The organism is Pseudomonas entomophila L48, from assembly GCF_000026105.1.
Taxonomy (GTDB): Bacteria; Pseudomonadota; Gammaproteobacteria; order Pseudomonadales; family Pseudomonadaceae; genus Aquipseudomonas; species Aquipseudomonas entomophila.
On sequence record NC_008027.1, the window covers coordinates 1771472 to 1885090 of the forward strand.

The window sequence follows — 113619 nt, forward strand, 5'->3', positions numbered from 1 at the left end:
CACGCGGCCTGTTCGCTGACCTGGCCGCGCTGCAGCGGCAACTGCGCCGCCGCAGGCTGGTGGCGGTTGCCACGCCACGGGGCTTGCCACTGTTGCTGGCCACTGAGGAAAACCGGGTTGGCGATCAGTTGCACCGACTGTTCGGCCAGTTGCTGGTGGTTGGCTGGGTACCAGCTGTCGCTGCCCACCAGCACGCCCAGGCGGCCGGCGGGGGTCGGCACGACGTGCAGCGGATGCTGGCGACCCTCATGGATATAGCGTCGGGTTTCGCTATCCGGGTACTGCTGGTGCTGTGGTTGCCCCAGCACGCCGCCATCGCTGCCGAAGACCACGCTGGTGTTGAACAATGGGCCATCACCCGTGAGCAACCGGCCGTTTTCGACGTAGGGGGCAGGGAGAATGATCGAGCCGGCCACCAGGGTGACACCGAATTCCCGCGCCAGGCCGCCGAACAGTTGTTGGTAGTCGTTGGCCATCTGCGCAGCCTTCATGCGCAGGTGCGCATCGCTGCGACGGTCGTTGCCGCTGGCTGAAAGCAGCGCCAGGCCGTAGCGCAGCGGGTTGCTCAGCTCGAGCCATTGCCAGGCTTCGCGACGGTGGGTGACCTGGTACAGCTCGTTCTTTTCACCTCGGGCCCAGAGCCAGGTGCCGATGTGCTCAGGCAGTACCACCACGGTTCGGGCGTTGACCAGCCCCTTGCTGCGGGCCTGGTCCAGGTAGGCGGAGAGTTTACGGTGCAGGCGTTCGAGGTTCTGGTAGTCGCCTGGGTACAGCAGAGGCTCGACACCCAGCAGGTTGCCCTGGCCCCCGGGAACGCCCTGGTCGAGCGCCAGTTCGATGCGCAGATCAGAAAGGTAATGGCCTTCCGGACGCTGCAAGGTCCAGAAGCCGTAGCCGAACAGCGTGGCGATGACAACCAGTGCCAGGGCGCTGGCAAGCAGTTTTCCCATGGGGCGGTTCTGCGCAATGAGGAATGAGGTGCCCTAGGGTAAGCCTGCTGTGCAGCAGGATCAATAAGTTGTCAGTTTCGATCATTGAGCGTGTTCAAACGCCTGTTTAATGTCGGCCTCAGACAAACGACGGGCCCCGCCGGACTGGAAGAGGCGCCCGCATCCCGTGATCACGCCAACTGTGGAGCCCCTCCATGGCAAACGCCCGTTACCCGCACCTGCTGGCCCCCCTCGACCTGGGTTTCACCACTTTGCGCAACCGCACCTTGATGGGTTCGATGCACACCGGCCTGGAAGAACGTCCAGGCGGCTTCGAGCGCATGGCGGCGTACTTCGCCGAGCGTGCCCGGGGCGGTGTCGGGTTGATGGTGACCGGGGGCATCGCGCCGAATGACGAAGGCGGCGTCTACTCCGGCGCGGCCAAGCTGAGCACTGAGGAAGAGTCCGACAAGCACCGTATCGTCACCGAGGCGGTACATGCTGCCGGTGGCAAGATCTGCCTGCAGATCCTCCACGCCGGGCGCTATGCCTACAGCCCGAAACAGGTGGCGCCAAGCGCGATCCAGGCACCGATCAACCCGTTCAAACCCAAGGAACTGGACGAGGAGGGCATCGAGAAGCAGATCCGTGACTTCGTCACCTGCGCCAGCCTCGCCCAACGTGCCGGCTACGACGGCGTCGAGATCATGGGGTCGGAAGGTTACTTCATCAATCAGTTCCTCGCCGCCCACACCAACCACCGCACCGACCGCTGGGGTGGCAGCTACGAGAACCGCATGCGCCTGGCGGTGGAGATCGTGCGCCGGGTACGTGAAGCGGTGGGGCCGAATTTCATCATCATCTTCCGCCTCTCGATGCTCGACCTGGTCGAGGGTGGCAGCACCTGGGACGAGATCGTGGTGCTGGCCAAGGCCATCGAGCAAGCCGGCGCCACGCTGATCAACACCGGTATCGGCTGGCACGAAGCGCGCATCCCGACTATTGCCACCAAGGTGCCGCGCGCGGCATTCAGCAAGGTCACCGCCAAGCTGCGCGGCGCGGTGAAGATCCCGCTGATCACCACCAACCGCATCAATACTCCAGAAGTGGCCGAAGCGGTGCTGGCCGAGGGCGATGCCGACATGGTGTCCATGGCCCGGCCATTCCTGGCCGACCCGGACTTCGTCAACAAGGCGGCTGAAGGGCGCGCCGACGAGATCAACACCTGCATCGGCTGCAACCAGGCCTGCCTGGATCACACCTTCGGTGGCAAGCTGACCAGTTGCCTGGTCAACCCGCGTGCCTGCCATGAGACCGAGCTCAACTATGTGCCGGTGCGCGCGGTGAAGCGCATCGCCGTGGTCGGCGCCGGCCCGGCGGGCCTGGCGGCTGCCACGGTGGCCGCCGAGCGCGGGCATGAGGTGACCCTGTTCGACGCCGGCAGCGAGATCGGCGGGCAGTTCAACGTGGCCAAGCGTGTGCCGGGCAAGGAAGAGTTCTTCGAGACCCTGCGCTACTTCCGCAACAAGGTGAAGAGCACCGGTGTCGACCTGCGCCTGAACACCCGGGTCGACGTGGCAGCGCTGGTGGCGGGTGAATACGACGAGATCATCCTGGCGACCGGCATCGCCCCGCGCACCCCGGCGATTCCGGGCATCGACAATGCCAAGGTGCTCAGCTACCTGGACGTGCTGCTGGAGCGCAAGCCGGTGGGTGAGCGGGTGGCGGTGATCGGTGCTGGCGGCATCGGCTTCGATGTGTCCGAGTACCTGGTACACAAGGGCGTGGCCACCAGCCAGGACCGCGAGGCGTTCTGGAAGGAGTGGGGTATCGATACACAGTTGGAGGCCCGTGGTGGTGTCGCCGGTATCAAGCCTGAACCCCACGCTCCGGCGCGCCAGGTGTACCTGCTGCAGCGCAAGAAGTCGAAGGTCGGCGACGGCCTGGGCAAGACCACCGGCTGGATCCACCGCACGGGCCTGAAGAACAAGCACGTGCAGATGCTCAACAGCGTCGAGTACCTGAGCGTGGACGATGCCGGGCTGCATGTACGCATCAATGAGGGCGAGCCGCAGCTGCTGGCGGTGGACAACATCGTCGTGTGCGCCGGCCAGGAGCCGCTGCGCGAGCTGCAGGAAGGGCTGGTGGCGGCCGGGCAGTCGGTGCACCTGATCGGCGGCGCCGACGTGGCGGCCGAGCTGGATGCCAAGCGGGCGATCAACCAGGGTTCGCGGTTGGCCGCGGAGTTGTGATAACCCAGTGAGCCTGTGTTGACAGTTCAGGCCCATTCGCCGGCAAGCCGGCTCCTACAGACCTCACGGTACCTGTAGGAGCCGGCTTGCCGGCGAACACGGGCGCAGCCCGTGCCATCTCGAACACCTGATAAACTCGCGCCATGCCCGAGTTCTCTCTTCCCCAAGCCCCTCTGCAGCGCCTCGACCTGCCCTGGCTCCAACAAGCCCGGATCGAGCTTGCCGTCCTGCGCCTGGACCTGATCGACCCGCTGATCAGCGGCAACAAATGGTTCAAGCTGCGCCACCACCTGGCTGAAGCCCTCGAAGCTGGCGCACCGGGCTTGATCAGCCTGGGCGGCAACCATTCCAATCACCTCCATGCCCTGGCAGCGGCCGGCAAGCGGTTCGGCTTCGCCACCGTCGGCCTGCTACGTGGGCATGCGCAGGAGACGCCGACAACAAGGGACCTGAGGGCACTGGGTATGGCGCTGCACTGGCTGGGTTTCGGTGGCTACCGCGCCCGCCATGAGCCCGGCTTCTGGCAGCCCTGGCAAGCCCGTTATCCGGGCTGGCATTGCATTCCCGAAGGCGGTGGCGGGCTGGCGGGCGCTCAGGGTTGCGGGCTGATCGTCGAGCAGTGCAAGGCGCAATTGGCCACGCTGGGCTGGACGGGCTACGACGCCTGGTGGCTGGCGGCCGGTACCGGCACCACGCTGGCGGGCTTGGTGCTGGCGGAAGCCGGAGATCATGAGGTCCACGGCGCCCTGGCGGTGCCACGGGATCATGGCGTGCCCGAAACGGTCGAGGCACTGGCCGGCTTGCAGGGGTACACGCTGCACGAGGCCTGCCGGGGTGGTTTTGCGCGTATCGATGACACGTTGCTGGCATTCATCGAGCAAACCGAGCACCTGACCGGCATGCCATTGGAAGCCCTCTACACCGGCAAGGCGCTATTGGCCCTGCGTGACCAGGTCGAGGCCGGGCGTTTTCGCCCGGGCACCCGCCTGGTCTTCCTGCACACCGGTGGCCTGCAGGGGCGCCGCGGTTACTTGTAGGGCAGCATGCGCAGCAGCGTGTTGTCGCGCCGCACATAGTGGTGATACAGCCCGGCCACGGCATGCAGCCCGATCAGCCAGTAGCCCCAGCTGCCGATGCGTTCGTGCCAGCCCTTGATGAACTTGGCCAGGTCCGGATCAGGAGCGACGATGGCCGGCAGATCCAGGCCATAGAACGGGATTGGCTTGTCGGCGGCGCTGAGGATCGCCCAGCCGGCCAGGGGCAGGCCGATCATCATCAGGTACAGCAGCAGGTGCACCAGGTGCGAAAGGCCTGTCTGCCAGGCGGGTGGCCTGGGCACGATCGGTGGCGTGGGGCGCGACAGGCGCACGGCCAGGCGCAGCCAGACCAGCACGAACACGGTCAGGCCAAGCATGAAGTGCAGGTCTTTCATCAGGTCGCGCTCGGCGCTGCCCTTGGGGAACAGGCCGCGCAGTTCGATGCAGGCGTACACGGCGGCCAGCAGCACCAGCATCAGCCAGTGCAGGGCGATCGACAGCCGCGCGTAGTGGGCCGCGGGGGTGGATGAAACCATGGTGGGTCCTCGTCATCAGGTCGGGAAGGGCGCTCTTGCTGGCGCCTGTTTCTCACTCTAATCGCTGGGATGGAAATTTGTTTGCTTCAGATCTATCCCGCGTGGCCGACACAGCGGGCTGGGTGGTGGCTTTGGGCCTGCACCCGATTTCCATCGCACAAGGATCCTGTGTCAATGAAACACCTCATCTGCACCCCTCGGGTCGCGCTGTTCGGCGCCCTGTCCCTGCTGCTCGCCGGCTGCGAGCAAGCCCCGGTGGTCAAGACGCCACCGATTGCCGCCCTGACCATTCCGTTGTGCGTGAACGACGAATGCGCGGTACTGGACCAGAACGGTGCCTTCCGTGTCGCGCCGGGCAGCGAGTTCACCCAGCTCTACACCCAGCCTTTCAGCAACGCTTTCATCTTCGGTCGTGGCGATTACTGGCACCTGGCCAGTGGCGACGGCAAGCAGGTGATCCGTGCCGACCTCACCGACTCGCTCTATACCCTGACCCCGGGCCTGTTCGGCTATGACCACAATGGCAAGGTCGGGGTGATGGACGAGCAGGGCAAGGACGTCCAGCCGGCCATCTTCGACACCGTCTATGTCGGCGGCGACAACGATTTCATCGTCTACGAGATTGGCGAGCTGCGCGGCATCCTCACGCCTCAGGGCGAGAAGGTCAGCGAGGCGGTGTTCGACTCGATGTACGTGCGCGAGGATTTCGCCAAGCGCGGCAACTGGGTGCTGGCCGAGCGCCAGGGCGAAAACTGGGGCTACAACCTGCAGACCAAGGTGCTGCGCAAGCTCGACTTCGACACCATCGTCAGCGCGGCCGACGGTCACCTTGTGGTTTCCCGCGAAGGGGCTGCCGGCAAGGGCCTGGCGGACGCCGCCGGCAACCTGGTGATCCCGCTCGAGAAGGGCTGGCTGGGTACGCCGGGCGGTGGCCTGGTGGCCTTCCGCGACAGCTACGACAAGCCGTGCGGTTACCTCGACTACCAGGGCAAGGTGGTGATCGAGGCGCAGTACCAGAGCTGCGAGACCTTCGGCAAGGTGGGCGGCATGGTGCAGTTGCAGCGCACCGAGGAAGACCGTGGCAAGGCCGGCATGATCGGCCATGACGGCAAGTGGCTGATCCAGCCCGAGTACGATTCGGTCGGCGACGCCGGCATGGGCCTGCTCGGCATGAGTGGCCATCGCCCGGGCTTCAACCATATCGGCAAATTGCAGAACATGTTCCTGGCCACCTACGGGACCATCGACCTGGACCAGGGCAAGGTGGTGTTCCAACCCACCTACCAGCAGATCGGTCTGGTCGCGCCCAATCGCTATGCGTTCTCCGAGCTGAAATCGCCGAAGAAGACCGTGATGTTCATGGGGATGCCCAACGAGACCCCCACCATGGGCCTGATGGACGAGAAGGGCAAGGTGCTGGTCAAGCCGGAGCAGTTCGTGTCGTTCAAACTGTTGGCTGACGGTCACCACCTGCTGGCGGCCGAGGGCAGCAAGTCGGATGCCGTGCGCGCGCTGTACGATCTGGATGGCAAGCTGCTGGTGCCCGCCAAATGGCAGGACGTGGTGGTCGACGAAGCGCGTGGTGCGATCTTCGCCTATCGGGTCGAGGGCAATGGCGACGACGCGGTGCGCACGCTGCGCGCCCTGTATCGCCTGGATGGCAGCGTGGTGTTCGACACCAACCGCCTGCCTTGCGGTGCGGAGCAGGTGGTCGACGGCAAGGGCCAGGTGCTGTGGCCGAAAGATGCCCAGGCCCATTGCCCGGCGCCTGAACCGGTGGCCGAAGCGTCCTGACGCTTTAATGCCCCGCCGTCAGCGAGGCGGTGGGGCTGTGTCAGCGCTGGGGAAGGTCAGGCCAGCCATCGGCCACCAGAAACATCCGTTCGACCTCTTCCCAGTGCCCCTGCGCCTGCTGCTCCAGTCGGGTCAGCAGGTGTGCATGGGCATCGGGTTCGAGCCCTTCGCGCCAGGCAGCGAAGCGTTCGGTGCTCCAGCACGCCGCTGCTTCAAGTCGCGCCGGCGCCAGCCATGCCTGGCGCGACAGGGGTTGCCAGCGCCTGTTGTCGGTGCCGTTCCATTCGCTATGACGCATCCAGCTACCACGCAAGTGTTCGGGGTTGGCCCCGCCCGGCGAGTGTGTTCGTCCCGAGCATGGATAGAACAGATAACCACCAAGCCAGAGGTGCGCCTGCACCTGGCCCAGGCCCAGCCCGGCCAGCACGGTGTGACTCTGCGGTCCACTCGACATGGGTAGCTGATGTTGTGTCAGGTGTGCCAGCTTTCTTCCCAGTCGGTCATGGCAACCGGGGCCAAGCCATTGGTCCGGATCGCTCCCATTCCCACCGGGTGGCCCCAGGTAGAGTTTGATCGCCAGCTCCAGGTGATGAGTGCCTTCACGGTCGCGCAGCACGATGTCCAGCTCACCCAGGGTTCGCCCGCCATCGCGGATTGCCAGGTTGGCCGCCAGCAGTTCGATGCCCGGGGCCTGGCGTAGGGCAAACTGCCACAACGCTTCGTAGTAGAGCCCCAGGCGCCGGCTGGTCAGCCGTGCCAGGCAGTCCAGCAGCGCCGTGGGGTCATGATCGAGCGCGCGCAGCCAGGCGGCCAGTCGCCCCGGGTCATCGGCCCAGGCGCTGGCGCTCAGCGGGTGGCGTTGCGGGGCGCAGGCGTCATCCAGCAGCGGCGGTGATAGCACCGCCCACGCCAGGTCGCGCACGGCAGGCTGGCGCAGCTGGCGGAGCAGGGGCTGCAGATCGGTGAAGGGCATCATCCTGCGAGCATAGCCGGTTTGCCGCTGGCCAGTCCTTTCGCCCATAATCGCGGCATTGTCACCCCGCCGCAGAGCCTCGCAGGAGCACCATGGAGCAATTTCGCAATATCGGTATCATCGGACGCCTTGGCAGCTCCCAGGTGCTCGACACCATCCGCCGACTGAAAAAATTCCTCCTCGAGCGCCACCTGCACGTGATCCTCGAGGACACCATCGCCGAAGTGCTGCCCGGCCACGGCCTGCAGACCTCCACGCGCAAGCTGCTGGGCGAGGTCTGCGACCTGGTCATCGTGGTCGGTGGCGACGGCAGCCTGCTGGGCGCCGCCCGGGCCCTGGCCCGGCACAACATCCCGGTGCTGGGGATCAACCGCGGCAACCTGGGTTTTCTCACCGACATCCGCCCCGACGAGCTGGAAGAGAAGGTCGCCGAGGTGCTCGACGGCCACTACCTGGTCGAGAACCGCTTCCTGCTGCAGGCCGAAGTGCGCCGCCACAACGAGGCCATCGGCCAGGGCGATGCGCTCAACGATGTGGTGCTGCACCCCGGCAAGTCGACGCGGATGATCGAGTTCGAGATCTACATCGACGGCCAGTTCGTCTGCAGCCAGAAAGCCGACGGCCTTATCGTCGCCACCCCGACCGGCTCCACCGCCTACGCGCTGTCGGCCGGCGGCCCGATCATGCATCCCAAGCTCGACGCCATCGTCATCGTGCCCATGTACCCGCACACCCTGTCGGGCCGGCCGATCGTGGTGGACGGCAACAGCGAGCTGAAGATCGTCGTGTCGAAGGACCTGCAGATCTACCCGCAGGTCTCCTGTGATGGCCAGAACCACTTCACCTGCGCCCCCGGCGACACCATAACGGTGAGCAAGAAACCGCAGAAACTGCGCCTGATCCACCCGCTGGACCACAATTACTACGAGGTCTGCCGCACCAAGCTCGGCTGGGGCAGCCGCCTGGGAGGCAGGGACGACTGATGCTCGATTCGGCGCGCAGTTTCGACATCATCGGTGACGTGCACGGTTGTGCGCTCACCCTCGAACGCCTGCTCGACGCGCTCGGCTACAAGCGGGTGGGCGGGGTGTGGCGCCACCCGCGGCGCCAGGCGCTGTTCCTCGGCGACATCGTCGACCGTGGCCCGCGCATCCGCGAGGCGCTGCACATCGTCCACGACATGGTCGAGGCCGGCCAGGCCTTCTGCATCATGGGCAACCATGAATACAACGCCCTGGGCTGGGTCACCCCGGCGCTGCCCGGCAGTGGCAAGGCGTACGTGCGCGAGCACACGCCGCGCCATGCGCGCCTGATCGACGAAACCCTCACCCAGTTCGCCCAGCATCCCGGCGACTGGCACGACTTCATCCAGTGGTTCTACGAGCTGCCGCTGTTCGTCGACGCCGGGCGGTTCCGCCTGGTGCACGCCTGTTGGGACCACCAGTTGATCGAGCCGCTGCGCCAGCAGTATCACGATGGGCGCATCGACGAGCATTTTGTCCAGGCTTCGGCGGTGTCCGGCAGTTTCGCTGCCACGGTATGCAACCGCCTGCTGCGTGGCACCGACATGCGCCTGCCGGACGGCCTGACGCTCACCGGTGGCGATGGCCTGACCCGCGCCTTCTTCCGCACCAAGTTCTGGGAAGAAGACCCGCAAACCTATGGTGACATCGTATTCCAACCCGATGCACTGCCGGACGAGGTGGCCCGCACGCCACTGAGTCACAGCCAGAAGAATGCCTTGCTGCGCTACGCCGAAGACGAGCCGCTGCTGTTCGTCGGCCATTACTGGCGCAGCGGCCGGCCGGCGCCGATCCGCGCCAACCTGGCCTGCTTGGACTACAGCGCGGTGCTGTACGGCAAGCTGGCGGCCTACCGGCTGGATGACGAAACCCGCATCGACCCGCACAAGTTCGTCTGGGTCGATGTCGAACGCCCGCAGGCCAGCCAATGAACGTGATCGAAGTGTTGCGCCTGCCGCTGACGGTCGACCTCGGCGGCTTCGTCGCCCTGCTGCGTCGCCTGCAAGTGCCGCACCGGGTGGTGGAGGAGGGCGAGGAGCAGGTGCTCTGGGCGCCCCCCGCCATGGCCGATGACGTGCGCCAGCTGTACCAGCGCTTCCCCGACGGCAACGCCGATGTGGAACTCCCCGTGGCAACCGACTTGCCGGCGAACACCCCCACGGCGCCTTCCCTCAAGGAACAGGCCCGTGCCTGCAAGGTTACCGCCACCGTGCTGTTCCTGAGCCTGGTGGTGGCCGGCCTGACCAGCCTGGGCGACAACCTCACGACCATCGCCTGGTTCACCTTCCTGCCATTCCAGGTGCAGGGGGACTACCTCTACTTCACTTCATTGCCCCAGGCGCTTGCCGAAGGCCAGTGGTGGCGCCTGGTGTCGCCGATGCTGTTGCACTTCGGTGTGCTGCACCTGGCAATGAATGGCCTGTGGTACTGGGAACTGGGCAAGCGCATCGAACTGCGCCAAGGGCCGTGGATGCTGCTGATGCTGACCCTGCTGTTCAGCCTGGTGTCCAACCTGGCCCAGCATTTCAGCAGCGGCCCGAGCTTGTTCGGTGGCCTGTCCGGTGTGCTCTACGGCTTGCTCGGTCACGTATGGCTGTACCAGTGGCTGGCGCCCAACCCACAGTTCAGCCTGCCCAAGGGCGTGCTGGTGATGATGCTGGTCTGGTTGCTGATTTGCCTGAGCGGCGTGGTTGGCCAACTGGGTTTTGGCCAGATTGCCAACGCCGCCCATGTCGGCGGGTTGCTCATCGGATGCCTGACGGGCCTCTTGGGCGGAGGGCTTGCCAGGCGTAGACTGTCGGCCTGACTTAGGCTTTGGACGATAAGTACCTGCGCGACGACCATGCTGCGTTGAAAACAGGCTCGGAATGCTCATTTACAACACGTAAACTCCGCTTCCTCGCCTGTTTTCGCCTTGCCTGATCGCCGCGCAGGCACTTCTCGTCCAAACCCATTGGAGACCCCATGTCCACATTCGCGCAAATGATCGAAAACATCACCCCCGAGATCTACGAGAGCCTGAAGACGGCCGTGGAAATCGGCAAATGGTCCGACGGCCGCAAGCTGACCGCCGAACAGAAAGAGCTGTCGCTGCAGGCGGTGATCGCCTGGGAGATGAAGAACCTCCCCGAAGAGCAGCGCACCGGCTACATGGGCCCGCAGGAGTGCGCCTCGAAGTCCGCACCGATCGCCAACATCCTGTTCAAGTCGGACTCGGTACATTGATCGAACTCGCTCGTGGCTCTCTGAGCAAGATGGCGGTGCGCCTGGAAGCACCGGTCGTTCAATACAGCTTCCGCCTGGATGACGCAGAGGTTCCGGTCAACCCGCTGATCGGCCAGTCGATCCGCCTGGAATACCTCGGCGCGATCCACTGCACCCATTGCGGCAAACGTACCAAGACCAGCTTCAGCCAGGGTTACTGCTACCCGTGCATGACCAAGCTGGCCCAGTGCGACGTGTGCATCATGGCCCCGGAAAAATGCCATTACGACGCCGGCACCTGCCGTGAGCCGTCGTGGGGCGAGCAGTTCTGCATGACCGACCATGTGGTGTACCTGGCCAACTCGTCGGGCATCAAGGTCGGCATCACCCGCGCCACCCAGCTGCCCACCCGCTGGCTCGACCAGGGTGCCAGCCAGGCGCTGCCGATCATGCGCGTGGCCACCCGCCAGCAATCCGGGCTGGTCGAGGACGTGCTGCGCAGCCAGGTACCGGACCGCACCAACTGGCGCGCGCTGCTCAAGGGCGACGCCGAGGTGCTCGACCTGCCGGCCATCCGCGAACAGATCTTCGACGCCTGCGCCGACGGTATCCGTGGCCTGCAGGAGCGCTTCGGGTTGCAGGCGATCCAGCCGCTGCCCGAAGCCGAGGTGGTGCAGATGCGCTACCCGGTCGAGGCCTACCCGAAAAAGATCGTCAGCTTCAACCTCGACAAGGACCCGGTCGTGGAAGGCACGCTGCTGGGCATCAAGGGCCAGTACCTGATCTTCGATACCGGCGTGATCAACATTCGCAAGTACACGGCCTACCAACTGGCCGTGCTCCAGTAAAGGATCGTCACCATGCGCACTGAACAACCGCAAGTGATCTACCTCAAGGACTATCAGGCCCCCGAGTACCTGATCGACGAGACCCACCTGACCTTCGAACTGTTCGAGGACCACACCCTGGTGCACGCGCAGTTGGTCATGCGCCGCAACCCCGAGCGCGGCGCCGGCTTGCCGCCGCTGGTGCTCGACGGCCAGCAGCTGGAGCTGTTGCGGGCGTCGCTGGACGATGTCGAACTGAACCCCGGCGACTACCAGCTTGATGCCGACAGCCTGACCGTGCAGCCGAAAACCGGGCAATTCACCCTCGATACCAGCGTGAAGATCCATCCGGAGAGCAACACCGCGCTGGAAGGCCTGTACAAGTCCGGCAAGATGTTCTGCACCCAGTGCGAGGCCGAGGGCTTCCGCAAGATCACCTACTACCTCGACCGCCCGGACGTGATGAGCACCTTCACCACCACGGTGATCGCCGAGCAGCATCGCTACCCGGTGCTGTTGTCCAACGGCAACCCTGTGGGCGATGGGCCGGCAGAAGACGGCCGCCACTGGGCGACCTGGGAAGACCCGTTCAAGAAGCCGGCCTACCTGTTCGCCCTGGTGGCCGGTGACCTGTGGTGCGTCGAAAGCAGCTTCACTCGCCAGTCCGGTCGTGACGTCACCCTGCGCATCTATGTCGAGGAAGAGAACCTCGACAAGTGCGACCACGCCATGGTCAGCCTGAAGAAGTCGATGCGCTGGGACGAGGAAGTCTATGGCCGCGAGTACGACCTGGACATCTTCATGATCGTCGCGGTCAACGACTTCAACATGGGCGCCATGGAAAACAAGGGCCTGAACATCTTCAACTCCAGTTGCGTGCTGGCCCGCGCCGAGACCGCCACCGACGCTGCCCACCAGCGGGTCGAGGGCGTGGTCGCCCACGAGTACTTCCACAACTGGTCGGGCAACCGCGTGACCTGCCGCGACTGGTTCCAGCTGTCGCTCAAGGAAGGCTTCACGGTGTACCGCGACGCTGAATTCAGCGCCGACATGAACTCGCGCACGGTCAAGCGCATCGAGGACGTCGCCTACCTGCGCACCCACCAGTTCGCCGAGGATGCCGGCCCCATGGCCCATCCGGTGCGCCCGGACAGCTTCATCGAGATCTCCAACTTCTACACCCTGACCGTTTACGAAAAGGGTGCGGAAGTGGTGGGCATGGTCCACACACTGCTGGGCACCGAAGGCTTCCGCAAGGGCAGCGACCTGTACTTCGAACGCCACGACGGCCAGGCTGTTACCACCGACGACTTCATCAAGGCCATGGAAGACGCCAACGGCGTCGACCTGACTCAGTTCAAACGCTGGTACAGCCAGGCCGGCACGCCGCGCCTGGAAGTCAGCGAGCAGTTTGACGCCGCCGCGCAGACCTACAGCCTGACCTTCCGCCAGAGCTGCCCGCCGACCCCGGACAAGGTCGAGAAACTGCCGTTCGTGATCCCGGTGGCGCTGGGCCTGCTGGACGCCCAGGGCAATGACCTGCCACTGCGCCTGGTCGGCGAAGCGCAGGCCGTCGGCACCTCGCGCGTGCTGTCGGTGACCGAGGCCGAGCAGACCTTCACCTTCGAAGGCATCACTGCCAAGCCGCTGCCCTCGCTGCTGCGCGGCTTCAGCGCGCCGGTCAAACTGAGCTTCCCGTACGACCGCGACCAGTTGATGTTCCTGATGCAGCACGACAGCGACGGCTTCAACCGCTGGGAAGCGGGGCAGCAGTTGTCGGTGCAGGTACTGCAGGAACTGATCGGCCAGCACCAGCGGGGTGAAGCGCTCAAGCTCGACCAGCGCCTGATCACCGCCCTGGGCACCGTGCTGGGCAACGAAGCGCTGGACCCGGCCATGGTCGCCGAGATGCTCTCGCTGCCGGGCGAGGCGTACCTCACCGAGATCAGCCAGGTGGCCGATGTCGATGCGATCCACGCCGCCCGCGAGTTCGCCCGCCAGCAGATCGCCGAGCAACTGTTCGACGCCCTGTGGGCACGCTACCAGGCCAACCGCGAAGTCTCGCGCAAGACCCCGTACGTGGCCTCGGCCGAGCACTTCGCCCGCCGCAGCCTGCAGAACATCGCGCTGTCGTACCTGATGCTGGGTGGCAAGCCGCAGGTGCTGGAAGCGACCCTGGAGCAGTTCGAGCAGTGCGACAACATGACCGAGCGCCTGACCGCGCTGGCGGTGTTGGTCAATTCGTCGTTCGAAGCCGAGCGGGCCAAGGCGCTGGAAGCGTTCGCCGAGCACTTCAAGGACAACCCGCTGGTCATGGACCAGTGGTTCAGCGTGCAGGCGGCCAGCGCGTTGCCGGGTGGGCTGGCGCGGGTCAAGGCGCTGATGCAGCACCCGGCCTTCACCCTGAAGAACCCGAACAAGGTGCGGGCACTGGTCGGCGCCTTCGCCGGGCAGAACCTGGTCAACTTCCACGCTGTCGATGGTTCGGGGTACCGCTTCCTGGCGGACCTGGTGATCGAGCTCAATGCGCTGAATCCGCAGATTGCTTCGCGTCAACTGGCCCCGCTGACCCGCTGGCGCAAGTACGACGAAAAGCGCCAGGCGCTGATGAAGGGCGAGCTGGAGCGGATTCTCGCTTCCGGGGCGCTGTCCAGTGATGTGTATGAAGTCGTGAGCAAGAGCTTGGCGTAAGCCTGGTAGACATTGGGGCTGCTGCGCAGCCCTTTCGCGGCACAAGGCCGCTCCTACAGGGGACTGCGATCTTCTGTAGGAGCGGCCTTGTGCCGCGAAAGGGCCGCAAGGCGGCCCCGGCTTTTTGTGGTTAACAAAACATAACGTCCCGCTCGTTGTGTTCTGTCGGACAATCCCGATAGCATGGCCCGAAGCTATTCCAGGGCTCTGGAACAGGGTTTTCGCAGCACCTGGCAATAGATTGACCCACCACAAGAACACAACAGGGGGCAGTCATGAGAGAGCGGACAACGGTTCGCCACACGCTGGCAGCCAGTGCGATGCTGGCACTGGCGCTGGGTATCGGGGCAGGCAATGCCCTGGCGGCGGTGGCCGCCGAGCAATACTCGACCGAATCGCCCAAGGCCAGCCAGAGCCTGCTGATCGGCGCCACCCACGCAGGCCAGCGCCTGGTGGTGGTCGGTGACCGCGGCCACATCCTGTTCTCCGACGACCAGGGCAAGACCTGGACCCAAGCCCGGGTGCCCACCCGGCAACTGCTCACGGCGGTGTTCTTCCTCGACGACAAGCGCGGCTGGGCCGTCGGCCATGATGCGCAGATCCTCGCCAGCGCCGATGGCGGCGCAACCTGGAGCAAGCAGTTCGAAGACCTCTCCCGCGAAGCCCCGTTGCTCGACGTACGTTTCCTCGACCCGCAGCACGGTTTCGCCGTCGGCGCCTATGGCGCCTTGCTCGAAACCCTCGATGGCGGCCAGCACTGGCAGGACGTCGCCGAACGCCTGGACAACCCCGAGCAACTGCACCTCAACGCCATCACCACCGTGAAGGACGCCGGCCTGTTCATCGTCGGCGAGCAGGGCGGCATGTTCCGCTCCCGTGACAACGGCCAGAGCTGGTCGAAAGTCGAAGGCCCCTACGAGGGCTCGCTGTTCGGTGTGATCGGCACCGCGCAACCCAACACGCTGCTGGCTTACGGCCTGCGCGGCAATTTGTTCCGCTCCACCGATTTCGGCGATTCCTGGCAACCGATTGAGCTGCAGGCCGAACGCGGCCCGCTCGAATTCGGCCTGGCAAGCGCTACGCTTCTCGATGATGGCAGCCTGGTGCTGGTCGGCAATGGCGGCAGTGTGCTGCGCAGCCATGACGACGGGCAGACGTTCAGCGTGCGCAACCGCGCCGATCGCATCGCCCTGGCCGGGGTCAGCGGCCTGGCCGGCGGTGGCCTGCTGCTGGTCGGGCAGGGCGGCGTGCACCTGGCCTCGGCCGATGGCACCGGGGAGGTGCGTCCATGACTAGCCGGGAGAGCTTCGACATGCACCAGCAGCACCACAAGGACAAGGCCACGCTGCTCGAGCGCCTGATCTTCAACAACCGCCCCGTGGTCATCGCCCTTTGCGTACTGGTGAGCATCTTCCTGTTCTGGCAGGCCACGCAGATCCGCCCGTCCACCAGCTTCGAGAAGATGATCCCGCTGCAGCACCCGTTCATCGAACAGATGCTCGAGCACCGCAACGACCTGGCCAACCTCGGCAACACCGTGCGCGTCTCGGTGGAGGCGGTCAACGGCGACATCTTCGACAAGGACTACATGGAGACGCTGCGCCAGATCCACGACGAGGTGTTCTACATCCCCGGTGTCGACCGTGCCGCCCTCAAGTCGTTGTGGAGCCCCAGCGTGCGCTGGAGCGAGGTTACCGAAGAGGGCTTCTCCGGCGGCGAGGTCATCCCCAACACCTACAACGGCTCGCAGGACAGCCTCGACACGCTGCGCGACAACGTGCTCAAGTCGGGCCAGGTCGGTCGCCTGGTGGCCAACAACTTCAAGTCGAGCATCGTCGACATCCCGCTGCTGGAAAGCTTCCCCGACCCGCAGGACCCGGGCAGGCAGGTCAAGCTCGACTACCAGCAGTTCTCCCACCAGCTGGAAGAGAAGATCCGCGACAAGTTCCAGGCGCAGAACCCGAACGTGAAGATCCACATCGTCGGCTTCGCCAAGAAAGTCGGCGACCTGATCGATGGCCTGGTGATGGTGGCGATGTTCTTCGGCGTGGCCCTGGTGATCACCTGGGCGCTGCTGTACTGGTTCACCTGGTGCATCCGCAGCACCATCGCCGTGCTCATCACCACCCTGGTGGCGGTGGTCTGGCAGCTGGGGCTGATGCACGCGGTGGGCTTCGGGCTCGACCCGTATTCGATGCTGGTGCCGTTCCTGATCTTCGCCATCGGCATCTCCCACGGGGTGCAGAAGATCAACGGCATCGCCTTGCAATCGAGTGACGCCGACAACGCCCTGACCGCCGCGCGGCGCACCTTCCGCCAGCTGTTCCTGCCGGGGATGATCGCCATCCTCGCCGACGCCGTCGGCTTCATCACCCTGCTGATCATCGATATCGGGGTGATCCGCGAGCTGGCCATCGGCGCCTCGATCGGCGTGGCGGTGATCGTCTTCACCAACCTGATCTTGCTGCCGGTGGCGATCAGCTACGTCGGCATCAGCCAGAAGGCCATCGCCCGCAGCAAGAAGGACGCCACCCGCGAGCACCCGTTCTGGCGCCTGCTGGCCAATTTCGCCAGCCCCAAGGTGGCGCCGGTGTCGGTGGTGCTGGCACTGCTGGCCTTCGCCGGTGGCCTCTGGTACAGCCAGAACCTGAAGATCGGCGACCTCGACCAGGGCGCGCCGGAGTTGCGCCCGGACTCGCGCTACAACCAGGACAACAGCTTCATCATCAGCAACTACTCCACCAGTTCCGACGTGCTGGTGATCATGGTCAAGACCCCGGCCGAGCAGTGCTCGATCCACTCGACCATGGCACCGATCGACGAGCTGATGTGGACCATGGACAACACCCCCGGGGTGCAGTCGACCATCTCTCTGGTGACCGTGTCGAAGCAGGTCATCAAGGGCATGAACGAGGGCAGCCTGAAATGGGAGACGCTGTCGCGCAACCCGGACATCCTCAACAACTCCATCGCCCGCGCCGACGGCCTGTACAACGCCGACTGCTCGCTGGCGCCGGTGCTGGTGTTCCTCAACGACCACAAGGCCGAGACGCTGGAGCGGGTCACCGCGGCCGCCAAGACCTTTGCCGACAGCCACAACAAGGAAGGCTTGCAGTTCCTCCTGGCGGCGGGTAACGCCGGCATCGAGGCGGCCACCAATGAGGTGATCAAGTCGGCGGAGCTGACCATCCTCATCCTCGTCTACATCTGCGTGGCGGTGATGTGCATGATCACCTTCCGCTCCTTCGCCGCGACCTTGTGCATCGTCCTGCCGCTGGTGCTGACTTCGGTGCTGGGCAACGCGCTGATGGCGTTCATGGGCATCGGCGTCAAGGTCGCCACCTTGCCGGTGGTGGCGCTGGGCGTCGGCATCGGCGTGGACTACGGCATCTACATCTACAGCCGCCTGGAGAGCTTCCTGCGCGCTGGCCTGCCTTTGCAGGAGGCCTACTACGAGACCCTGCGCTCCACCGGCAAGGCGGTGTTGTTCACCGGCCTGTGCCTGGCCATCGGCGTATGCACCTGGATCTTCTCGGCCATCAAGTTCCAGGCCGACATGGGCCTGATGCTGACCTTCATGCTGCTGTGGAACATGTTCGGCGCCCTGTGGCTGCTGCCAGCGCTGGCGCGGTTCCTGATCAAGCCAAGCAAGCTGGCGGGCAAGGAGGGCGGGTCGATCTTCGCCCATTGATGTTGTGGCCTGTTCGCCGGCAAGCCAGCGCCTACGGATCATTGTAGGAGCCGGCTTGCCGGCGAACTCGGTTATAATGGCCACCTTTTGTTCCCCTGGTGCCCCCATGACCCTCGCCACCGCCCTCGAATCCTGCGACATGCTCCTGATCGACGGCCTGCACGCCTTCGACTTCAACTTTGACGAAACCGGCCTGACCATCGAATGCATGGACGGTCGCCAGCTGCGCCGCTGGACCTTCACCCCCGAGCAGGTCACCGCCGCCACCGGTGCGGGCGAGGACTGGACCCTCAGCAGTGCCGACGGTGAGCATCGTCTAGTCTGTATGAGTGCCTTTCGCGCCCCGGATGAAGAAGACGATGAACAGGAAATGGACGCACCTGCTGACCGCTAGCCTGATGACCTTGGCAATTGAAGCCCACGCAGCGGTTCTGCTGGTGGGCAGCTATACCGATGGCGGCAGCCAGGGGATCTATCGCTACGACTTTGATGAGCGCAGTGGCCAGATCGCCAGTCAGCCACGGCAAGTGGTCAAGAGCGTCAGCCCCTCATGGCTGGTGCTGTCTGCCGACCAGCGCCTGCTGTTCGCGGTCAACGAAACGCCGCAGGGCCATGTCAGCAGCTTCTCGTTGAGCAAGGCGGGCGAGATCAAACCGCTGAACCAGGTGCCCAGCCAGGGCGATGAACCGACCCACGCCAGCCTCAGCCACGACCAGCGCTACCTGTTTGTCGCCAACTACGCCGTTGCCCCCGACCCGGGTGGCAGCCTGGTGGTGATCCCGGTGGCCAAGGACGGCAAGCTCAAGCCGGCAGTGCAGCAGGAACGGCACAAGCCCAGTGGCGTGAACCCCGAACGCCAGGCCGGTGCCCATGTGCATTCTCTGGTGTCGTCACCCGATGGCCGTCACCTCTACGCCTGCGATCTGGGCGCGGACAAGGTGTTCATCTACCGCTACGATGGCGCCAGCCCCGAGCATCCGCTGAGCCCGGCGATCCCGGCCTCGGTCAGCTTGCCCCCAGGCAGTGGGCCTCGGCACCTGCTGTTCGATGCCAAGGGGCGGCATGCCTACCTGACCCTGGAGATGAGCGCCGAAGTGGTGGTGTTCGATGTACAGGAGGGTGCCTTGGTCGAGCGTCAGCGCCTGCCGCTGACCGAGCGCAAGGATGTTGCGGCCAAGGCCGCTGGCGGCTTGCACCTGTCGGCCGATGGCCGTTTTCTCTATGTGAGCAACCGCGGTACGGCCAACGAGATCGTGGTGTATGCCGTGGGCAAGGACGATGGCCTGCTCAGTGTTTTGCAGCATCGTTCGGTGGAGGGTGACCACCCCCGTGAGTTCGCTCTGGACCCCAGCGGCAACTATCTGCTGGTGGCCAATCAGAAGAGCGGCCGGATCGTCGTCATGCACCGAGACCCGCGTAGCGGCAAGCTCGGCGACACCGTGCAGACATTCACCCAGCCCGCGCCTTCGGATCTCAAGTTCCTGTAGGAGCGGCTTCAGCCGCGAAGAAATCAACGCGGTGTCAGGCACCGGCTTCGCCGGTGTTCGCGGCTAAAGCCGCTCCTACAGAGGCCGCCAGCGCTGCACGACCTGTAGGAGCCGGCTTTGCCGGCGAATAGGCCGGAACAGCCAAGCCCTGTGCAGTGTCGTCCCAATTATCAATGGCCGTGATAATCGCTACTGCCGCAATGAATTTCTGTGGGCGAGCCCATCGGCGTAAGTTTTGACCCAAGGCCCCGACGGGCCCCTGTCAAACCACCTGATGTCGAGGACCGCCCCCATGAACTTCAATCTCTTCCCGGTCATTGCCGCCTCCGCCATTTCCGCTTCTGTCGTATTGCCAGCCCACGCCCAGATGGAGTCGAGTGGCAAGGTGTCGAGCACCCACAGCTACACCCAGAAGTACCTGCAACAGAGCGCGCACTTCCATGCCGCCCTGAGCAAACACTCCAATTGAATGTGTAAAGGCATTGGTAATAGCACAAAGCCATGTGATTTAATTTGACGCTATATTTTTGACTCGCCAAAGGGGCAGATCATGATGTGGCGTATCACGGCGGTAGTGCTGTTGTTGATGTCCGCGCCAATCCTGGCGCTTTGAGCAACAAGCTGTCTCACTTGGCCATCACGGCCTTGAACAGCGCTGACGCCAGCCAGCCCTGCAACCAGCTCCGCAGCCGCGGATAAGCCGCCTCGACGAACCATTCGGGTTCGACCCCGGCAAACTGGCGCATCAAGGGCAACAGGGCGGCATCGGCCAGGCTCGGATGGTCGGCGAGCAGATAGGGGCGGCCATCGAGCATCCCTTCCAGCTCCGCCAGCCACGGTTCAGCCTGCTGTCGGTAATGTTCCCGCGTGTGTTCGGGGTAGCGCTCGGCATACTTGTACAGATTCACCTGCGCCTTGAACGTGCTGTCGTTGCGTGCGATCAGGGTGTCGGCCTGGCGCGCCGCCGCCGGATCGGCCTGCAGGCGCCAGTCCTCAGGGTCATGCCGATCAAGCGCCCAGCGCATGATGTCCAGGCTTTCCTCCAGTACGCCATCCCCGGTATCGAGCACCGGCACCGTGCCCTTGGGCGACAGCGCCAGCAGTTCGGGCGGCTTCTCTTTCATCTTCACTTCCTGCACCCGAACTTCGCATCCGGCATAGCGCAGGGCCAGGCGCGCGCGCATGGCCCAGGGGCAGCGGCGGAATGAGTAGAGAATCACCCGCATACCTCCACGTCGCTCAGGCCGTTGCCCTGGCGGCGCACCTGGATCTGCACCGGGATACGCTCGTGCATCTCCTGCACGTGGGAAATCACCGCCACCTTGCGCCCCTGGGCCTGCAGGCCGTCAAGGGCGTCCATGGCCAGTTGCAGCGACTCAGGGTCGAGGCTGCCGAAGCCTTCGTCGATGAACAGCGACTCGATGCGCAGGGTACTCGAGGCCATCGACGCCAGGCCCAGGGCCAGGGCCAGCGAGACCAGGAAGGTTTCGCCGCCGGACAGCGAGTGCACCGAACGCAGCTCGTCGCCCATCTCGGTGTCCAGCACCAGCAGGCCCAGGGCGCTTCCGCCGCGCTTGAGGCGATAACGTTTCGCCAACTGGCGCAGCTGGCTGTTGGCGTGGTGCAGCAGCAGGTCGAGGTTGTAGCCCTGGGCGATCTTGCGGAACACATCGCCCGAGGCCGAGCCGATCAATGCGTTCAGGCGTGCCCAGCGTTGCCACTGGCGATAGGCCTGGTCGATCTGTTCGGCCAGCGCCTGGTGGGCCTGTTGTCGGCGTTGGTCGTCAGCCTGCCGGGCACGCAACTCGGCGCAGTGTTGTTCCTGGGCCGCCAGCTGCTGTTGGAGCTCGGCGAGCGCCTGCTCCAGCGTTTCAACCGGCAAGTCGGCTTGCGCCTGGGTGGCGTGCTGCTGCAGACGTTGTTCGCGCTCCTGCAACAGCACGCGGCCTTGCTCGATGGCTTTTTCCGCGCCTTGCAGGCGTTGACGCAGTTCGCCCAGTTGAGCGTCGTCGATGGCCAGCAGGCGATCGAGGCCAGCGTCGTCCAGCTCGGGGTGCTCGCCGCGCCATTGGGCGATTTCACCCTGCAGGTGCTGGTGCTCCTGCTCCAGCGCTTGCTGGCGCTGGTGGTTGGCCTTCAATTCACCGGTTAGTTCCAGGTTCTGGGTGCGCAATGCCTGGAGGTGCTGTGCGGTGTCCGCTTCGGTGGCGCGGGCCTGCTCCAGCTGCGTGTCCATGTGCTTTTGCCAGGCTTCGGCAGTGGGTTGCTCGCCCAGCAGTTCGCCCAGCGTGGTACGTGCCAGCTGGTGTTGTTCATCCAGGGCGGTGAGCTTGTGTTGCAGCTGCTGCAGGTTGTGCTGGCGGTTCTGCTGTTGATCGCGCAGCTTGTCCAGCTGGCCCTGACGGGCCTGCTGTTCTTCCTGTTCGTCCTTGCGCTGGTCGAGCTGTTGTCGGCGCAGGGCGATCTGCTGGTCCAGGCCGAGGAAGGCATTGGCCGGGTCGTCGCGCAGGGCCTGGAGGATGTCCTGAGGCAGCACGCTGGCGAGGTCGATCAGGCTTTGCTCAAGCTGCTGCTCGTCAGTGGCCAGGGCCTGGTGTTGCTGCTCGAGGTGGCGCTGTGCTTGCTGCTGGGCGTCGTTGGCAGCCTGCAGTTGCTGGTTGAGGCGCGCCGCATCCTTCTGCAGGGCGAGCAGGGCACCCTGGCGTTTCTCGTCGCGGTTGATCTCTTCGTCCAGGCGGCGCAACTGGCCATCGAGCCAGGCACTGCGGGCCTTGTCGTCCTGCGGGGCGAGGGCGGGCCATAGCACGTGGTCCTGGACCTGCTCGACCACAGGTTGCAGCTGCTCGCCCAATTGCACCTGTTGCTGCTGATAGTCCTTGAGCTGAGCGTTGACCACGCCCAGCTGGGTGCGCAGTTCCACCAGCGTGGCGCCGAGTTGTTCTACACGCTTGTGCGCGGCGTCCTCTTCGGCCTGGTCATGGCGGCCAAGGCTGTGCAGCAGGGCTTCGGGTTGATGGAACGGGTGCTCGGCGCTGCCGCAGACCGGGCAGGGTTCGCCATCACGCAACTGGGCGCGCAGTTCCTCGACGCTGGTGTTGCGGGCCAGGCGCTGGCGTTCCAGCAACTGGCGGGTGAGGGTCAGGGCCTGTTCGCCCGCTTCCAGCTCGGCCTTGGCGGCGGTGCCTTCGGTGATCAGCTGCTGGCGTTGCTGCATGGCCTGTTGCTGACGTTCACGCAGCGCGGCGATACCCTGGCGCAGTTCCAGCTCGCGACCATGCAGGCGCGCGACTTCCTCGACGGTGCGTTGTTGCTTGCGATTTTCCTGGAGCATGTTGCCCAGCAAGTCGATCTGCTCGGCCAGCGCCTGGGGCTCGGCCCCGGCTTCACGGAACAGCAGCTCGAACGTGTCGCGTTGGGTTTGCAACTGGGCATTGGCCTGGCTGGCCAGCGCTTGCAGGCCGGGCAGTTCTTCACGGCCTTTGGCCAGGCGCCCGCCGACCAGCATCACTTGCTTGAGCTGTGGCAGATACGCCTGCCAGGCGTCGGCCAGGCTGCCCAGGTGCTCGCTCTCGACCAGAGCGGCGTCGATCTGCGCCAGTTGCTGCTGGCTGCGTTGCTGATTGTCTTCAAGCAGTTGCAGCTGTTGCTGGCTTTCACCGACGGCCTGCTCGGCGTGCTGGCAGGCCTCGCGTTGCTCGACCAGTTCCTTGTCGAGGCGGGCCAGGTCGCTCTGGGCGGTGAAGGCCTGGCGCAGGCGCGGGGCGTTTTCGCTGTGCTGTGCCTGGTGCTGGGCCAAGGCCTGGCGCGCAGCTTCCAGTGCCTGCTCCTGCTCGCCGGTGCGGGCTTGCAGTGCGTTTTGCTGGTGCTGCTGCTGATCGATCTCCGTCAGCAGGGGGTTCAATTGCGCGGCCAGGGTCTGCTGGCGGTGGAACTGGTGGCGTTGCGGGGCCAGGCGTTCCAGGCGTTGCAGGTCCAGGCGCTGCTCGGCCAGTTGCTGCCAATCATGCTCGGCGCCTTGCAGTGCTTTGCCAGCCTCAGTGTGCTGGGCCTGCAGACGGCGCTGCTCATCAAGCCAGGTGCGTTGCTGTTCCAGTTGACGCTGGCGCGCCTGGTCGGCCTTGAACTGCTGCAGGGCCTGTTCCAGTTGCTGGTCGAGGGCCGCGCGGGCTTCGCTTTCCATTGGCAGCAGGTGTTCGGCCTGCTTTTTCAGGTCGTTATGCACTTCGCCGGTTTCCCGGGTCTTGCTGAACGCGCGTTGGCCGAGGCGGGTGTAGATCGCGGTGTTGGTGAGCTTTTCCAGTAGCTCGCTGCGCTCCTTGTCATCTGCTTTGAGGAACGCGCCGAACTCGCTCTGGGCCAGCATCACCGCGCGGGTGAACTGCTCGAAGTTCAGCCCCAGGCGTGCCTCGACCAGCTGCTTGTACTCGTTCTTGCCGCTGCCCAGCAGTTGTTCGCTGTCCAGGTCATAAAGGCTCTGACGGCTGTTCTGCAGCTTGCCGTTGGCTTTCTCGCGGGCCCGGTTGGCTTCCCAGCGTGCGCGGTAGCGGCAGCCATCGATGCCAACGAAGTCCACCTCGGCGAAGCCGCTGCCGGCGCCGCGACGCAGCAGGTTGCGCGGGTCGGAAGTGGGAATTTCACCGTCGGCATCGGGTACCTTGGCTTCCCGGGCGATGTCATTGAGCCGTGGCACGGTACCGAACAGGGCCAGGCATAGGGCATCAAGCAGGGTGCTCTTGCCAGCGCCGGTGGGGCCGGTGATGGCGAACAGACCGGCACTGGCCAGGGGTTCGGCGGTGAAATCGATTTCGACCGGGCCAGCCAGCGAGGCCAGGTTCTTCAGGCGAATGGCGAGAATCTTCATGGCTGCTCCTCCTCATGCAGGACGTCTTGCAGCAGTTCGGCGAAGTCGGCCAGGGCCTGCTCGTCGGCGGCACTGCCGTAGGCTTGCTCCCAGGCGCGGCCGAACAGGTCCTGCGGGGTCATCTGGGCCAGTTCGACGAAGGCTTGCTCGTCATCTTCAGCACGGCCGCTGCCGGCATACTCGGCGCTGATGCGCACCAGGCGCACGGCCTTGCCTTGCAATGCGCCTTCGATCTGCTGGCGCAGGTCGGGCTGCGGCTCGTCCAGGCGCACGCGCACCTCCAGCCAGGGCTGGCGGTTGGGGTCTTCGAGCAGGTCGATCACCGGCAGGTCGGCCAGTTGTTCGAGCAGTTCACCCAACGGCGCCGGGCCGACCCGTCGCAGCGCCACGGCGCGTGGCACCGGGCGCGCCTCGACGCTGACCAGTTCACTGCCGTCCAGCTCCACTTCGAGCACCTGGTGCGGGTAGTTGATCTCGGCGAACGACAGTGGGATCGGCGCTCCGCTGTAGCGGATACGCTCCTCGCGGTTGACCTTCTGCGGCTTGTGCAGGTGGCCGAGGGCGACATAGCTGATGGCCTTGTCGAACAGACGCGCCGGCAGCGCTTCGGCGTTGCCGATGATCAGGCTGCGCTCGGAGTCCTCCGAAATGCTGCCGCCGGCCATGTGCGCGTGGCTGATGGCGACCAGCGCCTGATCCTTCTTGCGTTTCGCCTGCGCAGCGGCGATCAGTTGCTCGTGCACCTGGGTGATGCCTTGCAGGTAATCGTCGCCCAGCGCGGGGCCGGTCACTTCGGCGGGGCGCAGGAAGGGCAGGGCCAGGCACCAGGCGCCGACCTTGCCGCGGGCGTTGGTCAGCGGAATCAGCAGCCGTTCGGTGTCCAGCTGGCCCTCGTCGAGCCAGTGCACCCGGCCCAGGGCATGGGTACGCAGGCGCCGCATCAGGGGCGCCGGCAGTTCGATGCGTGAACCGGAGTCGTGGTTGCCGGCGATCATCACGATATCCAGCTTGGGCTGTTGCTCGTGGGCCTGGACGATGAAGTCGTACAGCCGTTCCTGGGCTTTGACCGGTGGGTTGACGGTGTCGAAGATGTCGCCGGCGATCAGCAGCGCGTCGGGCTGGCGCAGGCGCAGCTGGCCAAGCAGCCAGTCGAGGAAGCAGGCGTGTTCGAAGTCGCGTTCCTGGCCGTGCAGGCTCTGGCCCAGGTGCCAGTCGGAGGTGTGAAACAGACGCATGGGTGACCTGTAGGTTGTCGAGTCGGGCGGTCTCGGAAGGGCGGCTATGGTAACCCAACTCGCGCCTTTGGATCGGTCTCCCCACGCTTGGCTTGTCCAGTTTTTACCCTAGTGTTTTAATATTTTGAAACAAGGATGTTTTATGAAGCCCTCGCAGTCCCTTCCTTCCGCCATTTCGCCATTGCCTTCCCGGACCTTGTCGTCCGAGGCCTGCGCGTGGGCGACGGAAAAGTGCTTCACCTTCCACGTGAATGGCGGCACGGATGCAACCGCACGCGGCATTCGGCTGATAGCCCTACTGAAAGTCCTTAAGGAACGATTATGGAAAGTATTCCCCAGACCCAAGCCGACCTGACCCGCTACAAGCCGAAGTGGCAGGAGCGCTTCGCCTTCTTCGCCCAGCACGGTGGCCCGCTGAGCCCGACGTTCAAGGCGGCGTTCAAGGCCTTGCCGATGGGCAAGCGCCTGCTGATCAACATGAACTTCATCGCGTTCTTCTTCGGGCCGATCTACCTGTTCGTCCTCGGCTTGTGGAAGAAGAACCTGGCGCTGCTGGGGATCTCCCTGGCCGTGGGCCTGGTGCTGGGCTTCTATGAAGGGTTCACCGGGACAGAACTGCCCCGTGCCGTGGACACGGGCGTGAACTGTGGCCTGGCAGCGCTGTGGGCCACGGTGACCAACTATGCCTACTACCTCAAAGAGGTGAAAGGCCAGCAAGGTTGGAACCCGTTCGAGAAGTAATACCGTCGGGTCGCTCGCGTCCCGGCCGCGTCGTCGACAACAGATGACGGGGCCGGGACAGGCGCCACGCCTTATTTCGGATACAGCGGTGGCAGGTTTCCGCTTTCTGCCGACGGTGTCTGTACCTGCTCGGCGGGCGGGATAGTCCCGATTGCCCGCCACAGTTCATCCCCGTGCCAGTACTGGCCGCTCTCGCTGTACAAAGCCCCATTCAAACCATCCAGCGCATCCGACAACGGCACGAACCGCGCCGCCATCTCGGCCAGGGTCTCCGGCTGCTGGCGCGCCCAGGCATCCAGGGCCTGGCGCGTGGCCTGTGGATCGTTGGCCTGGCAGGCGCGCTTGAGGTCGTCGAGCAGGGTCCGTGGGCTGGGGCCGCTTTGCGCCGCGCGCAATACCGCCGGTTGCGAGCGGGCGCGCCACCACAGGGCAAAACCGAGCAGGGTGGTCAGGGCCAGGACCAGCGTGGCCAGCTGCCACGGCCACAGCACGGCCGTGCGACCACCGCTGTCGCCGACCGGCGTGTCGGCGCTCAGGGCTGGGTTGTCCTGCACCTCCAGGGTGCGCGCTGGCAGGCTGCTGTGCTCCAGGTGGTCTTCGCGGGTGTTCCACCAAGTTACCTCCAGCGCCGGCAGGGCCAGCTGGCCACTGTGGGTCGGCACCAGCGCCTCGCGCTCCTCGCGATTGGCGACCATGCCGCGTTCGTCGATTTCGTTGCGCAGCAGGGGCTGGTCCGGGTAACGGCGCAGGCCCACGGTCTCGGTGGCTGGCAGCGGCGGCAGCTGGGTGCTCGACAGCCCCTCAACGCGCAGGGTGATGTTGCGGGTCAGTGAGTCGCCGATCTGCGTGGGCTGGCTGGCCGGGTCCGGGTTCCAGTGCTCTTCCAGGGTCAGGCTGCGCGCCGGAAGCCACGGGCGGTCGCTGGGGTAGCTGGCCGGGATCGGCTTGACCGTCAGGCGCAGCGGCAACGAGTTGACCTGGACCTGGCGCCCCACCCGCGGCGTGCCGGCCGTCTGCTCGCCGTTGTCGGCCGCGGTGGCGGTGAAGCTCAGTGGCGGGATCTCGACGGTACCGCTTTGCTGCGGGTAGATCGCGTAGCGGGTTTCGATCACGCCGTGGCGCACGCCGTTGATCTCTTTCTCGTAGGTACGCGACTCGCCCAGGGGGTCGACCTTGGCGTTTTCCAGCTGCAACGGGCTGAGGCTGCTGTCGTCGTACAGCGCCACCGAATGGTAGATGCGCAGGGTGAGCACGGCCTGGGCCTGGACGTAGACAGTGTCGCTGTCCAGGGTCGCCTCGACGAACACCTGCGAAGCCACGTCCGGGCGCTGGCTGTCGGCCTGCTGCACCTGCAAATCGATAGGCTGGCTGTACGATTGGCCCAGCTGCAATTCAGGGATGCGCAGGCTGCCGCTGCGCCGGGGCAGCAGGGTAATGATCCAGCGCGTGCTGGCGCGGGTTTCGCCGTCGAGGCTGTGCAGGCTGTTGAGCTGGCGGGTGCCACGCACCTCGAAATCGGCATCGAGGGCGTGCAGGTCGGGCTTGCCGAACTGGGTGACGTCCTGGCTTTCGAGGGTCAGCTCGAAGGTTTCGCCGGCCTCCAGGCGTGTGCGGTCGACGCTGGCTTGCAGCATGGGGGCGGCCTGGGCCAGAAGGCTCCAGAGCAGGCTGAGGAAAAAGACGCCGAAGCGACTCATCGTGAGGGTTCCTGATGCAATTGCTGTTCGTACCAGAATTTGCGCCGCAGCAGCTCCGCCGGGTTGTCGGGAATCTCCCGCAGCCATTGTTCCAGGGCCTGGCGCTGTTCGGCGTCGAGGCTGCTGGACTGCGGCCGTTGGGGCGGCTGCGTGATGCTGTCGTCGTCGCCACCGGCCGTGGCGGGGGGCGCCTGGGTGTTGCCGTTGTTCTCGCCGGATTGCTGGGCCTGGGCCTGCTCGTCGCTGCCCGGTGTGCCCTGGGCCTGGCTGCTGGTCGAGCTGCTGTTGCCTTCACTGTCGGCATCCGGGGTGCCTTGTTCATCGGCGTTGGCCGGTTGTTCCTCGGCTTTGGCCTGCTGTTGCTGCAACAGTTGCTGGACCAGCGCCTGGTTGTCCAGGGCGGGTTTGAAGTCGGGCTGGCGCTCCAGCGCCTGTTCGTAGGCGTCCAGCGCCGCTTCCAGTTCGCCGGCCCGGGCCAGGGCATTGCCTCGATTGTAGTGGGCGGCCGCCGTGTTGCCTTTGGCAAAAGCGGCGGCGGCGCCTTCGAAGTCACCGGCTTGGTACAAAGCCATGCCGCGCCATTGCGAGTCTTCGAAATGGCGGGCGGCTTCGGCCGGTTGCTGGCGCTCCAGCAGGTGCTGCCCCTGCTGGTCGGGACGCAGCCACAGGTCGTTGAACTCGAAGGCCTGGCTCGGTTGCGGCAGGGCCAGCAACAGCGGCAGGCAGAATAGCCAGCCGCGGCGGCCGGCGCAGGCGGCGAGCAGCAACAGCGGCAGGAGCAACCAGTAGCCCTGGTCGGCCCAGCTGTCCAGTTGCACGGTCTGGCCGTCGTTGCGCAGCAGTCGTGGGTTGTCGAACAGGCCCAGGCCGCGCAGGTCGAGGTCGTCGATGCGCGCGTGGCGGTAGCGCCCGCCGGTGCCGTTGATGAAACCCTTGAGCGAGGCACTGTCCAGGCGCGGCAGGAGGATGCCGCCTTGATCGTCCTTGAGGTATTCGCCGTTGGCCTGGCGCACCGGCGCACCCTCGGCGCTGCCCACGCCCAGCATCAGCAGGCTCGGGCCCTGGCGCCCGAGGACTTGGCTGATGCCTTCGCGCTCTGGGTTGCTCAAGGAAGAACCGACCAGCAGCAGCCGGCCCTGGCCCAGGCCGCTCTGGGCCAGCAGCGCCAGGCCCTTCTGCACGGCTAGGTCGGCGCGTTGGCCGGGCTGCGGCATGATCGACGGGTCGATCGCCTCCAGCAGGTTGCGCGTGGTGCCCAGGTCGTCGGACAGCGGCACCAGGGTGTGGGCGGAGCCGGCGTAGACGATCAGCGCGGTCTGGCTGTCCTGGCGGTGCTCGAGCAGGTCGAGGATCTTGCGCCGGGCCTGCTCCAGGCGGTTGGGCGCGCTGTCCTCGGCAAGCATCTGCGGGGTCAGTTCGAGCAGGATCACCAGCGGGTCGGCCGGGCGCTGGCGGGTTTCCTCCAGGCGCTGCCAGCTCGGCCCGAGCAGGGCCAGCACGATCAGCAGCCAGGCCAGGCCCAGGGCGACCCACGGCAGTTTGCTGGTGCTGCCGCTGCCGCCCCCGAGCAATACGGCGTGGAACTGCGGCGGCAGGATCATCTGCCAGCGCCCGGCGCGCTTGCGCCGGTGCCAGAGCTTGAACAGCAGCCAGCCAAGCAGTGGGATCACCAGCAGCCAGAGCGGGCGCAGCCATTGCGGCCAGAGGTCGATCATCGCCGCCTCCTCAGGCGCAGGCGCTTGAGGCGCTGGCGCCATTCCGGGTGGGGCTGCAGGAAGCTGGGTTTGCGCAGCTGGCGCAGCAGCAGGTTGTCGGGCCATTGCACCGCCACCACCAGCAGCACGCTGAGCAGCAATGCCAGGCCCAGTGGCCAGGCATACAGCTCGGTGGCGGTGCGCGCCTGGGTGGGCTGCTGGGCCACCGGCTCGAGTTGGTCGAGGGTGTCGCCGATGGCGTTGAGCTCCGCACCGTCGTGGGCGCGGAAATAGGTGCCGTGGGTGATCCCGGCGATCTCCTTGAGCGAGGCTTCGTCCAGGTCCAGGCTCGGGTTCAGGCCGAGCAGGCCAGGGGTGCCGCTGGCCTCGGGGTTGGCGCCGATGCCGATGGTGTAGATGCGCACACCTTCCTGGGCGGCCAGGCGCGCGGCGGTCAGCGGGTGGATCTGCCCGCCGTTGTTGGCGCCGTCGGTGATCAGGATCAGCACCCGGCTCTGCGCCGGACGCTGGCGCAGGCGCTTGACCGCCAGGCCGATGGCGTCGCCGATGGCGGTGTTCTTGCCGGCGATGCCGATCTGCGCTTCGTCGAGGAAGGTGCGCACGGTGCGCCGGTCGAAGGTCAACGGCGCCTGCAGGTAGGCCTGGCTGCCGAACAGGATCAACCCGACCCGGTCGCCCTGGCGGTCTTGCAGGAAGTCGCCCATCAGCGCCTTGACCAGGTCCAGGCGGCTGATTTCGTCGCCCTGCCACTGCATGTCGGGGAAGTCCATGGAGCCGGACACGTCCACCGCCACCAGCAGGTCGCGGCCGCTGGCCGACACCGGCACCGGGTCGCCCAGCCATTGTGGGCGGGCGGCGGCCAGCAGCAGGAGCAGCCAGATCAGCACGAACGGCGCCTGCTGGCGCATCGTCGGCAGGTTCAGGCGCGCGCGGCGCCCGGCCAGGCCTTCGAGCTCGTCGAGAAAGCCCACCTTGAGCACCGGCTCGCCGCTGTCGGCGGCCGGCAGCAGCAGGCGCATCAGCCAGGGCAGCGGCAGCAGCGCGAAGATCCACGGCCAGGCCAGTTCAAACATGCTTGCGGATCCAGGTTTCGACCGCCTGGGCGAGCCCGGCGATGGCCTTGTCGTCGAGCTTGCACTCGGGCTTGTAGGCACCTTCGACCAGCACCATCCAGCGGGTCAGGCCGGCGGCCGGGCAGCGGTTGTCGAGGAATGCCAGCCACTGGCGCCCGTTCAGTGTGTGGCTGTTTGCACCGGGGTAGTGGATGCGGCACAGGCGCTTGAGCAGGGCGTTGATCTGCTGCAGCCAGGCGCCGGCCGGGGCCCCGTCGTAGGGGCGCGGCAGGCGTGCCAGTTCAGCCAGTGCCTCCACGCGCAGCGGGTCCAGCGGTTGTTCGGCGCGCACGATCTTGCGCTTGCCTGGGCGCCAGCGGCGCAGGCGCCATGCTCCCCAGCCCAGCAGTGGCAGCAGGGCGAGCAGCAGCCACCAACCCGGCGCCGGGGGCCAGAAGCCGACGGCGGGCGGGGCGATCAGCGGTTGCAGCTGATCCAGTGGGTTCATTTGGTGTTCCCCGGGCGCTGGGCGTTCAGGTACTCGCGCAGTTGCTCGATCATCTCGCTCTGGGTGCTCAGCGGCATCAGCACCACCCGCAGCTTCTGCGCCAGCAGCTCCCAGCGCTCGATGCGCGCCTCTGCCTGCTGACGGTAGGCCTGGCGCAGGTTGGCGTCCAGGGTGTCGAGCTCCAGCTGCGCGCTGCGCTGGGCGAAACGCAGCAGGCCGGCGGCGGGCAGGGCGTGGTCGAGCGGGTCGCTGACCGGCATCAGCAGCACGTCGCAGTGGCGCGACAGCATCGCCAGGTGCTGCTCGACGTTGGCGCTGAGGGCGCGCTCGTCGCAGATGACGATGGCCAGGCTGCCCGGGCGCAGCACCTCGCGCGCCCGGCGCAGGGCCAGGCCGAGGCTGTCGGGGTGCGGCAGCGCTTCGGTGTGCAGCGCCTGGTTGACCTTGGCCAGGCGGTTGAGCAACTGCAGCAGGCTCTGCTTGCTGCGACGCGGCTTGACCTCGTGGTGTTCGTTGTCGCCGAACACCAGCCCGCCGATACGGTCGTTGTGGCCCAGCGCGGCCCAGCCGAACAATGCGGCGGCCTGGGCGGCGAGCACCGACTTGAACAGCAGCCCTGAACCGAAGAACAGCCGCTGGCTCTGCTCGACCATGATGAAGATCGGCCGCTCGCGCTCTTCGTGGAACAGCTTGGTGTGGGGCTCCTGGGTGCGCGCGGTGACGCGCCAGTCGATGTTGCGCACATCGTCGCCGGCCTGGTAGACCCGCACCTGGTCGAAGTCCACCCCGCGCCCACGCAGCTTGGAGTGGTGCAGCCCCACCAGCGGGCTGCGCTGGCCGGGGCGGGAGAACAGCTGAATCTCGCGCACGCGGTGACGCATGTCGATCAGCTCGGACAGGCCGATGCGGATGCCGTGCTCGGCCAGGTGCGTGGTGGGCATGCCGGTCAGGCGACGGCCACGACGTCGAGGATGCGCTGGACCACCCGGTCCTGGTCGACCCCTGCGGCCTCGGCCTCGAACGAGAGGATGATGCGGTGGCGCAGCACGTCGAACAGCACCGCCTGGATGTCTTCAGGGCTGACGAAGTCGCGCCCGGCCAGCCAGGCGTGCGCCCGTGCGCAGCGGTCCAGGGCGATCGAGCCGCGCGGGCTGGCGCCGTAGGCGATCCAGTCGGCCAGTTCGCTGTCGAACTTGGCCGGGGTGCGGGTGGCCATCACCAGTTGCACCAGGTACTCCTCCACGGCGTCGGCCATGTACAGGCCGAGGATTTCCTTGCGCGCGGCGAAGATCGCCTGCTGGCTGACCCGGCGCTCGGGCTTCACCTCGCCACCCAGCGCCTCGCCCCGGGCTTGCAGGAGGATGCGCCGCTCTACCGCGGCGTCGGGGAAGCCGATTTTCACGTGCATGAGGAAGCGGTCGAGCTGGGCCTCGGGCAGCGGGTAGGTGCCTTCCTGCTCGATCGGGTTCTGCGTGGCCATCACCAGGAACAGCGGCGACAGCTCGTAGGTGCTGCGCCCGACGCTGACCTGGCGCTCGGCCATGGCCTCGAGCAGGGCGGACTGTACCTTGGCCGGCGCGCGGTTGATTTCGTCGGCCAGCACCAGGTTGTGGAAGATCGGCCCCTGCTGGAACACGAAGCTGCCGGTTTCCGGGCGGTAGATCTCGGTGCCGGTGATATCGGCGGGCAGCAGGTCGGGGGTGAACTGGATGCGATGGAACTGCGCCTCGATGCCTTCGGCGAGCTCTTTGATGGCCTTGGTCTTGGCCAGGCCCGGGGCGCCTTCGACCAGCATGTGGCCGTCGGCCAGGAGCACGATCAGCAGGCGCTCGACCAGTTTCTCCTGGCCGAGGATCTGGGAAGAGAGAAAGGTGCGCAGCGCGATCAGCGCCTCACGGTGTTCCATCGTCGACGGTTCCTGGGAATGAGCCGGCGCAAACGGGTGGAAGCGACTGCCGGGCAAGGGCTGATACTTTAATCCATCCGGGGGGGCGGGGACCAATGGAGGTTTGCAAAAATCGTGTAAAGCAGGGAGGCGGGGTGTGCTGAACGGGGGCGCAGTGGCTGACGGGTATTCGGCGATAGTCTTGCAGCGCCATGCAGATCAAGCACCGTCCGCACGGTGCATCGCGGATGAATCGGCTCCAATGTATGGGCTCGCCCCGCCGAGGCATCACCGTGCCGCAGTGGCGCTCCAGCTAAGCAAACGGTAGCGAGGGCGAGATCATGCTCATGGGGCGGCAGGTTTTGTCTCGATTCACTCCATAAGGGCTGAGCCCCGATCAAGATCCAATCCCAGCGCCTTACATTGCTCAGCCAAGGTTTTTCTGAGGTCACGCATGAACGCTATGTATACCGACTTGCTGATATCCATTAGCAATAGTTCCTTTTCTCCCCAAGGCCTCACCACCATGCGCTCGCGGTCATCGATTTTTATGAAACCTACGAAATCGCCATCGAAACTTTCTACGCCAATGGGTAGGTAGGAATTTCTTATGTCTGCCTCGATTTCCTGTGCGCGGACCTTTAGTTGGTCAGCTGCCCAGTGTATCGGCTCATTATGCTGAATTCGGTTGAATAGATCCTTGAGGGCACCTTCAAGAGCACCTGCCAGCATGAGTTGGTCATAGTCACCCACTGTCACATCTCCGAAGCTCAGGCTGCATTGTGTGAAGCATGCACTGCCGTCATCGGCTCTGAATGTGTCAAGCCTGGCTTTCAAGTTGAACATTTTTCTTGGGTTCGCATAGGTTGTGGTGCACGCATTTCGAAGGCGCCCTACGTCATTCATCTGGGTTTTTAGCGGTGTGAACCCAATTAACGGCAGCCTCCAGCAGCTCTTGCAGGTTTGGCGGGCCGCCATACGCGTTAAATGACGTGTCGTCTGCGTTGATGTTTATCCAGTCTGTTTCGTTTCTGTCAATGCGGGTATTTAGAATGCTTCTTTTGCTTGCGCCAGTGATTTTGATTTTCCAACCTGGATTGTCGATATTGGAAATTTCAACGCCAAATGAGTGCTCCCAGGTATCGTTGCATTGGCGGGCATACCAATCTTGCAGTGCTTCGATCAAGTCGTTCATTTGTGGGGTTGCTTGCCTATTGTGAGCACCAGGTGTTTATATGGTTTTTGATTTTTTCCAAGTCGTCTATGCCGTCTGTCAAGACGGTCTCCGTGCCATGCCCACATGACTCTGTGTAGGTGGAAAAATCGTGGGTACAGCCCTCGATTATTACACGTAGCGTTCGTTTTTTTATGATGTCTTTTGCTGAGGAGATTGGGTTGCCATCGAGGAAGGGTGTTCCATTGCTATACGTTGTTCTGTAGAGGGGGGTTGAAATTCGAGAGGTCCGCCCCTGCCTTGGTGATTGTCCTGAGGCATACGTCTGCAAGGCATTTATCCAAGTCTTCGTAGGTTTTTGGGTTGGTCAAAAATTCATTGTAGGTTTTTTCAATGTTCAGGGGCTTCTTGGCGATTTCTATGTCTGTGCATCCGCGTCTTGTACGCTTTATTCTGAGTTTTTAGGTTGGCATCATTGTGCCTGTCATCGGAGATGTTGATCCAAGCCAAGGAGTATAGCGCCATCCTCGCGCGGACAAGCCCGCTCCCGCAGGGATCGCGCACCGCAGCTGCAGGAGCCAGCTTTGCTGGCGAACCGGGTCCGACGCGGGACCGCGGTGTGGCCTTCGCCAGCAAGGCTGGCTCCTACGGGGAGCGGGGCTTCTGTAACGGGGCTCAGTTCTTCGACTTCGAATGCCGCCACCCTTGGTCAAAGCATGCGAACACCACTACCAGCACGCCGGCCACCGCCAGGATCAACGCCACTCCATCGGTGGAATGGGTCGCCGACCCTGCCACCAACGCCAGCCCACCCAGTGGCGCCAGGCCGCCGGCCACGGCGGTGCCGATCTCACGCCCGGTGCCGAACCCGGACGAGCGCGTCTGGGTCGGGAACTGCCGGCTGAGGAACGACCCCTGCGGGGCGAACATCATCGGCGCCAGGATCCCGGTGCCCACAGCGATGGCCAGGTAGATCATCATCGGCTCGCCGGTCGACAGCAGTTGCAGGAACGGGAACGCGAACAGCGCCGACAGCACCCCGCCCAGCATCAGCACGGTCTTGCTGCTCCACTTGTCGCACAGCCAGCCGAAGAACGGCACGGCGAAGATCGCCACCAGGCTGGCCAGGGTCACCGACAGCGAGGTGACATGGGCTTCGACGCCCTTGAACTGGGTCAGGTACGCCAGCGAGAAGGTCTTGAAGATGTAGCTCAGGGCGTTGTAGCCCACGGCCACGAAGAACACCACGGCCAGGCCCTTGAGGTCGTTCTTGAACAGCAGCTTCAGCGGCGACACCTGCGGCTTGTCGTCGGCCTTGTCCAGTTCCTTGAAGTCCGGGGTCTCGGGAATGCTCTTGCGCACCCACAACCCCACGGCCACCAGGACGATGCTGGCAATGAACGGGATGCGCCAGCCACCGGCGAGCAGGAACTCGTTGCCGTTCATGGTCAGCAGGTACACGGTCAGCGACGAGAGCAGCAGGCCCAGGTTCAGCCCCAGCGCCGGCCAGGCGCCCTGGCTGCCGCGCTTGCCTTCGCTGGCGTGCTCGTAGGAGGTCACCGCCGCGCCGGACAGCTCGGCGCCGGCGCCCAGGCCCTGGATGATGCGGATGATCACCAGCAGGATCGGCGCCCAGATACCGATGCTGGCGTAGCCCGGGATCAGCCCGATCAGTGCGGTGCACACCCCCATCATGCAGAAGGTGATCACCAGCACCTGCTTGCGCCCGAAACGGTCGCCCAGGTAGCCGAACAGCACGCCGCCGAAGGGGCGGGCGATGAAGCCGATGGCGAAGGTGGAGAACGCCAGTAGCGAGGCCACCGCCGGGTTGCTCGGGTCGAAGAAGATCTTCGAGAAGACGATCGCCGCCATGGTGGCGTAGAGGTAGAAGTCGTACCACTCCAGCATCGAGCCGAAGATGGTCGCCGCCGCCACCTTGCGCAGGCGCTTGCGTTGCTGTTCGGGCGTTTCGGTCGCGGCCAGGGCCGCCTCGTGTACCGACATCGAAGGTTTCCTTATTGTCTTTGTAGTTGTGGGTGCAGCGGATGTTCAGCGGGCCTTGAGGATCTTCTCGGCGATCATCTGGCCGATGGGGATGGCCGAGGTGGCGGCCGGCGACGGGGCGTTGCAGACGTGGACCATGCGCGGGGTCTCGGCGAACAGGAAGTCGTGCACCAGGGTGCCGTCGCGCATCACCGCCTGGGCGCGGATGCCGGCCTCGTAGGGCAGCAGGTCCTCGACCTCCAGCGATGGGCAGTACTTGCGGCATTGCTCCAGGTAGCCACGCTTGAACAGCGAGTTCTTCATCTCGGCGGTGCCGGAGCCGAGGTTGTTCCAGAGGGTTTTCCAGAAACCGGGGAAGCGCGCGTACTCGGCGACATCGCGCCAGTTCACCGAGAACTTGCGGTAGTTCTCCCGGCCGAAACCCAGCACCGCGTTGGGGCCGACGGTGACACTGCCGTCGATCATCCGCGTCAGGTGCACGCCGAGGAACGGCAGCTCCGGGTCGGGGATCGGGTAGATCAGGTGGTTGACGATCTGGTTCTTGCTCGCCGGCAGGCGGTAGTACTCACCACGGAAGGGGATGATCTGGTGATTGATCTTCACCCCGGCCAGGCGCGCCAGGCGGTCGGACTGCAAACCGGCGCAGGCCACCAGCTGGCGGGCGCGCCAGGTGTGGCTGTCGCTGGTGACGGTGACGTGGTCGGCGTGCTCCTGGATGGCGCGCACCGTGGTGGACAGGCGCAGCTCGCCACCGGCCTGCTGGATTACCTTGGCCATGGCGTCGCACACCTGCGTGTAGTCGACGATGCCGGTGGCATCGAGGAACAGCGCGCCCTTGCCGACGATGTTCGGTTCCCGCTCGCGCAGCGCGCCGGCATCCAGGCGCTCGACCTTCAAACCGTTCTGCTGCGAACGCTCATACAGCGCCTGCATGCGCTGCACCTCCAGGTCGTTGGAGGCCACCAGCAGCTTGCCGCACACCTCGAAGGCGATGCCATGCTCGCTGCAGAAGTCCTTGGTGGCCTGGGCGCCGCGCTTGCACAGGTCGGCCTTGAGGCTGCCGGGGGCGTAGTAGATGCCGGCGTGGATCACGCCGCTGTTGTGGCCGGTCTGGTGGCGACCGAGGCTGGCTTCCTTCTCGAGGACCAGCAGCGAAGCGCCGGGGCGCTGCTCGAGCAGGGCCATGGCGGTGGCGAGGCCGACGATGCCGCCGCCGATGATGCAGTAGTCGTAGGTCATGCAGGGGTACCTTGGTGTTCTTGTCGGTGGATCTGCTTATCAGGTTGTCAGACTAATTAGTGCGTGTGAAAACCTCGCCAGGTTGCGATGAGGTTCTCCGGGGTCAGTCGAGGGCGGGAAGGTCGAGCTTCAGGCGTTTGGCCGAGGCGCGTAGATGGGCTTCGGCACAAGCGGCCGCCGCCTGCCGGTCGCCGTCGGCGATGGCCAGGTACAGCGCCCGGTGCTCGCGCAGGGCGTCGGCCGAACCACTCACTGAGGGGGTGGCGGAGTTTTCCCAGGCGGTGCGGCGCGCGGCGGCCAGCTGGCCGCCGAGGAAATCGTGGAAGGCGACGAAGTAGTCGTTCTTGCTGGCTTCGGCGATGGCGCGGTGGAAGGCCACGTCGGCGGCCGAGGCGGTGGCGAAGTCGCTGCGTTGGCCTTCCATGGTCTCCAGGGCAGCGGCCATGCGCTGCAAATCATCGGCGTCGCGGCGGCGGGCGGCAATGGCGGCGGCCTGGGTTTCGATCCACAGGCGCATCTCGAACATCTGCACCAGGTCCGGCTTGCGCCCTTGGCTGCCGGGGAAGCGGAACACCGTGCCGCTGGGCGTCTGCGAGATGTACGAACCAAGCCCGCGGCGGGCGATCAGCACGCCGTCGGCCTTGAGCTGCGCCACGGCCTCGCGCACCACCGAGCGGCTGACGTTCAGCTGTTCGGCCAGTTGCTGTTCGGTGGGCAGGCGCGATTCGGCGGCCAGGCGGCCGGCATCGATTTCGCCGCGGATGGCGCTGACGACCCGCTCGACGAGGGTGTCGGGGCGCTGGAGCTCGAGCATGGAAAGTGGTTTCTTGTTAGTCAGGTTGTCAGACAATGCCTGTGTCGATAGTGGCCTGTCAATCTCCTGGACGCTTGCGCGGGCCCTGTGGGAGCAACTGTCTTGTGCTGGCTGCACTGGCCCCTTCGCCGGCAAGGCCGGCTCCTACAGGTGCGGCGCTAGTCTTGAGACTGGCTCGATCCCTGTGGGAGCGGCCTTGTGTCGCGAAAGGGCCGCACAGCGGCCCCGGCAATTTCTGCTTCGCTGCCGAGATACTGGGGCTGCTGCGCAGCCCTTTCGCGACACAAGGCCGCTCCTACACGGGCGATGTGCTGGGCTCAGACCTCGGACACGAACGTCCCGGTCCCGTCGAGGATATTGCGCAAGGTCAGCGCCACTTCCTCCAGGTCGCTGCCAGCAGACGTCAGGATGATTTCCAGCGATTCATCCCCCTTCAGCGCATCACGATCCCCGGCCGCCACCTCGATCAGCAGCCGCTCGGCGCTCAGGGTCACCTTCAGCCCATCCAGCGTCGAAGGCTCGTCGTCCAGGGTGAGGTCGACGGTGTCCTCGTCCGGGTAACGGGTCAGCAGGAACATCTGGCCCTTGTCGCTGTGGCAGCACAGGGTCGCCATGTTGTCTTCCTCGTCGTCGCAGGGGGTGGCGAAGAGCAGGGCGGTTTTCAGTTGCATGGGCGGCTCGGGTCAATGGAAATGAACGGGAATTCTGACAGCCTTGACCGCCGCGATAAACGTAAAGTTACCGCCCCTTGACCGAATATGTCGCAGCGCTGCAAGCCGCGGTGACCGTTCAGTCGTTAAGCTCCCCAGTCGGTGGACATGACGCTCATGTCCAACGCCTGGTTTTACCGTCCGGCTTGCCGCGGGTTGGCTATCGTTGATCCGTACGTGGCGGACGCATGCGACGCTTCACCTATAACAAAGCCCAAGCGGAGTACCACAGATGGCGTTTTTCACCGCAGCCAGCAAAGCCGACTTCCAGCATCAACTGCAGGCGGCCCTGGCGCAGCACATCAGCGAGCAGTCCCTGCCACAAGTGGCGCTGTTCGCCGAACAGTTCTTCGGCATCATCTCTCTGGACGAACTCACCCAGCGCAGGCTGTCGGACCTGGCCGGCTGCACGCTGTCCGCCTGGCGCATCATCGAGCGCTTCGACCCCCAGCACCCGCAGGTGCGGGTCTACAACCCTGATTACGAACGCCACGGCTGGCAGTCCACGCACACCGTGGTCGAGGTGCTGCACCACGACCTGCCGTTCCTGGTCGACTCGGTGCGCACCGAACTCAACCGCCGTGGCTACAGCATCCACACCCTGCAGACCACCGTGCTCAGCGTGCGCCGTGGCAGCAAGGGCGAACTGGTCGAACTGCTGCCCAAGGGCACCCAGGGCGAAGGCGTCAGCCACGAGTCGCTGATGTACCTGGAGATCGACCGCTGCGCCAACGCCGCCGAACTGACCACGCTGACCAAAGAGCTGGAGCAGGTGCTGGCCGAGGTGCGCGGCGTGGTCGCCGACTTCGAGCCGATGAAGGCCAAGATCCGCGAATTGCTGGAGCTGGTGGAGCAGAACGCCTTCGGCCCGGCGCAGAGCGACAAGGCCGAGGTGAAGAGCTTCCTGTCGTGGCTGCTGGACAACCATTTCACCTTCCTCGGCTATGAAGAATTCACCGTCGCCTCCGACGCCACCGGCGGCCACCTGGTCTATGACGAGGGCTCGTTCCTCGGCCTGACACGTCTGCTGCGGGCGGGCCTGGGCGCCGATGACCTGCGCATCGAGGACTACGCCGTCGCCTACCTGCGCGAGCCGCGCCTGCTGTCGTTCGCCAAGGCCTCGCAACCGAGCCGCGTGCACCGCCCGGCCTACCCGGACTACGTGTCGATCCGCCAGATCGACAAAGACGGCAACGTGACCAAGGAATGCCGCTTCATGGGCCTGTACACCTCGTCGGTGTACGGCGAGAGCGTGCACACCATCCCCTACATCCGTGGCAAGGTCGCCGAAGTCGAGCGTCGCTCGCACTTCGACCCGAAAGCCCACCTGGGCAAGGAACTGGCCCAGGTGCTCGAAGTGCTGCCGCGCGACGACCTGTTCCAGACCCCGGTCGACGAGCTGTTCAGCACCGCCATGTCGATCGTGCAGATCCAGGAGCGCAACAAGATCCGCGTGTTCCTGCGCAAGGACCCGTACGGCCGCTTCTGCTACTGCCTGGCCTATGTGCCGCGCGAGATCTACTCCACCGAAGTGCGGCAGAAGATCCAGCAGGTGCTGATGGAGCGCCTGAAGGCCACCGACTGCGAGTTCTGGACCTTCTTCTCCGAGTCGGTGCTGGCCCGCGTGCAACTGATCCTGCGTGTCGACCCGAAGAACCGCATCGACATCGATCTGCAGCAACTGGAAAACGAAGTGATCCAGGCCTGCCGCTCGTGGCAGGACGACTTCTCGGCGCTGGTGGTGGAAAACTTCGGCGAAGCCCACGGCACCAATATCCTGGCCGACTTCCCCAAAGGCTTCCCGGCCGGTTACCGCGAGCGCTTCGCCGCGCACTCGGCGGTGGTCGACATGCAGCACGTGCTCAACCTGTCGGAAACCAAGCCGCTGGCCATGAGCTTCTACCAGCCGCTTACGCAACTGGGTGAGCGCCAGCTGCACTGCAAGCTGTATCACGCCGATACGCCCCTGGCGCTGTCGGACGTGCTGCCAATCCTGGAAAACCTCGGCCTGCGCGTGCTCGGTGAGTTCCCGTACCGTCTGCGCCACGCCAGTGGTCGCGAGTTCTGGATCCACGACTTCGCCTTCACCTACAGCGAAGGCCTGAACCTCGACATCCAGCAGCTCAACGACACCTTCCAGGACGCCTTCGTCCATATCGTCAAGGGCGACGCCGAGAACGACGCCTTCAACCGCCTGGTGCTGACTGCCGGCCTGCCATGGCGCGACGTGGCGCTGCTGCGTGCCTACGCCCGCTACCTCAAGCAAATCCGCCTGGGCTTTGACCTGGGCTACATCGCCAGCACCCTGAACAACCACACCGACATCGCCCGCGAACTGACCCGGTTGTTCAAGACCCGCTTCTACCTGGCGCGCAAGCTGACCCAGGACGACCTGGACGACAAGCAGCAGCGCCTGGAGCAGGCGATCCTCACCGCCCTGGACGAGGTCCAGGTGCTCAACGAGGACCGCATCCTGCGCCGTTACCTGGACCTGATCAAGGCGACGTTGCGCACCAACTTCTACCAGCCGGACGCCAACGGTCAGAACAAGTCGTACTTCAGCTTCAAGTTCAACCCGAAACTGATCCCCGAGCTGCCGAAACCGGTGCCGAAATTCGAGATCTTCGTCTATTCGCCACGGGTCGAGGGCGTGCACCTGCGCTTTGGCAACGTCGCCCGCGGCGGCCTGCGCTGGTCGGACCGCGAAGAGGACTTCCGCACCGAAGTGCTTGGCCTGGTCAAGGCCCAGCAGGTGAAGAACTCGGTGATCGTGCCGGTGGGCGCCAAGGGCGGCTTCCTGCCGCGCCGCCTGCCGCTGGGTGGCAGCCGTGACGAGATCGCCGCCGAAGGCGTGGCGTGCTACCGCATCTTCATCAGCGGCCTGCTCGACATCACCGACAACCTCAAGGACGGTGGCGTGGTGCCGCCATTGAACGTTGTCCGTCACGATGACGACGACCCGTACCTGGTGGTGGCGGCGGACAAAGGCACCGCGACCTTCTCCGACATCGCCAACGGCATTGCCATCGACTACGGCTTCTGGTTGGGCGACGCCTTCGCCTCGGGCGGTTCGGCCGGCTACGACCACAAGAAGATGGGCATCACCGCCCGTGGCGCCTGGGTGGGCGTGCAGCGCCACTTCCGCGAGCGCGGCATCAACGTGCAGGAAGACCCGATCACCGTGGTCGGTGTCGGTGACATGGCCGGCGACGTATTCGGCAACGGCCTGCTGATGTCCGACAAGCTGCAACTGGTGGCAGCGTTCAACCACCTGCACATCTTCATCGACCCGAATCCGGACCCGGCCACCAGCTTCGTCGAGCGCAAGCGCCTGTTCGACTTGCCGCGCTCGGCCTGGAGCGACTACGACACCAGCATCATGTCCGAAGGCGGCGGGATCTTCCCGCGCAGCGCCAAGAGCATCGCCATCAGCCCGCAGATGAAGGAACGCTTCGCCATCGAAGCCGACCGCCTGACGCCAACCGAGCTGCTGCACGCGTTGCTGCAGGCACCGGTCGACCTGCTGTGGAACGGCGGTATCGGCACCTACGTCAAGGCCAGCACCGAGAGCCATGCCGATGTCGGCGACAAGGCCAACGACGCCCTGCGCGTCAACGGCAACGAGCTGCGCTGCAAGGTGGTGGGCGAGGGCGGCAACCTGGGTATGACCCAGCTGGGTCGTGTCGAGTTCGGCCTGAACGGCGGCGCCACCAACACCGACTTCATCGACAACGCTGGCGGCGTGGACTGCTCCGACCACGAGGTCAACATCAAGATCCTGCTCAACGAAGTTGTGCAGGGTGGCGACATGACCGAGAAGCAGCGCAACCAGCTGCTGGGCAGCATGACCGACGAAGTCGCCGGCCTGGTGCTGGGCAACAACTACAAGCAGACGCAAGCGCTGTCGCTGGCGGCCCGCCGCGCCCGCGAGCGGATCGCCGAGTACAAGCGCCTGATGGCTGATCTCGAGGCCCGTGGCAAGCTGGACCGCGCCATCGAGTTCCTGCCCACCGAGGAGCAACTGGCCGAGCGCCTGGCCGCCGGCCAGGGCCTGACCCGCGCCGAGCTGTCGGTGCTGATCTCGTACAGCAAGATCGACCTCAAGGAGCAGCTGCTCAAGTCGCTGGTGCCGGACGACGACTACCTCACCCGTGACATGGAGACCGCGTTCCCGCCGTCGCTGGTGAGCAAGTTCGCCGATTCGATGCGCCGTCACCGCCTGAAACGCGAGATCGTCAGCACCCAGATCGCCAACGACCTGGTCAACAACATGGGCATCACCTTCGTGCAGCGCCTGAAGGAGTCCACCGGCATGAGCCCGGCGAACGTTGCCGGCGCCTATGTGATCGTGCGCGACATCTTCCACCTGCCGCACTGGTTCCGCCAGATCGAGGCGCTGGACTACCAGGTCCCGGCCGAGATCCAGCTGACGCTGATGGACGAACTGATGCGCCTGGGCCGCCGTGCCACCCGCTGGTTCCTGCGTAGCCGCCGTAACGAGCAGGACGCCGGTCGTGACGTCGCCCACTTCGGGCCGGTGCTGGCGCAACTGGGGCTCAAGCTCGACGAGCTGCTGGAAGGCCCGACCCGCGAGCGCTGGATGGTCCGCTACCAGGGCTTCGTCGAGGCCGGTGTGCCGGAATTGCTGGCGCGCATGGTTGCGGGTACCACCCACCTGTATACCCTGCTGCCGATCATCGAGGCCTCGGACGTTACCGGCCACGATCCGGCGCAAGTGGCCAAGGCGTTCTTCGCCGTGGGCAGCTCGCTGGACCTGACCTGGTACCTGCAGGAAATCAGCAACTTGCCGGTGGAGAACAACTGGCAGGCCCTGGCCCGCGAGGCGTTCCGCGACGATATCGACCTGCAGCAGCGGGCGATCACCATCTCCGTGTTGCAGATGGCCGACGCGCCGGACGACATGGACGCCCGGGTGGCACTGTGGTGCGAGCAGCATCGGGTGATGGTGGAGCGCTGGCGCGCCATGCTCGATGATCTGCGCAACGCCACCGGTACCGACTATGCGATGTACGCGGTGGCCAACCGCGAGCTGGTCGATCTGGCGATGAGCGGGCAGGCGGTGGTGATTCCGTCCTGAGCCTTGCATTGAAGTAAAAGAAAGCCCCGGCAGCGATGCCGGGGCTTTTTCATATCTGCTGGCCCAATTTCTGTGGGAGCGGCCTTGTGTCGCGAAAGGGGTGCGAAGCAGCCCCAGGATTTGTGCATCAAGCTGATATTGCTGGGGCCGCTATGCGGCCCTTTCGCGACACAAGGCCGCTCCCACAGGGGGCAGTGTGTTACTTGAAACGCCGTTCCACACCTTTCTCCACCAGGATCTTCGCCGAAATCTCCTCCACCGAGAAATGCGTGGAGTTGATGTTGGGGATGTTTTCCTTGCGGAACAGGTTCTCCACCTCGCGCACCTCGAACTCGCACTGGGCGAAGCTCGAATAGCGGCTGTTGGGCTTGCGCTCGTGGCGGATGGCGGTCAGGCGGTCGGGGTCGATGGTCAGCCCGAACAGCTTGCTGTGGTGCTTCTTCAGCACCGCCGGCAACTGCAGGCGCTCCATGTCGTCCTCGGTCAGCGGGTAGTTGGCGGCGCGGATGCCGAACTGCATGGCCATGTACAGGCAGGTCGGGGTCTTGCCGCAACGCGACACGCCCACCAGGATCAGGTCGGCCTTGTCGTAGTAGTGGGTGCGCGCGCCATCGTCGTTGTCGAGGGCGAAATTGACCGCCTCGATGCGCTCCATATAGTTCGAGTTGCCGCCGATCGAGTGGGATTTACCCACGGAATAAGACGAATGGGCGGTCAATTCCTGCTCGAGCGGGGATAAAAACGTCGAGAAGATGTCGATCATGAAGCCATTGGACGTGGCCATGACCTCACGGATGTCCTGGTTGACGATGGTGTCGAAGATGATCGGGCGCACCCCGTCGCGCTCGGCCGCGGCGTTGATTTGCTGGACCATGGCGCGGGCCTTGTCCAGCGTATCGATGTAGGGGCGGGTGAATTTGTTGAACGGAATGCTCTCGAATTGAGCGAGCAGGCTCTGGCCCAGCGTTTCTGCGGTGATGCCGGTACCGTCGGAGATGAAGAACGCAGTTCGTTTCATTTGCACCTGGGGCCTTAAGCTGCCGAATATTTCTGGATATGATAGGTTCGGTTTGCCGAACAGGGTCGTTTGGCATTCTCACTTATTTTCCAGGTCCAGGCCACAAGCGTCCCGGCCCAGTCGCAAAACCGGCAGGCGGGCGCCCTTGAGCTTTTCCAATACAGTTAGTGGAGAGATCACCTTGGTAGAGTACGTAGTTTCCCTCGATAAGCTCGGCGTCCATGATGTGGAGCATGTGGGGGGCAAGAACGCATCCCTCGGCGAGATGATCAGCAACCTCGCCGGTGCCGGCGTGTCGGTGCCGGGCGGCTTTGCCACTACGGCCCAGGCGTACCGCGACTTTCTCGAGCAGAGTGGCCTGAACGACCGCATTCATGCGGCGCTCGACGCCCTGGATGTGGACGACATCAACGCCCTGGCCAAGACCGGCGCGCAGATCCGCCAGTGGGTGATGGAAGCCGAATTCCCGGCGCGCCTGGATTCGGAAATCCGTACGGCCTTCGCCGAAATGTCCAAGGGCAACGACAACATGGCCGTTGCCGTGCGCTCCTCGGCCACCGCCGAAGACCTGCCTGACGCCTCCTTCGCCGGCCAGCAGGAGACCTTCCTCAATATCCGCGGTGTCGACAACGTCATCCGCGCCGCCAAGGAAGTCTTCGCCTCGCTGTTCAACGACCGCGCCATCGCCTACCGCGTGCACCAGGGCTTCGACCACAAGCTGGTCGCCCTGTCCGCTGGCGTGCAGCGCATGGTCCGCTCGGAAACCGGCACCGCCGGCGTGATGTTCACCCTTGATACCGAATCGGGTTTCCGCGACGTGGTGTTCATCACCGGCGCCTACGGCCTGGGTGAAACCGTCGTGCAGGGCGCGGTCAACCCCGACGAATTCTATGTCCACAAGCAGACGCTGCAGGCCGGTCGCCCGGCGATACTGCGCCGCAACCTGGGCAGCAAGGCCATCAAGATGGTCTACGGCGAAGAAGCCAAGGCTGGCCGTTCGGTCAAGACCGTCGAAGTCGACCGTGCTGATCGCGCGCGCTTCTGCCTGAGCGACGCCGAAGTCAATGAACTGGCCAAGCAGGCCATGATCATCGAGCAGCACTACCAGCGCCCGATGGACATCGAGTGGGCCAAGGACGGTGACGACGGCAAGCTGTACATCGTCCAGGCCCGCCCCGAGACCGTGAAGAGCCGTTCCAGCGCCAATGTCATGGAGCGCTACCTGCTGAAGGAAAAGGGCACCGTGCTGGTCGAAGGCCGGGCCATTGGCCAGCGCATCGGCGCCGGCAAGGTCCGCGTCATCCACGACGTCTCGGAAATGGACAAGGTCCAGCCGGGCGACGTGCTGGTCTCGGACATGACCGACCCGGACTGGGAACCGGTGATGAAACGCGCCAGCGCCATCGTCACCAACCGCGGCGGCCGTACCTGCCATGCGGCGATCATCGCGCGTGAACTGGGCATCCCGGCGGTCGTCGGTTGCGGCAACGCCACCCAGGCGCTGAAGGACGGCCAGGGCGTCACCGTCTCCTGCGCCGAAGGCGATACCGGCTTCATCTTCGAAGGCGAGCTGGGCTTCGACATCAAGCAGAACTCGGTGGACGCCATGCCCGAGCTGCCGTTCAAGATCATGATGAACGTCGGCAACCCGGACCGCGCCTTCGACTTCGCCCAGCTGCCCAACGCCGGTGTCGGCCTGGCACGCCTGGAGTTCATCATCAACCGCATGATCGGCGTGCACCCCAAGGCGCTGCTCAACTACGCCGGCCTGCCGCCTGAGCTCAAAGACAGCGTCGACAAGCGCATCGCCGGCTACGACGACCCGGTCGGTTTCTATGTCGAGAAACTGGTCGAGGGCATCAGCACCCTGGCCGCGGCCTTCTACCCGAAAAAGGTCATCGTGCGCCTGTCGGACTTCAAGTCCAACGAGTACGCCAACCTGATCGGCGGCAAGCTGTACGAGCCGGAAGAAGAAAACCCGATGCTGGGCTTCCGTGGCGCCTCGCGCTACATCAGCGAATCGTTCCGTGACTGCTTCGAACTCGAGTGCCGCGCGCTCAAGCGCGTGCGCAACGACATGGGCCTGACCAATGTCGAGATCATGGTGCCGTTCGTGCGCACCCTGGGCGAGGCCAGCCAGGTCGTCGACCTGCTCGCCGAGAACGGCCTGGCCCGCGGCGACAACGGCCTGCGTGTGATCATGATGTGCGAGCTGCCGTCCAATGCCATTCTGGCCGAGGAGTTCCTCGAGTTCTTCGATGGCTTCTCCATCGGTTCCAACGACCTGACTCAGCTGACCCTGGGCCTGGACCGCGACTCGGGGATCATCGCCCACCTGTTCGACGAACGTAACCCGGCCGTGAAGAAGCTGCTGGCCAACGCCATCCAGGCATGCAACAAGGCCGGCAAGTACATCGGCATCTGTGGCCAGGGCCCGTCGGACCACCCGGACCTCGCCAAGTGGCTGATGGAGCAGGGTATCGAGAGCGTGTCGCTGAACCCGGACTCGGTGCTCGAAACCTGGTTCTTCCTGGCCGAAGGCCAGGGCGCGGCCTGATGTGATCGGCGGGAGCGCTGTTGCGCTCCCGCTGCGGACCCTGTAGGAGCGGGCTTGCCCCGCGATAGCGCCAGTGCGGACGCCTCGGTCGTCTGGTCTGGCCAGATCGCGGGTCAAGCCCGCTCCTGCATTTCGTTTCCCTTGTATGTTTGTGAGCCCATGCAAAGCAGCAGCACCCTTTTCCCCGTCGCGTTGCTCAGTGCCGAGCGCCGTGGCGACCTCAGCGAAGACGTCTATCGGATCAAGGCCGGCAACAGCCCGGACCCGAGCGTCGAACTGGCAGTCACCCGTCTGGGGCTGGCTGATCAACGGCGCGCCCAGGGCGTGCCGGTCATTCTGCTGCACGGCAGTTTTTCCAACCGACGGTTCTGGTTCTCGCCCAAGGGCATTGGCCTGGGCGCCTTCCTCGCGCGCGCCGGTTTCGACGTGTGGGTCCCGGAAATGCGCGGTCATGGCCTGTCGCCACGCAACCGCGACTGGCGGCACAACCGGGTAGCGGACTACGCCCGCTACGACTTGCCGGTGATCGGTGCGTTCGTTCACGAGCAGACCGGGCAGGCTCCGCACTGGGTTGGGCACTCGTTGGGTGGCATCACGCTGGCTGCGGCCCTGGGCAGCGGATACCTGGAGGTCGGGCTGGTGGCCAGTGCGGCGCTCTTCGGCACCCAGGTCAGCCGGGTCTACTGGCCATTGAAGGTGCCGCCGGTTGAGTGGGGCGCGCGTCTGTTGATCAAGCGGTTTGCGCAGATTTCCGGCTCGCGCCTCAAGCGCGGCCCGGAAGACGAGCCCATTGGCCTGGCCCTGGAAAGCCTGCGTTGGAACGGCCTGTTCGGTCGTTTCGGTGACAAGGAGCAGGACTGGTGGGCGGGGTTGGCGGATGTCGAGGTGCCGTTGCTGGCAGTGGCCGGCGCGGCGGACTTCCAGGACCCGGTGTGGGCCTGCCGCAAGCTGTTCGAGCAGTTCGGCGGCGACAGCAAGCAGTTCCTGCGACTGGGGCGGGAGGAGAGTTTCGAGCCCTTCGGGCATGTCGACATGCTGGTCAGCAAGGCGGCGCAGGCACAGGTGTGGCCGCTGGTGGAACGCTGGTTGAGAGATCCGTTGATCCCAGTACATGCCTCGACGGTTGCAGTGGAGCCGGTGGCGGTAAGCTAACCACTTGCGCCTGTGCTGAACGCTGCGCCGTACCTGTAGGAGCCGGCCTTGCCGGCGAATGGGCCAGCACAGTCGGCACAAGGCAGTTGCTCCCATGCCTGGCCCGGCTTTGCCGGGCATCGCCAGCAAGGCTGGCTCCTACAGGTTCCGGTGCTGCTGTGGGGGCAAACTGACTGAGCGGTCCCGGATGACTGCCAGGCTGTCCAGGGTGTAGCCTTGAGGCCACCTTCGCTTTCGTTGTGACTGACAGGAGTTTCCCATGCAGCATTACGTAACGCCCGACCTGTGCGACGCCTACCCGGACCTGGTCCAGGTGCTCGAACCCATGTTCAGCAACTTCGGTGGCCGCGACTCGTTCGGCGGCCAGATCGTCACCATCAAATGCTTCGAGGACAACTCGCTGGTCAAGGAGCAGGTCGATCTCGACGGCAAGGGCAAGGTCCTGGTAGTCGATGGCGGCGGTTCGCTGCGCCGCGCGCTGCTGGGCGACATGCTTGCAGAGAAAGCCGCGAAGAATGGCTGGGAAGGCCTGGTGATCTATGGCTGCGTGCGTGACGTCGATGTGCTGGTGCAGACCGATGTCGGCGTGCAGGCCCTGGCCAGCCACCCGATGAAGACCGACAAGCGCGGTATCGGCGACCTTAACGTCGCGGTCACGTTTGCCGGCGTGACCTTCCGCCCGGGCGAGTACGTGTACGCCGACAACAATGGCGTGATCGTCTCGCCAAGCCCGCTGAAGATGCCGGAGTGACGCGCCGCGGGCGCTGATGGAGCTTTGATGTTCGAGGAAGACAACGCGCAGTGGGGCCTGGTGCATGCCCTGGTGCTCGATGGCAAGGGCGGTGCGCGCTCGATCGCCCGGACCGAGCTGGATGGTCTGCAGCTGCAGGCTCAGGAGAGCCTGTGGCTGCATTGGGATCGCAGTCACCCGCAGACCCGCACCTGGTTGTTGCAGGACAGTGGCCTGAGCGAATTCGCCTGCGACCTGCTGCTGGAGGAAAACACCCGCCCACGTCTTTTGCAGCTGGCCAATGAGCAGATGCTGCTGTTCCTGCGTGGTGTCAACCTCAACCCGGGTGCGGAGCCTGAAGACATGGTATCGGTGCGCATCTTCGCCGAGGCGCGCCGGGTCATCTCGCTGCGTCTGCGCCCTCTGCGTGCCAGCGACGAAATCCTCCAGCAGTTGGACGAGGGCAGGGGGCCAACGTCGGCCTCCGAACTGCTCCTGCTGATGGGCGAGCTGCTCACGGAAAAGGTCCAGGCACTGGTCAGCGACCTGTCGGAAGCCGTCGATCTCGAGGAAGAGAAGGTGGAATCCGACGAACGGTATACGCCGGAGCAGGGCAGCCTGCAGCAAATCCGTCGTCGTGCCGCCGGCCTGCGCCGTTTCCTCGCCCCGCAACGGGATATCTACGCCCAACTGTCGCGCAACAAGTGCAGCTGGTTCGCCGACCCCGACGCGGACTACTGGAACGAGCTGAACAACAGCCTGATCCGCTACCTGGAGGAGCTGGAACTGGCCCGCGAACGCGCCGCCCTGGTGCTGGAGAGCGAGGACCGGCGGCGCAGCGAGCGGATGAACCGGACCATGTACCGCTTCGGCATCATCACCTGCATCTTCCTGCCGATGAGCTTCGTTACTGGGCTGCTGGGCATCAACGTCGGCGGTATTCCGGGCTCCAGCAGCCCCTATGGCTTCCTGTTCGCCAGCCTGATCGTGCTGGGGTTGGCGGTGGGGCAGTGGCTGTTGTTCCGGCGGCTGAGGTGGGTGTGATGCGCCTCATCGCGGGGCAAGCCCGCTCCCACGAAGCCAGAGGGGCTCTGGAAACTCATTTTGAAACATTCGTCCCACATCCGTGTGTGACCCATCGCTCGGTGCCCTCGTCTTTGACTGACATTGCGCGAGGTGCCCATGCACGATCCGTTTGAAGAATCCCTGCGCGACCTGCTCAAGGCGTCGCCGTCCGGCCAGGACCGTGACGACGCCGCTTGCCTGGGTCGCGTGCTCAAGACCGCCAACCGCCAGGTCGGTGCGGGCGATCTGTTCAGCTTGCTTGGCCGTTGGAGCCAGGCGCTGCTGATCGCCGTGAACAATGGTTCGGCGCATGTCGCGCCGGTCCGTCGCAACTCTACCCGCAACGCTGCCGCTGGCAGGCACGCAGATAAGGCCGATTGAATATGGAACTCGATCTCTGGACCCAGAGCCTGGTCACCGCCATGACCGCCCTTTGGACCAAGGTGGCGAACTTCATCCCCAACCTGTTCGGTGCACTGGTCGTGGTGCTGCTCGGCTTCGTCGTGGCCAAGCTGCTCGACACCTTGCTCTCCAAGGTGCTCGCCAAGTTCGGCCTCGACCGGCTGATGAGCGGCACCGGGCTGACCAAGATGCTGGCCCGGGTTGGTATTCAGGTGCCGATTTCGACGCTGATTGGCAAGATCGTCTACTGGTTCGTGCTGCTGATCTTCCTGGTCTCTGCCGCTGAATCGCTGGGGCTGGAGCGGGTCTCGGCGACCCTCGACATGCTTGCCCTGTACCTGCCCAAGGTGTTCGGCGCGGCGCTGGTGCTGCTGGCCGGCGTGCTCCTGGCGCAATTGGTCAACGGGCTGGTGCGCGGCGCCGCCGAAGGTATTGGCCTGGAATACGCCGCAGGCGTCGGGCGTATCGCCCAGGGCCTGGTGATCATCATCAGCATCTCGGTGGCGATCAGCCAGCTGGAGGTCAAGACCGACCTGCTGAACCATGTCATCGTCATCGGATTGATTACCGTTGGTCTGGCCGTTGCCCTGGCAATGGGCCTGGGCAGCCGTGAAATTGCCGGGCAGATCCTGGCTGGAATCTATGTGCGTGAGCTGTATCAAGTAGGCCAGCAGGTGCGTATTGGCGAGGTCGAGGGGCACATCGAGGAGATCGGCACGGTCAAGACGACCCTGCTGACCGATGATGGCGAATTAGTGTCGTTTTCTAACCGTGTGCTGCTCGAGCAGCGCGTAAATAGCCGCTAACCGCACAAAAGCTGTTAATGTATGCCGCCGCGAAATCGGCCCAAGGGGGCCGAGCGGCGACATTGACCTGACTGTCGGCCAGATCCGTTTTGAATAAAGTTCATTCGCCGCCCATGCGCTATGACCCCCGGGAGCTCACCGACGAGGAGTTGGTGGCGCGTTCGCATGAGGAGCTGTTTCACGTTACCCGCGCCTATGAGGAACTCATGCGGCGCTACCAGCGGACCCTGTTCAACGTCTGCGCGCGCTACCTGGGGAACGATCGGGATGCCGACGATGTCTGTCAGGAGGTGATGTTGAAGGTGCTGTACGGGCTGAAGAACTTCGAGGGCAAATCGAAGTTCAAGACCTGGCTCTACAGCATCACCTACAACGAATGCATCACCCAGTACCGCAAGGAGCGTCGCAAACGAAGGCTGATGGATGCCCTGAGCCTGGACCCTGTCGAAGAGGCGTCCGAGGACACGGCACCGAAGCCTGAAGAAAAGGGCGGGCTGGATAAATGGCTGGTGCATGTGAACCCGATCGACCGGGAAATCCTGGTGCTGCGATTTGTCGCGGAGCTGGAATTCCAGGAGATCGCGGACATCATGCACATGGGCCTGAGCGCCACGAAAATGCGCTACAAGCGCGCGCTCGACAAGCTTAGAGAGAAATTTGCAGGCCTGGCTGAAACTTAGTCGGCTGCAAATACCTCTAACCAACCGGCAAGTTCTGCTAGACTTGCCGTCGAGTTGTCCCCCGGATGTTGGTGGGACTGCTTAACTATCACCAGATGGGGATTTAACGGATGAAATTGAAAAACACCTTGGGCTTGGCCATTGGTACTCTCGTAGCCGCTACTTCGCTCGGTGCTCTGGCACAAGGCCAAGGCGCGGTCGAAATCGAAGGCAACGTCACCAAGCAGTTCTACGATAGCGAGCGCAACTTCAAGAACGACGGCACCAACCCTGGTGTTCGCCTCGGTTACTTCCTGACCGATGACGTCTCCCTTGACCTGGGCTACAACGAGACTCACAACGCTCGTGGCGAAGTCTTCAACAAAGACATCAAAGGCTCGAAAACCAAGCTGGACGCCACCTACCACTTCGGTACCGTTGGCGATGCACTGCGTCCGTACGTTTCCGCTGGTTTCGCTCACGAAAGCCTGGGCCAGGCCACTCGTAGCGGCCGTGACCACTCCACCTTCGCCAACGTTGGCGCTGGCGCCAAGTGGTACATCACCGACATGTTCTTCGCCCGTGCCGGCGTTGAAGCCATGTACAACATCGACAACGGCAACACCGAGTGGGGTCCGACCGTTGGTCTGGGTCTGAACTTCGGTGGCAGCGGTGGCCAGAAAGCCGCTCCTGCGCCGGCTCCAGTTGCTGAAGTCTGCTCCGACAGCGACAACGACGGCGTCTGCGACAACGTCGACAAGTGCCCTGACACCCCAGCCAACGTTACCGTTGACGCTGATGGCTGCCCGGCTGTTGCCGAAGTCGTTCGCGTTGAGCTGGACGTCAAGTTCGACTTCGACAAGTCGGTCGTCAAGCCAAACAGCTACGCTGACATCAAGAACCTGGCTGACTTCATGAAGCAGTACCCACAGACCACCACCACCGTGGAAGGTCACACTGACTCCGTCGGCCCAGACGCTTACAACCAGAAGCTGTCCGAGCGTCGTGCCAAGGCTGTCAAAGATGTCCTGACCCAGCAGTACGGTGTTGAATCGGGCCGTGTGAGCTCGGTTGGCTACGGCGAGACCCGTCCGGTCGCCGACAACGCCACCGAAGCTGGCCGCGCCGTCAACCGTCGCGTAGAAGCTCAGGTAGAAGCCCAGGCCAAGTAATTGGTTTGACGCTTCACGAAAAACCCGGCCTCGGCCGGGTTTTTCTTTGCCTGGCGTTCACCGGCGCGGTACCCCTGTAAGGGTCTTCTGTAGGAGCGGCTTTAGCCGCGATGCAGGCGACGCGGTATCTGGTACCCGCTTCGCGGGTGATCGCGGCTAAAGCCGCTCCTACAGGTGTTGTGCCAAATCAATGGGCTTTGAGAACCGGCTTGCGGTTCATCCCTTGAGCAGGGCGAGAAACACCGCCAGGTTGACCAGCAACGAGATCAACGCCACCGTTCGCCACACTTTAAGCGGCTCACGCTCCAGCAGCGGGCGTGGTCGGTCGGGCAGTTCCTGTCGATCCCCGCGCTCAAGCAGCAACAACCACTGTTCAGCCGTCTCGAAGCGGTGCGCTGGATTGGCGGCCACCGCCTGCTCCAGATTGCGCTGCAACCACTCGGGCAAGTCGGGGCGATAACGGGCGGCGCTCACTGGGGCTCCAAAGCGTGGTCGCTGGAAGGCTTCGATCTCACCGTAGGGATAGTGCCCTGTCAGCAGGTGGTATAGCGTCACACCCACTGCGTAGAGGTCATGGCGTGGGCTGGGTGGCTGCCCATCGAAGGCTTCCGGAGCGATATACGACGGCGTACCAGGCAAGGTGTGGGGCAAGTCCTCGGACAATCCCGGGCAATAGGCCAAGCCGAAGTCCAGCACACGCAACTGGCCATCACTGCCCAGATGAAGATTTTCCGGTTTGATGTCGCGATGCAGCAGGTTGCGCCGGTGCAGCGCGCCAACCGCGTGCAATAGCTGGCGAGCAATCTCCAGCCACTGTGGCAGGGGCAAGGGGCCGTGGGTGGCAAACAAGGTCGCAAGGGTCTCACCTGGATACTCTCGCATCAGGTAGTACAGGTGCTGGCGCTGGTTGGCCGGGTGCGTCTCGGGGAAGTGCCGGCCAGCGACCCTGCGCAGGAACCATTCTTCCAGCAGCAGGCTCTGGATTGCCTGGGGTTCCACTTCGTCGACCTGAGGCAAGGTCTTGAGCAGCCAGGCCTGGCCTTGCTCGTCTCGTACGCGATAAAGCTGCGACTGGCGGCTTTGGCCGAGCAAGGCATCGACCTTCCAGTCATCGATCATCTGTCCGTTGCGCAAGGTACCGGGCAGTGGCCATTGCTGCGATTGCGCCAGTGTGTCGCCGAGGCTCACCGGGCCCAGCTCATCGACTCGGATCAGCAGGGCGCTGGCATTGTCCTGGCTGCCGCACAGATGGGCGGCGCTCACCAGAGTATCGACGGCCTCCTGCGGATCGGGTTGTTCACGCAGGATCGACTGGATATGCGCATCCCCCAGGCTGGCCCAGACGCCATCGCTGAGCAGCAGGAAGCATTCGCCTTGGTGCAGGTCACCCTCCAGGTAGTCCACCAGCAACTGCTGGTCCAGGCCCAGGGCGCGCTTGAGTACATGCTGCATGCCCGGTTGATCCCAGACATGGTCCTCGCTCAGGCATTGCAGGTGTTCCCCATGCCAGTGGTACAGGCGGCAATCGCCGACATGGGCGAGGGTGAAGCGTCGCCCGCGCAGCACCAGGGCGCTTAGCGTGGTCAGCAGAGGCTGGCCATTGCCCTGGGCGCGCAGCCAGCGGTTCTGCGCCAGCAACAGGCGGTCCAGGGCCTGGGCCACACTCCAGGTGGCAGGCGTGGCGTAGTAGTCCAGCGCCAGCGCCTGGAGGCTGGCTCGCGCCGCCAGGCCGCCGTCGGCGCAGTGGCTGACGCCGTCGGCGAGGGCGAACAGGTAGCCCTTGCTGGCGGCCAGCTCCGGCGCGGGGGTGACCAGGCGCAGGGCGTCCTGGTTCTCCTCCCGCGGCCCGGTGGCGCTGGCCTGGGCGAAACTCAAGCGCAGGCTCATACCCGTGCCGCGGTGACCGCCGCCGAGCCCCAGGTGGTGCGCCAGCGCAGTTTGACGCCATGCAGGCCGAACCAGGCCAGCAAGCCGAGGCTGGCGAACAGCCACAGGCCCAGCTGGTAGTCGCCGGTATGCTGCTTGATGGCGCCTAATCCGGCCGCGAGGAGGAAGCCACCAATGCCGCCCGCCATGCCGATCAGCCCGGTCATCACCCCGATCTCCTGGCGGAAGCGTTGCGGCACCAGTTGGAACACCGCGCCATTGCCGGCGCCCAACCCCAGCATGGCGCTGACGAACAGTGCCAGTGCTGCTGCCGCGCTGGGCAGGTTGAAGCCGACCGCGGCGATGCACACGGCCGCCACGCCGTACATGGCCAGCAAGGTGCGGATGCCGCCGAAGCGATCGGCCAGGGCGCCGCCCAGCGGGCGCATCAGGCTGCCGGCGAACACGCAGGCGGCGGTGTAGTAGCCCGCGGTGACCGGGCTCAAGGCGTACTGGTCGCTGAAGTAGCCGGGCAGGGCGCTGGCCAGGCCGATGAAGCCGCCGAAGGTGACGCTGTAGAAGAACATGAACCACCAGCTGTCTCGGTCGCCCAAGGCCCTGAGATAGTCGGCCATGGCCTTCGGCTTGGGCTGCTCCGGGGCATTGCGCGCCAGCAGGGCGAACAGCGCCAGGGTCAGCAGCAGCGGTAGCAGGGCAAAGCCGAACACATTGTTCCAGCCAAAGCCGGCCGCCAGGGCGGGCGCCAGCAGGGCGGCGAACACCGTGCCGGAGTTGCCGGCACCGGCGATGCCCATGGCCTTGCCCTGGTGCTGCGGTGGGTACCACTGCGAGGCCAGCGGCAAGGAGACGGCGAACGAGGCCCCGGCGAAGCCGAGGAACACGCCGAGCAACAGCGCCTGTTCATAGCTGTGCACGCCTAGGTACCAGGCGCAGGCCAGGGCGACGATCACTACCACCTGGCCGATGAGACCGGCGGTTTTCGGTGACAGGCGGTCGACCAGCAGTCCCATGGCGAAGCGCAGCACCGCCCCAGCCAGGATCGGCGTGGCCACCATCAGTCCCCGTTGCTGGGCACTGAGCTGTAGGTCGGCGGCGATTTGCACCGCCAGGGGGCCGAGCAGGTACCAGACCATGAAGCTCAGGTCGAAGTAGAGGAAGGCGGCGAACAGGGTGGGCACATGCCCGGATTTCCAGAAGCTCGTATTCATCGAACACCTCGTGGGGCGCACAACACAGGGGCGGAAACGCAAAGACGCCGCTGCCCGGTCCACGGCTGTGGAGCGGGGAGCGACGTCTTTGTCGGGGTTTGGGGGCAACCGCCGTTGGCTACCTGGTTTTCAATGAGCAAGAGGCGGGCCAGGTTCTTGTGTCGGTGAATGGTGGTGTCTGATTCGCCAGCAAGCTGGCTCCTACAATGTGGCGGGGGTGTTCAGCCGAGCATCTCGGACAGGGCGATGATCTGCTCCGCCACCTGGATCAGCTTCTGCTGGCGGCTCATGGCCTGGCGGCGCATCAGGGTGTAGGCCTGCTCCTCGTTGCAGTCCTTCATCTTCATCAGCAGCCCCTTGGCCTGCTCGATGCGCTTGCGTTCGGCCAGTTGCTGGTCGCGGGCCAACAGTTGCGCGCGCAGCGCCTGGTCGCTCTCGAAGCGTGCCATGGCCACGTCGAGGATCGGTTGCAGGCGTGCGGCGTGGATGCCTTCGACGATATAGGCGCTGACTCCGGCCTGGATCGCCTGCCGCATCACCCCAGGATCGTGCTCGTCGGTGAACAGCACGATGGGCCGTGGGTGATCGCGGCTGACCAGCACCATCTGCTCCAGTACATCCCGGCCGGGTGACTCGGTATCGATCAGCACCACGTCCGGGCGCACCGTTTCGACGCAGCCGGGCAGGTCGATGGTCAGGCCGCTGGCCTCGATTACCTCGAAGCCCGCCTCGCTCAATGCGGCCTTGAGGCGGCCAACCTTCTTTTCGGTGTCGTCGATCAGCAGGATGCGCAACATGGTCGTCCCTCAGCGTCCGACGCGTGCGCCGGGCGCCACGTCCAGGGCGTGCAGGCTGAAGCTGCGCGCGTAGCCATGGGGGTCGCTGCCGTCCCAGCGGCTGCCGTCGATCAGCCGGCTACTGCGCATCGGTAGCTCGGCGCAGGGTATGTGCAAGGCTTCGGCGGCCTCACGGTACAAGGCCAGTTGCTGGACCTGGCGTGCCACCTCGAGGTAATCCGGGTCGTCGCGCAGGATACCCCAGCGGCGGAACTGGGTCATGAACCACATGCCGTCGGAGAGGTAGGGCAGGTTGGCGCGGCCCTGGTCGAACAGGCGCAGTGCGTGGCGGTCCTGCCAGCGGTTGCCCAGGCCATCCTGGTATTCGCCAAGCAGGCGCGGTTCGATGCTGCTCACCGGGATGCCCAGGTAGCTGTCGCCACTGAGCAACTGCGCAGCGCCCCGGCGGTTCTCGAGGTTCTGTTCGATGAACCGGCTGGCGGCGAGGACCGCCTTGATCAGCGCCCGGGCGCTGTTGGGGTACTGCTCGACGAAGCCGCGGGCGCAGGCCAGCACTTTTTCCGGGTGATCCGGCCACACCGCCTGGCTGGTGGCCAAGGTGAAACCCTGGCCCTTGGCGATGGCGTCGGCCGACCAGGGCTCGCCGGCACAGAAGCCGTCGATACGCCCTGCCTGCAGGTGGGCGACCATCTGCGCGGGTGGCACCACCACGCTATCGACGTCACGCAATGGGTGAATGCCCTGGCTGGCCAGCCAGTAGTACAGCCACATGGCGTGGGTGCCGGTGGGGAAGGTCTGGGCGAAGGTCAGCCGTGCGCCATGCTGGTGCACCAGCCGGGCGAGTGCCTCGGGGCTGGTCACGCCCTTGCGCTGCAGTGCCGGGGAGAGGTTGATGGCCTGGGCATTCTGGTTCAGGCCCATGAGCACCGCCATGTCCCTGGCCGGGCCGCCGCCCACGCCAAGCTGCACAGCATAGACCAGCCCGTACAGGCAGTGGGCGGCGTCCAGCTCGCCCCGGGTCAGCTTGTCGCGCAGGCCGGCCCAGGAGGCCTGGCGGTGCAGGTTCAGGGTCAGGCCCTGCTGCTGGGCGAAGCCCTGGGTGGCGGCCACGATCACCGAGGCGCAGTCGGTCAGGGCCATGAACCCGATGTCCAGGCAGGTCTTCTCGGGGGCATCGCTGCCGTTGACCCAGGCCAGGGGCATTGTCGGGAGGGCTGTATTCACGGGGATCCTCGGGGGTTTCAGCGCAACGGCATGGGGCAGGAGAAGCAACCCATGTGCCAGGCCCCTGTCGCCACGACGGCGCGCTGGCTATAATCGCTCCCTCACACACCGCGAGTCCGCCCGCCCATGTATACCCTGGCCCGCCAGTTGCTGTTCAAGCTTTCCCCGGAAACCTCCCACGACCTCTCGCTGGACCTGATCGGCGCCGGTGGCCGCCTTGGGCTCAATGGCCTGCTGTGCAAGCAGCCAGCAGCGTTGCCGGTAAGTGTCATGGGCTTGAACTTCGCCAACCCGGTCGGCCTGGCCGCGGGCCTGGACAAGAACGGCGCGGCCATCGATGGCTTCGCCCAGCTGGGCTTCGGTTTCGTCGAGATCGGCACCGTGACCCCGCGCCCGCAGCCGGGCAACCCCAAGCCGCGCCTGTTCCGTATTCCCGAGGCCACCGCGATCATCAACCGCATGGGCTTCAACAACCTGGGTGTCGACAACCTGCTGGCGCGGGTGCGGGCCTCGAAGTACAGCGGCGTGCTGGGTATCAACATCGGCAAGAACTTCGACACCCCGGTCGAGCGCGCCCAGGATGACTACCTGATCTGCCTGGAGAAGGTCTACAACGACGCCAGCTACATCACCGTCAACGTCAGCTCGCCCAACACGCCGGGCCTGCGCAGCCTGCAGTTCGGCGACTCGCTCAAGCAACTGCTCGATGCCCTGGCCGAGCGTCGCGAGCAACTGGCGGTGAGCAACGGCAAGCGCGTGCCGCTGGCGATCAAGATCGCCCCGGACATGAGTGACGAGGAAACCGCCCTGGTGGCGGCGGCACTGATGGAATCGGGGATGGACGCGGTGATCGCTACCAACACGACTCTTGGCCGTGAGGGTGTCGAGGGTCTGCCGTTCGGTGGCGAGGCGGGCGGCCTGTCGGGGGCGCCGGTGCTGGAGAAGAGCACTCACACGGTGAAGGTGTTGGCGGGTGAGTTGGGTGGCAAGCTGCCGATCATCGCGGCGGGCGGTATCACCGAGGGTCGCCATGCGGCTGAGAAAATCGCTGCAGGGGCGAGCCTGGTGCAGATTTATTCGGGCTTCATCTATAAGGGGCCCGCGTTGATTCGCGAGGCGGTGGACGCGATTGCCGCGATGCCGAGGTGAGCCCATCGCGGATGAATCCGCTCCTACCGGGGCGTGCGTCGCTACCGGTAGGAGCGGATTCATCCGCGATGCAGCCGACACCGATTCAAGGGCATAAAAAAGGGCCCCTCAAAAGGGGCCCCTGGGCCGCAGCCCGCCGCCCGGATAGGGCGCGCATGGGTAACTCGAATTCAGTGTCCTCGTTCAGCCAACGGCGTGATTTTCGTTGAGTCTATGAATGCCAGCGGTACCGGTCATGCCGTCCCAATTATCACCGCGACCTTCGCGCCAGCCGTTGATCCAGGCCTGGCGAACGGATGGCAGGTTGAAGGGGCAAAGTTCGCGGGATTTGCCGGTGACCCCGTACTGGTAGCCACGTGAATATGCTCTTTCCAACGGATCACGCTTAAGTCTTCTCATAGGGTGTTGCCCTCACTTGTTGACTGTAATGTCCCGTCGGCCTCTCCGAGGCCGGGCAGAATCGTTCTGCCGGTGTGCGCCCGCTGCCGGCGTGGCGGGCTGAAGGTGCCGCCCCGTTGCGAGACGACCTAAGGCCAGTTCTAACGAATGCGAGTCACAGTGTGAATGATCGATTTGTCATAAGGACGTAACCTTTTTGAGGGTGAGGGGATAAGTAAATAAATGCGACTGAACCTTGTTTGCCGTTGAGCCCGCTATGATCAGGGTTTAACGAACATTGGCGTCAATTGGCCAGCGTTGCTGGATGATGACCGTCATACTTGCTGATGCGACGAAGGGTCACCCCCCGGGCCCGCCGTCCAGGAATTTTCCACACTGCCCGACGATCAAAGCCTCTCTCGCCCCTTGGCGTGGCGGCAATGTGTCGGGCGGCCCGGCCTTGCGGTCTGTCCCGCAAGGCCACCCGGGCGCCTGCTGGAAGGCGTGCGGGCAAACAGCGGCAGGCCGACGCGTTGGCCTGTCATCTACCTAGCCAAAGGCTCTGGATTACTCATGTCGGACCGTTTCGAACTTTATCTCACCTGCCCCAAGGGCCTCGAAGGCCTGCTCGCCGAAGAGGCGAACCAGCTGGGCCTGACCGAAGTGCGTGAGCACACATCGGCCATCCGCGGCTCGGCCGACATGGAAACCGCCTATCGCCTGTGCCTCTGGTCGCGCCTGGCCAACCGGGTGCTGCTGGTGCTCAAGCGTTTCTCGATGAAGAACGCCGACGACCTGTACGATGGTGTGCATGCCGTCGACTGGGCCGAACACCTGGAAGCCGATGGCACCCTGGCGGTGGAATTCAGCGGCCATGGCTCGGGCATCGACAACACCCACTTCGGCGCCCTGAAGGTGAAGGACGCCATCGTCGACAAGCTGCGCAGCCGCGAGGGGCTGCGTCCTTCGGTGGACAAGCTCGACCCCGACCTGCGCGTGCACCTGCGTCTGGACCGTGGCGAGGCGATCTTGTCCCTCGACCTGTCCGGCCACAGCCTGCACCAGCGCGGCTACCGCTTGCAGCAAGGCGCCGCGCCGCTGAAGGAAAACCTGGCGGCGGCGGTGCTGATCCGTGCCGGCTGGCCACGTATCGCCGCCGAAGGCGGCGCCCTGGCCGACCCTATGTGCGGCGTGGGCACCTTCCTGGTCGAGGCGGCGATGATCGCTGCGGACATCGCGCCGAACCTCAAGCGCGAGCGCTGGGGCTTCAGCGCCTGGCTCGGCCATGTGCCGGCGCTGTGGCGCAAGCTGCACGACGAGGCCCAGGCCCGTGCCCAGGCTGGCCTGGCCAAGCCGCCGCTGTGGATTCGCGGCTACGAGGCCGACCCTCGCCTGATCCAGCCGGGGCGCAACAACGTCGAGCGCGCAGGCCTGGGTGACTGGGTGAAGATCTACCAGGGCGAGGTGGCCAGTTTCGAGCCGCGCCCTGACCAGAACCAGAAAGGCCTGGTGATCAGCAACCCGCCCTACGGCGAGCGTCTGGGTGACGAAGCCAGCCTGCTGTACCTCTATCAGAACCTGGGCGAGCGTCTGCGCCAGGCTTGCATGGGCTGGGAGGCCGCGGTGTTCACCGGCGCGCCCGAGCTGGGCAAGCGCATGGGCATCCGCAGCCACAAGCAGTATGCGTTCTGGAACGGTGCGTTGCCGTGCAAGCTGCTGTTGTTCAAGGTCCAGCCCGACCAGTTCGTCACGGGTGAGCGTCGCCAGGCCGCAGTCGAAGAGGGCGAGCCCCGTCGCCAGGCCCCGGTGGCCAGCGAGCCGGCGCGCCTGTCCGAGGGGGCGCAGATGTTCGCCAACCGCCTGCAGAAGAACTTCAAGCAGTTGGGCAAGTGGGCCCGTCGCGAGCAGGTCGATTGCTATCGCGTCTACGATGCCGACATGCCCGAGTACGCCCTGGCGGTGGATCTGTACCAGGACTGGGTGCATGTCCAGGAATACGCCGCGCCCCGTTCGGTCGATCCGGACAAGGCCCAGGTACGTCTGCTCGATGCCCTGGCGGCAATCCCCCAGGCGCTGGGCATCGACCCGCAGCGCGTGGTGCTCAAGCGCCGCGAACGCCAGAGCGGCACCCGCCAGTATGAGCGCCAGGCCACCGAAGGCCGCTTCCAGGAAGTGACCGAGGGTGGCGTCAAGCTGTTGGTCAACCTCACCGACTACCTGGACACCGGCCTGTTCCTCGATCACCGCCCGATGCGCATGCGCATCCAGCGCGAGGCCGTCGGCAAGCGCTTCCTCAACCTGTTCTGCTACACCGCCACGGCCACCGTGCACGCGGCCAAGGGTGGTGCGCGCAGCACCACCAGCGTCGACTTGTCCAAGACCTACCTGGACTGGGCCCGTCGCAACCTGTCGCTCAATGGCTTCTCCGAGCGCAACCGCCTGGAACAGAGTGACGTGATGGCCTGGCTGCAGAACAACCAGGAAAGCTTCGACCTGATCTTCATCGACCCGCCGACCTTCTCCAACTCCAAGCGCATGGAAGGCGTGTTCGATGTGCAGCGCGATCACGTCGAGCTGCTCGACCTGGCCATGGCGCGCCTGGCGCCTGGTGGGGTGCTGTATTTCTCCAACAACTTCCGCAAGTTCCAGCTCGACGAGCATCTGAGCACGCGGTATGCCGTGGAGGAGATCAGCGCCCAGACCCTGGACCCGGACTTCGCCCGTAACAACCGCATCCACCGGGCCTGGCAACTGCGCCTGCGCTGAGTCGCGGGACTGCTGGCATGGCCTCTTGCTATTAGCTATAAAGTAGTAGGGGTGGCACCATTCGCAGGACGCTGACGTTGACGAGAGTTATCCATGTCGAACCCAAGCGTGCCTGCGAAGCTGTCCGGCCGGCTCGGCGACGAGCTGTCCGCCTGGGGCGTTGCCCTGGCGGCGTTGGCCGTTGGCTGCCTGCTCACGGCCGCGCTGGCCACCGCCACCCATGCCTTCTACAAGCAGCAACTGCGCCAGCGCTTCGAACTGCTGGCCAGCGAGCGCCATAGCCGCATCGCCGAGCGTTTCGACGAGCAGGAGCGACGCCTGGATGGGTTGCGCCGTTTTGTCGGCTACTCCCGAGAAATCACCCCCCGCGAATTTGATGGCTATGCCCGGCCACTGCTGCACCGCACCCAGGCCTACTCCTGGGCGCCCCGAGTGGCGGCCGACCAGCGTGAAGCGTTCGAGCAACAGGCTGGCACCTTGCTGGCGCAACCCTATCGCATCCGTGACCGGGATGCCCTGGGGGGCTGGCAGGATGCGCCGCCGCGCGCGTTCTACTACCCCGTGCTGTATACCCAGGCCGCGAGCCAGCAGGATCAACCCTATGGCTTCGACCTGCGCGGCCAGCCCCAGCGCGAGGCCACCCTGGCCCGGGCCTCGCGCCCGGGAAGCATGGCGGTGTCCGAGCCGCTGGACATGCTGAGCGTGGAGCCTGCCTACACCCGTGGCCTGCTGATGGTTGCGCCGGTGTTCGGCGATGCGGTGCCGCTGGATGGCCCGCCCACCGGTTATGTCATGGCCTTGCTGAGCCTGCACCAGTTGATCGTCGAAAGCCTGCCGACGGCCGTCGATGACAGCCTGGTGGTGCGTATCCTCGACCTGTCGACTGAAGATAGTCATGAAGTGCTGTTCGATTCGGGCAACCGGCCCGCGCAGATCGGGCTGGCCAGCAGCTTCCTGTTGCGTCTGGCCGATCATCAGTACCAGCTCGATATCCGGCCGAGCCTGGGCTTTCTGGTTGCCAACCGCTCCTCTGCCGTCCTGGTGGTCAGCCTGTTGGGTGGCCTGCTCAGCGTGTTGCTGGCGACGTTGCTGTTCAGCCTGTTCAGCCAGCGCCAACGTGCCCTGGGGTTGGTCGCCCGGCGCACCGCCGAGCTGCGGGTCAGCGAGCAGTCGCTCAGGGAAACCCACAACCAGCTGCGCAGTGTGTTGGATGCCGCGACCCAAGTGGCGATCATCGCCACCAGCCTGCGCGGGGTGATCGGCACCTTCAATGCCGGTGCCGAGCGCATGCTGGGTTACTCGGCCGATGAGGCGCTGGGGCACCTGACCCTCGAGGACCTGGTCCAGCCTGAGGAGCTGCACCGCCGCGCCCACGCATTGAGCGTGCGCTATGGCCGCGAGGTCGGCGCGGGCCAGGCGATGTTCGCCGAAACCGTGCAGGAAGCGGGAGGCGAGCCGGTCGAGTGGACGCTGGTGCGCAAGGATGGCAGTCATTTGCTGGCCAACATGCTGGTGACTGCCGTGCTTGATGAGCAGGGGCTGTGGGTCGGTTACCTGGCGATCTGCATCGATGTCACCGAACGGCGGCGGGTCCATGAGGCGCTGGAGGTCCGTGACCGGTTGCTGGAAAAGCTCAGCGCCGAGGTACCGGGGGGTATCTATCAGTATCGCCTGGATGCCGACGGCCATTCGTGTTTCCCCTATGCCAGCGCGGGCTTGCAGGACATCTACGAAGTCGATCTGGCCGAGTTGCGCCGGGACGCCAGCGCGGTGTTCGAGCGCATTCACCCCGACGACCTGGACCAGGTGCGGCGCTCGGTGCTGTATTCGGCCGAGCACCTCACACCCTGGCGCGAGGAGTATCGGGTGTGCCTGCCGCGGGCGGGGTTGCGCTGGGTCCGGGGGGAGGCGACGCCGGAGATCGGTGACCACGGCTGTACATTGTGGCACGGCTACCTGACGGACATTTCCGATCTCAAGCGGGTGGAAGAAGAGCTGCGCGCATTGTCGATCACCGATTCACTGACGGGGATCCATAACCGGCGGTATTTCCAGGAGCGCCTGCGCATCGAGCTGGACCGCGCCCAGCGGGATGGGCAGGGGCTGGCGGTGATCATGCTCGACATCGACCACTTCAAACGGATCAACGATGAGTTCGGGCATGCGGTGGGTGACCGGGTGTTGCGCAGCCTGTGCCAGCGCATCGGCCAGCGGTTGCGGCGTACCGATGTGTTCTGTCGGCTGGGTGGCGAGGAGTTCATGGTGTTGTGCCCGGGGAACGATGCCGAACAGGCGCGGCTGCTGGCGCTGGAGCTGTGGCAGGGGGTGCGCAGTGTGCCCGTCGAGGGAGTGGGGCGGGTGACAGCGAGCTTTGGCGTTGCGGGGTGGCGGCCTGGGGAGGGGGCGGATGCGTTGTTGCTGCGGGCGGATGCGGGGGTGTATGCGGCGAAGCAGGGGGGCAGGGATCGGGTGGAGGCGGAGTTGGGGTGAGATAATTGCTGGCGGCCAGGCGCCGCTCGTGCGGCGCATCGCGGATGAATCCGCTCCTACAGGCCTGTAGGAGCGGATTTATCCGCGATGCACCGCGCAGGCGGTGCTCGATCTCACAGGCGCTGCAACAACCCAGGCCTCATCTCAAAGAAACACGAACTTGGCAATGAAGATCACGCACAGCACCCACAGGCTCGCGGAAATCTCCTTGAACTTGCCGGTCCCCGCCTTCAACGCCACATAGCTGATGAAGCCCAGGGCAATCCCGTCCGCCACGGAGAACGTCAGCGGCATCATGATCACCGTGACGATCGCCGGAATGCTGTCGGTGGCCTCGTCCCAGTTGATATGCGCCATGCTGCCCATCATCAGCATCGCCACGTAGATCAGCGCCCCGGCCGTCGCATAGGCCGGGATCATCCCCGCCAGCGGCGCGAAGAACATCGCGGCGACGAACAGCAGGCCGACCACCACGGCGGTGAGGCCCGTGCGGCCACCGGCCGCCACGCCTGCGGCACTCTCCACGTAGCTGGTCACCGGAGGCACGCCCACCGCCGCGCCAAACACGCTGGAGGCACTGTCGGCCTTCAAGGCCCGCGACAGGTTTTCGATACGCCCGTCAGGCGCCACCAGCCCGGCCCGCTGGGCCACGCCCATCAGCGTGCCAGCGGTATCGAACATGTGCACGAACAGGAACGCCAGCACCACGCTGATCATGCTGACGTTGAATACCCCCGCGACGTCCATGGCCATCCAGGTCGGCGCCAGGCTCGGTGGCAGCGAGAACACTCCGCCATACTGCACCAGGCCCAGGCCCCAGCCGGCCAGGGTGACGCTGATGATGCTGATGAGGATGGCCCCGAACACCCGGTGGTAGCTGAGCACGGCGATCATCAGGAAGCAGATCGCCGCCAGCAGCGGGCCAGGCTCATGCAGCGAGCCAAGCTTGATCAGGGTGGCCGGGCTGTCGACCACGATACCGGCAGTCTTCAGGCCGATCAGCCCGAGGAACAGGCCCACACCGGCGCCCATGGCGTGGCGCAGGCTGACCGGAATGCTGTTGAGCAGCCATTCGCGCACCCGCGACAAGGTCAGGAACATGAACAGCACACCCGAGATGAACACCGCGCCCAGCGCGGCCTGCCAGGTGTAGCCCATGGTGCCGACCACGGTATAGGTGAAGAACGCGTTGAGCCCCATGCCCGGCGCCAGGCCGACCGGCCAGTTGGCGTACAGGCCCATCAGCAGGCAGCCCAGCGCGGCGGCGATGCAGGTGGCGACGAAGGCCGCGCCATGATCGATGCCAGCGTCGGCCATGATGTTGGGGTTGACGAAGATGATGTAGGCCATGGTGATGAAGGTGGTCACCCCGGCAATCAGTTCGGTCCTGACGGTAGTGCCATGTCGCTTGAGTTTGAAAATCCGCTCCAGCCAGCTCGTTTCGAGCGGTGGGGCGAGATCCAGCGTAGGGGCTTCGGATTTGCGGCTTTCCACAGCGAGTACTCCTCAAGTCTTTCTTGTTGTTCGAAGCCTGGTCCTGAGCCGATGCACTTGGGGGCTTCGCGAGGGAGGGTGTGGCAGACGTCCGACCATTTTGTTGACTTCTGGGTCAGGAAGTTGCTCGCAGGATTATGCTTTTGTGTACAAAGAATGCAAATAATGTTTTATCTTCTGTGCTCACAAACACGCGTACAACGGCTATATAGGGAGTAGGCCACCTGCAGAAACGGGTCAGCCTGTGTACAATGGCGCCATACCTTGGTCCTTCATCCTTTTCCCGGACTCGCCCCACCCGCTGACAGGTACTACAGTCACGGTCCTACAGGCAGATCCTTCGTGCTCGAGAGCCCATGAACGAACAGCTGCAACCTCTGAAAAAACCTGCGCGCACTGGCAAGGCCGGCCGCAGTGGTACCCAGGACGACATCGTCTACGCGCACATCTTCGAGGCGATCCTCGAGCAACGCCTCGCGCCGGGCACCAAGTTGAGCGAGGAAGCGCTGGGCGAAATCTTCGGTGTCAGCCGCACCATCATCCGTCGTGCCTTGTCGCGCCTGGCCCACGAGAGCGTGGTGCTGCTGCGGCCCAACCGCGGCGCGGTGGTGGCCAGCCCGACGGTCGAGGAGGCGCGCCAGGTGTTCTTCTCCAGGCGCATGGTCGAGCGCGCCATCACCGAACTGGCGGTACAGCACGCCACCGTCGAGCAGCTCAACGAACTGCGCCAGATGGTCCGCGAGGAGCGCGACAGCTTCTCCCGGGGCGACCGTGGCGCGGGCATCCGCCTCTCCGGTGAATTCCACCTCAAGCTGGCCGAGGCGGCCGGCAATGCGCCGCTGGTGAGCTTCCAGCGCAGCCTGGTGTCGCAAACCTCGCTGATCATCGCCCAGTACGAAAGCGGCAACCGCTCGCACTGCTCCTACGACGAACACATGCAACTGATCGACGCGATCGAGGCCCGTGACGCGGAGCAGGCGGTGAGCCTGATGATGCATCACATGGACCACATCGACAGCAAGCTCAACCTCGACGAGGAAAGCGCCTCGGACGACCTCCACGCGGTGTTCTCGCACCTGCTGCAGAAAAAGCCCAAGGCTTCGGCCAAGGGTTGATCGTTTGCCTGGGTAGGCAAGCCATTGGGGCCGCTTCGCAGCCCATCGCCGGCAAGCCGGCTCCTACAGGGGGCGGCGTACCGGCGATGGGCTGCGCAGCGGCCCTTGTCATGACTGGCCTTCGGCCGGATACCTGATAAATTTACTAGTTGCAGACCCCTTAAAAATGTAGTTGGGCTTGCGCAGCGGTTGCGTTCAACTACGTGAGGAAGGGTTCATGACTACGTCCCTCGGTGTGCGCATGGGTGCCGAACTGGTCGGCACTTTCTGGCTGGTGCTGGGTGGTTGCGGCAGCGCGGTACTGGCCGCCAGCTCACCTGTCGGCATTGGTGTCCTCGGCGTCGCCTTCGCGTTCGGCCTGACGGTCCTGACCATGGCCTTCGCCATCGGCCATATCTCCGGTTGCCACCTCAACCCCGCCGTGTCGTTCGGACTGGTGGTGGGTGGGCGGTTCCCGGCAAAAGAACTGCTGCCCTACGTGATCGCCCAGGTAATCGGCGCGATCATCGCGGCGGCAGTGATCTACTTCATTGCCAGCGGCAAGGCGGGCTTCGAACTGTCGAACGGGTTGGCGTCCAATGGCTACGCCGAGCATTCGCCTGGCGGTTACACGCTGGCGGCGGGCTTCGTCAGCGAAGTGGTGATGACGGCGATGTTCCTGGTGGTGATCATGGGCGCCACCGACGCCCGTGCGCCGGCCGGTTTCGCGCCGATCGCCATCGGCCTGGCCCTGACCCTGATCCACCTGATCTCGATTCCGGTGACCAACACCTCAGTCAACCCCGCGCGTAGCACGGGGCCGGCGTTGTTCGTCGGTGGCTGGGCACTGCAGCAGCTGTGGCTGTTCTGGGTGGCGCCGCTGATCGGGGCGGCGATTGGCGGCGCGCTGTACCGGGGCCTGGCCAAGCAACCTTAGCGCTGGTGCACGCAGCGGCCGGCGGCGTAGGTTTCACGCACGGTACGATCGTCACCCAAGGTGGTGAGCACGAACAGGGTTTCCTCGATGCTGTTGGACTGCTGGATACGGTAGTCCAGCAGCGGCGTGGCCTTGTAGTCGAGCACCACGAAGTCGGCATCGTTGCCTGGGCGCAGGCTGCCGATGCGGTCGTCCAGGCGCAGGGCGCGGGCGCCGCCGAGGGTGGCCAGGTACAGCGACTTGAACGGGTGCAGGCGCGCGCCTTGCAGCTGCATCACCTTGTAGGCCTCGTTCAGGGTGTTGAGCAGCGAGAAGCTGGTGCCGGCGCCCACGTCGGTGCCCAGGCCTACATTGACCTTGAAACGCTCGGCCTGGGGCAGGTTGAACAGGCCGCTGCCCAGGAACAGGTTGGAGGTCGGGCAGAAGGCTATGGCCGAGCCGGTTTCGGCCAGGCGCTTGCACTCGTCGTCGCACAGGTGCACGCCGTGGGCGAACACCGAGCGCTCGCCAAGCAGCTCGAAGTGGTCGTACACATCCAGGTAGCCATTCTGCTCGGGGAACAGCGCCTTGACCCACTCGATTTCCTTGAGGTTCTCGGACAGGTGGGTGTGCATGTACACGCCTGGGTGTTCCTTGAGCAGCTGGCCGGCCAGGGCCAGTTGTTCCGGGGTGCTGGTGGGCGCGAAGCGCGGCGTGACCGCGTAGTGCAGACGGCCCTTGCCGTGCCAGCGCTCGATCAGTGCCTTGCTCTCGGTGTAGCCGGATTCGGCCGTGTCGGTCAGGTAGTCAGGGGCGTTGCGGTCCATCATCACTTTGCCGGCGATCAGGCGCAGGTCCAGGCGCTCGGCTTCCTCGAACAGGGCGTTTACCGACTCGGGGTGCACGCTGCCAAACACCAGGGCGGTGGTGGTGCCGTTGCGCAGCAGCTCCTTCAGGAAAATTTTCGCCACTTCATCGGCGTGTGCCTTGTCGGCGAACTGCTTTTCGCAGGGGAAGGTGTAGGTGTTCAGCCAATCCAGCAGTTGTTCGCCATAGGAACCGATCATGCCGGTCTGCGGGAAGTGGATGTGGGTGTCGATGAAGCCCGGAGTGATCAGGGTGTCCGGGTAGTGCACCACCTCGATGGCGTCATCCAGGGTCGGCAGCAGGTCGCAGGCGTGGCCGAGGGCCTTGATGCGGCCGTTGTCGACTACCAGCAGGCCGTCCTCGTAGTACTCCTGGGAGGCCTCCAGGCCGACTTCGGCCGGGTCGGCGATGCTGTGCAGGATGGCGGCGCGGTAGGCTTTGCGTGTTGCGGTCATGGGTACGCTCGTCAGTGGGTCTGGCTGCGCCGGGAGGGCGGCAGCAATTGGGCGATCGGGCCTGCGTTCACGGCAGCGTCGTGCTGGCCGAAACAGGCGTTGTAGGTGGCAATGATTTCGGCGGCGATGGACACGGCGATCTCGATCGGCAGCTTGCCTTTCACTTCGGCCAGGCCCATCGGGCAGCGCATCCGCGCCAGCAGCGCGTCGTCGAAACCGCGCTCGCGCAGGCGGTGTTCGAACTTGACCCGCTTGGTCTTCGAACCGATCAGGCCGAACCAGGTGAAATCATTGCGTTTGAGAATGGCGGCGGTCAGTTCCAGGTCGAGCTGGTGGTTGTGGGTCATGACGATGCAGTAGCTGCCGGCGGGCAGGTCCGCGACCTCGTCGACCGGGTCTTCGCTGACCCGCTTGCTCACCCCGTTGGGGATCTGCTCGGGGAATTCCTGCTCGCGCGAATCGATCCAGCGCACCCGGCAGGGCAGCGCGGCGAGCAAGGGTACCAGAGCCCGGCCGACATGACCCGCGCCGAATACCGCGATCTGCGCTTGCACGCCGGTCATGGGTTCGAACAGCAGCACGGTGGCACCGCCGCAGCATTGGCCGAGGCTGGCGCCCAGGCTGAAACGCTCCAGGTGCGGCGTGCTGCGGTGTTCCTCGAGCATCTGCCGGGCGATGTGCAGCGCCTTGAATTCCAGGTGGCCACCGCCGATGGTGTCGTACAGGCTACTGGCGCTGACCACCATCTTCGAGCCGGCGTTGCGCGGCGTGGAGCCGCGTTCCTCGATGATGGTCACCAGGACGCAGGGCTCGCCGCGGGCTTGATGGTCGGCGAGGGCGTTGATCCATTGGTGCATGATCCAAATCCTCTTTCAAACGACTCGGTCCCTGTAGGAGCGGGTTTACCCGCGATCAGCCGCGAAGCGGCTGCCAGGCTCCACGGTGTCGGCTTCGCGGCTGAAGCCGCTCCTACAGGTGGCGGCGTTGTCAGTGCGTCACGGGTTCCAGTTCTTGCTCGGCAGGCTGCGCCGCGGCCACCGCCTTGCGCATCTGCTCGCAACCCCACAGTACCCGCTCCGGCGTCGACGGCGCGTCGATGTCCGGCTGCACGCGGTAGTCGGCGATGCTCGCCACGGCATCCTTGATCGCGCACCAGGCGGCGATCCCCAGCATGAACGGCGGTTCGCCCACGGCCTTGGAGTGGAACACCGTGTCCTCGGGGTTCTTGCGGTTCTCCACCAGCTTCACGCGCATGTCCACCGGCATGTCGGCGATGGCCGGGATCTTGTAGCTGGCCGGGCCGTTGGTCATCAGCTTGCCCTTGTTGTTCCACACCAGCTCTTCGGTGGTCAGCCAACCCATGCCCTGGACGAAGCCGCCTTCCACCTGGCCGATGTCGATGGCCGGGTTCAGCGAGTCGCCGACGTCGTGCAGGATGTCGGCGCGCAGCATTTTGTACTCGCCGGTCAAAGTGTCGACGATCACTTCCACGCAAGCGGCGCCGAAGGCGAAGTAATAGAACGGCCGGCCACGGGCCTGGGAACGGTCGTAGAAGATCTTCGGCGTGCGGTAGAAACCGGTGGTCGACAGCGATACCTGGGCGAAGTAGGCCTGTTGCACCAGTTGCTCGAAGCTGACGATCTGGTCGCGCACGCGCACATGGCCGTTGCGGAACTCGACGTCTTCCTCGGTCACGTTGTAGTGCCGCGCGGCGAACTCGGTCAGGCGCTTCTTCAGGATCTCGGCGGCGTTCTGCGCGGCCTTGCCGTTCAGGTCGGCGCCGCTGGAGGCGGCGGTCGGCGAAGTGTTGGGTACCTTGTCGGTGTTGGTGGCGGTGATCTGGATACGGTTGAAATCGACCTGGAACACCTGCGCCACCACCTGCGCGACCTTGGTATTCAGGCCCTGGCCCATCTCGGTGCCACCGTGGTTGAGGTGGATGCTGCCGTCGGTGTAGATGTGGATCAACGCACCTGCCTGGTTGAGGAAGGTGGCGGTGAACGAGATACCGAACTTGACCGGGGTCAGCGCCAGGCCTTTCTTCAGCACCGGGCTATTGGCGTTGAAACGGCGGATCGATTCGCGGCGCTCGTGGTAGTCGCTGCTGGCCTCGATCTCGGCGGTCATCTCCTCGAGCATGTTGTGCTCGACGGTCTGGTAGTAATGGGTGACGTTACGCTCGGTCTTGCCGTAGTAGTTGGCCTTGCGCACGGCCAGCGGGTCGAGGGCCAGGTGGCGGGCGATATGGTCCATCACCTGCTCGATGGCGACCATTCCCTGCGGGCCACCGAAGCCGCGGTAGGCGGTGTTGGAGGCGGTGTTGGTCTTGCAGCGGTGGCCATGCACCGTGGCGTCGCCCAGGTAGTAGGCGTTGTCGGAGTGGAACATGGCGCGGTCGACGATCGACCCGGACAGGTCCGGTGAATAGCCGCAGTTGCCGGCCAGGTCGAAGTTGATCCCGTGCAGGCGGCCAGTGTCGTCGAAGCCGACGTCGTACTCCACGTAGAACGGGTGGCGCTTGCCGGTCATCATCATGTCTTCGACGCGGGGCAGGCGCATCTTGGTCGGCTGGCCGGTCAGGCGCGCGATCACCGCGCACAGGCAGGCGGGGCTGGCGGCCTGGGTTTCCTTGCCACCGAAGCCGCCGCCCATGCGGCGCATGTCGACGACGATCTTGTGCATCGGTACGTCGAGCACTTCGGCGACCAGCTTCTGCACCTCGGTGGGGTTCTGCGTGGAGCAGTAGACGATCATGCCGCCATCTTCGCTGGGCATCACCGAGCTGATCTGGGTTTCCAGGTAGAAGTGTTCCTGGCCACCGATGTGCAGGCTGCCCTGGATGCGGTGCGGCGCGCTGGCCAGGGCCGCAGCCGAATCACCGCGCTGGTGGGTGTGGCTGTCGAGCACGAAGTGCTTCTTGCGCAGCGCCTCGACCACGTCCAGCACCGGTTCCAGGTCTTCGTACTCGACAATCGCCGCCATCGCCGCGCGGCGGGCGGTTTCCAGGTCGCGGGCGGCCACGGCGAGCACCGGCTGGCCGAAGAACTCGACCTTGTCGATGGCCAGCAGCGGGTCGCCGGCGACCACCGGGCCAATGTCCTTCAGCCCAGGGATGTCTTCGTGGGTGATGGCGATGCGCACCCCCTCGAACTGGTAGCAGGGTGTGGTGTCGATGCGCAGGATGCGCGCGTGGGCGCGGTCCGCGGTGCGCGCGTAGACGTGCAACTGGTTGGGGAATTCCAGGCGGTCGTCGATGTACACCGCTTCGCCCGCCACGTGCTTGTCGGCGCTGTCGTGCTTGAGGCTGCGACCGACCCCGGTGGTCAGGTCCTGGCTGAACAGTGCGGCCATCTCGGCCTGGCTCTTGACGGCGTGATGGTTAGACATAGGCGGTCACCCGGGTTTCGATGTGCGGCGATTGCAGTTCGATGAAGTACTTGCGCAGCAGGTTCTGCGCGGTCAGCAGGCGGTACTCGCGGCTGGCGCGGAAGTCGCTGAGCGGGGTGAAGTCCTCGGCCAGGGCCTGGCAGGCGCGTTCGACGCTGGCCTGGTTCCACGGTTTGCCGCGCAGGGCGGCTTCGCAGGCACGGGCGCGCTTGGAGATCGCCGCCATGCCGCCGAAGGCGATGCGCACGCCACTGACCACGCCGTTCTCGATGCTCAGGTTGAACGCCGCGCAGACCGCGGAAATATCGTCGTCCAGGCGTTTCGATACTTTATAGGCGCGGAACGTCCAGTCGTTGCTGGCGCGCGGCACGATGATCTTCTCGATGAACTCGCTGTCCTGGCGCGCGGTGATGCGGTAGTCGATGAAGTAGTCTTCCAGGGCCAGGGTGCGCTGGCGCTCGCCCTGGCGCAGGACGATCTGCGCATCCAGGGCGATCAGCAGGGGTGGCGAGTCGCCGATCGGCGAGGCGTTGCCGATGTTGCCGCCCAGGGTGCCCTGGTTGCGGATCTGCAGCGAGGCGAAGCGGTGCAGCAGGTCGCCGAAGTCGGGGTATTCCTCGTTGAGCGCGGTGTAGCAGTCGGTCAACGGGGTGGCGGCGCCGATCTCCAGGTGGGTGGCGGTCTTGTCGATGCGTTTGAGCTCGGCGACGTGGCCGACGTAGATCATCACCGGCAGGGCGCGGTGGAACTGGGTGACCTCCAGCGCCAGGTCGGTGCCGCCGGCCAGCAGGCGCGCCTCGGGGTGCGAGCTGTAGAGATCGGCCAGGTCGGCCACGGTCAGCGGAACCAGGCAGCGCTTGTCGCCGCTGTTGAGCTCGCCGGTCTGTTGCGGGGCGATGGCCTTGAGGCGGGCGATGGTCTGCGCCTGTTGCGCATCGAACTGGTCGCGGCAGGGTTGGGCGCAGCTCTGCTCGGCGGCGGCGAGGATCGGCCGGTAGCCGGTGCAGCGGCACAGGTTGCCAGCCAGGGCTTCCTGGGCCTGGTGCAGGTCGTGGCCTTCGCTGTTCTTTTGCAGGGCGAACAGCGACATGACGAAGCCGGGGGTGCAGAAGCCGCACTGCGAGCCATGGCAATCGGCCATGGCTTTCTGCACGCTGTGCAACTCGCCCTGGTGCTTGAGGCCCTCGACGCTGATCAATTGCTTGCCGTGCAGGGAGGAGACGAACGTCAGGCACGAGTTGAGGCTGCGGTAACGGATGCTGTCGCCGCCCTGCGGGTCCTGGACGAGTTCGCCCACGACCACGGTGCAGGCGCCGCAGTCGCCGCTGGCGCAGCCTTCCTTGGTGCCGGGCTTGCCCAGGTGCTCGCGCAGGTATTGCAGCACCGTCATGTTCGGGTCCAGGGCGTGCTCGCTGTGCAGCTCCTGGTTGACGAGAAACTGGATCACGGGGGAGGGCCTCGCAATGATTTTATTGTTGTTCGGGCGGACTCTAAGCAACGCCTGACCTTGTGGTCAATAATTTTCTGACCTTTGGGTCAAGATTTTGCTCGCGCAACGCCGAACGACCTCTATGAGCCTTTCCCCAAGCATAGTTCGCGCCGACGACAACGGCTGACCGACAAGTCGCACAAAGCCCCATGTTCCGCTGCGCGCAGGCCCGGCAAGTGCGCTACAATCGCGCCCTTGTGCACAGCTATCCAGATTGCGAAGGAAAACCATGACGTTCAAGGCGCCGGACAGCCTCTCCGAGCAAATTGCCCACTACCTGGCCGAGCGGATCATCCGCGGCGAACTCGCGCCCGGCGAACGCATCCAGGAGCTGAAAGTCACCCAGGCGTTGAATGTCAGCCGTGGCTCGGTGCGTGAGGCGCTGCTGATATTGGAGCGTCGCCACCTGGTGGCGATCCTGCCGCGCCGTGGCGCCCATGTGACCGAACTGGACGAGAACAGCGTGCGCAGCCTGTGCGAGCTGATGGGCGAGTTCTACATTTTGCTGGGCAACGCCGTTGCCCAGCATTGGCGCACCGAAAGCGACCTGCGCCCGTTCCTGGACATCCAGCAGCGCCTGCAGCAGGCCCACGCCGGTCGGGACATCAAATCGTTCGTCGCCGACAGTTTCGCGGTGATGCGCGCCGCCTATCCGTTCGCCAACAACCCCTACCTGCAGGAGACCGTCGAGAACCTGCAGCCGGCCATGAGCCGCGCCTACTATCTCGCCCTCGACCAGCGCCAGGCCAACATGGTCGACTACCTCGACCTGTTCGCCAGCCTGCTCGGTGCCGTGATCGCCCGCGACCTGCCGCGCATCCGCGAGGTGCTTACCGCGTATTGCCAGCGCAGTTGCGAGCTGGTGCTGGCGGCGCTGGCGCGGACCTGACCGATGCGCCTGAAGTGCATTCGCCTGGCCGGGTTCAAGTCGTTCGTCGACCCGACCACGGTCAACTTCCCCAGCAACATGGCGGCCGTGGTCGGCCCCAACGGTTGTGGCAAGTCGAACATCATCGACGCGGTGCGCTGGGTGATGGGCGAGAGTTCGGCGAAGAACCTGCGTGGCGAGTCGATGACCGACGTCATCTTCAATGGCTCCACCAGCCGCAAGCCGGTCAGCCAGGCCAGCATCGAACTGGTGTTCGACAACAGCGACAACACGCTGGTGGGCGAGTATGCCGCCTACGCCGAGATTTCCATCCGTCGCAAGGTGACCCGCGACGGGCAGAACACCTATTTCCTAAACGGCGCCAAATGCCGGCGCCGCGATATCACCGACATCTTCCTCGGCACCGGCCTGGGGCCACGCAGCTACTCGATCATCGAGCAGGGCATGATCAGCAAGCTGATCGAAGCCAAGCCCGAGGAGCTGCGCAACTTCATCGAGGAAGCGGCGGGCATCTCCAAGTACAAGGAGCGCCGCCGCGAGACCGAGAACCGCATCCGCCGTACACAAGAGAACCTGGCACGCCTGACCGACCTGCGCGAAGAGCTGGAACGCCAGCTTGAACGCCTGCACCGCCAGGCCCAGGCCGCCGAGAAGTACCGCGAGTACAAGGCCCAGGAGCGCCAGCTCAAGGCTTGCTTGTCTGCGCTGCGCTGGCGTGACCTGGATGAGCGCGTGCGCCAGCGCGAGACGGTCATCGGCGACCAGGAGATTGCCTTCGAGGCGCTGGTGGCCGAGCAGCGCAATGCCGATGCCAGCATCGAGCGCCTGCGCGATGGCCACCATGAGCTGTCCGAACGCTTCAACCAGGTGCAAGGCCGCTTCTATTCGGTGGCCGGCGACATCGCCCGGGTCGAGCAGAGCATCCAGCACGGGCAGCAACGCCTGCGCCAGCTGCAGGACGACCTGAAGGAAGCCGAGCGCACCCGCCTGGAGACCGAGTCGCACCTGGGCCACGACCGCACGCTGCTGGCCACCCTCGGTGAAGAGCTGGCGATGCTCGAGCCGGAGCAGGAGCTCACCCTGGCCGCGGCTGAAGAGGCCGCCGCCACGCTCGAGGAAGCCGAGCTGGGCATGCACGGCTGGCAGGAGCAGTGGGACAGCTTCAATACCCGCTCCGCCGAGCCGCGTCGCCAGGCCGAAGTACAGCAGGCGCGCCTGGCGCAGCTCGAATCCAGCCTGGAGCGCCTGGCCGAGCGCCAGCGCAAGCTGGGCGAGGAGCGTGACCAGCTGGGCGCCGACCCGCAGGATGTTGAGATGGCCGACCTCACCGAACAGGTGGCCGGCAGCGAACTGCTGCTCGAAGAGCTGCAGCTTCAGGAGCGCCAGGTGGTCGAGCAGCTCGACGCGCTGCGCGAGCAGCTGCAGCAGGCCAGCCAGGCCCAGCAACAACAGCAGGGTGACCTGCAGCGCCTGGGTGGCCGCCTGGCTTCCCTGGAAGCGCTGCAACAGGCCGCACTGGAGCCTGGTGCCGATGCCGCCGACTGGTTGCGCGGGCAAGGGTTGGAGCAGCGCCCCCGGCTGGCGGAAGGCCTGCGGGTCGAGCCTGGCTGGGAGCTGGCGGTGGAAACGGTGCTGGGCGCCGACCTGCAGGCCGTGCTGCTCGACGACTTCGACAACCTCGACTTCACCACCTTGGAACAGGGTGAATTGCGCCTGCTGCTGGGCGCGGGCGATGGCACGCGGATCCCGGGCAGCCTGCTGGACAAAGTCGAGGGGCGCACCGACCTGTCGCCCTGGCTCGGCCAGGTCAGGCCGGTGGAAAACCTGGAGCAGGCGTTGGCCTTGCGGGCCTCGCTGGGTGATGGCCAGAGCCTGGTCAGCCGCGATGGCTATTGGGTTGGGCGCCATTTCCTGCGTATCAGCCGCGGCGGTGAAGCCCAGGGTGGCGTGCTGGCCCGTGGCCAGGAAATCGAACGCCTTGGCCAGGAACAACTGGAGCAGGAGGCGCTGCTCGAACAGCTGGACGAACAGTTGCAGCGCCTGCGTGAGCAGCAACTCGACCACGAAGAGCAGCGCGAGCAATTGCGCCGTCGCAGCCAGGACGAAAGCCGCCAGCATGGCGAGCTCAAGGCTCGGCTGTCCGCCGGCCGTGCCCGAGCCGAACAGCTGGAGCTGCGCCTGCGCAGGTTGCAGGAAGAGCTGGCCGAGGTGCAGGAACAGCGTGCCATCGAGCATGAGCAGCTGGGCGAGGCGCGGTTGCTGCTGCAAGAGTCCCTGGACCTGATGGCCCAGGACACCGAGCTGCGCGAGCAGTTGATGGCGCGCCGCGACACCCTGCGCGAGGGCCTCGACCGCGTTCGCCAGGAAGCCCGCCAGCACAAGGACCACGCCCACCAACTGGCCGTGCGCATGGGTTCCCTGCGGGCCCAGCACGATTCCACCCGCCAGGCGCTGGAACGCCTTGAGCAACAGGCCGCGCGCCTGAGCGAGCGCCAGGAGCAGTTGAACCTGAACCTGGAAGAGGGCGAGGCACCCCAGGAAGAACTGCGCCTGAAACTCGAGGAATTGCTCGAGCGGCGCATGAGCGTCGACGAGGAAATGCGTCAGGCCCGCCTGCACATGGACGAGGCCGACCGCGAGCTGCGCGACGCCGAACGGCGCCGCACCCAGGCCGAACAACAGGCCCAGCTGCTGCGCGGCCAGCTGGAGCAGCAGCGCCTGGAGTCACAAGGGCTGGATGTGCGCCGCAAGACCTTGCAGGAACAATTGCTGAGCGACGGCTACGATCTTCAGGGCGTGCTCGCGACGCTTGATGCCCAGGCTAGCGAGCAGGGCACCGAGCAGGAACTCGAGCAGGTCGAGGCGCGCATTCAGCGCCTCGGGGCGATCAACCTGGCGGCCATCGAGGAGTATGAACAGCAGTCCGAACGCAAGCGTTACCTGGATGCCCAGGACGCCGACCTGGTCGAGGCGCTGGAAACCCTGGAAAACGTCATCCGCAAGATCGACAAGGAAACCCGCAACCGCTTCAAGGATACCTTTGATCAGATAAATGCCGGATTGCAGGCACTTTTCCCAAAAGTTTTCGGTGGCGGCAGCGCTTATCTGGAACTGACGGGCGAAGATCTACTCGATACAGGGGTGACGATCATGGCGCGCCCGCCGGGCAAGAAGAACAGCACCATCCATCTGCTGTCCGGCGGCGAGAAAGCGTTGACCGCCCTCGCGCTGGTGTTCGCCATCTTCAAGTTGAACCCGGCACCGTTCTGCATGCTCGACGAGGTCGACGCGCCGCTGGACGATGCCAACGTGGGGCGCTACGCGCGCCTGGTGAAGGAAATGAGCGAAAGCGTGCAGTTCATCTACATCACCCATAACAAGATCGCCATGGAAATGGCCGATCAATTGATGGGGGTGACCATGCACGAACCGGGCTGTTCACGCCTGGTCGCCGTCGATGTGGAGGAGGCGATGGCCATGGTCGACGCCTGATGAGCGAAGATGGGGTGCGAACCTGTAGGCAAAAGCCCCAGCAGGTGCGACAGACGGTGTAAAGTTGCCTTTGGTCGTGCTAGCTTAATGTCACTTGTTTTTTGCGTGGGTAAAACGCCTGTCAGAACATAGAGTTGGCGCCACGTGTTAAAGGCCTTTGAAGCCTTTGTTTTCAAGCATATTTTTTATAGAGGCACGGGATTACATGGAAATCGGTCTGCGCGAGTGGCTGATCCTCATCGGCATCATTGTCATCGCCGGTATTCTTTTCGACGGCTGGCGGCGCATGCGCGGCGGCAAGGGCAAGCTGAAATTCCGTCTGGACCGTAGCTACGCGAACGCGCCGGACGACGAAGGCGGCGCCGAGGTGCTTGGCCCTTCGCGCGTGCTGGAAACGCATAAAGAACCTGAGCTGGACGAGTCCGACCTGCCGTCGGTCAGCGCGCCTGCGCGTGAGCGTGAGCGCGATCCCAAGCCGGCCAAGGCCTCCAAGCGCGGCAAGCGTAATCACAGCGAGCCGCAGCAGGGCGACCTGAACCTGGCTGCCGAAGCCCGTGAACCGGACTTGTTCGCCGACGACAAGGACGATTTTGTCGCTGACAACAATCGCCATGGCGCCGCCGCCACGCCCAGCACGCCGGTCAAGGAGCTGCCACCGGCCGAGGAAGTGCTGGTGATCAGCGTCATCTCCCGTGACGAAGGCGGCTTCAAGGGCCCGGCGCTGCTGCAGAACATTCTGGAAAGCGGCCTGCGTTTCGGCGAGATGGACATCTTCCACCGTCACGAAAGCATGGCCGGCCACGGCGAGGTGCTGTTCTCCATGGCCAACGCGGTCAAGCCGGGTGTGTTCGACCTGGACGACATCGACCACTTCAGCACCCGTGCGGTGAGCTTCTTCCTGGGCCTGCCCGGGCCGCGTCACCCGAAGCAGGCCTTCGACGTGATGGTCGCCGCTGCCCGCAAGCTCGCCCACGAGCTCGACGGCGAGCTCAAGGATGACCAGCGCAGCGTGCTGACTGCCCAGACCATCGAGCACTACCGCCAGCGTATCGTCGAGTTCGAGCGCCGCGCGCTCACGCAGAAACGCTGATGTTACCGAGCGGGTGGGCCTTGCCTCGGCCCACGCCGCGATGATTCAAGCAAAAGAGCAGCCTGGGGCTGCTCTTTTGCTTTGCAAGAGAAGACGAAGAATGAACGCCGAATCCCGAATCCATGCATTGCGCGCCGAACTCGACCAGCATAACTATCGCTACTACGTGCTTGACGAGCCCAGCGTGCCCGACGCCGAGTACGATCGCCTGTTCAACGAACTCAAGGCGCTTGAGGCCGAGCACCCGCAACTGGTGACCGCCGACTCGCCGACCCAGCGGGTTGGTGGCGCGGCACTGGCGGCATTCAGCCAGGTCCGCCATGAGGTACCGATGCTCAGCCTGGGCAACGCCTTCGAGGAGGATGACCTGCGCGATTTCGACCGCCGTGTGGTCGAGGGCCTGGACCTGCCGGGCGGCGACCTGTTCGCCGCGCAGGCTGCGGTGGACTACAGCTGCGAGCCCAAGCTTGATGGCCTGGCGGTCAGCCTGCTGTACCGTGATGGCCAGCTGGTCCAAGGTGCCACGCGGGGTGATGGCACCACCGGCGAGGACATCAGCACCAATGTGCGTACCGTGCGCAACATCCCGCTCAAGCTGCAGGGGGAGGGTTGGCCCGCGGTGCTGGAAGTGCGTGGCGAGGTGTACATGAGCAAGGCCGGATTCGACCGGCTCAACGCGGCCCAGGCCGAAGCCGGCGGCAAGACCTTTGCCAACCCGCGCAATGCCGCGGCCGGCAGCCTGCGCCAGCTGGACTCGAAGATTACCGCCAGCCGTCCGCTGGAGTTCTGCTGTTATGGCGTGGGCCAGGTGTCCGAGCCGTTCGGTGACAGTCATATCGGCATCCTTGAAAAGCTCAAGACCTGGGGCCTGCCGATCAGTCGCGAGCTCAGGCACGCTGCCGGTATCGAAGAATGCCTGGCGTACTACCGTGACATCGGGGCGCGCCGCAACGACCTGCCCTACGAGATCGACGGCGTGGTGTTCAAGGTCAACAGCCTGGCGTCCCAGCGCGAGCTGGGCTTCCGTGCCCGCGAGCCCCGCTGGGCGATCGCCCACAAGTTCCCGGCGATGGAAGAACTCACCGAAGTGCTCGACGTCGAGTTCCAGGTCGGGCGCACCGGCGCGGTCACGCCCGTGGCGCGTCTCAAGCCGGTCAAGGTGGCGGGTGTGATGGTCTCCAACGCCACCTTGCACAACATGGATGAGATCGCACGTCTGGGTTTGCGCATCGGTGATACGGTGATCATCCGCCGCGCCGGCGATGTGATTCCGCAAGTGATGCAGGTGGTGCTCGACCGCCGTCCGGAAAACGCCCGCCCGGTAGAAGTGCCCACCGAATGCCCGGTATGTGGCTCGCAGGTCGAGCGCACGCAGCTGGTCAAGCGTAGCAAGGGCAAGGAAACCATCAGCGAGGGCGCTGTGTATCGCTGTGTCGGTCGCCTGAGCTGCGCCGCTCAGCTCAAGCAGGCGATCATTCATTATGTGTCGCGTCGCGCCATGGACATCGACGGGCTGGGCGAGAAGAGTGTCGAACAGTTGGTCGATGAAGGCCTGATCCGTTCGCCAGCTGATCTTTACAAGCTCGAATTCGAGCAGGTGGTCGTGCTCGAAGGTTTCGCCGAGGTGTCCAGCCGCAAGCTGCTGGAGGCCATCGAAGCCAGCAAGCGCCCGAGCCTGGCGCGCTTCATCTACGCCCTGGGCATTCCCGATGTGGGCGAGGAAACCGCCAAGGTGCTGGCCCGCTCGCTGGGCAGCCTGGCGCGGGTGCAGGTGGCGCTGCCGCAAGTGCTCACCTACCTGCCGGATATCGGTCTGGAGGTTGCCCACGAGATCCACAACTTCTTCGAGGACACGCACAACCGCGAGGTCATCGCGCAACTGCTGGCCAGTGGCATGCAGTTGCAGGAGGAGGGTGAACTGGGCGCCGAGTTCGCCGCCAGCACCACGCTCGCCGGCATGCTGGCCAAGCTCGACATTCCCTCGGTTGGTCCGACCGGCGCGGAAAAGCTGGTGGACAAGTTGGGCACCCTGGACAAGATCATCGCCGCTGACGGCATCGACCTGCGCCAGGCCCTGAACACCAAGCAGGCCGAAGGCGTGCGCGAGTTCTTCAGGGACGAGGCCAACCAGTTGCTGGCCCGTGCTATCGAGGCCCAGTTGCTGGACTTCGGCATGCACTGGTCCTGCGAGAAGAGGTCTGCCGAAGGCCTGCCCCTGGCCGGCCAGACCTGGGTGCTGACCGGGACCCTGGAGCGGATGAGTCGTGATGTCGCCAAGGAGCAGCTGGAACGCCTGGGCGCCAAGGTGGCCGGGTCGGTGTCGGGCAAAACCCACTGCGTGGTCGCCGGGCCGGGCGCCGGTTCCAAGCTGGCCAAGGCCAACGAGCTGGGGGTCAAGGTGCTGGACGAGGAGCAGTTCGTGGCCTTCATGGCCGAGCAGGGCATCACCCTCTGACCCTGACCTGCCGACAGGTGTAGGAGCGGCTTCAGCCGCGATCACCCGCGACGCGGGTGCCAGGCTGCGCGTTGCCTGTTTCGCGGCTGAAGCCGCTCCTACAAGGTTCGGGTCGATGCCGCTATCGCGTCATGGCCACAAGTCCTTGAGAAATGATGGTTTTTTCTCGCTCAAAGGTTGTAACTTCTCCCGGGCGCTGTACAATGGCGCGGCTCGTCACATGGCGAGACGTCGTGGTGGCCCCATCGGTCCCCCCGCATTGATTACCCGTTAACCTGGTCAGGCCCGGAAGGGAGCAGCCATAGCGGGAACATCGAGTGCCGGGGTGTGGCTGGTGGGGCCGCCTCCATTCTGCAAGTCCTTGAATTCTCAAGGATTTCTCTCTCAAAAAATCTTGAAGTGTGACAGCGTTTAGGTACGTCAAGGTGACGCACTCAGACGCATATCCTATCGCCCCCAATTTTTTTAGCAAATTTTCCTACAGACGATCCAGCTGTCGCTCCTATGAGGCGCTCCGGTCTTTGGGGTACGTACGTGTGAACGCTACAACACCAAGTGCTGATGAAATGGTGCTTGAATGCACATGCGTGCCATGGCATTTTGCCCGTATGGCCAGTGCATAGGAATTGTTGGAGCTTCTCGGGCTGGTGCTGAGTGAATGCTAAATCCGCTTGAATGGAGTGGATGAATTAGATTCTGCTCCATTGAGTGTTTATTAAGAAAAGCTGCTGAAGACTCGCATTAATATTTTTTAGTGGGGTGGGGTGTGATGTAGGGTGCTTACCGTTGGAGTTGAGCTAGAATTTGTTTGCCGTGATTATAAAAAATTAAGAGAGTGAGATAATGGAATATATTTCAGGGGTCGTGTCTTGGTTTGAAAGCGCAAGTGGGTTGGCAAATTTCTTCGGAATAGCTGTGCCTGTGACTGGTGTGGTAATTGCACTTCTTAAGTGGATTTCATCCAAGAAGGCTACAAGGATGTCCTTGCCTGAAGTAGTAGAGAAAATTTCTAAAAGCCCAAATAAAATTGATGCCAAGGCTCTTGGTAGGGTTGCATTTGTTGATGATGAGATCTCGGATTTCCCAATTACTGAATTAAAGAAAGCGGGTTATCAGATCAGTACTTATAAGCAGGTTAGCTTGTCAGATGTCGCAATTTTGGCAACCTATGATGTAATATTTCTGGATATCAAAGGCATCGTTAAGGATGATCCGGAGGAGGGTGGGCTTAAACTATTGTCTTCGTTGAGAAAGCTGAATCCTAATCAGAAAATATGCGCTGTTTCTAATAAGCAATATGACGTTCTTGCAACTAAGTTTTTTGAGCAGGCTGATGATGTTGCGAAAAAGCCGATGACAGCGCAAAAGTGCTCTGACCTCATAGATCAGTTTTTTATTGAAAAATTCAGCGTTGATCGTATCGAACAAGTGATGGTGGCTGAGAGCAATGCTCTGGATAAGGCTAAGCGAAACGAATACTTGGATTCGCTTGGCGTATTGGTCGAGAATCAAGATGATCCTCGAAAAGCTCTAAAGTTAGATAGTGCTGTATTTCCCAAGCTCTTTGAGGCGACGGTTGATCTTGTAAGGATTTATCGCCATGTTGCTTAAAGAGGTTTTTAGTACGGGTTCTATCTCGACGCCGTGGCCCGTTTCTATTGGGGGGATGGTTCTGCCCGGTGGTGCGGGATTATCTAAAACATGCGAAAAAAAAGTGCAGTTTGTCCAAGGCGTGTTTATCTACTAATACGTCGGGTGAAAGTTTGTGTCCTCATGGATTGTCTTACTTTGCTGCTTCCGTAGGTGAGACTCGAATAGTTGTATTCGGTGTGAAGGGGGAGCAAATCGGAAATAAAATATCGCGCGAGCTAAAGCTAGAGTTGAAGGGTAGAAATCTAGATGAGAGGAGATTTCATAGTTGGGTTAATTCTCTCAGCAAACTTGATAAGGTGATTGATAATCATATTTTGGAACGGCAGTCAGAGCTTCTTGATCCTTTGCACGATCCGATTCGGTTGGCGCGTCAGCTTGAAAGTATATCGGTTCGGCTCCTTGATCAAACTAGCTCATCGGCTGTGAGGACGGTTGACGCACAGCTTGATCAGGCTTCTACAGAAATGAAATCATTAGTGAAGGCTGCTGGCCTACTCAATGACTACTTTGACTTGGTTTCTATTTACTTCAATCCGGCGGCTGCACGTTTTGGTAGGCCTGCCTCAATGTCTCTCCATGGTATCTTGAGAAAGATAACCTCGATCCTCTCAGGTTTCGAAGCTGACGAAGATGGAGTTAAGACTAAAGTAATTTTTCGTGGTGAGTGTTATAGGAATTTTAATCTAAGAGAAAGTTTCAAGATAATTCCGTTTTCCTTGATTAGCAATGCGGTGAAGTATTGCCTTGTGGGTGATGTTGCTGTCCGTCTGCGTGAAATGCAAGATCGAGTTGAGGTTGAGGTGGTTTCTCAGGGGCCTCCTATTGAAGAGGATGAAATTGATTTGATCTTCTCTAAAAAATATCGGGGGCGCTGGTCTAAATCTTTGAGAAAGGGCGAGGGTGTAGGTCTTTATCTCGCAAAAATTGTGGCTGATGCCCATGATATCCAGATTTCTGCAACGAGCCGTAGATTAGGGGGGCAGATGTTTGGGACTACGCCATTGGCAACAAATACGTTTAGATTTGAAGTTCCATTCCAAATTAATAGGTGAGCCAGAGATTTTGGCTCGGTACTGGTAAGGGCTATCAGATGGTAGCCCTTATAGTGGGTAGCAGTTTTTAAGCCTAATCTATCGTTAGTCCTGCGGTTATGGGCTTTGCGCTGGCTATCCGGTTTTTTAGGAATGCGTGAGCATAAATTGAATATAGTGCGTTTGTTGGCCTTGGAGGGTGGTGATTATTTGCTGGCTCTAGAGGTGAGGGAAGTTGATTTGATACCATTTGAATATAGCGACGCCAATACTCATCCCTCCTAGAGCAAAAGGCGTGATTTGATCAAAGAACCATGGGGAGACGACTGCCCCGCGGGCGAATACATACCACTGAACCAGCTTTGCAACTAGGCTAGAGGGAGTTGTTATAAATCCCTGTCCGCCCTGCTGGTGATGGTCGTTATTGTCTACGGTGTAGTGAATGTAGAAGCCGTAGTTGATTTCATTCCTGACATCACTTTCTAGCTTTCGAATCATGGTAAGCCTATCTGGTTTTTCTCGGCTAGGCGGAGTGGGACGTTCCACATAGGTCATTCTCCCTTTCGGAGTAAAACTCAAAAGCTTGATTTTTTCTTGAGCATTGCCGGGCGTCTCTTCGATTAACTTCAATGCGTGTTCACGCATCTCCTTTTTCTTTAAGCGTTTCATCACTGCGATAAGTGTTTTTTCGTATAGCTCGTGCATTGCTAGGTCAAACTGAAAGCTGCCCTCGGGGCTTCGCTGATAGAGCCTCAACCACAGGTAGACGTTGATTCCAGCTAGAACCATCCAAACGTTTTGTACGTTTTCCTTTAATTTGATCTCATTCCCGAGCAGCTTGAAGGTCGAAAGATCTGCACCGAAATACCACAGCAAAAGCACGAGGGTTGAAAATCCTATCAGGTAGCTTCTTGCTTTGTTGAAGTCTAGTGTGTCCGTATCGCCCACTTAATTTTCCTCAAAGATACCCACGGATTAGCGTGGAAATAGCGCCTATTCACCAGCCAACCGGTTGGCCGAAATAGTCTGTGATTTTCTTCAGTGCCGAATCTGGAGTCTTGAACGTGAGTTTACCGTTGACCAGCTGGGCCTCTGTTTGAACAGCCCGCTTCACTGAGAAAGCCTGCTAACCTGTCTTGCCTGAGCTTGATGGCTCCAGCAGCTAGATCGAAGTTTCCTGTTCTACGAATGGGCATGACTGCAACGCTCCACGATGAAGGAGTCATCACTCTAACATTACTTGCCACTTGTGGTTCAAGTGCTATCTGGCAGAAATTTCACGCCGCCGTAAAATTTAGTGATGTACTTCGATGCTGGTTTGGGGTTCTAGCGTGGAAAATAACTTGCGGTGTCTGTGGGGTGTAGAAACAGGATTTTTGTGTGCGGTGCTTAACAGTGCGCTAGCTGGTCAATGAGAAGCTTCTTAAAATGGAAATAAGGTTGTGTGGTCTTGTGCATGCTTGCATTTATGGGGCGTAGTACCTAGCGTAGCGAAGCAACACACTAGTGTAGTGATGTAAGCGCACAAAAACATCCCGCCAAAGCCCCAGAGATAGCCATGGCGAGGTGTTTGATTGGATTGTGTGGGGGTGTATTGTAAGTCACTAACAGCACTTTATGAGCCTTGTATTGAACGTATGGGGCTGCTTTAAAAGGCTTCCTTCATTACCCTCTTGATCCTATAGACCGTGGCCACTCCGCATTTTGCGAGTGTAGCTACATCGTCAGCGGCCATGCTGGGGTGCTTGGCCATAATGTTCGCAACCTTTTCCCACAACGCGACATTCTTGGCTTTACCTGACGGCTTCCAATTAGGGTCCGCAGCTTTCTTGTTCTCTAAGCCCTGCTTGATACGCTCCACGCGTTTCTCTTGATCCAGTCGTGCCATGGTAGCCATGAGGTCGATCAGCATATTGTTGATTACATCCATGATTTGACCTGTGATTCCTTTCGCTTCAACTAGCAAATGACTGGTGGGCAGATCAGCTACAACCAGACGCAATCCCTTGGCCTTGATGGTGGCCTTGAGCGTATCCCAATCAGCTTGCGAGAGGCGACTGAGGCGGTCTACAGACTCGACTAGTAGTACGTCACCACTCTGGGCATTGTTGAGCAAGGACAGCAGCTCTGGCCGATTGAGCTTTGTCCCACTGATGTTCTCGCTGTAGGTGCCGACGACCGACAAACCTTTCTCATTAGCGAACGCCTCAAGCTGAGACTTGGCACGTAGAGCATCTTGATCCTTTGTGGACGCACGGAGATACAGATGAGTCTTCGGGCTGGGGGCGTTCATGGAGGCCTATCCTTTAGCGTCTGCTTCGATAGGCTAATGATAATTCAATCAATTGGCTATCTACAATAGACTAATGATAGTGAATGCGCGCCGGTTCTCTTGCTACCAAACAAGTAGACCTCTTTGATAGTGAGGGGTGGGTCAGGATCGGAGTGAGTCGATACCAGATGCGATGGCTTCGGCGTTGGTGTCGAGGGTTTGGAGGATGCTCAGAACGTTGTCATGCACGTCTGTCGATCCCCGCTGCATGATCCATAGGCTCACCTCTTCAATTGCTGCACGTATGGCGATCTGGTTGAGGTGCAGCAGCTCAAGTGTGTCAGCAGTGACTGGGGAGCGGTCATCCATGGATGTAGTCCTGTGAGGGATCGTGCATGAGTGTAGCGGTTATCGAAATGACTACAGGCCTTCAAGCAGCTCAGACAGGGACATACTCAGCCCGTCAGCGAGCACCTTGGCAGCCTCAAGACTGGGGTTTGCTGTGCCAGTCTCAATGCGAGACATATAGGTGCGGACAAAGCCGCATTTGTCAGCGAACGCTTCTTGGCTGAAGCCTTGGCTGCTGCGTAGGTTTCGGATTCGTTGGCCAAAGGCCTTTCGTAGGTGTTGGTTTGTCTGCATCCCAGCATGATGGTTGGATGCACCCTGATCGTGAACACATTGATCGATGACACTCCAAATGTTGACACACTAACTGATACAATTGTCTCAGGCCCCCTTACGCCGGGGAATCGAACGCCTAGCTCTGAGAGACCAACGAAATGAACGAAAAACTGTTCGTATTGACCAGTCGTAAGAAGAAGACAAACCACATCCTGCACCTGATCCTGACCGTTCTGACTGGAGGGATTTGGTTGATCGTGTGGGGCATCACAATGCGGAGCAACGATGGTCAGAACAAGAAGATCGATAGGGAAATCGACCAGATCATGCACTACAAGTCTCAGGGCTTGAGCGATGCTGCCACGCACCAGCAGATGAAGACAGACAAGCTGAATTCTGATGTGCTTCAAGGAAGGGTGATTTTTGTCGTGTTGGTGGTAGTGTTTCTGTACTTCTACCTTCGGTAGACGCTGCGCACCTTCAGCGGAACGTCAAAGCAAATTCCTTGATCAGCTCCGCTGGGCGTCTGCACCGAAAGCGGCAAGCTTTCAGCGGATTGCACAATGTACTGACCGACCACCACTGACCTGACGGTCAAACGATGCACCAATCAAAACCAACACCAATCCAGCTCTTGCCTTTGATCTTGGTTGTTGGTGCAGAGGGTCAGCGAGAGCTGATGCTATCCCGTGCAAGCCTCGCTTGGCTGGTTACACACCAAGGCGGTAAGCCTTCAGGGGTTGGGGATGATATTTTATATCATTCATCCCCTTCTATTCCGGTTGAATCAACCCGTAAGCACCGCTTACACGAGTACTCGTCATGCTCCGCATTGCCAGCACATCAAGTCAAAGCGAAGAGCTTTGGGGGAGTGTTGATGTTGGGTTGGATGGCGTGCTGATCCAGCATTGGGACGGAGTCACCAGTGATGCTACCTAAGGTGAAACGCCTGAATAGTTATCTGCGAGTGAACAACTGAACATTGTATAGTCTTTACGGACAAAAGGTTCAGAAGCACAGGCTGTCGTATTCGTGATCAGCTTTTGGAGCAGGTGCTTCAGCTTGTGACCGCTGAGGTACACGTTCTTCCATTTTTTTCACAGCATCCAGCATCTGCTGCCCTTGAACGATTGGTCCAGCTGGATGGCTGCCTGTGACCATCGACAAAATTGCATCTCGTACATGCCAAGATGAGGCATTGGGATGCAGTGCACAGATTTCTCCGTGGAGTTCATCAAGGCGGTCCCTCAGGAGGCTTGCGGCTTCGACAATTGCTGTTTGGCTTGACCTGGCTGCTTCAGGCTCCATCCAGTCGGGACGGACAAAACCACCCTCGGGAAGAGCTCGCTTGGTTTTCTTTTCGATGGCCTCAGGGATCATATCTCCCAAGGGGATGCCGTATGCGGTTTTGATTTTTGTGCGAAACTCAAGGCGAGATATGCCTTCAGGGCGAAGCGTCAGCGGGGTCAGTTCTTCCATCAAGAAGTAGTGAGTGTCGTAGACGGCAATGGAACTCAGATTCTTCTTGCACCAGTTGAGGGTAATGCCGTCATCGCTCAAGGCAAGGACGATCTCCGCATACGTGTGACCTTCGGTGCGCATCTGGATTGCTTTGGTGCGGGATTCGGATGTGATTTTGCTTCTTGCCATTTCGTTCTCCTGTATCAGTTCATTTTCGATAGGCGTTACCTCGGGTAGCTGCCGGTTGGTTTGGTAAATCGAAGGCGTTAAAAAGCCCCCTTGCAAGGCACCAAATTTGGTGGTCGCGGTGGAGGCTTCTAATCTGTATGTCTGCTCTCTGAAGCAGGCCGTTAATTCTACACGACTCCCGAAAAAAAGCAATCTCTAGGTATTGACTTCTTTGGTGGCAGTGTCTGCAAAAAACCGTTTTGTTCTGCGGGGAACGCACTTTGCTTAGTTTGAACGCTCCCTAAGCCCCGTAAACACTGGGGTGGACATGAAAGGCGGTAGGTGAACGTCAATTAGGTGGCAGGGTTTAACCAGAGTTTTTGTTGGGTTATTCGAGGTTATTTGATGTGCTTCATGGCCTCGACCATCGCCGTGATTGGCGTCCTGCTGCCGTATATGCCAAAGGTTACGGAGCTATCTTCATGGCCCATCATCCGCTTGATCAGTGAGTCCTGTACGCCAGCATCACGCAGGTCATCGATGAAGGTGTGGCGGAAGCTGTGGAAGGTTTTGCGTGGGTCGGTGATGCCTTGCTTCTCCTTGTAGCGTCCAAACCATTTAGAGGCTGCGTGACCGCGCTTCCCTCGAACCGTTTTAAGCTCGGGGAATACTCGATCAGCCCCACTGGTCTTGACTGACTCGGCGTACTGCAACAAACCCTGCTCAATCAGTGAAGGATGTAGGGGGAGAATACGACGGCTGCTGGCATTCTTGAGGTTCTGATCTTCATGGCTGTCATCGATGCGAATACACGGCATGCCCTGTTGCTCAATGAAGTCGTGTATACGCAATTGGCACAGTTCTTCAAGTCGTGCACCAGTAAACCGTCCAAGGAGTGGTAGCCAGTAGCGCCATGGATGCTTCCGTGCCTCTTTTCGCAGTCCCTCAAGGTTCAGTAGTGCAGCTAGGTCGTGTCGCTCAAAGGACAACCGAGCCTCCTTCGCTGATCCCGTCATGACTTTCATGCCTGCCAGCGGGTTGTCGGTTATATACCCGTTGGCCTTGCACCAGTTCAAGAATGCGGTGAGCTTGCGTAGCCGGTTGTTCACGGTGACGGCGGTAATGGTCTTGTAGGTGCTGCCCGACTCAACCACTTGCTTAAGGGTCTTCCCTTTGAATTCTGGCCGTAAAGCAAAGTACTGGGGGCAGCGGACCAGTCTTTCCTTTAATAGCCGCGCTTGGTGCGAGTCGAAGGCGTCAACAGGCATATCCCCCATCAGCTCGAAAAGGTCGGATAAGGCACGTTCAATTTCCTCAATGCTGACCTGCCGCCATGTGCCACCGCGTTTCCCTTCATCTACATAGAGCTTGGAAAGTGCAGCGAGGGTAGGGCTGTCGCTGTCCCGCTTGGCTGTAAGCGCCGTAGCTGGCCGTAGAGTGGGTTGAATGGATGGCTTGGGGGCTGCGTCCCTCCACTGCGAACATAGCGTACGAAGCGTCTGAAGGTCTGCTAGAGGGTGCTCACTCAGGTGGTTATGCAGTCGCTGAGCCAGCGATGCTGCAACGAACAAGGCGCTCTGACGATGCCGTATATTCAGACTCAATCGCAAAGTGTTACACCTCGGAAAGAGGTGCTTTGGCAGCTTGAGATTCAGGTAGTAGAGCGCCCCGCGCTTGATGATGTAGGCCATGGGTGTGACACCAAAGTGTGACAGCAAAGTGGTACACTGCTGGCCACACTCCAAAATTTTCTCAGCTGTGCGGCATATTCGCACGGTGGGGCCTTTGCACCTAATCAGCCTGAAACCTTTGTCCCATATGGTCTGCATTGATTACCCAGCATGCTTGCATGCCATCTGGTCAGGCCCGGAAGGGAGCAGCCATAGCGGGAACATCGAGTGCCGGGGTGTGGCTGGTGGGGCCGCCTCCATTTTGGGCGCAGGATTTTTCTTCCCGCCTCTCGTTTCATCCCCGCCTTCACATCCATACACGCCTTTACGCCTGCACAATCCTGCGCGGCGCCTTATCATGCACCCATCGTGTCAGTCCGTTCGGCCAGGAGAGAGCGACCGTGGAACATGTCGACGAGATTACCCGTCACAAGATCCGGGAATGGCAGCTACGCCGCCTGGAGATCAAGGATCAGATGATCGCCCAGCCCGAGCGGGTGCTGGAGCTTTCGCAAGTGCTCGACCAGATGGAAGAGGAGCATGAGCGCATCCTGGGCGAGGCTGCACTGCCTCCTGCCGCGGTAAAGCCGGCGCTGGAGCTGCAGGTGAACGTATCGGCGGGCAACGCACGTGATCTTCGCAAGTTGCTGGAGCTGGCGCTGCACGAACTCGACAGTGCCCTGGACGAACAAGCGCCTGGCGCCACTTATCCGGGTGAAATGTCGGGCTCGTTGGGCACCTATCGCTTCGAATTGGTGGTCGGGCAGGGGCCTGATACCGGCAAGCCCTGAATAACCCTCCGCACCTGGACCGCAAACGACGATGCAACCTGAACACTTCGACTTTTCCCGCCCGGTGTTCCTGCCGATCACCGCAGAGTGCTGCCAGGGCTTGTTGCAGGCCGAGGGCATGCCGGTGCTCGATGGCCTGAGCGACCCTGAACTCGCTGCGCTGCTGGTAATCCAGAACCTGGCCCAGGCCTCGGGCAGGGTCGATGCGCTGGCGGCGGAAAAGATCCTCGGCAAGTTGCTGGCGTGGGCTGTCGACGGCTCCCACGCTGGCGATGTTGGATTGTTGTCGGAGGCGCATCGATTGTTCGATGCGCGCAAGTTGTACTTCGGGCTCGAGGTGATCAAGGGGTCGAAACTTCACCTGCTCGACGCGCAAGACGTGAAAGACAGGGAATACCTGCTGGCCGATGGCAAGTGGGACTTCGACTACCGCATCCGGCGCCATCTTCAGGACAACCCGTTCAGCCAGCAGGTTGTCACCGGCTTCGACAAGGAGCGCTGGCTGACGGTCGAACAGGACAAGCTGCTCAAGGTCGTGCGCGCCAACCTCGACGAAGACCTGCACGTGCAGGGCTATGCTGGCATCGGCAAGAGTTACCTGCTGGGCGCGCTCATGGACTGCCTGCCGCGCGGCCGGGTGCTGCCCCTGGCGCGTACCCCGGCCAAGCTGGCCACGCTGCGCCAGCGCATGGGCCTGGAGGCGCAGGCGAAGGTCGGCATGACCTTCGGCCAGTTTGCCCAGGCGCTGCTCAGGGATCGCGCGCCGGCGCCTACCAGGGCGAGCGTTCGAGGGCCGGGCAAGCGCAAGCTGGCCGAGGAGCTGGGGATCCTCGGTGTGCGCCAGTACGACGCCAAGCACGCTTTCGAGATCTGCCTGGAAGTGCTGCACAACTACTGCGAATCACGGGATTACAGCCTGTCGAGTCGGCATCTGCCGTTCTTCCGTCAGGCGCTGTCGAACCTGGATGCCCAGGTGTTGCTCGAGTATGCCAGCCGCCTGTGGCGCTATGTCGAAGCGCACCCGGCGTGGGCGGCGCAGACCGGGTTCGAGGCGTTGTTGCTGATCAAGCGTGCCAGCCTTGCCGGTTGCAGCGTGCCCGCGCGCTTCAGCCACGTCATCATCGATGAAAGCCAGGATCTGCCGGCCGCGCTGTTGCAGGTCATTGAGCGCGGCCGCCAGGTGCTGATCACCTTGGGCGACGAGTATCAAAAGGCCTCGGGGGCGGTGGTGCGCCGCGAGCGCCAGGTACGCCAGAAGGACATCGCCTTCGCCGTGCGTTCCGGGCCCAGGGTCGAGCGCCTGATCAACCCATTGATCGGCATGCACTCGCAGAAATCGAAGGTCGCTTTCGAGGCGGCGCGCAGTGTCGATGTGGGTATCGAGTTTTACCCCGAGGGCTTCGTCCCGCCCGAGGGGTGTGTGGTGTTGACCGCCTCACGCTGGGACAGCATGCGTTGGGCGATGGAGATGGCCGAATCGAACTGCCTGCTGAAGTTTCCCGACTGGGCCGACATGCGCCGCTTCATGGCTACGGCGGTGGGAATGTTCAGGGCGGGGCTCCATGCCCCTGGGCAGGATGCCGAGGGCGCGCACCCGCATTTCGCCCATCTGCTCGACTGGCAGCAAGTGCGTGAGGCGGAGCGCTTCGATGCCTCCTTCCGCTGGGTCGAAGCGCGCCTCGAAGCCGGTTACAAGCTGGCCGACCTGACCGTGCTCGCCGCGCGGGTGGCCGATCATCGTGCGAGCCTCACCTTGATGATGGCGGAGCAGGCGGGTGGGCTCGAATTCGACCATGTGCTACTCACGCCTGAGCTGATGACTGCCGACCGTTTCAAGGATGCCTACGCCTTCGATGCGCGGATCTGCGCCGTGTACATTGCATTGTCGCGGGCGCGCCGGCAGTTGTACCTGCCGTTCGATGTGCAAGAGTGGGTCAACTACCACAAGGGCCAGCCGTTCCGCGAGCTGCACGGCCATTGATGCAGGCGCCGGCTTGCCGGCGAACAGGGGCATCACAGGTCTATGGCACCGGCTTTGCCGGTGTTCGCCGGCAAGGCCGGCTCCTACAGGTGTTGGCGTCGTTTGCCGTGAGTGGCCGATACCTGCATCAAGCGTTGGAACGTCGGGCACTGCAGGTGGTTTTCCTCCGGACATTGCGCCGCATGGCGCAACCCCTTGCTCATCGCCTGCAGGCGCTTGATCCGACGGTCGATCTCGTCGGCCTTGGCCAGCAGCAACTGCCGGTCAACCCGCTGCTCCACCAGCATCGCCGCCACCTCGTCCAGCGAAAACCCTGCCGCCTGGCCCAGGGCGATCAATGCCAGGCGCTCCGGTGTATCGGCCGGGAACTGCCGGCGCTGGCCATGCCCCGACAGCGACCTGAGCAAGCCCTTGTTGGCGTAGTAGCGCAGCGTGGACGCCGGAACTCCCGTGCGCCTGGCGACATCGGCGATGTCCATTCCTGACCTCTTGACTTGAAGTTGACTTCAACTTGCATGCTGCGCGGCATGGACATTTCCGTCAATTCGCCAAGGGCAATCCTCATGACCGCTATCCCTCTGAGTCTCTCCATCCTGTCGATCGGTGTCGGCGCCACGCTGGTCATGGACCTGTGGACGTTGGTGCTCCGGCGCCTGGGTGTCACGACCTTGAACTACGCCATGATCGGGCGTTGGGCCGGGCATCTGTTCGAGGGGCGCTGGCGGCATCCGGCAATCGCCAAGGCAGCTCCGGTCGACGGCGAATTGCTGTGGGGTTGGCTGATCCACTATGCCACCGGCCTGCTGTTTGCCGGTTTGCTGATCGGGCTGGCCGGGCAGGGCTGGCTGCATGATCCGACATTCTGGCCAGCGCTGCTGTTCGGTATCGTCTCGGTGCTGGTGCCGCTGTGCGTGGTCCAGCCGGCATTGGGGGCGGGTTATTTTGCGGCGAACACGCCCGCGCCGGTGAGGAACTGCCTGCGCAGCCTGGCGACGCACAGTGTGTTTGGCCTTGGTCTCTACATGGCGGCGTGCGGTGTGGCGCAGGTGATGGGCTAGCCGTCCTCGGCAAGATGCCGCTGCACACGTTCATGGGTATAGCGCTCGATGATCCGCTCGATTTCGCCGGACTGCTTCAGTCGCAGCAACGCCCTGAGCACCGCCTGGGTCGGCAGAGCTGGGTCATTGCGCACCATGCAGCCCAGCGCCTGCTCCTGAAGCACGGCCAGGCCATGCAAGTGTTGCGTCGCCGGCAACTGGCGATTGAACCACTGCAGCGACAGTTGGTTGCTCACGGCATGCCGATAGCGCCCGGCCTGAAGCTTTTGCAGGGCCAGCAGTTGGTTGCGGCTGTCCTCGCGTTGCAGGCGGCCGTTGCTGAACAGTGGCTCAAGGGTGGGGTAGGTGTAGCCGAGCACGGTGCCGATGGCCTGGGGTGCCAGGTCTTCCGGGCGGGATGGGCCGCTGTCGCCAGCGCGGCCAACCAGCAGGTCACGCTGTTCGATCAGTGGGACGCTCCACAGGTAGTCGCCAGGGCGCTCGGTCAGCCATTGGGTGGATACATAGCAGCGCACGTCGATATCGCCATTCTGCATGGCCTCCTGCAGGCGTAGCCGAGCCATCACGTGGTACTGCGGGCGCACGCCGACCTCCCGGGCCAGGGCCTGGATCAGGTCGTAGAGGATGCCTTCCACCGGTTGTTCCTGCTCGGTGCGCATCAGCGGCATGCTCCAGCTTTCCGCGACGGAAAACCGCAGCACTGGCTGCTCGGCCAGTGCGTTGGCGCTCCATATCAACAGCAAGGCCAGGACTCGGCGCACGTCGCATCCTCCCTGATCTGTCCGCGCGTATGCCCGTCACTGAGCTTAGACGAGATCGGCAGGGTGCAATTTCGGCCCCGCTCCGCTAGCATTAGCGCTCTTTCCGCCCGCTCCGGTCACGATGGTTTTTTGATGAGTTATCAGGTTCTTGCACGTAAATGGCGTCCGCGCTCGTTCCGCGAAATGGTCGGCCAGACCCATGTGCTCAAGGCTTTGATCAACGCCCTGGACAACCAGCGCCTGCACCACGCCTACCTGTTCACCGGTACCCGCGGGGTGGGCAAGACCACCATCGCGCGGATCATCGCCAAGTGCCTGAACTGCGAGACCGGCATCACCTCCACACCTTGCGGCACCTGCTCGGTGTGCCGGGAGATCGACGAGGGGCGCTTCGTCGACCTGATCGAGATCGACGCCGCCAGCCGCACCAAGGTCGAGGACACCCGCGAACTGCTCGACAACGTGCAGTACGCGCCGAGCCGCGGGCGTTTCAAGGTCTACCTGATCGACGAAGTGCACATGCTCTCCACGCACTCGTTCAACGCCTTGCTGAAAACGCTGGAAGAGCCGCCGCCCTACGTCAAGTTCATCCTCGCCACCACCGACCCGCAGAAGCTGCCGGCGACCATCCTGTCGCGCTGCTTGCAGTTCTCGCTGAAGAACATGAGCCCGGAGCGGGTGGTCGAGCACCTCAGCCACGTGCTGGGTGCCGAGAACGTGCCGTTCGAGGACGATGCCCTGTGGTTGCTCGGGCGTGCCGCCGATGGCTCCATGCGCGACGCCATGAGCCTGACCGACCAGGCGATTGCCTTCGGCGAAGGCAAGGTGCTGGCCGCCGATGTGCGGGCGATGCTCGGCACCCTCGATCACGGCCAGGTCTATGGCGTGCTGCAGGCGCTGCTGGAGGGCGATGCCCGGGCGCTCCTGGAGGCCGTTCGCGACCTTGCCGAGCAAGGGCCGGACTGGAACGGCGTGCTCTCGGAAATGCTCAACGTGCTGCACCGCGTGGCCATCGCCCAGGCGTTGCCCGAGGCCGTCGACAACGGCCAGGGCGACCGCGAGCGCGTGCTGGCCCTGGCCCAGGCGCTGCCGGCTGAAGACGTGCAGTTCTATTACCAGATGGGCCTGATCGGTCGTCGCGACCTGCCGTTGGCACCCGACCCGCGCGGCGGTTTCGAGATGGTGTTGCTGCGCATGCTGGCGTTCCGCCCGGCCGATAGCGACGATGCGCCGAAACCGGTACTAAAGCCGGTGGGGATCAGCCAGGCCACAGCTGATCCGGCCCAACCGGTGGCAGTGGTGGCCGTTGCCGTCGAAACGCCCGTTGCCAACCCCGCTGTTCAAGTCGCCGAGCAAGCGCCTGCACCGGCCGAGCGCCAGCCTGAACCGGTCGCCGAGCCTGTAGTGCCAGCCGCCCCGGTGGTGGCGCCTGAGCCAGTACCTGAGCTTGAGCCACAGCCGGTCGAGGAGGTGGTTGACCTGCCGTGGGAGGAGCCTTCCGCGCCTGCGGCGCCGGTCGTCGAACCGCAGCCGGAAGCCGCCCAGGCGCCGGTGGCCAAGCCTGTCTCCGGGCCACCTGAGTATGACGAGCCGCCGTTCGATCCATCCGCTTACGGCGCGGCCGGGATGGAGCGTGACGACGAGCCGCCAGCCGACGATGACTACTATGTCACGGACAGCGACCCCGCCAGCTTCAGCTATCTCGACGAGTTGGCGGAGCATGTGCAGGAAGAAAAACCGGTCAAGGCCCCGGAACCCTTGCCTGCATCCAAGCCAGCCACCGGCCTGGCCCTGCAATGGCTGGAATTATTCCCACAGTTGCCTGTCTCCGGTATGACAGGCAACATCGCCGCGAACTGTACGCTGATCGCCGCCGACGGTGATGATTGGCTGCTGCACCTGGACCCAGGGCAAGGCGCGCTGTTCAACAGCACGCAACAGCGTCGCCTGAACGAGGCGCTCAACCAGCAGCTCGGGCGCGAAATCCGCCTGAAGATCGAGCTGATTCGCCCGGAGCAGGAGACCCCGGCCCAGGCCGCCGCGCGCAAGCGCTCGGAGCGCCAGCACGAGGCCGTGGTGTCGATCGAGCAGGATCCGCTCATCCAGCAGATGATCCGGCAGTTCGGCGCGACGGTGAGGCAGGATACTATTGAGCCTGTGGACGCCCTGGCCAGCCCGGGGCAATGAACGAATAACCATGCGGCCCGCCCCGTGCCGGGCCGCATCACATGACCCAATCGAGGTATACCCCCATGATGAAAGGTGGCATGGCCGGCCTGATGAAGCAGGCCCAGCAGATGCAGGAAAAGATGCAGAAGATGCAGGAAGAGCTGGCCAACGCCGAAGTTACCGGCCAGTCCGGTGGCGGCCTGGTGAGCGTGGTGATGACCGGTCGCCATGACGTCAAGCGCGTCAGCATCGACCAGAGCCTGATGTCGACCGACGCCGACGACAAGGAAGTGCTCGAGGACCTGATCGCCGCCGCGCTGAACGACGCCGTGCGCAAGATCGAGCAGAACAGCCAGGACAAGATGGGCAGCATGACTGCCGGCATGCAACTGCCACCTGGTTTCAAGATGCCGTTCTGATCGGCTTCTTGTTTCAAATGGGGAGCAACGACCGTCTGGTCGTTGCTCCCTTGTTCATTCTGATTCCTGAATTGGCAGGCCCGCACACATGAGCTTCAGCCCCCTGATCCGCCAACTGATCGACGCCCTGCGCATTCTGCCCGGTGTCGGCCAGAAAACCGCCCAGCGCATGGCCCTGCAGCTGCTGGAGCGCGACCGCAGCGGCGGCACGCGCCTGGCCCAGGCCCTGAGCCAGGCCATGGAAGGCGTCGGTCACTGCCGCCAATGCCGTACGCTGACCGAGCAGGAACTGTGCCCGCAGTGCGCCGACCCACGCCGTGACGACACGCAACTGTGCGTGGTCGAGGGGCCAGTGGACGTCTATGCGGTGGAGCAGACTGGCTATCGCGGTCGTTACTTCGTGCTCAAGGGCCACCTGTCGCCGTTGGACGGCCTGGGGCCGGAGGCTATCGGTATTCCCCAGCTGATGGCCAGGATCGAAGAGCAGGGCACCTTCAGCGAGGTGATCCTGGCTACCAACCCAACGGTGGAAGGGGAGGCGACCGCCCACTACATTGCCCAACTGCTGGCCGAGAAGGGCCTGACCGCTACGCGCATCGCCCATGGCGTGCCGTTGGGTGGGGAGCTGGAACTGGTGGATGGCGGGACGCTGGCCCATGCGTTTGCCGGGCGCCGGCCGATAGCGTTGTGAGTGGGTTCGCCGGCAAGCCGGCTCCTACAAAGTCCTGTAGGAGCCGGCTTGCCGGCGAACAACTGACTCAGTATTCGCTCAGGGAGAACTCGGTCAGGCAGAAGGTCGGCACCCCGGCCGCCTGCAGTCGGCGCGAGCCTTCCAGCTCCGGCAGGTCGATGATTGCCGCCGCTTCGAACACCTTGGCCCCGGTGCGGCGCACCAGGTTTGCCGCGGCCAGCAAGGTGCCGCCGGTGGCGATCAGGTCATCGAAGATCAGCACCGAGTCGCCGTCGCAGAGGCTGTCGGCGTGCACTTCCAGGAAGGCTTCGCCGTACTCGGTCTGGTAACCCTCCGACAGTACATCAGCCGGCAATTTGCCTTGCTTGCGGAACAGGATCAGCGGCTTGTTCAACTGGTGGGCGATGATCGAGCCGATCAGGAAGCCCCGCGCGTCCATGGCGCCGATGTGGGTGAAGTCGGCTTCGACATAGCGCTCGATGAACTGGTCGGCGACATAGCGCAGCCCACGCGGCGATTGGAACAGCGGGGTGATGTCGCGGAAGATCACGCCCGGCTTGGGGAAGTCCACTACCGGGCGGATCAAGGCTTTGAGGTCGAAGGTGTCGCTGTACATGGGCGGGTATCCTGGAAAAACTCGGCGCCAGTATACCCTGTTCACAGGGCGATCAGGCTTCGAGTGCGCCGCCGGCCAGCGCGCACAGCTGAATCGGGTCAAGGATGTGCACTTCCTTGCCCTCGGCCTTGAGCAGGCCGTTCTGCTGGAAGCGGGTGAACACGCGGGACACGGTTTCCACGGCCAGGCCCAGGTAGTTGCCGATCTCGTTGCGCGACATGCTCAGGCGGAACTGGTTGGCCGAATAGCCGCGGGCGCGGAAGCGCGCGGACAGGTTGACCAGGAAGGTGGCGATGCGCTCGTCGGCGGTCTTCTTCGACAGCAGCAGCATCATCTGCTGGTCGTCGCGGATCTCGCGGCTCATGACTCGCATCAGTTGGCGGCGCAGCTGCGGTAGCTGGACCGACAGCTCGTCGAGGCGCTCGAAGGGGATTTCGCACACCGAGGTGGTTTCCTGGGCCTGGGCCGACACCGGGTAGGCCTCGGTGTCCATGCCGGACAGACCGACCAGTTCGCTGGGCAGGTGGAAGCCGGTGATCTGCTCTTCGCCGGCATCGCTGAGGCTGAAGGTTTTCAGGGCGCCGGAGCGCACCGCATAGACCGAGCCGAAATTGTCACCCTGGCGGAACAGGAACTCGCCCTTCTTCAGCGGGCGGCCGCGTTTGACGATTTCATCCAGTGCATCCATGTCTTCCAGGTTCAGGGACAGGGGCAGGCACAGGGGGGCCAGGCTGCAATCCTTGCAGTGGGCCTGGTTGTGTGGGCGCAGTTTTACTGGCTCGGACATTTCTTTCGATCCTTGTGGGAAAGCACACATAAGCCGTAAGGATAACCTGCGGCATGGGCTGTAGGCCAGTGTGCGCATTTTTGGTGCACGCTAGCGGCGGGCCGGAAGGGGTGTTCCGGCACCGTTCAACTGTCCATAGTGTGCCTCGAAAGGCGGGCTGTCCATGCGGTGAAACGACTCAATACCCTCAGATCACCCGAGAAAAGCGCTGGCGGTTGTGCAGGGCCAGGTAGCCATCGAACACCATGCACACCGAGCGTACCAGCAGGCGTCCTGCCGGCAGGACGCGGATGCCTTTGGCGTCCAGGCTGATCAGCCCGTCGCGTTGCATGGTCAGCAGTTCTGGCCACTGATCGTTGAAGTAACCGCGAAAATCGATGGTGAAGGCCTGTTCGAACGGTTCGAAGTCCAGTTCGAAGTGGCAGATCAACTGCTGGATCACCGCGCGGCGCAGGCGGTCGTCCTGGTTGCACAGCAGGCCGCGCTGGGTGGCCAGCTGGGCGCTGGAGAGGGTGTCCTGGTAGGTGTTCAGGTCGCTGCTGTTCTGGCAGTACAGGTCGCCGATCTGGCTGATCGCCGAGACGCCCAGGCCGATCAGGTCGCAATGGCCGTGGGTGGTGTAGCCCTGGAAGTTGCGTTGCAGGGTGCCTTCTTCCTGGGCGATGGCCAGTTCGTCGTCGGGCAGGGCGAAGTGGTCCATGCCGATGTAGCGATAGCCGGCGGCGGTCAACTGGTCGATGGTGGCGTGGAGCATTTCCAGCTTGGCCGCGGGCGCCGGCAGGTCGGCGCTGTCGATGCGCCGCTGGGGCATGAAGCGCTCGGGCAGGTGGGCGTAGTTGAACACCGACAGGCGATCGGGTTGCAGGCGGATCACTTCCTCGACGGTGCGGGCGAAGCCTTCCGGGGTCTGCTTGGGCAGGCCGTAGATCAGGTCGAGGTTGATCGAGCGGAACTGCAGGGTCCGTGCGGCCTCGATCAGCGTGCGGGTCTGCTCCAGGCTCTGCAGGCGGTTGACCGCGCGCTGCACGGCCGGGTCGAGGTCCTGCACACCCAGGCTGACGCGGTTGAAGCCCAGTTCGCGGAGCAGGCCCATGGTCGACCAGTCGGCCTCGCGCGGGTCGATCTCGATGCCATAGTCGCCCGAATCATCGTCCAGCAGGTTGAAGTGCTGGCGCAGGGTCGCCATCAGCTGGCGCAGTTCCACATGGCTGAGGAAGGTCGGGGTGCCGCCGCCGAAGTGCAGCTGCTCGACCACCTGTTTCGGGTCGAGGTGGCAGGCGATCAGCTGGATTTCCTGCTCCAGGCGTTGCAGATACGGCGCGGCGCGGGCGCGGTCCTTGGTGATGACCTTGTTGCAGGCGCAGTAGTAGCAGATGTTGGCGCAGAACGGCACGTGCACGTACAGCGACAGGGGGCGGGTAGCGCGGCGGCTTTCACGCAGGGCGTGGAGCAGGTCGAACGAACCCACTTCGCCGTGCAGCTGCACGGCGGTCGGATAGGAGGTGTAGCGTGGCCCGGCCAGATCGTAGCGACGAATCAGGTCGGCGTCCCAGCGTAGGTCGTCGAGCATGTGGGTAGTCCCCGGATAGAGCTGCAGTGTCCGGAGTCTAGGGGCGCAAGGGCTGGGGCATGTTGATTTGCATCAAGGGCGTTCGCCGGCAAGGCCGGCCTCTATAACGGCTAGCGCGGAACCTGTAGGAGCCGGCCTTGCCGGCGAACCGCTTTGCTCAGTGCCCCATGAGCCAATGCTGGTGAGGTCCAGGCAAGGTCCATACACCAAACAGGACCACGAGCAATCCGCCGGCCACGCGCACCCCGCGCTTGCGCAACAGTGCGCCAACCCGCTCGGCTGCCAGCCCCGTGGCCAGCAGCACCGGCCAAGTGCCCACGCCGAACGCCAGCATCAGCGCCGCGCTGTGCAGAGCATCGCCCTGGCTCGCCGCCCACAGCAGGGTGCTGTACACCAGCCCGCAGGGCAGCCAGCCCCACAGCGCGCCGAGCAACAGGGCGCGAGGCAGGCTGGACACCGGCAGTAGCCGCGTGGCCAGCGGCTGCACGTGCCGCCACAGGCCGCGACCGAGGGTTTCGATGCGGGTCAGTCCGCTCCACCAGCCTGCCAGGTATAGGCCCATGCTGATCAGCAGCAGGGCCGCGACGACCCGCAAGCCGATGGCCAACGGACTGCTGGCCAGCGCCACGCCGGCCACGCCCAGCAACAAGCCGGCGCAGGCGTAGCTGAGCACGCGCCCGAGGTTGTAGGCCAGCAGCAGGCGCAGGCGGCGGCCGCGTTGCTCTGGGGGGATGGCGAGCGTCAGGGCGCCCATCAGGCCGCCGCACATGCCCAGGCAGTGGCCGCCACCCAGCAGGCCCAGGACCAGCGCCGAACCGAGCAGGGGAAGCAGTTCAAGCACGCGGGGTCGAGTCCTTTTCTTCGGGCTGGTCTGGTTCCGGCTTGGCGGCCGCTTGATGTCGCGGGTCCTGGTCGTCGAACAGGATGCTGTGGGCCGGGCCTTCGAGGTCGTCGTACTGGCCGCTGTCCACCGCCCAGAAGAAGATGTACACGGCGACGCCGACCAGCAGCAGGGCGGCGGGGATCATCACATAGAGGGCGGGCATAGGTTGGTCCTTCCGGGCTGGGTCGCCTCGTTCGCGGGCTTGCCCGCGCCTGCCGGCAGGCGGGTCAGGCGCAGGGCATTGAGCACGACGATTAGCGAACTGACCGACATGCCGACCGCCGCCCAGACCGGGGTGATCCAGCCCAGCGCGGCGAACGGCAGCATCAGGCCATTGTACAGCGTCGCCCAAAGCAGGTTCTCGACAATGTTGCGGCGGGTGCGGCGGGCCAGGTCGAGGGCCTGCGCCAGCGCCTGCAGGCGGTTGGACAGCAGCACCGCGTCGGCGCTGGTCTTGGCCAGGTCCGTGGCGCTGCCCATGGCAATGCTGATGTCGGCGGCGGCCAGCACCGGCACGTCGTTCACCCCGTCACCCAGCATCAGCACCTTGCGGCCTTCGGCCTGTAGGGCTTTGAGGCGGGCCAGCTTGTCGTCCGGGCGCAGGCCGCCGACAGCCGTGTCGATGCCCAGCTGGGTGGCGACTTCGTTGACCATGGGCGAGCTGTCGCCGGACAGCAGCAGGGTCTGCCAGCCACGCGCCTTGCACGCCGCGACCAGGTCCGGGGCGTCGTCGCGCAGGCGGTCGTCGAGGCCGAACCAGGCCAGCGGGCCGCGACGATCACCCAGCAGCAGCCATTGCCCGCGCGGCTCGGGCACGGCGGGCACCTCGGCACCGCTCAGGGCGCAGACGAAGGTGGCCTGGCCGATGCGCAGGCGCTGGCCGTCCATCTCACCCTCCAGGCCCAGGCCGGGGACGGCGTTGACCTCCTCGGCAGGGCGTGCAGCGCGGCCGAACGCGCGGGCGATGGGATGTTCGGAACGGTTTTCCAGGGCGGCAGCCAGCGCCAGGCACTGGTCGCTGTCCAGTCGCCCCAGTGGGCGAATGCTGCGCAGGGCCAGGCGGCCTTCGGTGAGGGTGCCGGTCTTGTCGAAGATCACTGTGTCGATTTGGTTCAGGCCCTCCAGCACATGACCGCGGGTAATCAGCAGGCCAAGCTTGTGCAGGGTGCCGGTGGCGGCGGTGAGGGCGGTAGGGGTGGCCAGCGACAGGGCGCAGGGGCAGGTGGCAACCAGCATCGCCAGGACGATCCAGAACGCCCGCGAAGGGTCGAGGTACCACCAGGCCAGGCCAATGACCGCAGCTGCCACCAGGCTGAACAGCAGGAACCACTGCGAGGCGCGGTCGGCGATTTCGGCCAGGCGCGGCTTCTCCAGTTGCGCCCGTTCCAGCAGGCGGACGATCGCCGACAGTCGCGAGTCCTGGCCCAGGGCCTGGACTTCGACGGTCAGGGTGCTTTCGACGTTGAGCGTGCCGCCGGTAACCGTGTCGCCACTGCGACGGGGCAGGGGCAGGTATTCGCCGGTGAGCAGCGATTCGTCGACACTGGAGCGGCCGTCGACGATACGGCCATCGGCCGGGATCACCGCGCCGGGTAGCACCTGCAGGTGATCGCCAAGGCGCAGCTCACCCAGCAGGATGCGTTCGGCCTGGCCATTTGAATCCAGGCGCAGGCACGAGGCGGGCAGCAGGTTGACCAGCTGCGCGGTGGCGGCTGCCGTGCGTTCGCGGGCGCGGCGTTCCAGGTAGCGGCCGGTGAGCAGGAACAGTGCGAACATGCCCACGGTGTCGAAGTACAGCTCGCCACTCCCGCTGATCGCGGTCCAGATCCCGGCGCAGAACGCCAGGGCGATGGCCAGTGACACCGAAACGTCCATGGTCAGGTGGCGGGTGCGCAGGTCGCGGGCGGCGCCCTTGAAGAACGGCGCGCAGCTGTAGAACACGATGGGGATGGTGAGAAACAGCGCGACCCAGCGCAGGATGGTGTGCAGTTCGGACGACAGGTCGATGTTGAATTCCGGCCAGGTGGCCATGGTCGCCATCATTGCCTGGAACCACAGCAGCCCGGCCACGCCGAGGCGGCGCAGGGCGCTGCGGTTTTCCCGGGCCAGTTGCTCGGCGGCCTGGTCGGGCTGGTAGGGGTGGGCGGCGTAGCCGATCTGGCGCAGCTCGGCCAGCAGCTTCGACAGCGGCAGCTGGCTGTCGGCCCAGGTGACCAGCAGGCGGTGGTTGGACAGGTTCAGGCGTGCCTCGGCGACGCCGGGCAGGTTGCGCAGGTGCTTCTCGATCAGCCAGCCGCAGGCGGCGCAGCTGATGCCTTCGACCATCAGGGTGGTTTCGGCCAGCTCGCCTTCGTGGCGTACGAATGACTGTTGCACGTCGCTGCGGTCGTACAGGGCCAGCTCGTCTTGCAATTGGCGGGGCAGGGCCTCGGGGTTGGCGCTGGTGTCGCTGCGGTGCTGGTAGTAGTGCTCCAGGCCCCCGGCGACGATGGACTCGGCCACCGCCTGGCAGCCGGGGCAGCAGAACGGCCGGGGCTCGCCGAGGACCACGGCGGTGAAGCGGCTGCCGGCGGGGACGGGCAGGGCGCAGTGGTAGCAGGGGGTGGGTTGGGTCATCGACATCTCTTCTGGCTGGCGCGGACCTTGTAGGAGCGGCTTCAGCCGCGATCACCCGCTTGTCGGGTGCCACACACCGCGTAGCCTGCATCGCGGCTGAAGCCGCTCCTACAGAAGGTTCAGTGTTGGCGAGGCAGCCTCGCCAACAGGGTATTACTGACGTTCGGCACCTTGCAGCGCTTCATCCCCCAGTTGCAAGGTCACGCCATGCTCGACCTTCTCCTCTTCGAACAACCGCCACACATGGTTGTCCTGGCTGCCCAGCAGTTCGACGAAACGCCGCCCCTCGACCTTGTCGGCCAGTTGCCCGACATAGCGCCCAGGCTCGCTGCGCGCCAGCTGGACCTTGCGGTCCTTGTCCGGCTGGGTCGGCGAGATCAGGTTCAGCTCCAGGGCTTCTGGGCTGCTGTTGCCGGTCAGGCGCACCTCGACTTCACCGGTCAGTTCGTCCAGGTGCACGCTGGCCTTGAGGTTGAGGGTCTGGGCCAGCAACTCGCGGTCCAGCGAGCGGTTGATGCCCTTGCCGGCCTCGTAGTAGTTGTCGTTGACCAGGTTGTCCGGGTTGCGCACGGCGATGCTGACCATGGTCAGGCTCAGGCACACCGAGGTGGCCAGGATACCGATGATGATCCAGGGCCAGAGGTGCTTGTACCAGGGGCTGGTGGCGGTGGCGGCAGGCATTGTTCGTGTTCTCTCTCAGCGGATCTGTGGGCCGATGAAACGGCTCTTGGCTTCAACCTGGCTGGCGCTGTCGTCGGCGTCCTTGAGGATGAAGGTGATTTCGTTGGTGGTCGAGGGCAGTTTTTCCGGGGCGACCGACAACTGCACCGGCAGGTTGACGATGTCGCCGGCGGCGACGCGGATTTCGCGGTGGCCTTCGAGCTGCAGGTCGGGCAGGCCGGCGGCATCGAGCACGTAGACGTGGTCGCGCTGGTCCTTGTTCATCACTTTCAGGCTGTAAACGTTCTCGATCCGCCCTTGCGCGTTCTCGCGGTACAGCACGCGGTCCTTGGCCACGTCGAAGCCCACCAGCGAGCGGGTGGCGAAGGCGGTGGCCAGGGCGCCGATCATCACCAGCAGCACCAGGGCGTAGCCGATCAGGCGCGGGCGCAGCATGTGGGTCTTCTGCCCGGACAGGTTGTGCTCGGTGGTGTAGCTGATCAGCCCCTTGGGGTAGTTCATCTTGTCCATGATGCTGTCGCAGGCGTCGATGCAGGCGGCGCAACCAATGCACTCGATCTGCAGGCCGTCACGGATGTCGATGCCGGTGGGGCAGACCTGCACGCACATGGTGCAGTCGATGCAGTCGCCCAGGCCCTTGGCCTTGTAGTCGATGTCTTTCTTGCGCGGGCCGCGGGTTTCGCCACGGCGCGGGTCGTAGGAGACGATCAGGGTGTCCTTGTCGAACATCACGCTCTGGAAGCGCGCATACGGGCACATGTAGATGCACACCTGTTCGCGCAGCCAGCCGGCGTTGCCGTAGGTGGCCAGGGTGAAGAAGCCGACCCAGAAGTAGGCCCAGCCGTCGGCTTGGCCTGTGAAGAACTCGATGGCCAGCTCGCGGATCGGCGAGAAGTAACCGACGAAGGTCATGCCGGTGACGAAGCCGATCAGCAGCCACAGGCTGTGCTTGGCCAGCTTGCGCAGGAACTTGTTCGCGCTCATGGGCGCCTTGTCCAGTTTCATGCGCTGGTTGCGGTCACCCTCGGTGACTTTCTCGCACCACATGAATACCCAGGTCCATACGCTCTGCGGGCAGGTGTAGCCGCACCAGACCCGGCCGGCGTACACAGTGATGAAGAACAGGCCGAAGGCGGCGACGATCAGGATGCCCGAGAGCAGGATGAAGTCCTGGGGCCAGATGGTGGCGCCGAAGATGTAGAACTTGCGCTCGGGCAGGTTCCACCAGACGGCCTGGTGGCCGCCCCAGTTCAGCCAGACGGTGCCGAAGTACAGCAGGAACAGCACCGCGCCGCCGACCATCCGCAGCCTGCGGAAGATGCCGGTGAAGGCGCGGGTGTAGATTTTTTCACGCGAGGCGTAGAGGTCGACGGAATCCTTTCCCTTGTTGGCAGGCGGGGTGACGTCATGTACCGGAATTTGCTTGCTCATCATCAAGTCCCACGGCAGTGGAAAAACGCCGTAGCCAGTGCGTGCCGGCTGCGGTCTCGCGCATGCTGCTAGCGCTCTGCGGCCCATGATACGCCTGTCGCGGCGCGTCGGGGCCGCAGTGCGACCTTTAGTCGCGTTGGGTTCGTGGTGTGAATCGTGTTATGGCGGGTGTCAATTGATTCAGGTCATGAGGCTTGCAGGAATTGTGGTGTCAGTACCGGCCTCTCGCGGATGAATCCGCTCCTACAGGTATCGCGCTGAACCTGTAGGAGCGGATTCATCCGCGAGAGGTTTGGCCTGCCTTACTCGGTCTTGGTCGGTTCCGCCTGATGCGACAGGCTGTACACATAAGCGGCCAGCAAGTGCACCTTGTCGTTGCCTTGCATCTGCGCTTGGGCCGGCATCTGCCCCTGGCGACCGTAGCGGATGGTCTGTTGCAACTGGGCGAAGCTCGAACCGTAGATGAACGCCTGCGGGTGCGTGAGGTTCGGTGCGCCCATGGCCGGGGTGCCCTTGCCTTCAGGCCCGTGGCAGGCCACACAGTTGGTGGCGAAGATCTGCTGGCCCTTGACCGGGTCGGCCTTGGCGTCCTCGGGCAGCTTGCGGCCGTCGAGGTTGGTCAGCACGAAGGCCGCCACGTCCGCCACGCCCTGTTCGCCGATCACCGTGGCCCAGCCCGGCATCACGCCGTGGCGACCGTTCATGATGGTGGTCTTGATGGTCTCCGGCTCGCCGCCCCAGCGCCAGTCGTTGTCGGTCAGGTTGGGGAAGCCATAGGCGCCACGGGCGTCGGAGCCGTGGCACACCGAGCAGTTGGAGGCGAACAGGCGCGCCCCCATCTTCAGTGCCTGCGGATCCTTGGCCACTTCCTCGACGGGCATGGCGGCGAACTTGGCGAAGATCGGCCCGAAGCGGGCATCGGCCTTGGCCATTTCCTTCTCCCACTCGTGCACGCCGGTCCAGCCGGCCTGGCCGTTGGAAAACTCGGTCTTCTTGTCGTTGTCCACGTACGCGTAACCGGGGAGCACGCCTTTCCAGTTGCCCAGGCCCGGGTACAGCACCAGGTAGCCGAGGGCGAAGACGACGGTGCCGACGAACAGCCAGAACCACCACTTCGGTAGCGGGTTGTCGTATTCCTCGATGCCGTCGAAGGCGTGGCCGACGACTTCGTCGGTGATCTCTTCGCGCTGGCCCTTGCGGGTCGACAGCAGCAGCCAGGTCAAGGCGAAGATGGTGCCCAGGGTCAGGACGGTGACGTACAGACTCCAGAAGGTTGTCATTGTTGTTTGCTCCTAGAAGCTTGCGCTTGCTCGACGTGTCGGGTGGCCTCGGGGTCGTCGGCGAACGGCAACTGCGTTGCCTCGTCGAATTCCTGCTTGCGCCGTGGGCTGAACACCCACAGCGCCAGGCCCACGAAGGCCACCAGCACCACGACGGTGCCCAGGCCGCGAATCGTGCCGATATCCATCAATGTCACCGTTTGCTCTTGATGAGGGTGCCAAGGCCTTGCAGGTACGCGACGAGGGCGTCCATCTCGGTCTTGCCCTTGACCGCGTCGCGGGCGCCGGCGATGTCTTCGTCGGTGTACGGCGTGCCCAGGGTGCGCAGGACTTCCATCTTCTTGGCGGTGTCCTTGCCGTCGAGCTTGTTCTCGACCAGCCATGGGTACGACGGCATCTTCGACTCAGGCACCACGTTGCGCGGGTTGTACAGGTGCGCGCGGTGCCAGTCGTCCGAGTAGCGGCCGCCGACGCGGGCCAGATCCGGGCCGGTACGCTTGGAGCCCCACAGGAACGGGTGGTCCCACACGCTCTCGCCGGCCACCGAGTAGTGGCCGTAGCGTTCTGTTTCGGCGCGGAACGGGCGGATCATCTGCGAGTGGCAGCCCACGCAGCCTTCGCGGATGTAGATGTCGCGCCCTTCGAGCTCCAGCGCGGTGCGCGGCTTCATGCCTTCGACCGGCTTGTTGGTGACGTCCTGGAAGAACAGCGGGACGATCTGCGTGAGGCCACCGACGCTGACGGCGATGACCATGAAGAAGGCCATCAGGCCAATGTTCTTCTCGACTGCTTCATGCTTCATCAGTGGGCTCCCACGACGACGATCTTGGCGGCTTCCTCAGCCTGAACCGGGTTGGCGGCGCGCACGGTGCGGAATACGTTGTAGGCCATCAGCAACATGCCGGAGGCGAAGAACGCACCGCCCAGGGCGCGGACGATGAAGCCCGGATGGCTGGCCTGCAGCGCTTCGACGAAGGAGTAGGTGAGGGTGCCGTCGTCGTTGATGGCGCGCCACATCAGGCCCTGGGTGATGCCGTTGACCCACATCGAGGCGATGTACAGCACGGTGCCGATGGTGGCCAGCCAGAAGTGCGCGTTGATCAGCCCGACGCTGTGCATCTGCTCGCGGCCGTAGAGTTTCGGGATCATGTGGTAGACCGCGCCGATGGAGATCATCGCCACCCAGCCCAGGGCGCCGGCGTGGACGTGGCCGATGGTCCAGTCGGTGTAGTGCGACAGCGAGTTCACTGTCTTGATGGCCATCATCGGGCCTTCGAAGGTGGACATGCCGTAGAACGCCAGCGACACGACGAGGAAGCGCAGGATCGGGTCGGTGCGCAGCTTATGCCAGGCCCCCGACAGGGTCATCATGCCGTTGATCATGCCGCCCCAGCTCGGGGCCAGGAGGATGATCGACATCACCATGCCCAGCGACTGCGCCCAGTCCGGCAGGGCGGTGTAGTGCAGGTGGTGGGGGCCGGCCCAGATGTACAGGGTGATCAGCGCCCAGAAGTGCACGATGGACAGGCGATACGAGTAGATCGGGCGTTCGGCCTGCTTCGGTACGAAGTAGTACATCATCCCCAGGAAGCCGGTGGTGAGGAAGAAGCCCACGGCGTTGTGGCCGTACCACCACTGGATCATCGCGTCGGTGGCGCCGGCGTAGGCCGAGTACGACTTGAACAGGCTGACCGGCAGCGAGATGTGGTTGACGATGTGCAGCATCGCGGTGACCACGATGAAGGCGCCGTAGAACCAGTTGCCGACGTAGATGTGCTTGGTCTTGCGCTTGACGATGGTGCCGAAGAACACCAGGGCGTAGGTGACCCAGACGATGGCCAGCAGGATCGCCAGCGGCCACTCGAGCTCGGCGTACTCCTTGGTGGTGGTGAAGCCCATGGGGAGGGTGATCAGCGCGCCGACGATCACCGCCTGCCAGCCCCAGAAGGTGAAGGCGGCCATGCTGTCGGAGATCAGGCGGGTCTGGCAGGTGCGCTGCACCACGTAGTAGCTGGTGCCGAACAGGGCACAGCCACCGAAGGCGAAGATCACCAGGTTGGTGTGCAGCGGGCGCAGGCGGCCGAAGCTCGTCCATGGCAGGTCCAGGTTGAGCTGGGGCCAGACCAGTTGCGAGGCGATGAAGACGCCGAGCCCCATGCCAAGGATCCCCCAGACCACCGTCATGATGGCGAACTGGCGGACGACCTTATAGTTATAAGCAGTCGGACTGATTGCAGTGCTCATTCTAAGGTTCCACGGTTTGGGTGTTCTTGTTGGTTGGTAAATCGGCGCCAGTATCGATAACCACCAGGGTTATGGCAACGCAAGGAGACTCGCGCCGACCCGTGTCCAGGCCCTTTCCACCACCGTCCCGTGGCGTGGGGGCTGAACGATTGTACACAAATAAATATTTGTAATGTGTACCGTTTTCCATGTTTTTCTGATCGTTCGGTCAAGCTTTTTAAACGAGGGACGGGCACGCAAGGCGTCATCCCAAAGCCGCAGACTCGTGAGCGTGGAGTCGATGCGTGATGTCAGGCTGTGCACCACGTCTGTTCCGGTCGCTGCGAGCGGAGCCACTGTGGCAACAAGCTTAGTTGCGTTCGGAGGGGGTGCAAGGCGGGGGAGGGTGGGGCTGCTTCGCAGCCCTTTCGCCGGCAAGCCGGCTCCTACCTGTAGGAGCCGGCTTGCCGGCGAAGCGGGGGTTACTTGGCGGTTACGGTTTCTGCGGCTTGATCCTGCGACAGGCTATACACATACGCCGCCAGCAGGTGGACCTTGTCGTTGCCCTGGATGTCATGCTGCGCCGGCATCTGGCCCTGGCGGCCATAACGGATGGTCTGCTGCAGCTGGGCAAAACTCGAACCGTAGATGAACGCCTGTGGGTGGGTCAGGTTGGGCGCGCCCATGGCTGGGGTGCCCTTGCCTTCAGGCCCGTGGCAGGCCACGCAGTTGGTGGCGAACAGCTCCTTGCCCTTGACCGGGTCGGCCTTGGCATCCGCCGGCAGGGTGCGACCGTCGAGATTGGTCAGCACGAATGCCGCCACATCGGCCACGCCTTGTTCACCGATCACCGTGGCCCAGCCCGGCATGATGCCGTGGCGGCCGTTCATGATCGAAGCCTTGATGGTCTCCGGCTCGCCGCCCCAGCGCCAGTCCTTGTCGGTCAGGTTGGGGAAGCCGTAGGAGCCCTTGGCGTCCGAGCCATGGCATACCGAGCAGTTGGAGGCGAACAGGCGGCTGCCCATCTTCAACGCCTGCGGGTCCTTGGCCACGTCCTCCACCGGCATGGCGGCGTACTTGGCGAAGATCGGCCCGAACTTGGCATCGGCCTTGTCCATCTCTTTCTGCCACTCGTCCACCTGGGTCCAGCCGTTCTCGTAGCCGGGCAGGATGCCTTTCCAGTTGCCCAGGCCCGGGTAGAGGATCAGGTAGCCCACCGAGAACACCAGGGTGCCGACGAACAGCCAGAACCACCATTTGGGCAGCGGGTTGTCGTATTCCTCGATGCCATCGAAGCTGTGGCCCATGGTCTGGTCGGTGGTGTCGCTGCTCTGGCCCTTGCGGGTGGCGAGCAGCAGCCAGGTCAGGCCGATCAGGCTGCCGAGGGTCAGTACGCTGATATACGTACTCCAGAAGGTGGTCATTGCCGGGTACTCCTCATGGCAGCAGGTTCCTGCCCGGCAGGGGGCAGGCGGTCGTCGACGAAGGGCAGCAGGCGCGCTTCGGCGAAATCACGGT

The 113619-nt window shown here is 63.7% G+C and carries 93 protein-coding genes and 2 other RNA genes (2 of these 95 only partly in view); 44 read left to right on the top strand and 51 right to left on the bottom strand.

Features of this window, described 5'->3' with window-relative positions; translation table 11 throughout:
* On the bottom strand, nucleotides 1-950 hold the 5' portion of the coding sequence (locus PSEEN_RS07960; RefSeq protein ID WP_011532961.1) for a nitrilase-related carbon-nitrogen hydrolase. 169 nt of this gene lie to the left of the window's left edge; the window shows 950 of its 1119 coding nt (coding positions 1-950); its start codon is at nucleotides 948-950; the stop codon falls past the left edge of the window.
* A 194-nt stretch (nucleotides 951-1144) separates the two neighbouring features.
* On the opposite strand from PSEEN_RS07960, the gene PSEEN_RS07965 reads away from it, so the two are divergent.
* Both PSEEN_RS07965 and PSEEN_RS07970 read left to right on the top strand, forming a co-directional pair.
* Nucleotides 1145-3181, top strand: coding sequence for an NADPH-dependent 2,4-dienoyl-CoA reductase (locus PSEEN_RS07965; RefSeq protein WP_011532962.1), 2037 nt, complete (start codon nucleotides 1145-1147; stop codon nucleotides 3179-3181).
* A gap of 143 nt (nucleotides 3182-3324) precedes the next feature.
* Complete coding sequence (locus PSEEN_RS07970) at nucleotides 3325-4218, top strand: 1-aminocyclopropane-1-carboxylate deaminase/D-cysteine desulfhydrase (RefSeq protein ID WP_011532963.1); 894 nt, start codon at nucleotides 3325-3327, stop codon at nucleotides 4216-4218.
* Here the strand turns inward: PSEEN_RS07970 and PSEEN_RS07975 are convergent.
* Nucleotides 4209-4754: a cytochrome b gene (locus PSEEN_RS07975; protein ID WP_011532964.1), complete on the bottom strand. Its 546-nt coding sequence runs from the start codon at nucleotides 4752-4754 to the stop codon at nucleotides 4209-4211. The genes PSEEN_RS07970 and PSEEN_RS07975 overlap by 10 nt on opposite strands.
* A 174-nt stretch (nucleotides 4755-4928) precedes the next feature.
* Between PSEEN_RS07975 and PSEEN_RS07980 the strand changes: the two genes are divergently transcribed.
* Nucleotides 4929-6548, top strand: coding sequence for a WG repeat-containing protein (locus tag PSEEN_RS07980; RefSeq protein ID WP_011532965.1), 1620 nt, complete (start codon nucleotides 4929-4931; stop codon nucleotides 6546-6548).
* A gap of 40 nt (nucleotides 6549-6588) precedes the next feature.
* Here the strand turns inward: PSEEN_RS07980 and PSEEN_RS07985 are convergent, their stop codons facing one another.
* The gene (locus PSEEN_RS07985) at nucleotides 6589-7569 is read right to left on the bottom strand and encodes a DUF1853 family protein (RefSeq protein WP_044487862.1); all 981 of its coding nucleotides are present in this window, start codon (nucleotides 7567-7569) and stop codon (nucleotides 6589-6591) included.
* Between the two features lie 44 nt (nucleotides 7570-7613).
* On the opposite strand from PSEEN_RS07985, the gene PSEEN_RS07990 reads away from it, so the two are divergent.
* The 11 genes from PSEEN_RS07990 (at nucleotide 7614) to PSEEN_RS26845 (ending at nucleotide 19913) form a co-directional block, all read left to right on the top strand.
* Nucleotides 7614-8504: an NAD(+) kinase gene (locus PSEEN_RS07990; protein ID WP_011532967.1), complete on the top strand. Its 891-nt coding sequence runs from the start codon at nucleotides 7614-7616 to the stop codon at nucleotides 8502-8504.
* Nucleotides 8504-9475, top strand: a complete 972-nt coding sequence (locus PSEEN_RS07995) for a metallophosphoesterase (protein WP_011532968.1) — start codon at nucleotides 8504-8506, stop codon at nucleotides 9473-9475. Before PSEEN_RS07990 ends, PSEEN_RS07995 begins: the two co-directional genes overlap by 1 nt.
* Complete coding sequence (locus PSEEN_RS08000; protein ID WP_044487864.1) at nucleotides 9472-10350, top strand: rhomboid family intramembrane serine protease; 879 nt, start codon at nucleotides 9472-9474, stop codon at nucleotides 10348-10350. The genes PSEEN_RS07995 and PSEEN_RS08000 overlap by 4 nt, the downstream gene beginning before the upstream one ends.
* Before the next feature lie 158 nt (nucleotides 10351-10508).
* Complete coding sequence (locus tag PSEEN_RS08005) at nucleotides 10509-10769, top strand: YeaC family protein (protein WP_011532970.1); 261 nt, start codon at nucleotides 10509-10511, stop codon at nucleotides 10767-10769.
* Entirely contained in the window at nucleotides 10766-11596 is an 831-nt protein-coding gene (locus PSEEN_RS08010) for a DUF2797 domain-containing protein (protein ID WP_044487865.1), read from the top strand. The genes PSEEN_RS08005 and PSEEN_RS08010 overlap by 4 nt, the downstream gene beginning before the upstream one ends.
* A 12-nt stretch (nucleotides 11597-11608) precedes the next feature.
* Nucleotides 11609-14266 carry an aminopeptidase N gene (gene pepN / locus PSEEN_RS08015; protein WP_011532972.1) on the top strand — a complete coding sequence of 886 codons (2658 nt, stop codon included), beginning with the start codon at nucleotides 11609-11611 and terminating at the stop codon, nucleotides 14264-14266.
* A 275-nt stretch (nucleotides 14267-14541) separates the two neighbouring features.
* Nucleotides 14542-15558 carry a WD40/YVTN/BNR-like repeat-containing protein gene (locus PSEEN_RS08020; protein WP_011532973.1) on the top strand — a complete coding sequence of 339 codons (1017 nt, stop codon included), beginning with the start codon at nucleotides 14542-14544 and terminating at the stop codon, nucleotides 15556-15558.
* Nucleotides 15555-17957, top strand: a complete 2403-nt coding sequence (locus PSEEN_RS08025; protein WP_011532974.1) for an efflux RND transporter permease subunit — start codon at nucleotides 15555-15557, stop codon at nucleotides 17955-17957. Before PSEEN_RS08020 ends, PSEEN_RS08025 begins: the two co-directional genes overlap by 4 nt.
* A 106-nt stretch (nucleotides 17958-18063) precedes the next feature.
* A complete protein-coding gene (locus tag PSEEN_RS08030) occupies nucleotides 18064-18351 on the top strand; it encodes a DUF5629 family protein (protein WP_044487867.1) in 288 nt (95 codons plus the stop codon).
* Entirely contained in the window at nucleotides 18317-19444 is a 1128-nt protein-coding gene (locus PSEEN_RS08035; protein WP_193383912.1) for a lactonase family protein, read from the top strand. Before PSEEN_RS08030 ends, PSEEN_RS08035 begins: the two co-directional genes overlap by 35 nt.
* Before the next feature lie 292 nt (nucleotides 19445-19736).
* Nucleotides 19737-19913: a hypothetical protein gene (locus tag PSEEN_RS26845; RefSeq protein ID WP_011532977.1), complete on the top strand. Its 177-nt coding sequence runs from the start codon at nucleotides 19737-19739 to the stop codon at nucleotides 19911-19913.
* A gap of 157 nt (nucleotides 19914-20070) precedes the next feature.
* Here the strand turns inward: PSEEN_RS26845 and PSEEN_RS08040 are convergent, their stop codons facing one another.
* Genes PSEEN_RS08040 through PSEEN_RS08050 form a run of 3 tightly spaced genes read right to left on the bottom strand, consistent with a single transcriptional unit; the run spans nucleotide 20071 to nucleotide 25540 of the window.
* On the bottom strand, nucleotides 20071-20664 hold the full coding sequence (locus tag PSEEN_RS08040) for a glutathione S-transferase (protein ID WP_044488704.1): 594 nt from the start codon (nucleotides 20662-20664) through the stop codon (nucleotides 20071-20073).
* Nucleotides 20661-24305 carry an AAA family ATPase gene (locus PSEEN_RS08045; RefSeq protein ID WP_011532979.1) on the bottom strand — a complete coding sequence of 1215 codons (3645 nt, stop codon included), beginning with the start codon at nucleotides 24303-24305 and terminating at the stop codon, nucleotides 20661-20663. The genes PSEEN_RS08040 and PSEEN_RS08045 overlap by 4 nt, the downstream gene beginning before the upstream one ends.
* Complete coding sequence (locus PSEEN_RS08050; protein WP_011532980.1) at nucleotides 24302-25540, bottom strand: exonuclease SbcCD subunit D C-terminal domain-containing protein; 1239 nt, start codon at nucleotides 25538-25540, stop codon at nucleotides 24302-24304. Before PSEEN_RS08050 ends, PSEEN_RS08045 begins: the two co-directional genes overlap by 4 nt.
* Nucleotides 25541-25861: 321 nt before the next feature.
* Here PSEEN_RS08050 and PSEEN_RS08055 point away from each other — a divergent pair, with 321 nt between their 5' ends.
* A complete protein-coding gene (locus PSEEN_RS08055) occupies nucleotides 25862-26281 on the top strand; it encodes a DUF2628 domain-containing protein (RefSeq protein WP_011532981.1) in 420 nt (139 codons plus the stop codon).
* Nucleotides 26282-26352: 71 nt separating this feature from the next.
* On the opposite strand, the gene PSEEN_RS08060 is transcribed toward PSEEN_RS08055, so the two are convergent.
* From PSEEN_RS08060 to PSEEN_RS08110, 12 genes are all read right to left on the bottom strand, one after another.
* The gene (locus PSEEN_RS08060; protein WP_011532982.1) at nucleotides 26353-27978 is read right to left on the bottom strand and encodes a BatD family protein; all 1626 of its coding nucleotides are present in this window, start codon (nucleotides 27976-27978) and stop codon (nucleotides 26353-26355) included.
* Complete coding sequence (locus tag PSEEN_RS08065) at nucleotides 27975-29693, bottom strand: vWA domain-containing protein (RefSeq protein ID WP_011532983.1); 1719 nt, start codon at nucleotides 29691-29693, stop codon at nucleotides 27975-27977. Before PSEEN_RS08065 ends, PSEEN_RS08060 begins: the two co-directional genes overlap by 4 nt.
* Nucleotides 29690-30766, bottom strand: coding sequence for a vWA domain-containing protein (locus PSEEN_RS08070; RefSeq protein WP_011532984.1), 1077 nt, complete (start codon nucleotides 30764-30766; stop codon nucleotides 29690-29692). Before PSEEN_RS08070 ends, PSEEN_RS08065 begins: the two co-directional genes overlap by 4 nt.
* The gene (locus PSEEN_RS08075) at nucleotides 30759-31253 is read right to left on the bottom strand and encodes a DUF4381 domain-containing protein (protein ID WP_011532985.1); all 495 of its coding nucleotides are present in this window, start codon (nucleotides 31251-31253) and stop codon (nucleotides 30759-30761) included. Before PSEEN_RS08075 ends, PSEEN_RS08070 begins: the two co-directional genes overlap by 8 nt.
* A complete protein-coding gene (locus PSEEN_RS08080) occupies nucleotides 31250-32194 on the bottom strand; it encodes a DUF58 domain-containing protein (protein WP_011532986.1) in 945 nt (314 codons plus the stop codon). Before PSEEN_RS08080 ends, PSEEN_RS08075 begins: the two co-directional genes overlap by 4 nt.
* A gap of 5 nt (nucleotides 32195-32199) precedes the next feature.
* Nucleotides 32200-33159, bottom strand: a complete 960-nt coding sequence (locus tag PSEEN_RS08085) for an AAA family ATPase (RefSeq protein ID WP_011532987.1) — start codon at nucleotides 33157-33159, stop codon at nucleotides 32200-32202.
* A gap of 351 nt (nucleotides 33160-33510) precedes the next feature.
* Nucleotides 33511-33891, bottom strand: coding sequence for a hypothetical protein (locus PSEEN_RS08090; RefSeq protein WP_158020234.1), 381 nt, complete (start codon nucleotides 33889-33891; stop codon nucleotides 33511-33513).
* A 145-nt stretch (nucleotides 33892-34036) separates the two neighbouring features.
* Entirely contained in the window at nucleotides 34037-34333 is a 297-nt protein-coding gene (locus tag PSEEN_RS26010; protein ID WP_011532989.1) for an Imm53 family immunity protein, read from the bottom strand.
* Between the two features lie 654 nt (nucleotides 34334-34987).
* The gene (locus PSEEN_RS08095; protein WP_011532991.1) at nucleotides 34988-36316 is read right to left on the bottom strand and encodes an MFS transporter; all 1329 of its coding nucleotides are present in this window, start codon (nucleotides 36314-36316) and stop codon (nucleotides 34988-34990) included.
* A 45-nt stretch (nucleotides 36317-36361) separates the two neighbouring features.
* Nucleotides 36362-37555, bottom strand: a complete 1194-nt coding sequence (lhgO, locus tag PSEEN_RS08100; protein ID WP_011532992.1) for an L-2-hydroxyglutarate oxidase — start codon at nucleotides 37553-37555, stop codon at nucleotides 36362-36364.
* 103 nt (nucleotides 37556-37658) lie between these two features.
* Nucleotides 37659-38369 (bottom strand): FadR/GntR family transcriptional regulator, encoded by a 711-nt coding sequence (locus PSEEN_RS08105; protein ID WP_011532993.1) that lies wholly within the window; start codon nucleotides 38367-38369, stop codon nucleotides 37659-37661.
* Between the two features lie 317 nt (nucleotides 38370-38686).
* Nucleotides 38687-39040, bottom strand: coding sequence for a hypothetical protein (locus PSEEN_RS08110; protein ID WP_011532994.1), 354 nt, complete (start codon nucleotides 39038-39040; stop codon nucleotides 38687-38689).
* A 271-nt stretch (nucleotides 39041-39311) separates the two neighbouring features.
* Between PSEEN_RS08110 and PSEEN_RS08115 the strand changes: the two genes are divergently transcribed.
* Nucleotides 39312-44177 carry an NAD-glutamate dehydrogenase gene (locus tag PSEEN_RS08115; RefSeq protein ID WP_011532995.1) on the top strand — a complete coding sequence of 1622 codons (4866 nt, stop codon included), beginning with the start codon at nucleotides 39312-39314 and terminating at the stop codon, nucleotides 44175-44177.
* Between the two features lie 199 nt (nucleotides 44178-44376).
* Here the strand turns inward: PSEEN_RS08115 and ppsR are convergent, their stop codons facing one another.
* The gene (gene ppsR / locus PSEEN_RS08120; protein WP_011532996.1) at nucleotides 44377-45195 is read right to left on the bottom strand and encodes a posphoenolpyruvate synthetase regulatory kinase/phosphorylase PpsR; all 819 of its coding nucleotides are present in this window, start codon (nucleotides 45193-45195) and stop codon (nucleotides 44377-44379) included.
* Nucleotides 45196-45376: 181 nt separating this feature from the next.
* Here ppsR and ppsA point away from each other — a divergent pair, with 181 nt between their 5' ends.
* From ppsA to PSEEN_RS08160, 8 genes are all read left to right on the top strand, one after another.
* The gene (gene ppsA, locus PSEEN_RS08125; protein WP_011532997.1) at nucleotides 45377-47752 is read left to right on the top strand and encodes a phosphoenolpyruvate synthase; all 2376 of its coding nucleotides are present in this window, start codon (nucleotides 45377-45379) and stop codon (nucleotides 47750-47752) included.
* A 159-nt stretch (nucleotides 47753-47911) separates the two neighbouring features.
* Nucleotides 47912-48904 carry an alpha/beta fold hydrolase gene (locus PSEEN_RS08130; protein ID WP_011532998.1) on the top strand — a complete coding sequence of 331 codons (993 nt, stop codon included), beginning with the start codon at nucleotides 47912-47914 and terminating at the stop codon, nucleotides 48902-48904.
* 259 nt (nucleotides 48905-49163) lie between these two features.
* Nucleotides 49164-49655, top strand: a complete 492-nt coding sequence (gene rraA, locus PSEEN_RS08135; RefSeq protein ID WP_011532999.1) for a ribonuclease E activity regulator RraA — start codon at nucleotides 49164-49166, stop codon at nucleotides 49653-49655.
* 27 nt (nucleotides 49656-49682) lie between these two features.
* Nucleotides 49683-50678, top strand: a complete 996-nt coding sequence (locus PSEEN_RS08140) for a zinc transporter ZntB (RefSeq protein WP_011533000.1) — start codon at nucleotides 49683-49685, stop codon at nucleotides 50676-50678.
* Nucleotides 50679-50816: 138 nt separating this feature from the next.
* The gene (locus PSEEN_RS08145; RefSeq protein WP_011533001.1) at nucleotides 50817-51080 is read left to right on the top strand and encodes a hypothetical protein; all 264 of its coding nucleotides are present in this window, start codon (nucleotides 50817-50819) and stop codon (nucleotides 51078-51080) included.
* Between the two features lie 2 nt (nucleotides 51081-51082).
* A complete protein-coding gene (locus PSEEN_RS08150) occupies nucleotides 51083-51907 on the top strand; it encodes a mechanosensitive ion channel family protein (protein WP_011533002.1) in 825 nt (274 codons plus the stop codon).
* Nucleotides 51908-52020: 113 nt separating this feature from the next.
* Complete coding sequence (sigX, locus tag PSEEN_RS08155; RefSeq protein WP_044487874.1) at nucleotides 52021-52587, top strand: RNA polymerase sigma factor SigX; 567 nt, start codon at nucleotides 52021-52023, stop codon at nucleotides 52585-52587.
* A gap of 110 nt (nucleotides 52588-52697) precedes the next feature.
* Entirely contained in the window at nucleotides 52698-53738 is a 1041-nt protein-coding gene (locus PSEEN_RS08160; protein WP_011533004.1) for an OmpA family protein, read from the top strand.
* A gap of 216 nt (nucleotides 53739-53954) precedes the next feature.
* Here the strand turns inward: PSEEN_RS08160 and PSEEN_RS08165 are convergent, their stop codons facing one another.
* From PSEEN_RS08165 to PSEEN_RS08180, 4 genes are all read right to left on the bottom strand, one after another.
* Complete coding sequence (locus PSEEN_RS08165; protein ID WP_011533005.1) at nucleotides 53955-55625, bottom strand: bifunctional protein-serine/threonine kinase/phosphatase; 1671 nt, start codon at nucleotides 55623-55625, stop codon at nucleotides 53955-53957.
* Nucleotides 55622-56833 carry a nitrate/nitrite transporter gene (locus PSEEN_RS08170; RefSeq protein ID WP_011533006.1) on the bottom strand — a complete coding sequence of 404 codons (1212 nt, stop codon included), beginning with the start codon at nucleotides 56831-56833 and terminating at the stop codon, nucleotides 55622-55624. The genes PSEEN_RS08165 and PSEEN_RS08170 overlap by 4 nt, the downstream gene beginning before the upstream one ends.
* A gap of 221 nt (nucleotides 56834-57054) precedes the next feature.
* Nucleotides 57055-57630 carry an ANTAR domain-containing response regulator gene (locus tag PSEEN_RS08175; RefSeq protein WP_011533007.1) on the bottom strand — a complete coding sequence of 192 codons (576 nt, stop codon included), beginning with the start codon at nucleotides 57628-57630 and terminating at the stop codon, nucleotides 57055-57057.
* Between the two features lie 9 nt (nucleotides 57631-57639).
* Complete coding sequence (locus PSEEN_RS08180; protein WP_011533008.1) at nucleotides 57640-58833, bottom strand: CmpA/NrtA family ABC transporter substrate-binding protein; 1194 nt, start codon at nucleotides 58831-58833, stop codon at nucleotides 57640-57642.
* Nucleotides 58834-58980: 147 nt separating this feature from the next.
* Here PSEEN_RS08180 and PSEEN_RS08185 point away from each other — a divergent pair, with 147 nt between their 5' ends.
* Complete coding sequence (locus tag PSEEN_RS08185) at nucleotides 58981-60003, top strand: quinone-dependent dihydroorotate dehydrogenase (protein ID WP_011533009.1); 1023 nt, start codon at nucleotides 58981-58983, stop codon at nucleotides 60001-60003.
* A gap of 183 nt (nucleotides 60004-60186) precedes the next feature.
* On the opposite strand, the gene rmf is transcribed toward PSEEN_RS08185, so the two are convergent.
* The gene (gene rmf / locus PSEEN_RS26015) at nucleotides 60187-60402 is read right to left on the bottom strand and encodes a ribosome modulation factor (protein WP_003248687.1); all 216 of its coding nucleotides are present in this window, start codon (nucleotides 60400-60402) and stop codon (nucleotides 60187-60189) included.
* Between the two features lie 552 nt (nucleotides 60403-60954).
* Between rmf and rlmKL the strand changes: the two genes are divergently transcribed.
* Both rlmKL and PSEEN_RS08195 read left to right on the top strand, forming a co-directional pair.
* Entirely contained in the window at nucleotides 60955-63147 is a 2193-nt protein-coding gene (rlmKL, locus tag PSEEN_RS08190; protein WP_011533010.1) for a bifunctional 23S rRNA (guanine(2069)-N(7))-methyltransferase RlmK/23S rRNA (guanine(2445)-N(2))-methyltransferase RlmL, read from the top strand.
* A 93-nt stretch (nucleotides 63148-63240) separates the two neighbouring features.
* Entirely contained in the window at nucleotides 63241-65637 is a 2397-nt protein-coding gene (locus tag PSEEN_RS08195) for a sensor domain-containing diguanylate cyclase (RefSeq protein ID WP_011533011.1), read from the top strand.
* 144 nt (nucleotides 65638-65781) lie between these two features.
* Here PSEEN_RS08195 and PSEEN_RS08200 read toward each other — a convergent pair whose 3' ends face one another.
* Nucleotides 65782-67131, bottom strand: coding sequence for an NCS2 family permease (locus tag PSEEN_RS08200; RefSeq protein WP_011533012.1), 1350 nt, complete (start codon nucleotides 67129-67131; stop codon nucleotides 65782-65784).
* Between the two features lie 356 nt (nucleotides 67132-67487).
* On the opposite strand from PSEEN_RS08200, the gene PSEEN_RS08205 reads away from it, so the two are divergent.
* The gene (locus PSEEN_RS08205; protein ID WP_011533013.1) at nucleotides 67488-68246 is read left to right on the top strand and encodes a GntR family transcriptional regulator; all 759 of its coding nucleotides are present in this window, start codon (nucleotides 67488-67490) and stop codon (nucleotides 68244-68246) included.
* 217 nt (nucleotides 68247-68463) lie between these two features.
* Nucleotides 68464-69162, top strand: a complete 699-nt coding sequence (gene aqpZ, locus PSEEN_RS08210; protein WP_011533014.1) for an aquaporin Z — start codon at nucleotides 68464-68466, stop codon at nucleotides 69160-69162.
* On the opposite strand, the gene guaD is transcribed toward aqpZ, so the two are convergent.
* The 4 genes from guaD to xdhA all read right to left on the bottom strand — a co-directional run bounded on the left by guaD (nucleotide 69159) and on the right by xdhA (nucleotide 75297).
* Complete coding sequence (guaD, locus tag PSEEN_RS08215; protein ID WP_011533015.1) at nucleotides 69159-70463, bottom strand: guanine deaminase; 1305 nt, start codon at nucleotides 70461-70463, stop codon at nucleotides 69159-69161. The genes aqpZ and guaD overlap by 4 nt on opposite strands.
* Before the next feature lie 11 nt (nucleotides 70464-70474).
* Nucleotides 70475-71320 carry a xanthine dehydrogenase accessory protein XdhC gene (gene xdhC, locus PSEEN_RS08220; protein ID WP_011533016.1) on the bottom strand — a complete coding sequence of 282 codons (846 nt, stop codon included), beginning with the start codon at nucleotides 71318-71320 and terminating at the stop codon, nucleotides 70475-70477.
* 130 nt (nucleotides 71321-71450) lie between these two features.
* The gene (gene xdhB / locus PSEEN_RS08225; RefSeq protein ID WP_011533017.1) at nucleotides 71451-73850 is read right to left on the bottom strand and encodes a xanthine dehydrogenase molybdopterin binding subunit; all 2400 of its coding nucleotides are present in this window, start codon (nucleotides 73848-73850) and stop codon (nucleotides 71451-71453) included.
* Complete coding sequence (xdhA, locus tag PSEEN_RS08230) at nucleotides 73843-75297, bottom strand: xanthine dehydrogenase small subunit (RefSeq protein WP_011533018.1); 1455 nt, start codon at nucleotides 75295-75297, stop codon at nucleotides 73843-73845. Before xdhA ends, xdhB begins: the two co-directional genes overlap by 8 nt.
* 271 nt (nucleotides 75298-75568) lie before the next feature.
* On the opposite strand from xdhA, the gene PSEEN_RS08235 reads away from it, so the two are divergent.
* From PSEEN_RS08235 to PSEEN_RS26600, 7 genes are all read left to right on the top strand, one after another.
* Complete coding sequence (locus PSEEN_RS08235; RefSeq protein WP_011533019.1) at nucleotides 75569-76228, top strand: GntR family transcriptional regulator; 660 nt, start codon at nucleotides 75569-75571, stop codon at nucleotides 76226-76228.
* A 3-nt stretch (nucleotides 76229-76231) separates the two neighbouring features.
* Nucleotides 76232-79720, top strand: a complete 3489-nt coding sequence (smc, locus tag PSEEN_RS08240) for a chromosome segregation protein SMC (RefSeq protein ID WP_011533020.1) — start codon at nucleotides 76232-76234, stop codon at nucleotides 79718-79720.
* A 205-nt stretch (nucleotides 79721-79925) separates the two neighbouring features.
* A complete protein-coding gene (zipA, locus tag PSEEN_RS08245) occupies nucleotides 79926-80810 on the top strand; it encodes a cell division protein ZipA (protein WP_011533021.1) in 885 nt (294 codons plus the stop codon).
* A 100-nt stretch (nucleotides 80811-80910) separates the two neighbouring features.
* Nucleotides 80911-83265, top strand: coding sequence for an NAD-dependent DNA ligase LigA (gene ligA, locus PSEEN_RS08250; protein ID WP_011533022.1), 2355 nt, complete (start codon nucleotides 80911-80913; stop codon nucleotides 83263-83265).
* A 243-nt stretch (nucleotides 83266-83508) separates the two neighbouring features.
* An RNA gene (ffs, locus tag PSEEN_RS26020) (signal recognition particle sRNA small type) lies at nucleotides 83509-83605 on the top strand.
* A gap of 503 nt (nucleotides 83606-84108) precedes the next feature.
* Entirely contained in the window at nucleotides 84109-84876 is a 768-nt protein-coding gene (locus tag PSEEN_RS08255; protein WP_011533023.1) for a hypothetical protein, read from the top strand.
* Nucleotides 84877-84944: 68 nt separating this feature from the next.
* Entirely contained in the window at nucleotides 84945-85970 is a 1026-nt protein-coding gene (locus tag PSEEN_RS26600) for a sensor histidine kinase (RefSeq protein ID WP_158020235.1), read from the top strand.
* Between the two features lie 198 nt (nucleotides 85971-86168).
* On the opposite strand, the gene PSEEN_RS08260 is transcribed toward PSEEN_RS26600, so the two are convergent.
* From PSEEN_RS08260 to PSEEN_RS26035, 4 genes are all read right to left on the bottom strand, one after another.
* Complete coding sequence (locus PSEEN_RS08260; RefSeq protein ID WP_011533026.1) at nucleotides 86169-86897, bottom strand: hypothetical protein; 729 nt, start codon at nucleotides 86895-86897, stop codon at nucleotides 86169-86171.
* Between the two features lie 700 nt (nucleotides 86898-87597).
* Nucleotides 87598-88242 (bottom strand): recombinase family protein, encoded by a 645-nt coding sequence (locus PSEEN_RS08265; RefSeq protein ID WP_011533027.1) that lies wholly within the window; start codon nucleotides 88240-88242, stop codon nucleotides 87598-87600.
* Nucleotides 88243-88383: 141 nt separating this feature from the next.
* Entirely contained in the window at nucleotides 88384-88590 is a 207-nt protein-coding gene (locus tag PSEEN_RS08270) for a hypothetical protein (RefSeq protein ID WP_011533028.1), read from the bottom strand.
* A gap of 51 nt (nucleotides 88591-88641) precedes the next feature.
* Entirely contained in the window at nucleotides 88642-88863 is a 222-nt protein-coding gene (locus tag PSEEN_RS26035; protein WP_028632437.1) for a helix-turn-helix domain-containing protein, read from the bottom strand.
* Between the two features lie 140 nt (nucleotides 88864-89003).
* Between PSEEN_RS26035 and PSEEN_RS08275 the strand changes: the two genes are divergently transcribed.
* The gene (locus PSEEN_RS08275) at nucleotides 89004-89312 is read left to right on the top strand and encodes a hypothetical protein (RefSeq protein WP_011533030.1); all 309 of its coding nucleotides are present in this window, start codon (nucleotides 89004-89006) and stop codon (nucleotides 89310-89312) included.
* Between the two features lie 541 nt (nucleotides 89313-89853).
* On the opposite strand, the gene PSEEN_RS08280 is transcribed toward PSEEN_RS08275, so the two are convergent.
* Complete coding sequence (locus PSEEN_RS08280; protein ID WP_011533033.1) at nucleotides 89854-90495, bottom strand: hypothetical protein; 642 nt, start codon at nucleotides 90493-90495, stop codon at nucleotides 89854-89856.
* Between the two features lie 377 nt (nucleotides 90496-90872).
* Nucleotides 90873-92165 (bottom strand): site-specific integrase, encoded by a 1293-nt coding sequence (locus tag PSEEN_RS08285; RefSeq protein ID WP_011533034.1) that lies wholly within the window; start codon nucleotides 92163-92165, stop codon nucleotides 90873-90875.
* Between the two features lie 135 nt (nucleotides 92166-92300).
* Here PSEEN_RS08285 and ffs (PSEEN_RS27490) point away from each other — a divergent pair.
* The 3 genes from ffs (PSEEN_RS27490) (at nucleotide 92301) to PSEEN_RS08295 (ending at nucleotide 94916) form a co-directional block, all read left to right on the top strand.
* Nucleotides 92301-92395: signal recognition particle sRNA small type (ffs, locus tag PSEEN_RS27490), an RNA gene on the top strand.
* 150 nt (nucleotides 92396-92545) lie between these two features.
* The gene (locus PSEEN_RS08290; RefSeq protein ID WP_011533035.1) at nucleotides 92546-92935 is read left to right on the top strand and encodes a hypothetical protein; all 390 of its coding nucleotides are present in this window, start codon (nucleotides 92546-92548) and stop codon (nucleotides 92933-92935) included.
* A 31-nt stretch (nucleotides 92936-92966) separates the two neighbouring features.
* Nucleotides 92967-94916, top strand: coding sequence for a hypothetical protein (locus PSEEN_RS08295; RefSeq protein ID WP_011533036.1), 1950 nt, complete (start codon nucleotides 92967-92969; stop codon nucleotides 94914-94916).
* A gap of 83 nt (nucleotides 94917-94999) precedes the next feature.
* On the opposite strand, the gene PSEEN_RS08300 is transcribed toward PSEEN_RS08295, so the two are convergent.
* Nucleotides 95000-95395: a helix-turn-helix domain-containing protein gene (locus PSEEN_RS08300; protein ID WP_011533037.1), complete on the bottom strand. Its 396-nt coding sequence runs from the start codon at nucleotides 95393-95395 to the stop codon at nucleotides 95000-95002.
* A gap of 84 nt (nucleotides 95396-95479) precedes the next feature.
* On the opposite strand from PSEEN_RS08300, the gene PSEEN_RS08305 reads away from it, so the two are divergent.
* Complete coding sequence (locus PSEEN_RS08305; RefSeq protein ID WP_044487882.1) at nucleotides 95480-95974, top strand: DUF2938 domain-containing protein; 495 nt, start codon at nucleotides 95480-95482, stop codon at nucleotides 95972-95974.
* Here the strand turns inward: PSEEN_RS08305 and PSEEN_RS08310 are convergent.
* Entirely contained in the window at nucleotides 95971-96735 is a 765-nt protein-coding gene (locus PSEEN_RS08310) for a substrate-binding periplasmic protein (RefSeq protein WP_011533039.1), read from the bottom strand. The genes PSEEN_RS08305 and PSEEN_RS08310 overlap by 4 nt on opposite strands.
* A 132-nt stretch (nucleotides 96736-96867) precedes the next feature.
* On the opposite strand from PSEEN_RS08310, the gene dnaX reads away from it, so the two are divergent.
* The 3 genes from dnaX to recR all read left to right on the top strand — a co-directional run bounded on the left by dnaX (nucleotide 96868) and on the right by recR (nucleotide 100014).
* On the top strand, nucleotides 96868-98922 hold the full coding sequence (dnaX, locus tag PSEEN_RS08315) for a DNA polymerase III subunit gamma/tau (protein ID WP_011533040.1): 2055 nt from the start codon (nucleotides 96868-96870) through the stop codon (nucleotides 98920-98922).
* Between the two features lie 65 nt (nucleotides 98923-98987).
* Nucleotides 98988-99323: a YbaB/EbfC family nucleoid-associated protein gene (locus PSEEN_RS08320; protein ID WP_011533041.1), complete on the top strand. Its 336-nt coding sequence runs from the start codon at nucleotides 98988-98990 to the stop codon at nucleotides 99321-99323.
* A gap of 88 nt (nucleotides 99324-99411) precedes the next feature.
* Nucleotides 99412-100014, top strand: a complete 603-nt coding sequence (gene recR, locus PSEEN_RS08325; protein ID WP_011533042.1) for a recombination mediator RecR — start codon at nucleotides 99412-99414, stop codon at nucleotides 100012-100014.
* A gap of 67 nt (nucleotides 100015-100081) precedes the next feature.
* Here recR and PSEEN_RS08330 read toward each other — a convergent pair whose 3' ends face one another.
* The 14 genes from PSEEN_RS08330 to PSEEN_RS08395 all read right to left on the bottom strand — a co-directional run.
* On the bottom strand, nucleotides 100082-100630 hold the full coding sequence (locus tag PSEEN_RS08330; RefSeq protein ID WP_011533043.1) for an adenine phosphoribosyltransferase: 549 nt from the start codon (nucleotides 100628-100630) through the stop codon (nucleotides 100082-100084).
* Between the two features lie 52 nt (nucleotides 100631-100682).
* Complete coding sequence (gene fnrA, locus PSEEN_RS08335) at nucleotides 100683-101417, bottom strand: Crp/Fnr family transcriptional regulator FnrA (RefSeq protein ID WP_011533044.1); 735 nt, start codon at nucleotides 101415-101417, stop codon at nucleotides 100683-100685.
* A gap of 187 nt (nucleotides 101418-101604) precedes the next feature.
* Nucleotides 101605-102987: an oxygen-independent coproporphyrinogen III oxidase gene (hemN, locus tag PSEEN_RS08340; RefSeq protein WP_011533045.1), complete on the bottom strand. Its 1383-nt coding sequence runs from the start codon at nucleotides 102985-102987 to the stop codon at nucleotides 101605-101607.
* A gap of 157 nt (nucleotides 102988-103144) precedes the next feature.
* Nucleotides 103145-103828, bottom strand: coding sequence for a sulfite exporter TauE/SafE family protein (locus PSEEN_RS08345; protein WP_011533046.1), 684 nt, complete (start codon nucleotides 103826-103828; stop codon nucleotides 103145-103147).
* Nucleotides 103821-104033: a cbb3-type cytochrome oxidase assembly protein CcoS gene (gene ccoS / locus PSEEN_RS08350; protein WP_011533047.1), complete on the bottom strand. Its 213-nt coding sequence runs from the start codon at nucleotides 104031-104033 to the stop codon at nucleotides 103821-103823. Before ccoS ends, PSEEN_RS08345 begins: the two co-directional genes overlap by 8 nt.
* On the bottom strand, nucleotides 104015-106486 hold the full coding sequence (locus tag PSEEN_RS08355) for a heavy metal translocating P-type ATPase (protein ID WP_011533048.1): 2472 nt from the start codon (nucleotides 106484-106486) through the stop codon (nucleotides 104015-104017). Before PSEEN_RS08355 ends, ccoS begins: the two co-directional genes overlap by 19 nt.
* Before the next feature lie 153 nt (nucleotides 106487-106639).
* The gene (locus tag PSEEN_RS08360) at nucleotides 106640-107167 is read right to left on the bottom strand and encodes a FixH family protein (protein ID WP_011533049.1); all 528 of its coding nucleotides are present in this window, start codon (nucleotides 107165-107167) and stop codon (nucleotides 106640-106642) included.
* Between the two features lie 15 nt (nucleotides 107168-107182).
* Entirely contained in the window at nucleotides 107183-108598 is a 1416-nt protein-coding gene (gene ccoG / locus PSEEN_RS08365; protein WP_011533050.1) for a cytochrome c oxidase accessory protein CcoG, read from the bottom strand.
* A gap of 302 nt (nucleotides 108599-108900) precedes the next feature.
* Nucleotides 108901-109878, bottom strand: a complete 978-nt coding sequence (ccoP, locus tag PSEEN_RS08370) for a cytochrome-c oxidase, cbb3-type subunit III (protein ID WP_011533051.1) — start codon at nucleotides 109876-109878, stop codon at nucleotides 108901-108903.
* Entirely contained in the window at nucleotides 109875-110066 is a 192-nt protein-coding gene (locus PSEEN_RS08375) for a CcoQ/FixQ family Cbb3-type cytochrome c oxidase assembly chaperone (protein ID WP_011533052.1), read from the bottom strand. The genes ccoP (PSEEN_RS08370) and PSEEN_RS08375 overlap by 4 nt, the downstream gene beginning before the upstream one ends.
* Before the next feature lie 5 nt (nucleotides 110067-110071).
* The gene (ccoO, locus tag PSEEN_RS08380) at nucleotides 110072-110680 is read right to left on the bottom strand and encodes a cytochrome-c oxidase, cbb3-type subunit II (protein WP_011533053.1); all 609 of its coding nucleotides are present in this window, start codon (nucleotides 110678-110680) and stop codon (nucleotides 110072-110074) included.
* On the bottom strand, nucleotides 110680-112122 hold the full coding sequence (ccoN, locus tag PSEEN_RS08385) for a cytochrome-c oxidase, cbb3-type subunit I (protein WP_011533054.1): 1443 nt from the start codon (nucleotides 112120-112122) through the stop codon (nucleotides 110680-110682). Before ccoN ends, ccoO begins: the two co-directional genes overlap by 1 nt.
* 461 nt (nucleotides 112123-112583) lie before the next feature.
* The gene (gene ccoP, locus PSEEN_RS08390) at nucleotides 112584-113525 is read right to left on the bottom strand and encodes a cytochrome-c oxidase, cbb3-type subunit III (protein ID WP_011533055.1); all 942 of its coding nucleotides are present in this window, start codon (nucleotides 113523-113525) and stop codon (nucleotides 112584-112586) included.
* On the bottom strand, nucleotides 113522-113619 hold the 3' portion of the coding sequence (locus PSEEN_RS08395; RefSeq protein WP_011533056.1) for a cbb3-type cytochrome oxidase subunit 3. Its footprint extends 97 nt past the window's final position; only the last 98 of its 195 coding nucleotides appear in the window; the start codon falls outside the window, past its right edge; the stop codon is at nucleotides 113522-113524. The genes ccoP (PSEEN_RS08390) and PSEEN_RS08395 overlap by 4 nt, the downstream gene beginning before the upstream one ends.

What these genes read in the sequence shown, in the direction of transcription:
- PSEEN_RS07965 (WP_011532962.1), top strand. Translation starts at nt 1,145, where the DNA reads ATGGCAAACGCCCGTTACCCGCACCTGCTGGCCCCCCTCGACCTGGGT.
- PSEEN_RS07970 (WP_011532963.1), top strand. Translation starts at nt 3,325, where the DNA reads ATGCCCGAGTTCTCTCTTCCCCAAGCCCCTCTGCAGCGCCTCGACCTG.
- PSEEN_RS07975 (WP_011532964.1), bottom strand. Translation starts at nt 4,754, where the DNA reads ATGGTTTCATCCACCCCCGCGGCCCACTACGCGCGGCTGTCGATCGCC.
- PSEEN_RS07980 (WP_011532965.1), top strand. Translation starts at nt 4,929, where the DNA reads ATGAAACACCTCATCTGCACCCCTCGGGTCGCGCTGTTCGGCGCCCTG.
- PSEEN_RS07985 (WP_044487862.1), bottom strand. Translation starts at nt 7,569, where the DNA reads ATGGGCGAAAGGACTGGCCAGCGGCAAACCGGCTATGCTCGCAGGATG.
- PSEEN_RS07990 (WP_011532967.1), top strand. Translation starts at nt 7,614, where the DNA reads ATGGAGCAATTTCGCAATATCGGTATCATCGGACGCCTTGGCAGCTCC.
- PSEEN_RS07995 (WP_011532968.1), top strand. Translation starts at nt 8,504, where the DNA reads ATGCTCGATTCGGCGCGCAGTTTCGACATCATCGGTGACGTGCACGGT.
- PSEEN_RS08000 (WP_044487864.1), top strand. Translation starts at nt 9,472, where the DNA reads ATGAACGTGATCGAAGTGTTGCGCCTGCCGCTGACGGTCGACCTCGGC.
- PSEEN_RS08005 (WP_011532970.1), top strand. Translation starts at nt 10,509, where the DNA reads ATGTCCACATTCGCGCAAATGATCGAAAACATCACCCCCGAGATCTAC.
- pepN (WP_011532972.1), top strand. Translation starts at nt 11,609, where the DNA reads ATGCGCACTGAACAACCGCAAGTGATCTACCTCAAGGACTATCAGGCC.
- PSEEN_RS08020 (WP_011532973.1), top strand. Translation starts at nt 14,542, where the DNA reads ATGAGAGAGCGGACAACGGTTCGCCACACGCTGGCAGCCAGTGCGATG.
- PSEEN_RS08025 (WP_011532974.1), top strand. Translation starts at nt 15,555, where the DNA reads ATGACTAGCCGGGAGAGCTTCGACATGCACCAGCAGCACCACAAGGAC.
- PSEEN_RS08030 (WP_044487867.1), top strand. Translation starts at nt 18,064, where the DNA reads ATGACCCTCGCCACCGCCCTCGAATCCTGCGACATGCTCCTGATCGAC.
- PSEEN_RS08035 (WP_193383912.1), top strand. Translation starts at nt 18,317, where the DNA reads ATGAACAGGAAATGGACGCACCTGCTGACCGCTAGCCTGATGACCTTG.
- PSEEN_RS26845 (WP_011532977.1), top strand. Translation starts at nt 19,737, where the DNA reads ATGAACTTCAATCTCTTCCCGGTCATTGCCGCCTCCGCCATTTCCGCT.
- PSEEN_RS08045 (WP_011532979.1), bottom strand. Translation starts at nt 24,305, where the DNA reads ATGAAGATTCTCGCCATTCGCCTGAAGAACCTGGCCTCGCTGGCTGGC.
- PSEEN_RS08050 (WP_011532980.1), bottom strand. Translation starts at nt 25,540, where the DNA reads ATGCGTCTGTTTCACACCTCCGACTGGCACCTGGGCCAGAGCCTGCAC.
- PSEEN_RS08055 (WP_011532981.1), top strand. Translation starts at nt 25,862, where the DNA reads ATGGAAAGTATTCCCCAGACCCAAGCCGACCTGACCCGCTACAAGCCG.
- PSEEN_RS08060 (WP_011532982.1), bottom strand. Translation starts at nt 27,978, where the DNA reads ATGAGTCGCTTCGGCGTCTTTTTCCTCAGCCTGCTCTGGAGCCTTCTG.
- PSEEN_RS08065 (WP_011532983.1), bottom strand. Translation starts at nt 29,693, where the DNA reads ATGATCGACCTCTGGCCGCAATGGCTGCGCCCGCTCTGGCTGCTGGTG.
- PSEEN_RS08070 (WP_011532984.1), bottom strand. Translation starts at nt 30,766, where the DNA reads ATGTTTGAACTGGCCTGGCCGTGGATCTTCGCGCTGCTGCCGCTGCCC.
- PSEEN_RS08075 (WP_011532985.1), bottom strand. Translation starts at nt 31,253, where the DNA reads ATGAACCCACTGGATCAGCTGCAACCGCTGATCGCCCCGCCCGCCGTC.
- PSEEN_RS08080 (WP_011532986.1), bottom strand. Translation starts at nt 32,194, where the DNA reads ATGCCCACCACGCACCTGGCCGAGCACGGCATCCGCATCGGCCTGTCC.
- PSEEN_RS08085 (WP_011532987.1), bottom strand. Translation starts at nt 33,159, where the DNA reads ATGGAACACCGTGAGGCGCTGATCGCGCTGCGCACCTTTCTCTCTTCC.
- PSEEN_RS26010 (WP_011532989.1), bottom strand. Translation starts at nt 34,333, where the DNA reads ATGAACGACTTGATCGAAGCACTGCAAGATTGGTATGCCCGCCAATGC.
- PSEEN_RS08095 (WP_011532991.1), bottom strand. Translation starts at nt 36,316, where the DNA reads ATGTCGGTACACGAGGCGGCCCTGGCCGCGACCGAAACGCCCGAACAG.
- lhgO (WP_011532992.1), bottom strand. Translation starts at nt 37,555, where the DNA reads ATGACCTACGACTACTGCATCATCGGCGGCGGCATCGTCGGCCTCGCC.
- PSEEN_RS08105 (WP_011532993.1), bottom strand. Translation starts at nt 38,369, where the DNA reads ATGCTCGAGCTCCAGCGCCCCGACACCCTCGTCGAGCGGGTCGTCAGC.
- PSEEN_RS08110 (WP_011532994.1), bottom strand. Translation starts at nt 39,040, where the DNA reads ATGCAACTGAAAACCGCCCTGCTCTTCGCCACCCCCTGCGACGACGAG.
- PSEEN_RS08115 (WP_011532995.1), top strand. Translation starts at nt 39,312, where the DNA reads ATGGCGTTTTTCACCGCAGCCAGCAAAGCCGACTTCCAGCATCAACTG.
- ppsR (WP_011532996.1), bottom strand. Translation starts at nt 45,195, where the DNA reads ATGAAACGAACTGCGTTCTTCATCTCCGACGGTACCGGCATCACCGCA.
- PSEEN_RS08130 (WP_011532998.1), top strand. Translation starts at nt 47,912, where the DNA reads ATGCAAAGCAGCAGCACCCTTTTCCCCGTCGCGTTGCTCAGTGCCGAG.
- rraA (WP_011532999.1), top strand. Translation starts at nt 49,164, where the DNA reads ATGCAGCATTACGTAACGCCCGACCTGTGCGACGCCTACCCGGACCTG.
- PSEEN_RS08140 (WP_011533000.1), top strand. Translation starts at nt 49,683, where the DNA reads ATGTTCGAGGAAGACAACGCGCAGTGGGGCCTGGTGCATGCCCTGGTG.
- PSEEN_RS08145 (WP_011533001.1), top strand. Translation starts at nt 50,817, where the DNA reads ATGCACGATCCGTTTGAAGAATCCCTGCGCGACCTGCTCAAGGCGTCG.
- PSEEN_RS08150 (WP_011533002.1), top strand. Translation starts at nt 51,083, where the DNA reads ATGGAACTCGATCTCTGGACCCAGAGCCTGGTCACCGCCATGACCGCC.
- sigX (WP_044487874.1), top strand. Translation starts at nt 52,021, where the DNA reads ATGCGCTATGACCCCCGGGAGCTCACCGACGAGGAGTTGGTGGCGCGT.
- PSEEN_RS08160 (WP_011533004.1), top strand. Translation starts at nt 52,698, where the DNA reads ATGAAATTGAAAAACACCTTGGGCTTGGCCATTGGTACTCTCGTAGCC.
- PSEEN_RS08165 (WP_011533005.1), bottom strand. Translation starts at nt 55,625, where the DNA reads ATGAGCCTGCGCTTGAGTTTCGCCCAGGCCAGCGCCACCGGGCCGCGG.
- PSEEN_RS08170 (WP_011533006.1), bottom strand. Translation starts at nt 56,833, where the DNA reads ATGAATACGAGCTTCTGGAAATCCGGGCATGTGCCCACCCTGTTCGCC.
- PSEEN_RS08175 (WP_011533007.1), bottom strand. Translation starts at nt 57,630, where the DNA reads ATGTTGCGCATCCTGCTGATCGACGACACCGAAAAGAAGGTTGGCCGC.
- PSEEN_RS08180 (WP_011533008.1), bottom strand. Translation starts at nt 58,833, where the DNA reads ATGCCCCTGGCCTGGGTCAACGGCAGCGATGCCCCCGAGAAGACCTGC.
- PSEEN_RS08185 (WP_011533009.1), top strand. Translation starts at nt 58,981, where the DNA reads ATGTATACCCTGGCCCGCCAGTTGCTGTTCAAGCTTTCCCCGGAAACC.
- rmf (WP_003248687.1), bottom strand. Translation starts at nt 60,402, where the DNA reads ATGAGAAGACTTAAGCGTGATCCGTTGGAAAGAGCATATTCACGTGGC.
- rlmKL (WP_011533010.1), top strand. Translation starts at nt 60,955, where the DNA reads ATGTCGGACCGTTTCGAACTTTATCTCACCTGCCCCAAGGGCCTCGAA.
- PSEEN_RS08195 (WP_011533011.1), top strand. Translation starts at nt 63,241, where the DNA reads ATGTCGAACCCAAGCGTGCCTGCGAAGCTGTCCGGCCGGCTCGGCGAC.
- PSEEN_RS08205 (WP_011533013.1), top strand. Translation starts at nt 67,488, where the DNA reads ATGAACGAACAGCTGCAACCTCTGAAAAAACCTGCGCGCACTGGCAAG.
- aqpZ (WP_011533014.1), top strand. Translation starts at nt 68,464, where the DNA reads ATGACTACGTCCCTCGGTGTGCGCATGGGTGCCGAACTGGTCGGCACT.
- guaD (WP_011533015.1), bottom strand. Translation starts at nt 70,463, where the DNA reads ATGACCGCAACACGCAAAGCCTACCGCGCCGCCATCCTGCACAGCATC.
- xdhC (WP_011533016.1), bottom strand. Translation starts at nt 71,320, where the DNA reads ATGCACCAATGGATCAACGCCCTCGCCGACCATCAAGCCCGCGGCGAG.
- xdhB (WP_011533017.1), bottom strand. Translation starts at nt 73,850, where the DNA reads ATGTCTAACCATCACGCCGTCAAGAGCCAGGCCGAGATGGCCGCACTG.
- PSEEN_RS08235 (WP_011533019.1), top strand. Translation starts at nt 75,569, where the DNA reads ATGACGTTCAAGGCGCCGGACAGCCTCTCCGAGCAAATTGCCCACTAC.
- smc (WP_011533020.1), top strand. Translation starts at nt 76,232, where the DNA reads ATGCGCCTGAAGTGCATTCGCCTGGCCGGGTTCAAGTCGTTCGTCGAC.
- zipA (WP_011533021.1), top strand. Translation starts at nt 79,926, where the DNA reads ATGGAAATCGGTCTGCGCGAGTGGCTGATCCTCATCGGCATCATTGTC.
- ligA (WP_011533022.1), top strand. Translation starts at nt 80,911, where the DNA reads ATGAACGCCGAATCCCGAATCCATGCATTGCGCGCCGAACTCGACCAG.
- PSEEN_RS08255 (WP_011533023.1), top strand. Translation starts at nt 84,109, where the DNA reads ATGGAATATATTTCAGGGGTCGTGTCTTGGTTTGAAAGCGCAAGTGGG.
- PSEEN_RS08265 (WP_011533027.1), bottom strand. Translation starts at nt 88,242, where the DNA reads ATGAACGCCCCCAGCCCGAAGACTCATCTGTATCTCCGTGCGTCCACA.
- PSEEN_RS08270 (WP_011533028.1), bottom strand. Translation starts at nt 88,590, where the DNA reads ATGGATGACCGCTCCCCAGTCACTGCTGACACACTTGAGCTGCTGCAC.
- PSEEN_RS26035 (WP_028632437.1), bottom strand. Translation starts at nt 88,863, where the DNA reads ATGCAGACAAACCAACACCTACGAAAGGCCTTTGGCCAACGAATCCGA.
- PSEEN_RS08275 (WP_011533030.1), top strand. Translation starts at nt 89,004, where the DNA reads ATGAACGAAAAACTGTTCGTATTGACCAGTCGTAAGAAGAAGACAAAC.
- PSEEN_RS08280 (WP_011533033.1), bottom strand. Translation starts at nt 90,495, where the DNA reads ATGGCAAGAAGCAAAATCACATCCGAATCCCGCACCAAAGCAATCCAG.
- PSEEN_RS08285 (WP_011533034.1), bottom strand. Translation starts at nt 92,165, where the DNA reads ATGGCCTACATCATCAAGCGCGGGGCGCTCTACTACCTGAATCTCAAG.
- PSEEN_RS08295 (WP_011533036.1), top strand. Translation starts at nt 92,967, where the DNA reads ATGCAACCTGAACACTTCGACTTTTCCCGCCCGGTGTTCCTGCCGATC.
- PSEEN_RS08300 (WP_011533037.1), bottom strand. Translation starts at nt 95,395, where the DNA reads ATGGACATCGCCGATGTCGCCAGGCGCACGGGAGTTCCGGCGTCCACG.
- PSEEN_RS08305 (WP_044487882.1), top strand. Translation starts at nt 95,480, where the DNA reads ATGACCGCTATCCCTCTGAGTCTCTCCATCCTGTCGATCGGTGTCGGC.
- dnaX (WP_011533040.1), top strand. Translation starts at nt 96,868, where the DNA reads ATGAGTTATCAGGTTCTTGCACGTAAATGGCGTCCGCGCTCGTTCCGC.
- PSEEN_RS08320 (WP_011533041.1), top strand. Translation starts at nt 98,988, where the DNA reads ATGATGAAAGGTGGCATGGCCGGCCTGATGAAGCAGGCCCAGCAGATG.
- recR (WP_011533042.1), top strand. Translation starts at nt 99,412, where the DNA reads ATGAGCTTCAGCCCCCTGATCCGCCAACTGATCGACGCCCTGCGCATT.
- PSEEN_RS08330 (WP_011533043.1), bottom strand. Translation starts at nt 100,630, where the DNA reads ATGTACAGCGACACCTTCGACCTCAAAGCCTTGATCCGCCCGGTAGTG.
- fnrA (WP_011533044.1), bottom strand. Translation starts at nt 101,417, where the DNA reads ATGTCCGAGCCAGTAAAACTGCGCCCACACAACCAGGCCCACTGCAAG.
- hemN (WP_011533045.1), bottom strand. Translation starts at nt 102,987, where the DNA reads ATGCTCGACGACCTACGCTGGGACGCCGACCTGATTCGTCGCTACGAT.
- ccoS (WP_011533047.1), bottom strand. Translation starts at nt 104,033, where the DNA reads ATGCCCGCCCTCTATGTGATGATCCCCGCCGCCCTGCTGCTGGTCGGC.
- PSEEN_RS08355 (WP_011533048.1), bottom strand. Translation starts at nt 106,486, where the DNA reads ATGACCCAACCCACCCCCTGCTACCACTGCGCCCTGCCCGTCCCCGCC.
- PSEEN_RS08360 (WP_011533049.1), bottom strand. Translation starts at nt 107,167, where the DNA reads ATGCCTGCCGCCACCGCCACCAGCCCCTGGTACAAGCACCTCTGGCCC.
- ccoG (WP_011533050.1), bottom strand. Translation starts at nt 108,598, where the DNA reads ATGAGCAAGCAAATTCCGGTACATGACGTCACCCCGCCTGCCAACAAG.
- ccoP (WP_011533051.1), bottom strand. Translation starts at nt 109,878, where the DNA reads ATGACAACCTTCTGGAGTCTGTACGTCACCGTCCTGACCCTGGGCACC.
- PSEEN_RS08375 (WP_011533052.1), bottom strand. Translation starts at nt 110,066, where the DNA reads ATGGATATCGGCACGATTCGCGGCCTGGGCACCGTCGTGGTGCTGGTG.
- ccoO (WP_011533053.1), bottom strand. Translation starts at nt 110,680, where the DNA reads ATGAAGCATGAAGCAGTCGAGAAGAACATTGGCCTGATGGCCTTCTTC.
- ccoN (WP_011533054.1), bottom strand. Translation starts at nt 112,122, where the DNA reads ATGAGCACTGCAATCAGTCCGACTGCTTATAACTATAAGGTCGTCCGC.
- ccoP (WP_011533055.1), bottom strand. Translation starts at nt 113,525, where the DNA reads ATGACCACCTTCTGGAGTACGTATATCAGCGTACTGACCCTCGGCAGC.